The sequence below is a fragment of the Streptomyces sp. NPDC046862 genome, assembly GCF_040704615.1.
GTDB lineage: Bacteria > Actinomycetota > Actinomycetes > Streptomycetales > Streptomycetaceae > Streptomyces.
In genome coordinates this window covers 53,690-169,032 of record NZ_JBEYXP010000012.1, presented here as the reverse complement: position 1 = coordinate 169,032, position 115,343 = coordinate 53,690, and the positions used below count along the sequence as shown (strand labels likewise).

Below are 115,343 nucleotides of genomic sequence, written 5' to 3'. Positions count from 1 at the left end.
AGGGTGCGCGGATATCGCCACGGCGAGTACTTCGACGGCCCCTACGTCGCCGCGTACGGCAAGGGCGGCGGCAAAGCCACCGTGGAGGAGATCCGCGCCGCCAAGCGGATCGACTGGTCCACCGACCACCTCCGTCTGCGCGAGGCACTGCCACCCGCCTACACCGAGTGGATCGGCCGCGCCTACCTCGCCACCCTCGCCCCCGCGTTGGAGGTGGCCGCGTGACCACCGCCCCGACCATGCTGGACACCGCGCTCATGCTGGCCACACACGGCATCCCGCCCCTGCCCCTGCGAGCGGGAAAGGTGCCGTTCGGCAACTGCCCCGACTGCACCGGCAACGCGTGTGGCGGACGACCGAACATGAAGAACGCCGGCCCCTGTCAGTGCCCCCGCGTCTGCCACGCGTGGGCCGCCGCCACCACCAACCCGCACGTGCTCACCTCCCCCGTGTGGGCTTCGGTGTGGCGTGAGGCGGTGGCGGTCGCCTATCACCCCGGTGGGGCGGGGCTGACGGTGGTCGACCTGGACAACGCGGCGGCCGTGGCGTGGGCGCGTGCCACGCTGCCCGCAACTCGCACCGTGCCCACCACACGGGGCCAGCACTGGATCTACCAGGGCGCCATGCCGTCCGCCAACGCGGTCCGCCCCGGCGTGGACATCAAGTCACACAGCCAGTACGCCCGTTGGCTCGGTCTCGGCACCGGGCGCATGACGGCTCTGCCATCGGCCGTCCGCGCCCTAGTGGTGAGGGAAGACACCACCCCCGCGCGGGGCGGGGTGGCCTCTTCCGTCGCCGCGCGCGCCACCTGGGACCGTTCCGTGGCAACCGGATGCCGACACACCGAGCGATTCGTCCGTACCGGCCTGGACCGCGGACTCGCCCTCGTACGGGCCCGCACCGAATCCGGCGCGGGATCACAGGCGTTCGGCGTGGCCCGCTTCCTCGCCACCCAGCACACCCAGTGCCCCGGACCGTGCGGACTGGACGCCATCGGCGAGGAGATCGTGGCCGCCGCCGTCCTAGTCGGTGTCCCCGAGACCTACGCCCGCCGAGCCGTCACCAACGGCCTGAGCACGGCAGCGGAGCGCGCGACATGAGCACAACATCCCCGACCCCCGACAGCGGCCCCCAGGGCGCCGGACAGGGCCCGCCACAGACAGCCGTGGGCGTGCCGAAGGTCGCCGCCCGTCAGGGCGTCCTTTCTGCCCTTCGTTCTGACCCACGCTCTGACGACACCGGCAACCCCACACCGGACCGGCCCGGCATCCGCATCTACGCCCCGCCCGTCTACCGCCACCACTACGACGGCGCGCGCTGGTCCAAGCGCTACGGCGACACCCCGACCGCCGCGTATGCCTGCTCCTGCGGCAAGACCGGCACGGCCACCGGCGCCCGCGCCGTGGCCGCCCTGGTCACCGCATACGACACCCACCGCGACGCATGCCCGCTCCGCAACCCCCAGGAAGGGAGGCACGCGGCATGACCGACCCCACCCGCACCGAGGAACTCCCGCCGCCGTCCAACCCCCTGGCCGTCGCCCGCCGTCTCCTGCCCGACTGGCAGACCGGCGGGCACCTGGTGTGCCGACGGTGGCGCGCCTCATGGATGCGCTGGAACGGCACCTGCTGGCGCGAGCTGGACGACGCGCAGATGCGCGCCGCCATGTACACGCGCTTGGAGCACGCCGTCTACCAGGCGCCCGGCAAGGACGGCGAGACCGAGGAACGCGATTGGGCGCCCACGAAGCAGAAGATCAGCAACCTGCTCGACGCCATGGGCGCGATCACGCTCCTGCCCACCGAGACCGACGCCCCGGCATGGCTCGACGAACAGGGCGCCGCCGGCCCGGACCAGGGGCCCATCGTGGCGTGCGCGAACGGGTTGCTGCGCATCCAGGACCGTGCGCTTCTGCCGCACTCGCCGGAGTTCTTCAACCTCGTCTCCGTCCCGTTCGCCTACGACCCCGACGCCACCGCGTCCACGTGGGAACGGTTCCTGGCGCAGATCTGGCCCGACGACCCCGACGCCATCGCCGCACTTCAGGAATGGTTCGGCTACGTCGTCTCCGGCCGGACCGACCAGCAGAAGATTCTGCTCATCGTCGGCCCGTCCCGCTCAGGCAAGGGCACCATCGCCCGCGTGCTGAAAGAGCTGGTCGGCAAGGAGAACCTGGCCGGACCGACCCTCGCGGGACTCGGCACGAACTTCGGACTGGCCACCCTCGTCGGAAAGCCGCTCGCCGTCATCTCCGACGCCCGTCTGGCAGGCAACGACAACACCCAGGTCGTAGAGCGGCTGCTGACGATCTCCGGTGACGACACGATCGACATCGACCGCAAGTACCGCGAGCAGTGGACCGGCAAGCTGCCCACCCGGCTGATGATCCTGTCCAACGAACTGCCGCACTTCGGCGACTCCTCCGGCGTCATCGCCAACCGGTTCATCCTGCTCAGCATGCGCATGTCCTGGCTCGGCAAGGAAGACACCACCCTCACCGACCGGCTCACCGCCGAAATGCCCGGCATCCTCAACTGGGCCCTGGAAGGACTCGCCCGCCTCAAGCGCAACGGACGGATCACCGAACCGTCATCCAGCCGCGAAGCGATCACCACCATGCGGGACACAGCGAGCCCGACCAGCGCTTTCGTACGCGAGCGGTGCACCACCGGCCCCACGTGCAGCGTGCCCGTGGATGCCCTGTGGGCCGTCTGGCGGGACTGGGCCGAGGACAACGGCGTCCGCCCCGGCACGAAGCAGGTGTTCGGCCGCAACCTGCTCTCCGTCATCCCCCAGCTCAACCGGACCCGGCCCCGGGACGCGTACGGCCGACAGGTGGCCACCTACAACGGGATCACCCTCAACCAGTCCGAACCACATCTGCCTGAGTCGTGACTCATCGCGACTCAGACCCCCTCTCACCGGCTCTGAGTCGCGATGAGTCGCGACTCAGAGCAATGTCACTCCAACTCTCCGAGCCCCTGGAGGAGTCCCGACTGTGGCAGGCACTCAGAAGCTCAAGCTCCCTGAAGTCCTCGCAGAGATCAAGATGAGCCGCGCTGCCTTCTACCGCATGAGGGCCCGTGGCAAGGCGCCTCGCATCACCTACCTCCCCAACGGCCAGATACGCGTGACCCGCAGCGACCTGGACGACTGGTGGGACCGCCTCGAACGCCCCGCCTACTGACTGCCGCTCGATCACGGGCCCGCCACACGGCGGGCCCGTTCTCATGAAAGGAACCGTGTGGGCACCACGTACAACGTTCGGATCTGGGCCACTCGTCAGCGCAAGGACCGTGGCCAGTCCACCGCCGAACTGCGGTGGAAGGTGGGCGACACTCCGCACTCCCAGACGTTCGGCACCAAGACGCTCGCCGACAGTCGCCGTGCCGAGCTGTTGATGGCCGTGAACGCCGGCGAACCCTTCGACGAGGCCACCGGCGTTCCGATGAAGGAACTTCGGCAGCGCAATGACGTGAGCTGGTACAAGCACGCGCGCGACTACATCGAGATGAAGTGGCCCACGTCGCCCGCCAAGACCAGGACGACCCTCGCCGACGCCATGGCCACGGCCACACCGGCTCTGGTGACCAGCCGTCGCGGCATGCCGGACGCGCGGGACCTGCGGCACGCCCTCTATAGCTGGGCTTTCAACCTCAACCGCTGGACGGACGACCCGCCGGCGGAAGTCTCGCGCGTACTCGCGTGGGTGGAGCGCAACGCCCTTCCCGTCAGCGCCCTGGACGATCCCCTTGTGATCCGCAAGGTGCTCACCGCGTTCACTCAGCGCCTGGACGGAAAGAAGGCTGCCGCGTCCACCGTGAAGCGCAAGCGCGCGATCTTCCACAACGCGCTGGGATTCGCCGTGGAGGCCCGGCGCCTCCCCCACAACCCACTCCCCCAGGTTCAGTGGGTGATCCCTCCGTCCGTCGACGAGATCGACCCCGGCTGTGTCGTCAACCCCCGACAGGCACGAACGCTGCTCGACGCGGTCGGGGAGCAGGGCGCCCGCGGGGAGCACCTGAGGGCGTTCTTCGGGTGCCTGTATCACGCGGCCATGCGTCCGGCGGAGGCCGTCTGGCTCCGTCAGGAGAACTGCGAGCTGCCCGCGTCAGGGTGGGGCACGCTGCACCTGGACGGTTCCCGTCCGCGCGTCGGGCGAGGCTGGACCGATTCGGGCAAGCCTCACGACGAACGCGGCCTGAAGTGGCGACCGGAACGGGAGATCCGGCACGTCCCCATCCCGCCGCACTTCACTGCCATGCTCCGTGAGCACATCCAGAATCACGGTGTGGCGCCCGACGGGCGACTCTTCCGCACGGCGCGCGGCGGCCTGGTGCAGGAGAGCGGCTACGGCGAGGTGTGGGCCCGAGCGCGGAAGCAGGCTTTCACCCCTCAGCAGCAGGCCTCCCCGCTCGCCGCGCGCCCATATGATCTACGTCACGCATGCGTCTCTCTGTGGCTGAACTCCGGGGTCGACCCGGTGGAGGTCGCTCGCCGCGCGGGGCACTCGGTGGCCGTGCTGCTCAAGGTCTACGCGAAGTGTCTGGACGGCGCGACGGCTATGGCGAACGCCCGGATCGACGAGGCGCTCAAGCGCTGGAGCTGACCCGCCCACGCTGCCCCACGGATGCCCCACACGCACTGGTCAACACGTGAATCAGGGTGAGACAAGGTGGGACAAGTCACTCAAAATGGCTCCACGATCACCCTGAACGACGAAAGGGTCCGCATCCAGCGTTTTCGCTGGTCACGGACCCTTTCGGTCGTGTGGCGGCGCCAGGATTCGAACCTGGGAAGGCTGAGCCGGCAGATTTACAGTCTGCTCCCTTTGGCCGCTCGGGCACACCGCCGGGGGTTGCTGCCCGTTGAACCGCCTTTTCGGCGGTGCTCCGTGGCAACGACGTAAACGATACCTGATGCGCGGGGGTGCTTCGCCACCCCATTGATCTGCGCTCCGAGGGGAGGGGGTGGCTAGGCTTATGCGGATGCGGCCCGGGATCGACACCGGGCTCGGCGACCGCCTCTACGTACGCCGATACGCACCCGATTCGCACACCCGATACAAGGAGCCACAGGACATGGCCGACTCCAGTTTCGACATCGTCTCGAAGGTCGAGCGGCAGGAGGTCGACAACGCCCTCAACCAGGCCGCCAAGGAAATCTCGCAGCGCTACGACTTCAAGGGCGTGGGTGCCTCGATCTCGTGGTCCGGGGACAAGATCCTGATGGAGGCGAACTCCGAGGACCGGGTGAAGGCGATCCTCGACGTCTTCCAGTCCAAGCTGATCAAGCGCGGCATCTCCCTGAAGGCGCTGGACGCGGGCGAGCCCCAGTTGTCCGGCAAGGAGTACAAGATCTTCGCTTCGATCGAGGAGGGCATCTCCCAGGAGAACGCCAAGAAGGTGGCGAAGATCATCCGTGACGAGGGCCCGAAGGGCGTGAAGGCCCAGGTGCAGGGTGAGGAGCTCCGGGTCAGCTCCAAGAGCCGCGACGACCTGCAGACCATCATCGCCCTTCTGAAGGGCAAGGACTTCGACTTCGCCCTTCAGTTCGTGAACTACCGGTAAGCCGGCCAAGGCCGGTGGTGAGCAACTGAGTTCCGGTGAGCGGAAATTGGTGGTCCGTGACGCGGGAGACCCGTGCTGTGCGGCCGGCTCGCCGGGGACGGACACGATGAGGGCCGCTCCTGCGCCTACTGACGCCGGGGCGGCCCTCTCGCCTGCCGACTGCGGGCTCAGGGTGCGTGATCAGCGGCGTGAGTTGCCGAAGAGTATGCGGTAGGCGATCAGCAGCACGAGGGAGCCGCCGATGGCCGCGGCCCAGGTGGCGCCGTCGTAGAAGTCCTTGTTGATGGGGTGGTCCATCCAACGGGCCGATATCCAGCCACCGATGAACGCGCCCGCGATACCGATGAGGGTCGTGCCGAAGAAGCCGCCCGGGTCGCGCCCGGGCAGCAGGAACTTGGCGATGGCTCCGGCCAACAGCCCCAGAATGATCCAGCTGATGATGCCCATGCCGTGAACCTGCCCTTCCGTCCTGTGTGTGCGCTGTACTCCTGCTCCGGCCAGGCTGTTTTCACACGTGTCGCATCTGTCACTTGCGTTGCCTGGGACGCATGCATGGTGCTGATGATGCTCGTCCCGTGAGCTGCTTGTCCCGGTGTGTCGCTCTCTTGGTGTCTTGTTGTGATGGAGGACGTCTCGGCGGTGCCTGCCGGTTGCGCTGATCAGTAGGGTTCGGGCCATGACAGAGACCGGTTCGAACACCAGCCTGCGGCGGACGCTCGGCGTCGGTGACGCCGTGGTCATCGGTCTGGGATCGATGGTGGGGGCGGGCGTCTTCGCCGCGCTGGAACCGGCGGCGGCCGTGGCCGGATCCGGACTCCTCCTCGGTCTCGGGGTGGCCGCCGTGGTCGCCTACTGCAACGCCATGTCATCGGCACGGCTGGCGGCCCTCTACCCCGCTTCGGGCGGTACGTACGTGTACGGGCGCGAGCGGCTCGGGGATTTCTGGGGGTACCTGGCGGGCTGGTCGTTCGTCGTCGGCAAGACGGCGTCGTGCGCGGCGATGGCGCTCACCGTGGGCGCGTACGTCTGGCCTGCTCAGGCGCACACCGTGGCCATCGCGGCCGTGGTGGCGCTGACCGCGGTGAACTACGGCGGCATCCAGAAGTCCGCCTGGCTGACGCGGGTGATCGTGGCGGTGGTGCTGGCGGTCCTCGCTTCCGTGGTGGTCGTGTGTCTCGGGTCCGGGGAGTTCGACGCCGGCCGGCTGGACATCGGGCTCTCGTCGGGCGCCGGCGGGGTGCTTCAGGCGGCGGGCCTGCTGTTCTTCGCGTTCGCCGGGTACGCGCGGATCGCGACCCTCGGCGAGGAGGTGCGGGATCCGGCACGCACCATCCCCCGCGCGATCCCGCTGGCCCTGGGTATCGCGCTCGTGGTGTACACCGCCGTGGCTGTCGCTGTCCTTTCCGTGCTGGGACCCGGCGGGCTCGGGCAGGCCTCGGCGCCGCTGGCCGACGCGGTCCGGGCCGCCGGTGTCCCGGGGCTCGTTCCCGTGGTGCGGGTCGGTGCCGCCGTGGCCGCGCTGGGGTCGCTGCTGGCGCTCATCCTGGGGGTCTCCCGGACGACGCTCGCCATGGCCCGCGACCGGCATCTGCCCGGCGCCCTGGCTGTCGTGCACCCGCGCTTCCAGGTGCCGCACCGAGCCGAACTGGCCGTCGGCGCGGTGGTCGCCGTCCTGGCCGCCACCACGGATGTGCGGGGCGCGATCGGTTTCTCCTCCTTCGGTGTGCTCGCGTACTACGCCGTGGCCAACGCCTCGGCCTGGACGCTGAGTCCGGCCCCGTTGGCGCGGGTCGTACCGGTGGTCGGGCTCGTCGGTTGCGTCACTCTGGCGTTCGCGCTGCCCGGGGTGTCGGTGGCTGTGGGCGCGGCCGTCCTGGGCGTGGGGGCCGCCGCGTACGGGGTACGGCGGTGGTGGGGTTCGCGGGGCCGGGCAGCGGGAGCCTGATGGGCGGCGCCCCTGCGGCAGGCGCTCGATCTCCGCTCAGCGTGTGGTGCGGCTGGGGCGCGCCGTACGGTCAGGACGCCCGCACGGTCCCTGTGCGTATCCGGAACTCGGTCCAAGGGGCCAGGTCCGCCCCGTCGTTGGACTCCTCGTACCAGCCCGTGCCGTCGAGCCAGGTGTGCAGCCACTGGGTGAGGGCGGGCGCGTCGATGTACCAGGCGTGGTCTGCCTCGTCGGCGTTCGGCTCGTAGAGCAGCACCGTGCCCTCGGCGGTGCGGCAGTCCACGCACGCGTACATCCCACAGCCCCAGTGGGATATCGGCAGTACGTGCTCGGGCCAGGGCCACTCGGGGTCCTTGCGGCCGCTCTTCCGGCTGGCGAGGTACTGCGTGACGGCGGCGGGCTCGCCGGCGGGCGGGCTGTCGAGCAGGGGCAACAGGCCGTACTCCGGACCGAATCCACCGTCTCCTATGCGCAGGTAGAGCGCGGCGAGATGCGGCGGCAGGGCGAAGCCGAGGGCGGACTCGGCTCGGGTGACTGTCGCCTCGTCCACGGGTGCGGGCAGCGAGGGCCAGCCCCACGGCCGGGTGGTGCGGGCCTTGTCCGCCACCCTGTCCAGCAACTGCTCGAACTCGGTCATGGGTTCATCATGCAGGGCTGCACTGACAATCGGGGCAGGCTGTGGACAACCGGCAACAGGAGGTATTTCGGGCGGCCTTCCCGAGCGTCTTCAGGCGGCCTTCCCGAGCCCCTTCGGTTGGCCTGCCCGAGCCGCTCTACCAGGTCTGCGTGAACGGCTGGTCCGTAGGCACGATCTCTCGCCCGAGGGGGAACAACGAGACCGGGATGAGCTTGAAGTTGGCGATGCCCAGAGGGATGCCGATGATCGTGACGCACAGGGCGATGCCCGTCACGATGTGGCCGAGCGCCAGCCACCAGCCCGCGAGGACCAGCCACAGCACGTTGCCGACGCAGGAGCCCGCGCCCGCGTCCCGGCGCTCGATCGTCGTGTACCCGAAGGGCCACAGGGCGTAGACACCGATACGGAACGACGCGATGCCGAACGGAATGCCGATGATGGTGATGCACAGCAGCAGGCCCGCGAGGAGGTAGGCGAGGAACAGCCAGAAGCCGCTCACGACGAGCCAAATGACGTTGAGGATTGTCTTCACTGTTGACGACCTGCCATCTGCTCGAGACGGGCGATGCGCTCCGTCATCGGTGGGTGTGTCGAGAACATCTTGGACAGCCCCTGGCCTGCGCGGAAGGGGTTGGCGATCATCATGTGGCTCGCGGTCTCGATGCGCGGCTCCGGGGGCAGCGGAAGCTGCTTGGTGCCTGCTTCGAGCTTGCGCAGGGCGCTGGCGAGAGCCAGAGGGTCGCCGGTCAGCTGGGCACCGGACGCGTCCGCCTCGTACTCGCGGGAGCGGCTGATGGCCAGTTGGATCAGGGATGCGGCGAGCGGGCCCAGGATCAGGATCAGCAGCATGCCGAGGATTCCGGGTCCCTCGTCGTCGTCGGAGCGGCCGATGGGGATCAGCCAGGCGAAGTTGACCAGGAACATGATCACCGAAGCCAGGGCGCCGGCGACCGATGAGATCAGGATGTCCCGGTTGTAGACATGGCTCAACTCGTGGCCGATGACGCCGCGCAGCTCGCGCTCGTCCAGGAGGCGCAGGATTCCGTCCGTGCAGCACACCGCCGCGTTGCGCGGGTTCCGCCCCGTCGCGAACGCGTTGGGCGCGTCCGTCGGTGAGATGTACAGGCGGGGCATGGGCTGGCGGGCCTGGGTGGAGAGCTCGCGGACCATGCGGTAGAGGGCGGGGGCTTCGAACTCGCTCACCGGGCGCGCGCGCATCGCGCGTAGAGCCAGCTTGTCGCTGTTCCAGTAGGCGTACGCGTTCGTGCCGAGCGCGACGACCAGCGCCACGATGAGCCCCGTACGCCCGAAGAAGCTGCCGATCAGGATGATGAGTGCGGACAGCCCCCCGAGGAGTACGGCGGTCCTGAGCCCGTTGTGCCGGCGGTGCACGGTACGCCCTCCAAGTCGTGCGGCAGGGGAACCCTTGCTTGCGGATGCTGTTGACTCCACTTCTCAGTGGACCCTCCCGTACTGGTCAACGCCAGGCGGGGATCCTCAGTTCCCTTGTGCGCGCCGGGGCGCTCTCGACCGTACGGGTGAGGGGAACGAAGGCCGGGCCCACGCGCGCACGTCGGGGCGGGTGCCCCACGCGCGCGCGTGGATGCCGCAACGGGTCAGAAGAGGCCGGTGTCGGAGAAGCGCAGGACCAGCTGGGGCGCTCCGGACAGAGCGATTCCGAGGACTCCGGTCAGGGCGATGGCGGCCGTCAGCGGGACCGGTACGCGGTGCTTCTCGGGCTCGCCCTCGGGAGCGCGGAACAGCAGGGCCGTCCATTGGAGGTAGTAGAAGAGAGCGATCACGACGTTGACGGCCATGACCACGGCGAGCCAGCCGAGGCCCGCGTCGACGGCCGCCGAGAAGACGGTGACCTTGGCGAAGAGGCCGATGACGCCGGGCGGGAGTCCGGCGAGGCAGAGCAGGAAGAAGCCGAGGAGCAGGGCGGTGACGGGGCTGGCCGCGTACAGGCCGCGGTAGTCGCTGAGGCGGTTCAGCGGCTTCGCGCGGGCCACGAGCGCGGCCACGGCGAAGGCGCCGAGGTTCACCGCCGCGTACATCAGGGCGTACGCGACGGTGGAGCCGATCGCCTTCTCGGCGTCGTCGGAGTACGCGGCCGCCGCTATCGGCACCAGGAGGTAGCCGGCCTGGCCGACGGAGGACCAGGCGAGGAGCCGTACCGCGCTGTACGCGCGCGTGGCCCGCTGCCGGAGGGCGCCGACGTTCCCGACGGTCATGGTGAGGGCGGCCAGTACGGCGAGTGCGGGGCCCCAGACGTCGGCGTACGACGGGAGGGCGACCACGGTGACGAGGATCAGGCCGGAGAAGCCCACCGCCTTGCCGACGACCGAGAGGTAGGCGGCCACGGGCAGCGGTGCTCCGACGTAGGTGTCGGGCACCCAGAAGTGGAACGGTACGGCGGCCGTCTTGAAGGCGAAGCCGATGAGGGTGAGGACGACGCCGGCCTGGGCGAGCGTGTGGAACTGACCGTCGACCTGACGGATGCCGTCGGCGATCTCGGTGAGGTACAGGGTGCCCGTGGAGGCGTACACGAAGCTGATGCCCATCAGGCTCACGGCGGTCGCCGTGACCGACGACAGGAAGAACTTCAGGGCGGCTTCGGAGGACCGCTTGTCGCCGAGGCGGATGCCGACGAGGGCGAAGGCGGGCAGGGAGGCGACCTCCAGGGCGACGATGAGGGTCGCCAGGTCCCGCGATGCGGGCAGGAGCGCGGCGCCCGCGGCGGACGACAGCAGCAGGAACCAGTACTCCCCTTCGGGGAGTTCCCTCTTGCCGTCCTTCAGGGCCGTCATCGACAGCAGGGCGGCGAGGAGGGCGCCGCCGAGGACGAGGAACTGGATGACGAGCGCGAACCGGTCCGCCGCGTAGCTGCAGACGTCGCCGTCGCCGGTCAGGCAGAAGGTCGAGCGGTCGCCGTCCAGGAGGGGCAGCAGCGCGAGGATGGACACCGTGAGTCCCGCGACCGACACCCAGCCGAGCAGCGCCTTCCTGCGGTCGTCGACGAAGAGGTCGGCGACCAGTACGAGGAGGCCGACGACCGCCGCGATGGTGGGCGGCGCGATCGCGACCCAGTCGACGGACTGGACCACGGACTGGGCCAGGGAGCTCATCGGGTGCCTCCTGCGAGGAGCTGCTGCACGGCCGGATCGGTCAGGCCGAGGAGTACCGCGGGCCAGAGGCCGGCGAGGACGGTGAGGGCGACGAGCGGGGTCCAGGCGGCGAACTCGTAGGTCTGAACGTCGGTCAGGCGCGGGCCTTCCTGCGGGACGGCGCCCATGCAGACACGGCGTACGACGACGAGGAGGTACGCGGCGGTGAGGAGCGTGCCGAACGCGGCGATCGTCATGAAGGTGAGGAAGGCGGGGCGGCTGAGGCCGTCGGCGGGCTCGAACGCGCCGAACATCGCCAGCATCTCGCCCCAGAATCCGGCGAGCCCCGGCAGCCCGAGTGAGGCGACGGCACCGAAGGCGAGCAGGCCGCCGAGGCGCGGCGCCTTGCCGTAGAGGGCGGCCCCGGTCTCCTGGGCGAGGGTGTCGAGGTCGGTGGTGCCCGTACGGTCCTTGAGCGCGCCGACGAGGAAGAAGAGCAGGCCGGTGATGAGGCCGTGGGCGATGTTCGCGAACAACGCGCCGTTCACGCCGGTCGGGGTCATCGTCGCGATGCCGAGCAGGACGAAGCCCATGTGGCCGACGGAGGAGTAGGCGATGAGGCGCTTGAGGTCGCCCTTGGCTCCCTGCTTGGCGAGGGCGAGGCAGGCCAGCGAGCCGTAGATGATGCCGACGACGGCGAAGGCCGCGAGGTATGGCGCGAAGGTGCGGAAGCCGTCGGGGGTGATCGGCAGGAGGATCCGAACGAACCCGTACGTACCCATCTTCAGCAGTACACCGGCCAGCAGGACCGAGCCGACGGTGGGGGCCGCGGTGTGGGCGTCCGGAAGCCAGCTGTGCAGCGGCCACATCGGCGTCTTGACGGCGAGCCCGATTCCGACCGCCAGAACGGCGATGACCTGCACGGATGTGGTGAGCGACGGGTCGTTGTCAGTGGCGAGTGCCACCATGTCGAACGTGCCCGCCTTGATTCCGATCAGGAGCAGGCCCAGCAGCATCACGACGGAGCCGAGCAGTGTGAAGAGGATGAACTTCCAGGCGGCCCGGGTCCGTTGCTCACCGCCCCAGCGGGCGATGAGGAAGTACATCGGGATGAGCACCATCTCGAACGCGAGGAAGAAGAGCAGCAGGTCGAGGACGGCGAAGGTCGCGAGGGTGCCGGACTCGAGGACGAGTACCAGGGCGACGAAGGCCTTCGGGGACGGGCCCGAAGGCATCTTGAAGTAGGAGTACAGCGCGCAGAGGAAGGTCAGCAGCGCGGTCAGGACCAGAAGGGGGAGGGAGATGCCGTCGATGCCGAGGTGGATGCGCACGTCGAGTGCGGGGATCCAGCTGATGTCCGTGCTGGCCTGCATCTTCGACGGTTGGTCGTGGTCGAAGCCGAGCGCGAGGACGATCGCGGCGATGAGGACCGCGCCGGTCACGGTCACGCCGTGGCGGAGCACCGCCTGCTCGGGTGACTTCCCCTTCAGCCCCGGCGGGGCGGGCAGGAGAGCCGCGGCGGCGCCGAGGAGCGGGCCGACGACGACGAACGCCAGAAGGAACTGCATCACGGACTCGCTGATATCGATCACGCCTGCTCACGCTCCCGTGGCGACGAGGACGACGGCGACCGCCAGGACGACGGTGCCGGCGAGCAGCGCGCTCACATAGGTCTGCACATTGCCGGTCTGGGCGCGCCGTACGGCCGCGCCGAGCAGGCGGGGTACGGCGCCGGCGCCGTGGACGTAGGTGTCGACGACCTCACGGTCGAGGAACCGGACGAGACTCGCTCCGGCCTGGACCGGTCGGACGAAGAGCGTCCTGTACACGGCGTCGAGATGGAAGCCGACGGCCGCGTGGCGGTGCAGCGGGCCGAGCAGCAGTCGGCCCGGGTCTGCCGGGTCGGGTGCGGCGGCCACGTTTCCGTAGGCGGGCGCGTGGCTCGCGATGGCCTCGGCCTCGACCTGCCCGGCGTCGCCCTCGGGGTGGGCGGCGACCGCGCCCAGCGGGACGTCGGCCGCGAGCGCGGTGGTGTGCTTCCAGGCGCCGTAGGTCACCAGTCCGCCGACCAGGGCGAGGCCCGTTCCGAGGACGGCGGTCGTGAGGGTCGGGGTGAGGTCGCGTCCGTCGAACCAGTCGGGCAGCGGGCCGGTGGCCAGGCCGAAGGCGAGGGACGGGACGGCGAGGAGCCACAGCACGGCGTTCATGGTCAGCGGCTGTTTGCCGTGGTCGGGGGCCTCGGCACCGCGACCGTAGAAGGCGAGCAGCCACAGGCGCATGGCGTACGCGGCGGTGAGCAGGGCCGTGAGCAGGCCGGAGACGAGGACGATCCAGCCCGCGGAGCCGGGGATGCCCTCGGCGTGGCCGGTGGCGACGTGTTCGGCGGCGCCGAGGACGGCCTCCTTGGTGAAGAAGCCGCTGAAGGGAGGGATCGCGGCGAGGGCGAGGAGCGCCACGGTCATCGTCCAGTAGGCGTCGGGGACGCGGTCGCGCAGGCCCTTCATACGGGACATGGCGGCCAGCGAGTTGGTGCCGGCGGCGTGGATGATCACGCCGGCCGCGAGGAACAGCAGCGCCTTGAAGGCGCCGTGCGAGAGGAGGTGGAAGACGGCGGCTCCACGGTCGCCGACGGCGAGCGCGCCGGTCATGTAGCCGAGCTGGCCGATCGTCGAGTAGGCGAGGACGCGCTTGATGTCGTCCTGGGCGAGCGCGGCGAGGCCGGAGCCGACCATCGTGACCGCGGCCATGACGGCCATGACGAGCAGGGCTGCCGAGGAGGCGGCGAAGACGGGAAGGAGCCGGGCGATGAAGTAGACGCCGGCGGCCACCATCGTGGCGGCGTGGATCAGCGCGGAGACGGGTGTGGGGCCCGCCATCGCGTCGGGGAGCCAGGTGTGGAGCGGGAACTGCGCCGACTTGCCCGCCACACCCGCCAGGAGAAGCAGGGCGATGAGCGTCGGATGGTCGAGTCCGCCGCTCGCGACCGCGCCCAGGACGGTCGTGATGCGGAAGGAACCGGCGTCCACGGCGAGCGCGAACAGGCCGATGAGGAAGGGGACATCACCGAGCTTGGTGACCAGGAAGGCCTTGATGGAGGCGGCGCGGGCCTCCGGGGTCTCCCAGTAGTGGCCGACCAGGAAGTACGAGCAGATACCCATGATCTCCCAGCCGACCAGCAGCACCATCAGGTCGCCGGAGTAGACGACGAGCAGCATCGCGGAGGTGAACAGGGAGACGAGCGCGGCGTACGAGGGGTAGCGCGGGTCGTCGCGCAGGTAGCCCGTCGAGTAGATCTGCACGCAGGTCGCGACCAGGCCGACGAGGACGGCGACGAGGGCCGCGAAGCCGTCGATGTACAGGGCGAGGTCGATGGGCACCGAGCCGGTCGGCGTGAGTTCGGTGGCCGCGACGATGGCCCTGCCACCGCCTTGGCGCATGGCCACGATCACGGCGAGCGCGAAGGCCGCGAGGGTCGGCAGGACGGCGAGGGGCCGGACGAAGCCGGGGGCCGTACGTCCCAGGAGCAGGCCGGCGGCCGCGCCGAGGAACGGAAGGAGGGGGACGAGGGCGGCGAGGGTGGTCGTGGTCACGCGGTGGCCTTAGCCTTCTGGGCAGCGGGGGCTTCGCTGTCGGGGCCGTCGGTGCCATGGCCGTCGGATTCGTGGCCCTCGGCGGTGTCGCGGAGCTTGTCGATGTCCGAGGTGCCGCGGTTGCGGTACACGGCGAGCACGATCGCCAGGCCGATGCCGATCTCGGCGGCGGCGATGGCGATGGTGAACAGGGTCAGGGCCTGGCCGGAGTGCAGGGTGTCCTGTGCGGCCCGGCTGAGCCAGACGTCGAAGGCGACGAGGTTGAGGTTGACGGCGTTGAGCATCAGCTCGACCGACATGAGGACCAGGATGGCGTTGCGGCGCGCGAGGACGCCGTACAGGCCGGTGCAGAAGAGGAGGCTGGAGAGCACGGCGGGGTAGGCGAGGTGCATCAGCGGGCCTCTTCCTTGTCTGCGGCTTCCTTGTGCGCTGCTGCCTCGTCTGCGTCTGTCTTGTCTCCGTCTGTCTTGTCTCCGTCTGTCTTGTCTCCGTCTGCCTTGCCTGCTGCTGCCTTGCTGCCGGGGGGCTCGTTCTTGGCTGCCTTGCGGGAGAGGACGATCGCGCCGACGAGGGCGGCGAGGAGGAGGACGGAGAGGGCCTCGAAGGGGAGGACCCAGTTCTGGAAGAGGGCCTTGCCGGTGACCTCGGTGGAGCCGGCGGCGGCACCGTCCAGGTCGACCCACGTCGTGCGGAAGGCGTCGACGACGACCCAGACCAGGGCGGCGGCCGAGGCGACGGCCACGGTGAGGGCGGCCCAGCGGTTGCCGGAGTCGGCGTCCGGGGAGCGCCCGATGGGGGCCTTGGTGAGCATCAGACCGAACAGGAGGAGGACCACGACGGAACCGACGTAGATGAGGACCTGCACCCAGGCGATGAACTCGGCTGTGAGCAGGAGGTACTCGACGGCGAGGCCGCCGAGCGCGACCACCAGCCACAGCGCGGCGTGCACGAGTTGCCGGGTGGTGACGGTGACGATCGCGGCGCCGAGGGTGACCAGGCCGACGAGGAGGAAGGCGATCTCGACACCGGTCGGGGAGAGGAAGCCGTGGGTGTCGGCGGCGGTGGCGGCACCGGCCGCCGTGGTCGCGGGGTGCGCCACCGTGGCGGCGGCTGCGGAGAGGCTCATGACTCTCCTTCCTGCGGCTTCCGGTGGGTGGCGGAGGCTGACCGGGAGTCGGTCCCGGACCCTGTATCGGTCCCGGACCCGGTGTTGGCTTCCGGCTCTGCCTGGGCTTCGGAGGCGGCCTGGGCGGCCGCGGCCAGTTTCTCCGCGGACTTGCGGGCGGCGGCGATCTCCTTGGGCTCCTCCGCGCCGGGGTCGAGGGCGGGCGGGGCCGGGACGGTCCACATCCACTCGCGGAGCTTGTCGCGTTCGTGGGTGAGCTCGCGGATGTCGGTCTCGGCGTACTCGAACTCGGGGGACCAGAAGAGGGCGTCGAAGGGGCAGACCTCGATGCAGATACCGCAGTACATGCAGAGGGAGAAGTCGATGGCGAAGCGGTCGAGGACGTTGCGGCTGCGCTCGCGGCCGCCCGGGGCGGTGGGCGGGACCGTCTCCTTGTGGGAGTCGATGTAGATGCACCAGTCCGGGCACTCGCGGGCGCACAGCATGCAGACCGTGCAGTTCTCCTCGAACAGGCCGATCACACCGCGGGTGCGGGGCGGAAGGTCGGGCTGGGCGTCCGGGTACTGCTCGGTGACGGTCTTCTTCGTCATCGTGCGGAGGGTGACGGCCAGGCCCTTGGCCAGGCCGGAGCCGGGGATGGGGGCCATGGTTTAGGAGTTCACCACCTTGACGACGCCCGTGAGGGCGATCTGGGCGAGGGCGAGCGGGACGAGGAGGGTCCAGGAGAGCTTCTGGAGCTGGTCCTCGCGGAGACGGGGATAGGTGACGCGCAGCCAGATGACCAGGAAGGCGAGGAGCGCGGTCTTCAGCAGGGTCCAGACCCAGCCGAGGCCGTCGGCGCCCCAGGGGCCGTGCCAGCCGCCCAGGAAGAGGACGGTGGTCAGGCCGCACAGGACGACGATCCCGGCGTACTCGGCGAGGAGGAAGAGGGCGAAACGGAGGCCGGTGTACTCGGTGTAGGCGCCGAAGATGATCTCCGAGTCGGCGACGGGCATGTCGAACGGGGGCCGCTGCAGCTCGGCGAGGCCGGCGACGAAGAAGATGATCGCTCCGACGATCTGCCAGGGCAGCCACCACCACTCGAAGGCGTCGACGATGCCCGGGAGGGAGACGGTGCCGGCCGCCATCGCCACGGAGGCGGCGGCGAGCAGCATCGGGAGTTCGTAGGCGAGGAGCTGTGCGGCGGTGCGCAGGCCGCCGAGGAGGGAGAACTTGTTGGCGGAGGCCCAGCCGGCCATGAGGGAGCCGAGGACGCCGACGCCCATGACGGCGAGGACGAAGAAGATGCCCGCGTCGATGACCTCGCCGACCGCGCCCTCGCCGGGGCCGATGGGGATGGCGAGGAGGACGAGGAGGTACGGCAGGAGGGCGACGGCCGGGGCGAGCTGGAAGACACGGCGGTCCGCGCCCGCGGGGACGATGTCTTCCTTCTGGGCGAACTTGACGCCGTCGGCGACGAGTTGGGCCCAGCCGTGGAAGCCGCCGGCGTACATGGGGCCGAGGCGGCCCTGCATGTGGGCCATGACCTTGTGTTCTGTCTGGCCGATGATCAGGGGGAAGGTGAGGAAGACGACGAAGACGACGAGGAGTCGCAGGGCGACGTCGAGCGCGTCGTTCACGGCGTGCCTCCTGCGGGGTCGTCGGGGGTGGAGTCCGGGGCCTCGGTCGGGGCCGGGTCCTCCGTCGGGGCCGGAGCCGGGTCGGGCTTGGGCGTCGGCTTTGGCTGTGAGTCCCGGTCCGGTTTCGGTTGCGGCTGCGGTTGCGGTTTCGGTTGCGGTTGCGGTTGCGGTTGCGGCTGCGAATCCGGGCTCGGCTGCGGCTGCGAATCCGGGCTCGGCTTCGGGGTGGGGTCGGGTTCGTCGAAGGTGGGGCGGGCGTGGTGCCAGGGGGCGTCGGCGCTGCGCGGGGCGGTTGGTTCCTTCGGGCCGGGGCCCTCGGGGCGGGGTTCGGTCGAGGCCTCCGGCTGCGTGGCCCCCGTGGCGGGCGCCGCCTCCGTGGGCTCCGGGGTCTGGCTCGCGGAACCCTCGCTCGCGCTGCGTGAACGCCGGGTCGGGGTGGTCTCCGAGGGGGACTCGGCCTGGCCGGCCGAACCCTCGGATGCGGTACGGGTACGGCGCGGAGGCGTTGTCGTCTGGCTGGCCGAGCCCTCGCTTGCCGAGCGGGTGCGGCGGACCGGGCGGTCGCCTGCGGCGCGGGTGGGGCGTTCTCCGGCGGCGCGGGACGGGCGGTCGCGGGTGGGGCGGGACGGGGCCGGGGGGAGCTGGCCCTTCAGGGGACCCCACTCGTTGGGGTCGGGGACGCCCGGGGGCAGCATCTGGCGGCGCTTGGGGCCGCCGTGGTCGGACTCGCCCGGCTCCTTGGCGCCCGGCCAGGCCTTGGCCACGCGCGCGGCCAGGACGAAGTCCTTGCGCAGGGGGTGTCCCTCGAAGCCCTCGGGCAGCAGGAGCGGGTCGAGGCCCGGGTGGTCCTCGAAGGTGACGCCGAACATTTCGTGGGTCTCGCGCTCGTGCCAGGCCGCGCCCGCGTAGACGCCGGTGGCGGTCGGGAGGGCGGGGGTCTCGTGCGGGACCGTGGTGCGGAGCAGGAGACGGCGGACCGGGGACAGGGCGACGACGTGGGCGGCGACGCGGAAGCCCGTGCCGGGTTCGTCGACCGCGCTCAGCCAGTCGAAGTACGTGCAGCCCAGCGCGGAGTGGGCCGTGCGGAGCGCCTGGGTCCAGGATGCGGACGGGACGTCCACGGTGAGGACGCCGTACGACTCCTCGGCCGTGGCCTCGGGGCCGAAGAGTTCCTCGACGGGTGCGGGGAGCCAGCCGGTCACCGGTCCCCCTCCCCGGTGGCAGCCGGTGGCGTCACGAGCCCGCTCTGCAGCGCGGCCGCCGAGGGACGCGTTCCGTGGCCGTACCGCTCCCCCAGCGACTCGCGCGCGATCTTCTCCTGGAGCTTCAGGATGCCCTGGAGCAGGGCCTCCGGGCGGGGCGGGCAGCCGGGGACGTAGACGTCGACGGGAATGATCTGGTCGACGCCCTTCGTCACGGAGTACGAGTCCCAGTAGGGGCCGCCGCAGTTGCTGCACGCACCGAAGGAGATGACGTACTTCGGCTCCGGCATCTGCTCGTACAGGCGCTTCACGGCCGGGGCCATCTTGTCCGTGACCGTGCCGGAGACGACCATCAGGTCGGCCTGGCGCGGGCCGGGCGCGAAGGGGATCACGCCGAGACGGATGAAGTCGTGGCGGGCCATCGACGCGGCGATGAACTCGATCGCGCAACAGGCGAGGCCGAAGTTGAACACCCAGAGCGAGTAGCGGCGGCCCCAGTTGAGGATGACCTTCATCGGTTCCGGGGCGAGGCGCGCGAGCGCGCCGAGGCGCTTCGGTTCCGGCAGCAGAACGGGCTCCGAAGGAGTCGCTTCCGGCGTCATGTCCTTGCCAGGATCTGGCTTCACGTCCATGCCAGGACGCCCTTCTTGTATGCGTAGAGCAGGCCGACGGCCAGGAAGCCCAGGAAGATGAACATCTCCACGAGCGTCGCCGCGCCGTAGCCGGGGGCGGCGAAGACCGTCGCCCAGGGGAACAGGAAGATCGAGTCGACGGCGAAGATCACGTACAGGAAGGCGTACACGTAGTAGCGGACCTGGGTGTGCGCCCAGCCCTCGCCCACGGGGTCGACTCCGCACTCGTAGGTGAGGAGTTTCTCGGGGGTGGGGACGACGGGGCGCAGCAGGCGGCCCGCACCGAAGGCGACGGCGACGAACAGCACGCCGATGGCGGCGAGCAGGCCGACGACCGAGTAGGACTGGAAGTAGTCCGCCGCGACCACGGTCCCCGCTCCCGGCACGGTTCCAGTGCCGGTCACGGTTCCGTGTTCCGCGACAGCGGCAACGGCGGCGACAACCGTCGGTTCCGGCACGTCCGTCCCCTCACTCCCTGGCTTCGCCCCTGGTGAATTTCGACCAGTCGGCCCCGGCCTGTCCGATCCTGGCTGCCCGTCCCGACCTGCCCGTCCCGACCTGTCCGGTCCTGGCGTCGGCTGCGACCTGCCCGGCCCTGGCCTTCCGGCCGTCGTGAACGCTGCGGTTCGGTGATCTGTACGCACGGGAGTCTAGGCCCTGCTAAAGAAACGGTAAGCAGCCCGTCACAGCTTGAACGGTAACGCGCCCCGGCTCGACGTGCGGAGGCCGCCCGGGCTGCCGGGGATGGTGGGGTTTTCCCCAGGATGGCCGGGCGGTCCGCAGCATGGCGCGGGCGGGGGCGGGCCGGGCAGGCTGGGGACATGACCGCTCGTATCCCCGCCGGCTCCGCCCAGCCGCACTCTTCGCGGGACAGACAGAACTCACCGGACAGACAGGACCCACGGCGCGGACAGTATTCGCGGACCGAACCCCAGTCGCCGGCCGAACAGCCCTCGTCGGGCGAACAGCCCTCGCCGGCCGAACAGCACTCGTCGGCCGGACAGAATTCGCGGCACGGGCAGGGCTCGCGAAACGGGCAGGTCCCGTGGGTCCCGCCCACCGTGCGGCCGCGGTCCGCCGACCGGACGCTGTCCGATCCGTTACCGCCCGCCCGGTTCGCGTTCGGCGGCCAGACGTGGCGGGAGATCGCGCATCTCCTTGTCAATCTGCCGGTGGCGTTGCTCGGGTTCGTGTACGTCGTGGCCGTGCTGTTCACCTCCGCATTTCTGACGGTGACGGTCATCGGCTTCCCGTTGCTCGCGGCCGCGCTGCTGGGGGCCCGGCAGCTGGGGAAGCTGGAGCGGCGGCGGGCCCGGGCGCTGCTGCGGGTGCGCGTGGACGAGCCGAGTCCGCTGCCGTTGTCGTTGCGCGGGAGCGGGGGGTTCGTCTCGCAGGCGTGGATGAGCGTGAAGGACCCGGTGGGCTGGCGCACGATGCTGTACGAGTTCATGCGGCTGCCCTGGGGGATCGTGACCTTCACCGTCACGATCACCTCGTTGTTCGTGGCGTGGCCGGTCCTGCCGTACATCGCGCGTGGGCTGACGAACGTGGACCGGGCGTTGGTGCGTGGCCTCCTCAGTCCCTCCGAGGAGCTGGAGCGGCGTATCGCGGAGCTGGAGTCGGACCGCGGGGTCGTGGTCGACACGGCGGCGGCCGATCTGCGCCGCATCGAACGCGATCTGCACGACGGCGCCCAGGCCCGCCTGGTGAACCTCGCGATGGGCCTCGGCCTGGCCAAGGAGAAGCTCCTGGAGGACCCCGACGCGGCGGCGGCGATGGTCGAGGAGGCGCACGGCGAGGTGAAGCTGGCGCTCCAGGAGCTGCGGGACCTGGCGCGGGGGATCCATCCGGCGGTGCTCACCGACCGGGGGCTGGACGCGGCGTTGTCGGCCGTCGCCTCGCGGTGCACGGCGGCCGTGACGGTGACCGTCGACCTCGCCACCCGGCCGGCCGCGGCGATCGAGGGCATCGCCTACTTCACCGTCTCCGAGCTCCTGCAGAACGTCAGCAAGCACAGTGGCGCCCGGACCGCGGCGGTCGACGTGTGGCGCTCGGAGGAACGGCTGCTGATCCAGGTCTCGGACGACGGCCGCGGCGGTGCCCGTCTCGACGGCGGTACGGGGATGGCGGGGCTCGCGGAGCGGCTGGGCGCGGTGGACGGGCTGTTCGTCGTCGACTCGCCGGCCGGGGGGCCGACGACGGTGACGGCGGAGCTGCCGTGGCGGGACCGGGGGGACGAGGCGGTGCGCGGGAGGTGAGAGCGGCAGCCGCGGGCGGTAGGGAAAACCCCCGCCTGAAGAGGCCGACGGCCTTCATGGTCCGGCCCGCTCGCGGCGAGCAAGGTGGAACCACGACATTCGACGTGTGGGATCCGAAGAGAAACGGATGGCGGCCATGGCCACGGAGTACGGACAGGGGTACGGGAGCTGGGGTGGCTCCGAGGCGGTCGGGAAGCGGCGGCACCGGCTCCCGGCGGGACTGCGGGCACCGTTCGAGGCGCGCAGCTGGCGGGAGTTCGCGTATGTGCTGCTGAGCCTGCCGATCGGCATCCTGATGTTCACGTACGCCGTGACGATGGTGTCGCTCGGAGCCGGGCTGCTCGTCACGTTCCTCGGCGTGCCCGTACTGGCCGGCGCGCTGGCGGGGGCCCGGGGGCTCGGCGCGATGGAGCGCGCCCGGGCGCGTGGGCTGCTCGGGGTGGAGGTGGCTTCGCCCGAGCCGCTGCGGATGAAGCGGTCCGGGGCGATGGCGTGGATGGGAGCCATGCTCAAGAGCGGCACCTCGTGGCGGCACATGCTGTACGCGATGGTGCAGTTCCCGTGGGCGGTGTTCTCGTTCGTGGTGGCGGTGAATTTGTGGGTCTTCGGGTGGTCGATGCTGACGTATCCGCTGTGGTTCTGGGTCTTCCCCATGTGGGTGGGCCAGGGCGGGATCCAGCTGTACGGCGACGAGTCGCACCACGTGTACCTGGACAACCCGTTCGAGATCACCGTGACCGTGCTGGTCGGGCTGCTGATCACGATGGCCACGCCGTGGATCGTGCGGGCGCTGACGACGGTGGACGGTCTGATGGTGCGGGGGCTGCTGGGGCCGTCCCTGCTGGCGACGCGGGTGGTGGAGCTGGAGTCCGACCGGGGGGTCGTGGTCGACACCGCGGCGGCCGACCTGCGCCGCATCGAGCGCGATCTGCACGACGGGGCGCAGGCTCGGCTGGTGGCGCTGGCGATGGATCTCGGGCTCGCGAAGGAGAAGCTGGCGGAGGATCCGCAGGCGGCGGCGCGGATGGTGGACGAGGCGCACGGTGAGGTGAAGACGGCGCTGCAGGAGTTGCGGGACCTGGCGCGGGGGATCCATCCGGCGGTGCTCACCGACCGGGGGCTGGACGCGGCGTTGTCGGCCGTCGCCTCGCGGTGCACGGTGCCGGTGCAGGTGGAGGTGGATCTGCCGGTGGCTCGGCCGGCGCCCGCGATCGAGGGGATCGCGTACTTCACGGTGTCCGAGCTGCTGCAGAACGTCAGCAAGCACTCCAGGGCCACTCGCGCGACGGTGGATGTGTGGAAGGTGGACGACCGGCTGATGCTCCAGGTGGTGGACAACGGGGTCGGTGGGGCCGACACGTCGGCGGGGTCGGGGCTGGCGGGGCTCGCCGAGCGGTTGGACGCCGTGGACGGGATCCTGGTGGTGGATTCGCCGGTGGCGGGGCCTACGCGGATCACGGCGGAGCTGCCGTGGCGTCGGGCGTAGGTGGTCGGGCATAGATGGTCGGGCATAGATGGCTGACGGCCTTGCCGGGCCCTCTTGACCTTGGGCCGGCTGGGGTCGCCCTCCGTTCGTGCGGTCGCACGGGCGGGGGGGGCGCCGTGCTGTGTCCGGGCGGGGGCGCCGGGGGTGGGGGGCTGGACAGGGGTCGGGCTCGGAGTCGGCGCCGGGCTCGGAGTCGGCGCCGGGCTCGGGCTCGGGCCGGCTGTCACGCTTCCTGTCGTGAGCGGGCTCGTCCTTGCGCGGCTTCGTCGCCACGGTTCCTGTCGTGAGCGGGCTCGTCCCTGCGCGGCTTCGCCGTCACGGTTCCTGTCGTGAGCGGGCTCGTCCCTGCGCGGCTTCGCCGTCACGGTTCCTGTCGTGGGCGGCTTTCCCGCCGTTGTGGCGCGGGCGCCTACGCTTTTGTTCGTGGGTCGGGGGCGCGCCGCGAGGTCTCCGTCCTCGGTCCGGCGGCGCTGTGGGCGGTCAGCCACTCGGCGGCGGACGCCGGCCGCTGCGGGCGGACACCTCCCGGCACACCCCCTTCGGTACGTACGCGGCTGCGGGTGCGCGGGGGCGGGCGTTGCCTTCGGCGTGTTGCGGCGTCGGAGTGCGGCGGGGCCTTTCAGGGGCGCAGTCATAGTGCAGGGCACGCCCCAGGCCTTCAGGGGCGCGGGGAACTGCGCGACAAGCCACGACGAACCCGCACCGAGCCACCCACAAGAACCCGGCAGACGCGAAAACCGCCCGACCGCCGGAGGCACCACGCGGGATACTGATGTGTCGACAGGCGGCGGGACGCGGCCGGACACACAGGGCTCGGGGGGCCGGGGATCGTGGAGGACAGAGTGCGCGTGGTCATCGCCGAGGATTCGGTGCTGCTCAGAGAGGGGCTGACCCGGCTGTTGACCGACCGTGGGCACGAGGTCGTCGCGGGGGTCGGAGACGGAGACGCGCTGATCAAGACCATCACGGAGCTGGCGGCGCAGGGCGAGCTGCCGGACGTGGTGGTCGCGGACGTGCGGATGCCGCCGACGCACACGGACGAGGGGGTGCGGGCGGCCGTGCAGTTGCGGCGGGAGCATCCGGACCTCGGCGTGCTCGTGCTGTCGCAGTACGTGGAGGAGCAGTACGCCACGGAGCTGCTCGCCGGTTCCAGTCACGGTGTCGGCTATCTGCTGAAGGACCGCGTGGCCGAAGTGCGCGAGTTCGTGGACGCCGTGGTGCGCGTGGCCCAGGGGGGCACGGCACTGGATCCGGAAGTCGTCGCGCAGCTGCTGGGGCGCAGCCGCAAGCAGGACGTGCTCGCGGGCCTCACCCCGAGGGAGCGCGAGGTCCTGGGGCTGATGGCCGAGGGGCGGACCAATTCGGCGGTCGCGCGGCAGCTCGTGGTGAGTGACGGTGCCGTGGAGAAGCACGTCAGCAATATCTTCCTGAAGCTCGGGCTGTCCCAGAGTGACGGGGATCACCGGCGCGTGCTGGCGGTGCTGACCTATCTGAACTCATGAAGAGCTGACACCGTGTCAGATGGGAAATGTCCGCACCACCAGTGGGACGTTGGACCGAGAACCGATGGACGGGTACGGGGCGTCTTCACCGTGAGCGTCGAGTACATCGGGTCAAGTCGGGGCGTCGGGCCGTCTCAGATGCGCATCCATCATGCGAATGGCCGAGGGAAGGCGACCCTTACAGACGTAGGGTTGACCTTGGGACGGCCGCCGGGACGGCCACTCCCAGACAGCCGCCTCAAGGGAGGTCCAGTTCAGTGACCAGCCAGGTCAGCAGCCCAGCGGAGCCGGCCGACGAGGCCGTCGTGGGAGAGCAGCGCAATCCGGCGGGAGTGAAGGGCGTCCGCCGGCTGGATCGAGTGATCATCCGTTTCGCGGGGGACTCGGGTGACGGCATGCAGCTCACCGGTGACCGCTTCACCTCCGAGACGGCGTCATTCGGCAACGACCTGTCCACCCTGCCGAACTTCCCCGCCGAGATCCGCGCCCCCGCCGGCACCCTGCCCGGGGTTTCGAGCTTTCAGCTGCACTTCGCCGACCACGACATCCTCACCCCGGGCGACGCGCCGAACGTACTGGTCGCGATGAACCCGGCCGCTCTGAAGGCGAACATCGGCGATGTGCCGCGGGGCGCGGAGGTCATCGTCAACACCGACGAGTTCACCAAACGGGCGATGCAGAAGGTCGGGTACGCCGCCAACCCCCTGGAGGACGGCTCCCTCGACGGCTACCACCTCCACCCGGTGCCGCTGACCACGCTGACCGTGGAGGCGCTGAAGGAATTCGCGCTCAGCCGCAAAGAGGCCGAGCGCAGCAAGAACATGTTCGCCCTCGGCCTGCTGTCGTGGATGTACCACCGGCCCACCGAGGGCACCGAGAAGTTCCTCAAGGCCAAGTTCGCCAAGAAGCCCGACATCGCGGCCGCCAACATCGCCGCCTTCCGCGCGGGCTGGAACTTCGGCGAGACCACCGAGGACTTCGCCGTCAGCTACGAGGTCGCGCCGGCGGCCACGGCCTTCCCGGTCGGCACCTACCGCAACATCTCCGGGAACCTGGCGCTGTCGTACGGGCTGATCGCCGCGTCCCGGCAGGCGGACCTGCCACTGTTCCTGGGCTCGTACCCGATCACTCCGGCCTCGGACATCCTGCACGAGCTCAGCAGACACAAGAACTTCGGTGTACGCACCTTCCAGGCCGAGGACGAGATCGCCGGCATCGGCGCCGCACTCGGCGCGGCCTTCGGCGGTTCGCTGGGGGTGACCACGACCTCCGGCCCCGGCGTGGCGCTGAAGTCCGAGACGATCGGGCTCGCCGTCTCCCTGGAACTGCCGCTGCTGGTCATCGACATCCAGCGCGGCGGACCGTCGACGGGTCTGCCGACCAAGACGGAACAGGCGGACCTGCTGCAGGCGATGTACGGGCGCAACGGCGAGGCACCGGTCCCGGTGATCGCGCCGCGCACCCCGGCCGACTGTTTCGACGCCGCCCTGGAGGCGGCCCGGATCGCGCTGACGTACCGCACGCCGGTGATGCTGCTGTCCGACGGTTACCTGGCCAACGGCTCCGAGCCCTGGCGCATCCCCGAGCCGGACGAGCTGCCGGACCTGCGGGTCCGTTTCGCCCAGGGGCCCAACCACACCCTGGACGACGGCACCGAGGTCTTCTGGCCCTACAAGCGTGACCCGCAGACCCTCGCCCGCCCCTGGGCGATTCCGGGCACTCCGGGCCTGGAGCACCGCATCGGCGGCATCGAGAAGCAGGACGGCACGGGCAACATCTCGTACGACCCGGCCAACCACGACTTCATGGTCCGCACCCGCCAGGCCAAGATCGACGGCATCGACGTCCCCGACGTCGAGGTCGACGACCCGCACGGCGCGAAGACCCTCGTCCTCGGCTGGGGATCGACCTACGGGCCCATCACCGCCGCCGTACGACGCCTGCGCACCGCCGGGGAGCCCATCGCCCAGGCCCACCTGCGCCACCTCAACCCCTTCCCGCGGAATCTCGGCGCGGTGCTGCGGAGTTACGACAAGGTGGTGATCCCGGAGATGAACCTCGGTCAGCTGGCCACGCTGGTCCGGGCGAAGTACCTGGTGGACGCCCACTCCTACAACCAGGTGAACGGTATGCCGTTCAAGGCGGAACAGCTCGCCACGGCTCTCAAGGAGGCCATCGATGGCTGAGACGTCCACGGAAGGCGCGGGCACGATCGAGGCGCTCTCCCTCGTGCCCAAGGCCGAGGCCAGGCAGTCCATGAAGGACTTCAAGTCCGATCAGGAAGTGCGCTGGTGCCCCGGCTGCGGCGACTACGCCATCCTGGCGGCCGTCCAGGGCTTCATGCCCGAGCTCGGTCTCGCCAAGGAGAACATCGTCTTCGTCTCCGGCATCGGCTGTTCCTCCCGCTTCCCGTACTACATGAACACCTACGGGATGCACTCCATCCACGGGCGCGCGCCCGCCATCGCCACCGGGCTGGCGTCCTCGCGCCGTGACCTGAGCGTGTGGGTCGTCACCGGTGACGGTGACGCGCTCTCGATCGGCGGCAACCACCTCATCCACGCCCTGCGCCGCAACATCAACCTCAAGATCCTGCTCTTCAACAACCGGATCTACGGCCTGACCAAGGGCCAGTACAGCCCCACCTCCGAAGTCGGCAAGATCACCAAGTCGACGCCGATGGGGTCCCTGGACGCACCCTTCAACCCGGTATCGCTGGCGATCGGCGCGGAGGCGTCCTTCGTGGCGCGGACGGTGGACTCCGACCGTAAGCACCTCACGGAGGTGCTGCGGCAGGCGGCGGCCCATCCCGGCACGGCGCTGGTGGAGATCTACCAGAACTGCAACATCTTCAACGACGGCGCCTTCGAGGTACTGAAGGACAGGCAGCAGGCCGAGGAGGCCGTGATCCGCCTGGAGCACGGGCAGCCGATCCGCTTCGGCACCGACGACTCCAAGGGCGTGGTCCGCGACCAGGCCACCGGTGATCTGAAGGTCGTCACGGTGACACCGGAGAACGAGGCGCGGATCCTGGTCCACGACGCGCACGCCACGTCACCGACCACCGCCTTCGCGCTGTCGCGGCTGGCGGACCCGGACACACTGCACCACACTCCGATCGGCGTGCTCCGGTCCGTGCGGCGGCCCGTGTACGACGACCAGATGTCGGACCAGCTGGACTCCGCGATCGAGCAGAACGGCAAGGGGGACCTGGGGGCGCTGCTGGCCGGCGGGGACACCTGGACGGTCGTCGGCTGACGGTCGGAGGTAGTCGTCTTCGAGGGCCTGGGGCGCGGTACGCCTCCAGGCCCTCCGTCCGTCATACGTCGGGGATGTCCCGCTTGGCGCGGACGAGAGTCTCGCGGGTGATGACGACGATGCGCTCGTAGTCGGCTCGGGCCGCGTCGGAGGGGAGGTGGGGGTCGAGGGCGGCGGTGGCTTCGGTGCCGATGACGGCGAAGTTGCCGTCGGTGAGTTCGAAGAGGTCCGGGCAGGACTCTCCGGTCAGGCTCCCCCGCTGGCGGGGCGAATCACCGAGCCGTCGGGTGATGCGGGCGGAAGAGAGCTCAATGCGCAACGGGCGGTCCCCTCTCACTCGGGGCGGTGAAGCCCCGGGTTTGGGGGTGGCGCCCTATAACGACTGACGCACCCCCGGGGTCACGGCGACCCCGGCAAAATTCATGACCCGACGCGTTCCTCCCCAACCCTGCCGACCCGTCATGATCGCTCCTGGCGGACGGCGTACCGAAGCACGGCCTACCGAAGCAGGGCGTACCGAAGCAGGGCGTACCGAAGCACGGCGTACCGAAGCACGGCGTACCGAAGCACGGCGTACCGAAGCAGGGTCAGGAGCGGCTCTCGCCCGGGGGCTCGGGGGCGTGCCCAGGCGCGTGCCCGGGCATGGCTGCGGGACGACCGGGCGCGTGCCCGGGCGCAGGGTCCACCTCCTCGGGCGCGGGACCCACCACCCACCATTCGTCCGGGTCCTCCGCGAGCTCTTCCATGATCGTGTCGACGGCTCTGCCGACCCGGGCCTCCAGGGACTCCTCGGGCAGGCTCCTGCGGTGCTCGACCGTGCGTTCCCAGTACTCCGCGAAGACCTCGTTGCGGGAGAGCATGCGCAGGTGGCCGACCAGTTCGTTCCAGTCGACGTAACCGATGCGGTGGGCCAGCAGGATCGTGCCGTACTCGCGGTTGGCGAACATCAGCTGGCGGCGCTTGAGGTCGGAGATCCCGTTCAGGGTGGACAGGGCGGCGGCGAGCGAGGGGTCGTCGATCGCGCGGTCCAGCTGTTCGGTGACGAGGCGGTGCTGCCGGATCAGGTTCGCGCGGTGGATCTCCTCCACCATGTGCTCGATGCCCTCGGCGATGCACCCGAGCCTGGCGAGGAGTTCCACGGTGAGCTCCTCCTGACGCCGACGGCGGTCGCCGCGCGCGCTGAACGGCGCCCGCACCAGGCCGAGAGCCGACACCACCGCGGACCCGATCCGCCGCGCAACCGGAGTCAGTGTGGCCATGTCAAGCTTCTCCCCGGACGGTAGCCGCAGACGGTAGCCGTGCAGCCCGGCCGGTGGCATGGGCGGGCCGGCGCACGGTGGGCGAAACCGCCCCTCCCCTCAGCCTGCCCGGCGGTTCGATCGCGCGTGAGAGGCAAGAGGGGGGCGCACGGGTGGACATGGCTTGTACGTCGACGGGCGCCCTGACCCGTGTGTGCCCCACGGGCGCCGGGCCGGGAGGCGGGACGGGCGGCCCCTCTCCGCTCGCAGACCCTCTCCGCTCAGGGTCGCGCTTTCGCGACCCCGGCCCCGGCCCTGGCCCCGGCTCCCGCGGTCTTCGCCACGTCGTACGCCTCCCGCGCCTTCTCCACCTCACCCATCCGCTCCGCCGTCCACATGGCCAGCGCACGGACCTGCTCCGCGGCCTCGCGGCCCAGATCGGTCAGGGAGTAGTCGACCCTCGGCGGGATCACCGGCTTGGCGTCGCGGTGGACCAGGCCGTCGCGCTCCAGGGTCTGGAGCGTCTGCGTCAGCATCTTCTCGCTGACCCTGCCGATCGCCCGGCGCAGTTCGCTGAAGCGGTACGGGCGGTCCAGGAGCTCGATCAGAACGAGGACGCCCCAGCGGCTGGTGACGTGCTCCAGGACGAGACGGTACGGGCACATCTCCTCGCCGAGGTCGTACTTTCCGGTGGGGACGTTCGTCGTGACGCTGCTTACGGCCATGCCAGTACCTTACTTCAAAGTGGGTACTTTCGGAGAGTTAGCGCTCCCCTTAGGGTTAGCGGCAGAGCCACCCCACCGAGGAGTTGTCTGCATCATGAGCATCGTCGTCACCGGCGCCACCGGGAACCTGGGCCGCTTCGTCATCGAGGGCCTGCTGGAGAAGGTTCCCGCCGAGCAGATCACCGCTGTCGTGCGCAGCGAGGAGAAGGCCGCCGGGTTCGCGGCCCGCGGCGTGAAGCTCGCGATCGCCGACTACAACACCCCCGAGACCTTCGACGGCATCCTGTCCGCCGGTGACAAGGTGCTCCTCATCTCCGGCAGCGAGGTCGGCAACGACCGCGTCGGCCAGCACAAGGTCGTCATCGAGGCCGCCAAGGCCGCCGGTGTCGCGCTCCTCGCCTACACCAGCGCCCCGGGCACCCTGAAGGCCGCCCTCGCCGACGACCACCGCGGCACCGAGGAGGCGCTCCTGGCCTCCGGCCTGCCCTACGTCCTGCTGCGCAACGGCTGGTACAACGAGAACTACACCGAGAACCTCGCCCCCGTGCTGGAGCACGGTGCCGTCGTCCAGACCGCCGGCGAGGGCCGGATCGCCTCCGCCGCGCGCGCCGACTACGCGGCCGCCGCCGTCGCCGTACTGACCGGCGAGGGTCACGAGAACAAGACGTACGAGCTGAGCGGCGACACCGCGTGGGGCTACGCGGAGTACGCGGCCGAGATCGCCAGGCAGACCGGCAAGGAGATCGTCTACAACTCCGTGCCCGCCGACGTCTACGTGGGCATCCTGACCGGCGCCGGGCTGCCCGAGCCGTTCGCCCAGATCCTGGCCGGCGTGGACGCTTCCATAGAGAAGGGCGAGCTGGCCGGCACCCCCGGTGACCTGTCCCGCCTGACCGGCCGGCCCACCACGCCGATCGCCGACTCGATCGCGGTCGCGCTGAAGGCCTGACGCCCGGCCCGGGCCGCTCCTGAACAGCCCCCTGAGCAGCCCTCCTGAGGAGCCCTCCTGCCGAGCGCCTCTCGAGGCCTCCTCGGCACCTCCTCCTGGAAACCCCGTCTGTCATGACCGTATAGCGATACGGGCATGACAGGCGGGGGCGGTCGGCGTTACCGTCGATCGGGGCCGCGTCGACGCGCCCGTGCGAGTGAGGAGAGGCCGTTGTCCGGGCAGTCAAGGCGTGACCATCGAACCGGCCTCCTCAACGGCTTCGCCGCGTACGGCATGTGGGGCATCGTCCCCCTGTTCTGGCCCCTGCTGAAGCCCGCCGGGGCGGCCGAGATCCTCGCCCACCGGATGGCCTGGTCCCTCGTCCTCGTCGGCGCCGCGCTGCTGGTGCTGCGGCGCTGGTCCTGGGCCGGTGAGCTGCTGCGGCAGCCGCGCAGGCTGGGGCTCGTCACCGTGGCCGCGGCGGTCATCACCGTCAACTGGGGTGTGTACATCTGGGCCGTGAACGCGGGCCAGGTGCTCGAGGCCTCCCTCGGATACTTCATCAACCCTCTGGTGACCATCGCCCTCGGTGTGCTCCTGCTGAAGGAGCGGCTGCGGCCGGCGCAGTGGGCCGCGGTCGGCGTCGGCTTCGCCGCCGTCCTGGTACTCACGATCGGCTACGGGCGGCCGCCGTGGATCTCCCTGTGCCTGGCGTTCTCCTTCGCCACGTACGGCCTGGTGAAGAAGAAGGTCGGCCTCGGCGGCATCGAGTCGCTGGCGGCCGAGACCGCGATCCAGTTCCTGCCCGCCATGGGCTATCTGCTGTGGTTGAGCCGGCAGGGTGAGTCCACCTTCGGGTCCGAGGGCCCGGGGCACGCCGCGCTGCTCGCCGCGACCGGCGTCGTCACCGCGCTGCCGCTGATCTGCTTCGGCGCGGCCGCGATCCGCGTTCCGCTGTCCACGCTGGGGCTCCTGCAGTACTTGGCGCCCGTCTTCCAGTTCCTGCTCGGCGTCCTCTACTTCGGCGAGGCCATGCCGCCCGAGCGCTGGGCGGGCTTCGCGCTGGTCTGGCTGGCGCTGTCGCTGCTGACCTGGGACGCGCTGCGCACCGCGCGCCGGGCGGCCCGCGCGCTCAGGAGCGGGATCAGCGGGGCCGTGACCAGCGGAGCCGTGAGCGAGGCGCGTGACGCCGCGAGCGCCGCCGCCGCGTCCGCCATCGTGGGCGAGCCCGTCCCCGATCCCGTCCCCGGCACTGCCCCCGATCCCGTATCCGGTGCCGCGCCCGACCCCGTGTCCGGTGCCGCGCTCGACCCCGTGTCCGGTCCGGCGGACGTCAAGCCGCGGACCGCCCCGTAGACCACCGGTTCCACCGGGATCCCGTTCGCTTTCCAGGCGGACGTCCGCCCAGCGGACGGATGTCGCCCGGTCGCCCGTTATGCGAACACCCCTGACCGAATACCACTCTTGACGCTCAGTCAGTCACACCAGCACCATCCGAGGCACCCCATTCACTGTGGATTCACCGCGTGTCCGCCATGAACCCCGTGGCGGTCCCGGAATCCCTACGGAATTCGGAGCCCCCCACTCATGAAGCTCTCCGTTCCCGGGCGTGCCACGGCGGCTGCCGCTGTCGCGGCCGTCACGCTGCTCACCACCGGGTCCATAGCCGGGGCGGCCCCCGCCCCCGAGGCGGCGGCCGCCGCACCCGACCTGCCCGTCGCCAACGTCAAGGCCCATCTCACGCAGTTCCAGTCCATCGCCACCGCCAACGGCGGCAACAGAGCGCACGGGCGTGCCGGTTACAAGGCGTCCCTCGACTACGTCAAGGCCAAGCTGGACGCGGCCGGGTTCACCACCACCGTCCAGCAGTTCACCTCCGGCGGCGCCACCGGCTACAACCTGATCGCCGACTGGCCGGGCGGCGACACCAACCAGGTGATCATGGCGGGATCACACCTGGACAGCGTCACCTCGGGCCCCGGCATCAACGACAACGGCTCGGGCTCGGCCGCCGTCCTGGAGGCGGCACTCACGGTCGCGCGGACCAACTACCAGCCCACGAAGCACCTCCGGTTCGCCTGGTGGGGCGCGGAGGAGCGGGGCCTGGTCGGCTCGCGCTACTACGTCAACAACCTCTCCACCGCGAACCGTGACCGCATCAGCGGCTACCTGAACTTCGACATGATCGGCTCGCCGAACCCGGGCTACTTCGTGTACGACGACGACCCGGCGATCGAGAAGACGTTCAAGGACTACTTCGCGGGCATCGGCGTCGCCACGGAGATCGAGACCGAGGGCGACGGCCGCTCCGACCACGCCCCCTTCAAGAGCGCGGGCGTCCCGGTCGGCGGCCTGTTCACCGGCGCGAGCAACACCAAGTCCGCCGCGCAGGCCGCCAAGTGGGGCGGTACGGCCGGGCAGTCCTTCGACCGCTGCTACCACTCCTCGTGCGACACGACGTCCAACATCAACGACACGGCGCTGGACCGGAACGGGGACGCGCTGGCGTACGCGGTGTGGGAGCTGTCCTCGTAGCCGGGGAGGCAGCGGTCCTCGTGTGACGGTGACGAGGGCCTGAGCGACACGGATCCCGGGGCCGGTCAGTGCTCCGCGCCGGCGGCCGGCTCCGGGGACTCGCTCGCCCGCGCACGGTTCGCCAGACGGCCCATGCGGGTGCGCGCCGACTCGAGTTGCTCGATGTCCTCGGCCGCGGGACCGGCTTCAGCCGTGAGGCCGGTCCACACGTCGATCAGGTCGCCGCCCAGGCGCAGCCCCTCGTGCGGGTCACGGACGGCACGCCAGGCGGCTGCCGCGCTCTGGACGTCGCCGTAGGCGGCCCGGGCGTCGTGCCGGCGGTGGCGGACCCGGGCCAGGTCCAGGGAGAGCTGGAAGGACCTGGGCATGTCTCCGCCCAGGTAGGCGATGTAGGCGGCCAGTTCGCGCAGCCACAGGACCTCCGGGTGGTCCGGGCCGAAGGTCTCGGACGCCTGGGCGGTGGTGAGTTCGGCGAGGTCGGCGGCCTCGTCGATCCGGCCCGCCCGCACGGCCTCGTTGATCCGTCCGACGGGCTCCGCGTAGGACGAGGGCTCCGACCCGTCCGCGTCCGCGGTGCCCATCACGGCCTCGGCGATCTCGAACTCCCTTACGGGGGGCGGCTTGGGGGCGGAGTCGTCGTCCTCGGTGGCGGTGACGGGAGTGGGAGCGGGAGCGGGCTCCGGCGGGGGTACGAGCGTGGGAGCCGGGCCGAACTCTCCGACCGGAGGGGAGACCGTATCGGCGGGAGTCGCCGCGGCCTGCGGCGAGGACTCCCCGACGCCGAACTCCGCTTCCGGCCCGGACTCCTCCACCCGCACCGGCTCGTCGGCGAAGCTGCTGGAGCCGTCCACGGAGATCCGGAGGGGCACGGCGTAACCGATGCGCTCGTCGTGGACGGTGGCGAGGACGGAGTGGCCCGTGGCGACGGCGATGCGGTGGAGGTAGTCGAGGACGGTGTTCTGGAGGGGCTCGTCGGGGAGGGCCACCACCGGCATGCCGCCCACCGACGCGCCGGACCCGGACGCCGGTACCCGCACGTCGATCGGCAGCGTCCCGGACCCCGAATCCGGGTACTCCGAGTACTTCGGGTAACCCGAGTGCTCCGGGTAATCCGGGTACTCCGGCCGCTCGAATTCCCGCTTCTGTTCGCGGCTGAGTCGAGACATGGTTCCTCACTCGGGTCAGAAGAAGGGGCATCGGACGGCAGAACAAGGGGACTTCGGGCAGAACCGCACCCTCGGAGCCACGAAGGACGCCACGAAAGTCACAGCCCCTCCCTGACCAGTCTCTCCGATCTCCCCCGCTCCCCGCGTCACCGCAGCGTCACAGGCTCGTCCCAGGAGCGGATATCGCGCTTCCGGGAACGCCCGATCACTATGAAGATCGGTAACGGACGAGGAGGAGAGGGCAATGCAGGGGCAGCGAGAACAACAGGCGCCGAGCGGACCGGAGATCTGGGTACGGGGACCGGTCGCCGAGCCGGAGCAGCGGCAACCGCAGCAGCGGCAAGAGCAGCGGCAACCGCAGCAGAGCCAACCACAGCAGCGGCAACCGGAGTCGAACGGCCGACTGGTCGCGAGTCCCCGGCGGTTCGCCTGGGTCGCCACGCACGGCGGGGCGGGCACCACCACCCTCGCGACCGTGTTCGGCGGCCATGACACCGGGCGGAACTGGCCCCGGCCCGAGCACGGCGACCCCGAGTCGATCCTGCTGGTGGCGCGGACGCATGCCACGGGGCTCAACGCCATCTCGTACACGCTCGACACCTTCCGGCGCGGTGACGCACCGCCGGGGCTCGACCTCGACGCCGTCGTCCTGGTCGCCGACGCGCCCGGCCGCCTGCCCCGCCAACTGGCCGAGCACGTCAAGCTGATCAGCTCCGTCATCGACGTCTACCACGTTCCCTGGATGCCGGCCTGGCGCATCGGCGACCTCACCGCCCCGCTGCCACGGGAGAGCGCGGACCTGGCCCGCCTGACAGGAGCGGCCGCGGTCTGAGACCACCCGGGACGGCCCACTGCAGGACCCTCAGGCAGGACCTCCGGCAGGACCTCTGGCAGGACCCCTTGGCTTTTGTTGCATGCGCATATAGCCTTGTGCGCACATAGACTGTGTGCGCATGTAGAGCGTGTCCGCACGCAAAGCGCTCCCGCAATCAAGCCTCACACTCTGGAGGACTCGTGAGCCGCACCTTCCTGTTCCTGCTCGGCAGCGGCCGTCCCGGTGGCAACACCGAGATCCTGGCCCGCAGGGCCGCCGAGCAGTTGCCCGCCGACGTCGAGCAGCGGTGGATCCGCCTCGCCGAGCATCCGCTGCCCGACTTCGAGGACCTGCGCCACCGCACCGGCCACGTCCCTCCGGCCAGCGGCGACGAGGCGCTGCTGCTGGACGCCACGCTCGCGGCCACGGACGTGGTGATCGCCTCGCCGCTGTACTGGTACTCGGTGTCCGCCCCCGTCAAGCGCTACCTGGACCACTGGTCCGGCTGGCTGGAGACCCCGGGCATCGACTTCACGGCGCGGATGGCCGGCCGCACCCTGTGGGGCGTCACCGCGCTCGCGCACGAGGAGGAGGTGGTCGCCGAGCCTCTCGTCGGCACGCTCAACCATTCGGCCGCGTACCTGCGCATGCACTTCGGCGGGGTCCTGTTCGGCAACGGCAGCAAGCCCGGCGACGTCCTGAACGACTCGGCCGCGCTCGCCCGCGCCAAGACGTTCTTCACCCAGGAGCCGCCGCTCGCGCGCTACCCGTTCGAGGTCGGAGCCGAGGCCGCGTGACCGCTGAGCGGTGCTGTCCTACGCCGTGACGTCCTACGCGGTGACGTCCTACGCGGTGATGTCCTTCGTGGTGAACCGCGCCCACGCCGCCGACCCGAACACGGCCGCGTACAGGCACTGCAGTCCCAGGTTGCGTTGCAGGTCGTCCCAGTAGACCGGTTCCCGCATCAGGTCGGCGAACGACAGCCAGTAGTGGGAGAAGAAGTACGGCTGGAGGGCGTGGAGTTGCGGGATCTGGTCGAGGATCTGCACGGTGATCAGCAGGCCGACCGTCGTGGCCATCGCCGCGATGCCGCTGCTGGTCAGGGTCGACACGAACAGCCCCAGGGCGGCCACACCGATCAGGGACGCGGCCACCACCAGGGCGATGAGCAGGGACCGGCCCAGCCCTTCGGCGAAGCTGATGCGCGTACCCGAGATGGTCGTCAGGTCGCCGAGCGGGAAGAGCAGGGCGCCCACCGCGAGCGCCGACACCGCGACCACCAGCGTGGCGACCAGACAGAACGTCATCGTCGTCGCGTACTTGGTGAGCAGCAGCCGGGTGCGGCCCGCGGGCGCGACGAGCAGATAGCGCAGCGTCCCCGCGTTGGCCTCGCCCGCGATGGCGTCCCCGGCGATCACTCCGATCGCCATCGGCAGGAAGAAGGGCAGGGTCGCGGCCAGCGCCGTGAACACCAGGAACAGGCCGTTGTTGGTGATCTGGGTGATGAAGGCCGGGCCCCCGCCTCCCCCGCCACCGACCGACGAGCCGTCACTGGTCTCGATCTTCACGGCCACGCCCACCAGGACGGGCACGCCCGCGAGTACGGCGAGCAGCGCGAGGGTGCGCCAGCGACGGAAGGTGGTGACGAGTTCGTTGCGGAAGAGCCCGAACGTCCAGAGCGGGCTCGGAGCCCGTACCTCCGCGGCCTCCCCGCGTGTTGCCGTGCCGGCCTGCGCCGCCTCAGCCTGCGACACCGAAGCCCTCCCCCGTCAGCGCCACGAACGCGTCCTCCAGGGAGGCCCGTTCGACCATGAAACCGCGTACGCGGACTCCGGCTGTCACCAGTGCCGCGTTCACCTCGGCGAGATCCCGTTCCGGGGGCTCGCCCGTCACCTGTTCCTCCGTCACGACGACATCGCCGACACCCTGTTCCTTGAGCACCCGGGCCGCGTCCCCGACGTCCGGTGTGGTCACGACCAGCCGTCCGCGCACCCCGGCCGCCAGGTCGGCCACCGGGCCCTGGGTGAGCAGTCGCCCCTGGGCCATCACTGCGGCGTGCGTGCACACCTGCTCGATCTCGTCGAGGAGGTGGGAGGAGAGGAAGACGGTGGTGCCGTCGGACGCCAACTCCCGTACCAGGGACCGGATCTCCCGCATTCCCTGCGGGTCGAGCCCGTTCGTCGGCTCGTCGAGGACGAGCAGCCTGCGCGGCTGGAGCAGCGCCGACGCCAGCCCCAGCCGCTGCTTCATGCCCAGCGAGTAGGCCTTCGCCTTCTTGCCCGCGGCCGCCGTCAGCCCCACCCGGTCCAGCGCGGCGGCGACCCGCGTCCGCCGGGTGCGGGGGTCGGCGGTGGGGTCGGCGGCGTCGTACCGCAGCAGGTTGTCCCGGCCGGAGAGGAAGCCGTACAGCGCGGGCCCCTCGATGAGGGCGCCCACCTGCGGCAGTACGGTGCGGGCGGCGCCCGGCATGGGACGGCCGAGCACCCGGGCGGTGCCCGACGTGGGCTCGATCAGGCCCATCAGCATGCGGATGGTGGTGGTCTTCCCGGAGCCGTTGGGCCCGAGGAAGCCGAAGACGCTGCCGCCGGGAACCGTGAGTTCGAGGTGGTCCACGGCCACCTGGCCGCCCCGGAAGGTCTTGGTCAGACCCTGGGTGTGGATGACACTCGCGTCCGTCATGGCTCCCCTCGGGTGCGGCCGCGGGCCGGGACGGCGTCCTGCGCCGTCCCGGCCCGCCCGCCGGTGTCCTGCCTGGCCGGTGTCCTGCCCGGCCAGTGTCCTACTTGGCCGCGTTGGCCGCCTTCACCAGCGCGTCCTTGGTGACCGCGCCGGCGTACGCCTTGCCGTTGTCCGTGATCAGGACGTTGATCAGCCGGGTCTTGAAGACGGTACCGGAGCCGAACTTGCCGCTGACCTTGTCGCCGAGGGAGCTCAGGAACCCGTCGACGTCGCTGTTGCCGGTGGCGGCCCCGGAGGGTACGCCCTGGCCGCCCGTGTCGAACTCGGCGATGGAGTTCCAGCCCTCGCCGATGGTCTTCAGGCCGCCGCCCTCCATCTCCTTGCCGAGGCCGCCGCCCTCCAGCCCCTTGCCGGCGTCCTTACCGAAGTGCTCACCGGACGGCGCCGCGCTGTCGTGGTGCCCCCGGGCCTCGGCCTTGTCGCCCTCGGTGACCTTCGCGCCCTTCGGCGGGGTGAAGTCGAACGTGGAGGCGCTCGGCTTGCCGAAGTCGACCTGGGTGAAGCCCGCGTCCACGACGGCCGCGCCCCCGCTCGCCGGGGTGAGCGTGAACTTCAGCGGCAGCCCGGTCTTCGAGTCCACCGCGATGGAGATGGCACCGACCGTGGAGCCGGACGCCTTGGGCTTGATGAGCAGCTTGTAGGCGTCCCGGCCGGCGACCTGGGCGGTGCCGTCCACGGTCACGGACGTGGTGTCGTCGACCGCCTTCAGGGCCTCCTCGGCCAGCTTCTGGGGCGTGGCCGGGACGTCCTCGGGCGCGGCCTTGCCGGACTTGTGGTCCTTGGCCTCGCCCGCGCCGGTCGAGTGGAAGACCTCGTTCGACTGACTGTCGTACGCCCACACGTCGTCGCCGTTGTGGATGACGCTGTACTCGGAGGCCTTGTCCAGCAGCGACAGCTTCTGCTTGTCCGGGCCGTCGGCCGCGACGCGCACGGTGTGCGTGCCGGTGGCGAGTTCGAGCAGCTTGGAGGAGGGGTCGGCGGACGAGCCGCCGTCCGAACCGGAGGGCTTCCCGGCTCCGCCGAGGCTGCTCTCCAGCCCGCCCAGGTCCGGCAGCCCCAGATCCGTGCTGATCTTCACCGTCCCGGACACCTGCTGTACGTCCGACGCGGCGATCTTCTCGACGAGTTCCTGTGCGCTGATCTTCGGCAGGTCGGGGTCACCCGAGCCGGCGAACGCCGGGACCAGCCCGATCGTCGCGGCCGCCACCCCCACCACCGTGACCGGGACGACGTACCGCGAGGCCTTGCGGCGCCCGGCGCGCACGTCGTCGGGTTCGCCGGCCTTCGCGCTGTCGTCGGTTTCGTACGGTGCCATGTGTGCCTTACCTCCGTCGTAGGCGGCGGCTGTTCGTCGTGACTCGCACTCGTCCTCGTCCACCCCGAGCCGCCATTCTCACCCGATTCGGTGAGGAGTGGTGCTTTCCATCTGACCAAATCGGCCAACGAGAAGCGTCAGACCCCGGAATCAACTCCATGTACTGCTGTGGGATGACACGGAGAGGCGGCGCCTCCCCCGACCCGTAGGGGTCGCAGGGGAGTACGCCGCCCGGCTGACACCCGTTCAGTGGTGGCCGTTCCGGTGCATCACGGACTACGGGCACGGTCTGACCCGGTCCAGCAAAACCGGTCCAGCAAAACCGGTCCAGCAAAAAGAGCCCGCCCGGTGCTTGAGGACGAGCCCTTCACCCGCACTCAACCGGCGCGGTGCACCACCGCGTCGCAGAGCTCGACCAGCGCGGCCTTCGCGTCGCACTCGCGCAACGGCGACAGCACGGCCCGGGCCTCCTCCGCGTACCGCACGGTGTCCCGCCGCGCCTGCTCCAGCGCGGGATGCGTCCGCAGCCGGGTCAGCGCCTCCGCGTGCCGCGCGTCATCGGTCAGGTCGGAGTCCAGCAGCTCGCACAGCGCGATGTCCTCGGCGAGCCCGAGCCGCTCGGCCCGCTCGCGCAGCCGCAGCACCGGCATGGTGGGGACACCCTCACGCAGGTCGATGCCCGGCGTCTTGCCGGACTCGTGCGAGTCGGAGGCGATGTCCAGTACGTCGTCGGCCAGCTGGAAGGCGATGCCGAGCCGCTCCCCGTACTGCGTCAGCACGTCCACGACCGTCTCGTCGGCGCCGGACATCATCGCGCCGAAGCGCCCGGAGACGGCGACCAGCGATCCGGTCTTGCCGCCGAGGACGTCGAGGTAGTGGTCGATCGGGTCCCGCCCGTCGCGCGGCCCGGCGGTCTCGAGGATCTGCCCGGTGACCAGCCGCTCGAAGGCCTCGGCCTGGATGCGGACCGCCTCGGGCCCGAGGTCGGCCAGTATGTGGGAGGCCCTCGCGAACAGGAAGTCGCCGGTCAGGACGGCGATGGAGTTCCCCCAGCGGGCGTTCGCGCTGGGGACGCTCCGCCGCACCTCGGCCTCGTCCATCACGTCGTCGTGGTACAGCGTGGCCAGATGTGTGAGCTCGACCACTACGGCCGACGGGACGATCCCCGGGGCGTACGGGTCCCCGAACTGCGCGGCGAGCATCACGAGCAGTGGCCGGAAACGCTTCCCGCCGGCCCGCAGCAGGTGCTGCGCGGCCTCCTGGATGAAGGGGACCTCGCTCTTGGTGGCTTCGAGCAGCCCTTCCTCGACAGCCGCCAATCCGGCCTGGACATCGGCTTCCAGAGCCTGGTCCCGCACGCTCAGCCCGAACGGCCCGACGACGGTCACGAGGGGTCTCCTGTCTGCTGACGTCTACTGACGGTTACACGGTCGGTCTCAAAATCGGTCTCACGGTCGATGACACGGTTTGTCGATCTGTCGCTGCCATCACTCGAGTCAGCGTATCCGGTCACCTTTCGATCACCACGGGCGCCCAGGGGTCCAGCCCGGGCTGTATCGGATCACGCCCGGTATGTTCTTGATCAGGTGATACAAGCGGACATGTACCGACTCCCGAGTCGACACCCTCGCCCATGGCCACCGAAGGCGCCGAGCCCCCGAGGCTCCGGAGATCACTCCGATGGGCCCGTCGAACTCGCTCATCCGTACGCCCTTCACCCGCGCCACTCCGCACGAGGCCTCCGCCGTCACACCTCCGCACGCGCCGACGCCGCTCTCGCACCGGAACCACTCAGGGCGGCCACCACGGCCGGCTCACCGGGCGACCGCTACGACAACGACGCACCCCGCACGCAAGGTTCCGGCCACACGGCCGGGACCGGCCCCCACTTCCGCGCGACCTCCCCACTCTCCGCGAACCCCGCGTACTCCACGCCCTTCGCGTGGAGTTGGTTCGCGAGTTCCCGGAACACCGAACGTATGCCCCGCACTTCGCGCCCATCACGAGGTGAGACACCCCGAAAGGGGGCCGGGCCCACGCCTCGCCGGACCGCCCAATCGGCGGTCGACTTGTCCGAATTGCCGCCTTGCCAGCACTTCATCCGGTCCGTCCCGTGAATTGGGTCACGCCGCCCCCGTGACGTCCTCTGCTCCCACCCTCTCGACTCTTCCTTTGCAGAAGGCAAGTTGAGCTTCGCCTTCCGGTGATTTCGCGAACTTCTGCACCACAAAGAGCTGATCAAGGGCGCTTCTGTCGTGCTTTCGGCCTTGTTCCCGACATGTGCTCTCGCATACGTTCACGGTCCATCCGGACGGGACGCCGAATCCTGCCGCCGCCCGGAATCCCCACTGACCAACCACTCACGCAGGCAGGAGCGGGGGAACCAGGTAAGCCGCCGGTCCGCACGACGGGCCGGCTCGGGGTGAAGCCATGCACGGCACGCACGACGCGTCGCCGTACACGGCCGGGCACCTTTCCGCCCGAACCCGACAGCTCACCTCGCAGGCGCCGGAGAGGAACAGCGTCATGGCCGCACGAGGCAAGCACTGCCGCCCCAGATCCAACCCGTTCATCCGAGGAGCCGTCGTCGCCGGAACCGGCGCCGCCGCCCTCGCCCTTCCCCTCCTGAGCGCGACCGTCGCGAGCGCCGCGACGCCGGCCCAGGCTCCCGCCTCCATCCAGGCGGTCCAGTCCGCGCCCCACCTCAAGTCCATTGCGTACACGGTGGCCAAGGGCGACACGCTCTACCGCATCTCGAAGAAGTACGACACTCCCGGTGGCTGGCGGAAGATCTACAAGGACAACCGCAAGGCCATCGGCCACGACCCGCACATGATCCACCCGGGTCTCCACCTGAAGCTCAGGACGGCGAAGGCGGGCACGGCGGGCACGGCGGGCAAGAAGTCCACCCCGTCCCCGGCGTCCACACCGTCGCCCGCGTCCACACCGTCCGCCGCGTCCAACCTGTCCACGCAGACCGTCACCGACGCCGCCCCGGTCGCCGACACGACGTACACGAACGACCTCGACGGCTGGATCCGCCAGGCGCTGGACATCATGGCGCAGAACGGAATTCCCGGGTCGTACGACGGCATTTACCGCAACATCATGCGCGAGTCCTCCGGCAACCCCCAGGCCATCAACAACTGGGACTCCAACGCCGCGGCGGGCACCCCGTCCAAGGGGCTCCTCCAGGTCATCGACCCGACCTTCCAGCAGTACCACGTGGCGGGCACGTCGAACGACCCGTTCGACCCGGTCGCGAACATCGCGGCGGCGTGCAACTACGCCGCCGCGCGCTACGGCTCGATCGACAACGTCAACGGACCGTACTGATCCCGGAACACCTACCGGCCGCCGGGCCGGGCGGGCGACGAGCTCCGCCGGCCCGGCACCGGGGCGGATCCGGACCGGGGGCCGGGCACCTCATCCGCCCCCGCCCCCGCCCCCGCCCCCGGGAACAGCCGCTCCAGTACCACCGCGATCCCGTCCTCCTCGTTGGAGAGCGTCACCTCGTCGGCGACGGCCTTGAGTTCCGGGTGGGCGTTGGCCATGGCGACCCCGTGGGCGGCCCAGTCGAACATGGGGATGTCGTTCGGCATGTCCCCGAAGGCGATGGTGTCGGCCGGGCCCAGCCCGAGGCGCCGGGCGGCCAGGGCGAGGCCGGTCGCCTTGGTGACCCCGCATGGCTGGAGTTCGACGGTGCCGGGCCCCGACATGGTGACCGTCGCGAGCGAACCGACCGCCCCGCGGGCCGCCGCCGCCAACTCGTCGTCGGACAGGGACGGGTGGCGCAACAGCACCTTGCTGATGGGCTCGCCCCACAGGTCGTCGCGGAGCAGGACCCGTACGGCGGGCAGGGTCGGGTGCGGCATCAGATAGCCCGGCTCGATGAGGGTGAGCCCGTCCACGCCGTCCTGGTCGACGGCCGCGTACACCTGCCCGACCTCGGCCTCGATCTTGCCGAGCGCGGTCTCGGCCAGTTCCCGGTCCAGGGTCACCGACCACAGCAGCCGGTCCGCGCCGGCGTCGTACAACTGCGCGCCCTGCCCGCACACCGCGAGCCCCTCGCTCCCGAGGTCCTCCAGCAGGGGGCGCACGCGTGGCGCGGGGCGTCCCGTCACCACCAGGTGCCGCGCGCCCCCGGCCACGGCTCTGGCCAGCGCCGCGCGCGACCTGTCGGAGAGCGTGTCATCGCCGCGGAGCAGCGTTCCGTCCAGGTCAGTGGCGATCAAGGCATATGCGGTGCGCGGGTTCATGATCAGAGAATACGGATCGGGAAGGCCCACCTGTCCGGCGTGAACCGGACGACGTGAGTTGACCGTTGGGACGTCACGGGGTCCCGGTCCGCCCGCACGTTGTCGCGCGGCACGGGCCCGCCCCTGACGCCCCGCCGATCGTCGAGACGCTCGCCGTCGGTGTCACCCGAAAGTGACGAACGGGACGTCAGGGCAGACCGGATGTCCAGACGAGCGGGCGGGCGATCCGCGCCCTCACCCGTGGGCGGCCGCCAGATGCCTCGCCAGTCGCGGCGACGCGAACTCCGTCCCGCACACGAACCGCATCACCGGCCCGTACGACGCCGCCGACGGCAGGCCCGTGAAGTACAGCCCCGGCACGGACGACCGATAGCCGGCGCCCAGCTTCGGCGTCCCCCGGCTCACCACCAGCTCCGTGCGCAGCTCGTGCCCGAGGAAGTCCATCGCGGCGATGTCCACGCGATAGCCGGTCGCCGCGATCACATGGTCGGCCGACAGCTCCTCCGTACGGCCCCCGTGCGTCTGGACCGCGAGCATCGGGCGCCCGTCGATCACGCCGCCGCGGATGATCCGCGCGACCTCGCGTACGGCCACCGCGGACTCGAAGCGCTCGCGCAGCCACCAGGCGCCCAGCGGTCCGAGGACGCGACGGACCAGGTAGTGGCGGGCCTCTTCGGGAAGGAGGCGGTAGGGGTGCGGGTAGTAGCTGAGGGCCCACAGCGACCAGGCACGCCCGAAGGGAGACTCCGGGCGGAAGCGGGGCTGGGCCCAGGGCGGCGCCCCGAACGCCACCCTGCCGTGGCCGCGCGAGACCACCCTTACGCGCGCCCCGGCCTCCGCGGCCAGCGCCGCCGTCTCCAGGGCGGACTGTCCGGCGCCGACGACGAGGAGCTCCTTGCCGGAGAACCGGCTCAGGTCGTGGTGCTGCGCGCTGTGCGAGACGGGCCCGGTGGGGCTGGGCCCGTCCGTGGCCGCTCCCGCGAGCTCGGGCGGGAGGTGGGCGAGCCCGGAGAGCCCGGTCGCCACGACGACGGCCCTCGCGGTGAACGTCTCACCGGAGTCCAGCTTGAGCTCGAAGCCCTCGCGGTCCCCGCGCCGGTCCACGGACACGACCCGCACCCGCTCCAGTTCGGGCACCAGCTTCTGCTGGAACCACTCCCCGTAGGCGACGAAGGTCTCGACCGGGATGATGTCCTCGTCCGTGACCAGCCGCGGGATGCCCGCGGCGTCGCAGTAGTCGACGAGGTCGTGGCCGCGCTGCGGCGCGTCGATGTTCGAGGCGGCGGGGGTCGACTTCAGCAGCATGCCCGCGGGCATGTGGTCCCGCCAGCTCACCATGGGTTCGCCGAAGACTCGTACGGGAATGCCGCGCGCCCGTAGATGCGCGGCGGTGGACAGACCGAACGGCCCGGCGCCGATCACTGCAACCGGATGAATCACGAAGTCCCTCCCCAGGACGCGATGTGCCTACTTCGTGGTGTCGTGCTGACGGAACTGCCGCCTAACCGGCTCCCCCACCTCTGCGATGGGTCCGCCACAGTTGACGCAGATGCCTGGCTCCCGGCCGCACGAAGCGCGCGAGCATCGTGAAGAAGGGCCGCAGGTCGTCACCCGCGAGCCACGCCAGTTCCGTACCGCTCGCGCGTGCGGGCGCGTGCGGGGTCGTGTAGCCGCTGCGCCGGTAGGCGATCAGGGCCGGCAGGTCGATGTTCTCCACGACGTACCGATGGCCGGCGCGCTGCTCCCCCTCCGGAACCGGCCGACCGGTCAGGTCGAGGTGCATGGCGCGGACGACGTCGACCCCCGCCTCGTTCTCGAAGAGGCGGAACTGCGCCCCCATCCGCGGATTGAAGTCCAGGAGCTTGTACTGCCCGTCCCGCCGGTCGAAGCGCAGGTCGAGGTCGACAACGCCGCTGAAGCCGATCTCCTTGATGAAACGTGCGGCGATATCCGCGAGTTCCGGATTGTCGACGACGTACGCGTTGGCCGTCATGCCCGCGTGGGGCGGCCACGAGCGCACCTTCACGCCGGTGAACATCGCGAGCGGCGTCGACTCGGCGTCGAAGTACGCGTGGACGATCCAGTCCTCGGCGTCCTCCCGGGGCAGGTACTCCTGGAGGATCACGCCGGGATGTTCGCCCCACTCCTTGGCGAGCCGCAGCAGGCCGTCCCGGCTGCCGATCCGCGTGGTGCCGTTCACGGCCGGCCGGGCCCTGCGGACGAAGGCCTCCCGGTTCTTGGCCACCACCGGGAAGCGCGCCGTCCGGGCGAAGCGCTCGACCTCCTCGTACGACTGCGGGAAGACGGCCGTGGGGCTCGCGATCCCGTGCTTCACACACAGTTCGTGCAGCCCCTGCTTGCTGGCGAGCCGGCGCGGCAGTCCGCTGTCCACCCGCGGGAACAGGAAGCTGCCGCCGAGTACCGCCTGGTGCTCGGCGATGAGCACGGCGGCCTCCTCGTCGGTCGGGACGAGCAGTGCGGGCCGCCCGATCCGCCGCCCGATCCGCAGCAGCCCCTCCACCAACCGCTCCGGCGCCTCGGTCCCGGTGGTCGGCCACACGAACGCCCGCTCCAGGTACCGCGAGACGGCGGCGGGCGTGTAGCGGTCCTCGGTGATGGCGTACATCGGCACGCCGAGCCGCCCGAGACTGCGGATGGCGCCGACCCCACCGTGATGCAGCGGGTAGTCGCCGAACTTCACGATCAATCCGGGCACGCCTCGGTCGACACCGAACGGCACGCGCCCGCCACTCCTGGCCACGGGTCCCCCCACGTGTCCCCCCTTTACGGACCCGGACCCACCCCGTCCGCGCCCCCAGAGGACGCTAAGCCGGAATTACCGGCTCCGACCGCTCCGTATCCGGACATTACGAACTCTTTAGGCATTGGGGACCCCTGCCCGCTCAGGTCACTCCCCCGTAACGTGTGCCGCAGCGATCACGGCCCCACGAGGGCCGCACACGACGGTTGGACGTAGCACACGGAAAGCGAGGCACACCCCCATGCCCCCCTTCGACGTCCCCGAGGGCGACCCCTTCGGCCCGCACAACCTGCCGTACGGCGTCTTCTCCCGGCCGGGCTCCGGGACGCGGACCGTCGGCGTCCGCCTGGGCGACCACGTCCTCGACGCGGGAGCCGCGGCTCAGGCCCTGTCCTCCCCCTACGCCGCGATCCTCTCCCACCCCACCCTCAACCCCCTCCTCGCCGCGGGCCGCACCACATGGTCGGACGTCCGCCGCGCCCTCACCGCCTGGCTGACCGTCCCCTCCCACCAGGAGACGATCGCCCCTCACCTCCATCCGCTGGCCTCCGTCACACTCCACCTCCCCTTCGAGGTGGCGGACTACGTCGACTTCTACGCCTCCGAGAACCACGCCCGGAACGTCGGCCGGATCTTCCGCCCCGACGCCGCGGACTCCCTCACCCCCAACTGGAAGCACCTGCCGATCGGTTACCACGGCCGGTCCGGCACGGTTGTCGTCTCGGGCACCGAAGTGGTACGCCCCGCGGGCCAGCGGAAGCCCCCCGCCGACCCGGCGCCCGCCTTCGGCCCCTCGACCCGCCTGGACATCGAGGCCGAGGTCGGCTTCGTGGTGGGAACTCCCTCCCCCATGGGCACCCCGGTCCCGCTCGCCTCCTTCCGGGACCACGTCTTCGGCCTGTGCCTCCTGAACGACTGGTCGGCGCGGGACATCCAGGCCTGGGAGTACGTCCCTCTCGGCCCCTTCCTCGGCAAGTCCTTCGCCACGTCCGTGTCGGCGTGGATCACCCCGCTCGACGCCCTGGAGGAGGCCCGCGTGGCTCCTCCGGAGCGGACGCACGACCTGCTGCCCTACCTGGACGACTCCTCCGAGGAGCCCTCCGGCTACGACCTCCGCATCTCCGTGGCGATCAACGGCCACGTGGTCTCCGAGCCGCCGTTCTCGACCATGTACTGGACGGCGGCGCAGCAGCTGGCCCAGATGACGGTGAATGGCGCGTCCCTGCGTACGGGGGATCTGTACGGCTCCGGGACAGTCAGCGGGCCCTCGGAACGTGAGCGCGGCTCGCTGCTGGAGCTCACGTGGAACGGGCGCGATCCCCTTGACCTCCCCGACGGCAAGCGGGCGTTCCTGGAGGACGGCGACGAGGTCACCCTCACGGCGTGGGCCCCTGGGGGCGGCGGCACGAGGGTGGGTCTTGGCGAGGTGACGGGGCGGGTGGTGGCTGCGCACTAGCGTCTGCCGGGTTCTGTTCGCGGGCGGGTGCGGGTTCGTCGTGGCTGGTCGCGCAGTTCCCCCGCCCCTGAGAACCTGGGCGTACCCGGCGTCACAACGTCCCCGGCTCCCACCGGACCGCAGCCGCCGACGTACCGAAGGGGGTGTGCCGGGAGGTGTCCGCCCGCAGCGGCCGGCGTCCGCCGCCGAGTGGCTGACAGCCCACAGCGCCGCCGGACCGAGGACGGAGACCTCGCGGCGCGCCCCCGACCCACGAACACGCCACAGGCGCCCCGGCACGCGGCGGAAGCGGGTCCGTCCGGACGCCGGGCACGCCCAGGCTTTCAAGGGGCGCGGGGAACTGCGCGACCAGCCACGACGGCGGGAAGGTCACCCACACGCCGAACCGCCCCGCCACCCCGGAGGGCGCCCGCACTGGCAGATCTTCCTCACACTCCGGGCAAACCCCCAGGTCAACGGCTCGCCTCACGGAGCGTCAGGTGGCGCAACACTTCGGCAACACTACCTTCCCTACCGGATAGGTATGGTTCCGGCCATGTCCACCGAACGCATCCGAGAGCACGCCGGTCAGGGCGCGACCACCGTCGCCGCCCACCGGCGCCGGCTGCGCGCGGACCGGGCCAGACAGCTCGCCGATCTCCTGCGCCACCAGCTCCTGACCGGCGGCTTCCCGAACGGCGCACTCCCGCACGAGACAACCCTCGCCACCGACTACGGCGCCTCCCGCAACACCGTCCGTCAGGCCCTCGACCTCCTGCGCGCCGAGGGCCTGGTGGAGCGCCAGCCCGGCGTCGGCACGGTGGTCGTCGCCCAGAAGTACCCCCACGGTCTGGACCGCCTCATGGGCCTCGCCGAAACCCTGCACGAACACGGCCGGGTCACCAACGAGGTCCGCACCATGGGCCCCGCCCCCGCACCCGCCCCCGTGGCCGAACGCCTTCGGGTCCCGGCCGGCGCCGACGTCCTCTACATCGAGCGCCTGCGCCGCCTGAACGGCCTCCCGCTGTCCCTCGACCTCACCTACGTCCCCCTCGACATCGGCACCGCCCTGCTCGACGCCGACCTGGAGAACACCGACGTCTTCCACCTCCTGGAAGCCATCTCCGGCCAGCCCCTCGGGCACGCCGAGATCACCCTGGAGGCCGTGAACGCGGACGCGCACTCCGCCGCCGTCCTCCAGGCCCCGCGCGGCGCGGCCGTACTGATGCTGGAACGCCTCACCCACCTGGCCGACGGCCGCCCCGTCGACCTGGAGTTCATCCGCTTCCGCGGTGACCGCATCACCATGAGCGGCCTGCTGCGCCGCTCCCTCTGACCCCACCCGCCTGACCCCACCCGCAGATCCCCCAGCTCGACCTCCCTGGAGACAGCCATGGCTTTGGCGCCCCAGCGGGCCGACGTGCCCGTGACCATCGACGAGTCGAAGTGCATCGACGGCTGCACGCTCTGCGTGGACATGTGCCCGCTGGACTCCCTCGCCATCGACGAGACCAACGGCAAGGCCTACATGCACGTCGACGAGTGCTGGTACTGCGGCCCGTGCGCGGCCCGCTGTCCCACCGGTGCCGTCACGGTCAACATGCCCTATCTGCTCCGGTGAGAGGTCCGACATCCATGAAGCACAAAGCAGTCGCCGCGGCGGCCCTGCTGCTCGTCCCGCTGACCGCCTGCGGCGGAAACGCGGCGGCAGGGGACGACGGCACCGTGACCGTCACCGTCGGCTACCAGTCCAAGACCATCAACACGGTCACGGCGGGCACCCTCCTGCGCTCCCTCGGCTCCTTCGAGAAGCAGCTCAACGCCCTCCACGACGGCCATACCTACAAGGTGGACTGGCAGGACTACGCCACCGGCGCCCCCATCACCGCCCAGATGACCGCCGGAAAGATCGACATCGGCTCGATGGGCGACTTCCCGCTGCTGATCAACGCGGCCCGCGGGAAGCAGCTGGGCAAGCCCACGCACCTGGTCTCGGTCACCGGCTACAACCTGCGCGGCGGCCTCAACACCATTGTCACGGCCCCCGACTCCAAGCTCTCCTCCCTGGAGGACCTGAAGGGCAAGAAGGTCTCGACGAGCGTCGGCTCGGCGGCCGACGGCACCCTCGTACGGGCCCTGCAGCGGGCGGGCATCGACCCGAACAAGGGCATCGAGAAGCTCAACCAGCAGCCCGCGGTCGGTGCTTCGGCCCTCTCGGCGGGCAGCGTGGACGCGCTCTCGCAGTTCGTGGCGTGGCCGGGCCTGCTCACGTTCCAGGGCAAGGCGAAGGCGCTGTACGACGGCGCGCAGCTGAACCTGCCGACGTTCCACGGCGTGACGGTCCGCGAGGACTTCGCCAAGCAGCGCCCCACCGTGGTGGACGCCTTCCTCAAGGCCCAGGCCGAGGCCACCGACTACCTCGACGCCCACCCCGTGGACGCCGCCGAGAAGGTCGCCAAGGCCACCGGTCTGCCCGCCGAGGTGGTCTACCTCTACAACGGCGCCCACGGCATCTCCACGTTCGACCCGGCCGTCAAGCCCCAGCTCGTCTCCGCGCTGAAGAAGGACGTGTCGGTCCTCAAGGCGGCGAAGCTGACCGGTGACGTCGACGTGGACTCCTTCGTCGACGACGGCTACGTCAAGAAGGCCCTGGGCTCGGACTACGCCGCGCGCCTCTCCTCGACCCCGCCGGCGGCGGCGAGCGAGGTCTGGCCGAAGGGCGCCACCGAGACCCGTACCTTCAGGACGCCCGCCGAACTGCTGGCCTACGTCGCGCAGCACAAGGACTCCATCCGCGCCGCCTACGTGCCCGACGCCACCACCGGCACCCTGTGGTTCGCCGACAAGGCGGTGTGGGTGGCCGACGGCGACCAGCTCCTGCCCTTCGTCGCGCCGGCGACCGCGAAGACGTACGTCGACGGGCACGGCGGCGCCCGCGTCATCACGTACGACGACGCGCTGAAGCAGGCGTCGTGACCGGGAAGCCCGCGGCCAGGCATGGGGTGACCGGGCATCAGGTGACCAGGCATACCGCGACCCGCTATGCGCTGAGGGCGGCCTCGCTGGCGGTCGCCCTCGGCCTCTGGCAGCTGCTGACCAGCCTCGACGTGAACCTGTGGCTGCGGTTCTCGCAGTTCCCGACCGTCACCGACGTGGCCCACGCCTTCGTCGACCGCCTCTCCGGCGCCGACTACTGGACGGACCTCACCGACAGCCTCACCCGCATCGTCACCGGCTTCGTGCTGGCGGCGGTGCTGGGCGTGGCCACGGGTGTGCTCGTGGCCCGCTCCCGCCTGGCCGAGGACCTCCTCGGGCCGGTCCTCGAGGTCATCCGTCCGATCCCGGCCATCGCCCTCGTGCCCGTGGCGATCCTCCTCTTCCCGAGCAACGAGCAGGGCATCGTCTTCATCACCTGCACCGCCGCCTACTTCCCGGTCCTGGTCTCCACCCGGCACGCCGTCCGCGCGCTGACGCCGGTGTGGGAGGAGGCCGTGCGGACCATGGGCGGCGGCCGTTGGCGGATCCTCGGTTCGGTGGTGCTGCCGGGCGCGCTGCCCGGCATCTTCGGCGGCCTGTCGGTGGGCATCGGTGTCTCGTGGATCTGTGTGATCTCCGCCGAGATGATCTCCGGCCAGTACGGCGTCGGCTACCGCACCTGGCAGGACTACACGATCGTCAACTACCCGGGCGTCTTCGTCGGCATGGTCACGATCGGCGTCCTCGGCTGGCTCACCTCCACGGCCGTGGAACTGCTGGGCCGCCGTCTCACCCACTGGCTGCCGCGCACGTCGTACGACTCCGGTGTGCGGCCCCCGCGGCGGGAGCGCGGTGCCTCCGCCCCCGTACCGACCGGCTCCCGGAGCAAGGAGGACGTGTCCCATGGCCAGCTCGTCTGACGTCCGTTCCCCTGACGTCCGTTCCCCTGACGTCCGTTCCCCTGACGTCCAGTCCCCTGACGTCCAGTCCCCTGACGTCCAGTCCCCTGAGGCCCAGTCCCCTGAGGCCCGTTCCCCTGAGGTCCGGTCAGCGTCCCCGGGCGGCGCGGGCCTCGGCCTGCACGGCGTCATCCTCGGGCGTCCGGGCGCGCCGGTGCTCGACGGCGTGGACCTCGATGTGGCCCCTGGCGAGATCCTCACCGTCGTCGGCCCCTCCGGCTGTGGCAAGTCGACGCTGCTGCGCACGCTGGCAGGGCTGCTGCCCACCCTCGGCGGAAACGTCACCCAGGACGCCCGGCCCCTGACGGGACCCTCCGCCGACCGCGCCCTGATCTTCCAGGAGGACGCCCTCCTGCCCTGGCGCACCCTGCGCGCCAACGTGGAACTCCCGCTGGCCATCCAGGGTCTGTCACGTGCCGAGCGCAGGGAGCAGGCCGAGTCCTGGCTCGCCCGCGTCGGACTCACGGAGCAGTCCCGGCAGTTGCCGCACCGCGTCTCCGGAGGTCAGCGCCAGCGCGCGCAACTGGCCCGCGCCCTCGCCGCCCGCCCGCGCGCCGTCCTCATGGACGAACCCTTCGGCGCCCTCGACGCCCAGACCCGCGCCGGCATGCAGGACCTGCTGGTGGAGGTGTTGCGCGGTACGGGCGCGACCGTCGTCTTCGTCACCCACGACGTGGACGAGGCGCTGTTCCTCGGCGACCGCGTGGCCCTCCTCGGCTCGGGGCGCCTCGCCGCCGTACGCGACGTACCGCGCCCGCGCGACCGTACGGCGCACGACGATCCGGCGCGTGTGGCGCTGCGACGCGAAGTCCTCTCCTCGCTCGGTACCTGAAAGGCACCCGGACACCTGAAAGGCACCCCGGTGACCACCCCCGTGAACACCCCTCTTCAGATCCCCGCCATCGGCGACGCCGAGGAGCTGATCTGCGACGTCCTCGTCATCGGCGGCGGCACGGCCGGCACGATGGCGGCCCTGACCGCCGCCGAGCACGGCGGAGACGTCCTGCTCCTGGAGAAGGCGCACGTCCGCCACTCCGGCGCGCTCGCCATGGGCATGGACGGCGTCAACAACGCGGTCATCCCCGGCCGCGCCGAGCCCGACGACTACGTCGCCGAGATCACCCGCGCCAACGACGGCATCGTCGACCAGTCCACCGTCCGCCAGACCGCCACCCGCGGCTTCGCCATGGTGCAGCGGCTGGAGTCGTACGGGGTGAAGTTCGAGAAGGACGAGCACGGCGAGTACGCGGTCCGCCAGGTCCACCGGTCGGGGTCCTATGTGCTGCCCATGCCGGAGGGCAAGGACGTCAAGAAGGTCCTCTACCGGCAGTTGCGGCGCCGCGAGATGCGGGAGCGCATCCGCATCGAGAACCGGGTGATGCCAGTGCGCGTGCTGACGTCCGAGGACGACGGGCGCGCCGTGGGGGCGGCGGGCTTCAACACCCGTACGGGACAGTTCGTCGTCGTCCGCGCGGGTGCGGTGATCCTCGCGACCGGCGCCTGCGGCCGCCTGGGCCTGCCCGCCTCCGGCTACCTCTACGGCACGTACGAGAACCCGACGAACGCGGGCGACGGCTACGCCATGGCGTACCACGCGGGCGCCGAACTCACCGGCATCGAGTGCTTCCAGATCAACCCGCTGATCAAGGACTACAACGGCCCGGCCTGCGCCTACGTCGCCAACCCCTTCGGCGGCTACCAGGTCAACCGGCACGGCGAACGCTTCGTCGACTCCGACTACTGGTCGGGGCAGATGATGGCGGAGTTCGCGGCGGAAGTCGCTTCGGACCGCGGCCCGGTGTACCTGAAGCTGAGCCACCTCCCCGAGGAGTCGATCTCCGCCCTGGAGTCGATCCTGCACTCGACGGAACGCCCGACGCGCGGGACCTTCCACTCGGGCCGGGGCCACGACTACCGCACCCACGACATCGAGATGCACATCTCGGAGATCGGCCTGTGCGGCGGCCACTCGGCCTCGGGCGTCCGGGTGGACGACCACGCCCGCACGACCGTCCCCCGGCTGTACGCCGCCGGTGACCTGGCCTGCGTCCCGCACAACTACATGATCGGCGCGTTCGTCTACGGCGACCTGGCGGGCGCGGACGCGTCCCAGTACGCGTCGTACGAAGGGGAGTTGCCGGACGATCAGCTCCGCGAGGCGCACGAGCTGATCTACCGTCCGCTGCGCAACCCCGACGGCCCGCCGCAGACCCAGGTCGAGTACAAGCTGCGTCGCTTCGTGAACGACTACGTGGCCCCGCCGAAGTCCGGCGCCCGTCTCTCCCTGGCCCTGGAGGCCTTCGAGCGGATGCACGCCGACATCGCCGAGATGGGAGCCCACACCCCGCACGAGTTGATGCGCTGCGCCGAGGTCACCTTCATCCGCGACTGCGCGGAGATGGCCGCGCGGGCCTCCCTGGCCCGCACGGAGTCCCGCTGGGGTCTCTACCACGACCGTCTCGACCACCCCCACCGCGACGACACCTCGTGGTTCCACCACCTCGACCTGTACAAGTCCCCTTCCGGCGCCATGCAGTTCACGGCCCGTCCCGTGGCTCCGTACCTGATCCCCGTCGAGGGCTTCAGCCCGGCCGGCGGCCCGTCCCGAGTCCTCGGCGAGGTCCACGCCGAGGAGGTGGCGACGGCGGGGGCGCGCGATGCGGCGCCGGTGGCCGGCACGGTCGGCACAACTGGCACAGGCGGCATAGGAGGCACAGGAGGCACGGACGGCAGAGGGCCCGTCCCGCTTGCCGACTCCCCCTCCGAGGGCTCACCCGAGACGTCCTCCGCCCGCCTCCTCGAACTCGTCGCGCTCGCCGACGAGCAGCCCGAACTCACCACTCTGCGTCCCTACTTGATCGACCCCGCGCCCGGCGTCCGGCGCGAGGCCGTCGCCGTCCTCACCGAGACCCTGCCGGCCGGCACCGGTCCCGCCCTCGCCGCCGCGCTCCGCGACCCGCACGGCGACGTCCGCGCCGCCGCGGCGGCCTCCCTGCGCGAACTGGTCGAGACGCTGCCGCCCGACGCCGCTCTTCGCGAGGGCCTCACCGAGGCCCTGTCGGAGCCCGACCCCGTCGTCCGCGCCGCGGCCCTCGACGTCCTGCGCGCCCTGCGCCTCGGCGGCACCGAACTGTTCGCGCGCGCCCTGTCGGACCCCGACATCGCCGTCCGCATCGAGGCGGTGCGCGCTCTCGTCTCGGTCGACGCCGCTCAGTCGCTGGCCCGGGCGGCGGGCGACGAGTCCCGCGAGGTCCGTGTCACCGTGGCCAAGGCGCTGGCCGGCGTCGGCGCGGGGCACCCGGAGCGGACCGTCCTGCACGAGCTCACCGAGGACGCCGACCCCCTGGTGCGCGGTGCCGCGTTCGCGTCGCTGGCCTCCGCGGCCTGCCCGGCTCCGCTGGGCGCGCGGGCCGTCGAGGCGCTGGACGACGGTGCCTGGCAGGTCCGCGCCGGTGCGGCCACGGCCCTCGCCACCGCGGATCCCACCGTGGCGGTGCCCGCCCTCGCCGGGGCCCTCGCCGACCCGAACGCCGACGTCCGCAAAGCGGCGGTCCTCTCGCTCACCCGCCACACCACCGACGCGAACGCCCGCGTGGCTCTCACCACAGCCGCGAAGGACTCCGACGCGGATGTGAGGGCGTTCGCTTCACGCGCTCTACAGAGCGTTTCCGGAGAACTACACACCGTGGGATCCGACGGGGTCTCAATTGCCCGAGCCCGTGCGGATGTTGACGATGCGTAAGAACACGGCGGGTTACCGCGAGCCGGGCGGACGCAAAAGCTACCCTTAGTGATTAGTCGATATTCCGAAAATCGAGGACAGCTCTTCGGCGGCGGACAGGTCGGCCATTCACTCACCCGGCACATCTCGCTCGTGACCGCATACCTTGAATTCGCCCGAGGATTACCGGAAGGATCTCGCGAGACCGCACCCCCACACCTCCGAAGGATGTTAAGTGGAGCGGTTTTGCGCACTTTACCGCGCACTTTCCATTTGGTTGAACGCTTGAGTTCACGGTCGGGGCAGCGCGCCCACCCTCACATTGTCCGGTCAAACGGCGACTCAGGGATGGTCATTATTCACTTTTCTCGCGCCGGTTCGAAAGCTGAACGATGTCGAGCAGGCGACAAAGGGGGCAGGTCGTGACCAAGGTAATGAACTGCCCGGCAATACGGAACGTCTCGCCTTTGCGGGTGGCCGCCGTCAAATAGCGTCCCCGAACCCCTCCTGGTAGGGAGTGGCCCGCGGGAGGTTCCTTGTCGCAGTTACCTTTTCGCAGCTCATGGTGTTTACTGGTTGCAGGTCTGAGCCTTGGTGGGTCCAGGCCCTTTCCTGGAGACCCTGGGGGTGGTTCCCCAGGGTCTCCTTGTTTTCGATGGCACCACCCTCCACGCCCCCTCTGCCCATCTGCAGGAAATTTTCCAGCGAACTTGCGCATGAGCTTTCAAAAGTCACGTGCTTCAACTTGGCGTGAACTGCGGAATACTGACGGTGACAGCGCCCGAACGCGTGCGCGCCAGGAGCGCAAACCCGGTGCAAACCCCTCCCGTGAAGGGTTTGATTTCCGCTCTCCGACGGATACCGCGCTCCGTAGTGAATTACCGCTCTCTCGCGCATGCTTGACTGGCGATTTCCTCTCACCGAGATGTAACTTGGTCGACCTGACGTCTTCGCCTCGCACCGGACCTAAACCAGCCGGATGCTCATGCGACGGAGAGGGCGCTGGACCCACCACCCCGGGTGCGTGCGCGATCGCGGACGCACCCGGGATCCCCGTCCCCCTCCCCTCCGGAAGGACTCAGACCTCGATGCAGACCGCCATCCATGATGGCGTCGTCGCGCAGCGCACGCCCTGCCCCCAGGGAGCCGGCACCCGTCGGCTGACGGACCGTCACCGTCACGCACTGTCGCGGTCGTACGCTTCGGCACCGTCCCACGACACGGCCACGAACCGCACGGCCACGACGGGAGGGTGACCATGCCTCCCAAGGTCGACGCGTTCCGCACCCTCGACGTCCTCAAGGGCCGTCAGACGATGCCCGAAGGCAGCTTCCTCGACCACCTCCCGGGCGACACCTGGCCGCTGCTCGTCAGAGCCTGGGGCTCGGACGCCCGGGTGTACGAGCGTGACGAGGAACTGCCGCTCGGACCGGACGACCGGCATGTGTACATCGTCCTCGGCGGCTGCGTCCTGCAGGAGCGCTTTCCTCTCGGCACCAAGATCACACGGTTCCGTGGGGTCGGCCAGCTCCTGGGCGAGGCCAAGCTCATCGAACCGGCGGCCTCGGTCAGGACCGTCTGCCTGACCACGACCTGGGTCATGCCCTGCCCCGTCCAGCGCATGAACGTTCTCCTCCACCAGCAGCCCGACGCCCAACTGGCCCTGCTGCGCAGTCTGGAGGACCGCAACCGCAGCGACGAACGGATCTACGGCACGGTCACCCGTCCGCCCCTGCAGCGGGTCGGTAGCCTCCTGCTGCACCTCGCCGATGTCGCCGGTACGAGCAGCGCCTCCCAGCCCGGCCACACCACCATCCTGGGGCCGACCCAGAGGGACATCGCCGACGCCCTGTCCATGGGCATGTCCACCGTGGAGAACGCGATCCGCTCCCTCCGCGACACCCACCGCGCGATCACCAGCAAGTACCGGCAGTTCGTGGTGACGGACCCCTCCGCTCTCCACGACATCGTCATGCCCGCGTAGGCGCTTCGAGCCGCCGCGGCACGACGACCGGGCCGGACCCCGGGCCGGGCCCGGGACCCGGCCCGGCCCGGACCCACCCACCACGACTTCCTGCAGCGTCGCAGGGACCCCTGAGGGTCACGCACGCTCGCGTCTCGAACGGATCGGACCACGATGACCCTCAGCTCGACCACCTTGGCGATCGGCACCAGCGCGGGCTCCCTGCTGGTCGCCTCCCTGTCCGCCTTGTTCGGCGGCCTCATGACCGCCCTCACCTTCCTCGGGATACGCCACCACGCGCGGGTCTTCGCGTGGATGAGGAAGAACCGCGACACCGACGAGGACGCCAAGGACCTCGAGGACGCCGCCGGCTACCTCAAGGAGACCTTCGAGAAGCTCTGCGAACTCGCGCAGAAGCCCTGCCGGGCCACCGAACTGGAGCCGCTGCGACGGCTGCGTCACCTCATCAACGCCTCCGCCGCCCAACTGGAGGTGCTCCACACCGAACTCCGGACCGTCGCGGGGCGCATCGACGACTATCTCTCCACGGGGCTACCCGAGTTGGCCGGCACGGCACGGGTGCCGTGCGCGGAGCACGACGCCCAACTGGAGCGCGCGATGAAGCAGGAACACGCCCGCATCGAGCTCGAACACGCCGTGAGCAGAGCGCAGCAGCGGATCCGTGCCCTGCGCAAGCCCTGACCGGGTTCTGACCGGTTCACGTGGGGCGTCGGCCGTGAACGGCGCCCCCACGCTTCATATCTTCGGCAGGATCCGTTCGAAGAACTCCCGGTCCTCGGCGAAGGTCGGCCGCAGTCGAAGGAACTCCGCCACCGTCACCCACCGCGCGTCACTCACCTCGCCGGGCTGCATGACGACCTCTCCCTCCTCCACGTCCGCCGTCCACCAGTGCAGCCGGAACTGCCGGTCGTCCGTCTCCGACTCCCAGACCTTCGCCAGCGGGGACACCGTCAGCCCCACCTCTTCGCGGACCTCCCGCACCAGTGCCTCCGCCTGGCTCTCGCCCGGCTCGAGCTTCCCGCTGAGCGGCGCCCAGTAGCCCGACCGCCGGGCTTCCGGGCCGCGCTCGATGACGAGCACGCGGTCACCCCGCCGCAGCACGGCGACGATGGCGTCGCGCTGCGGCGACTCGTCAGGCTCCTCCGACTCGTCCCACGGCCCTGGCTGGTCCGGCTGCGGCACCTGCTGCTCCATCACGCCCCCCTACGCCCAGTCGTCCGGCTCGGGGTCCGGCTCCGCGTCCGGCCAGTCGAAGGCCTCGTCCGCGTCGCTCGCCGCCGCGCCTCCCGGTCCCGCCGACCCCGCCGATCCGGCCGAGTCTCCCGGTCCGCTGTGGGCAGGAGCGCCGTCGGCCGGCCCGCCCAGCGAGGCGAGCACCTCCAGCACCCCTTCCCCGTACGTCGCCAGCTTCTTTTCCCCGACCCCGCCGATCCCGCCCAGCTCGTCGACCGACGTCGGTCGCACCGTGGCGATCTCGCGGAGCGTGGCGTCGTGGAAGATGACGTACGCCGGAACGCCCTGCTCGCGCGCCTGCTCGGCACGCCAGGCGCGCAGCGCCTCGAAGACCGGGAGCAGTTCCTCGGGAAGCTCGGCCACCGCGGCCTTCGCCTTGCGCTCGCCCCGGCCGGAGGACGACGAGCCGCCCGAGGCCGCCCGCGAGGCCACCGGCTTCTTCGGCTCCTTGCGCAGCGGCACCTCCCGCTCCCGCCGCAGCACGGACCCGCTGGCCTCGGTCAGCACCAGCGTCCCGTACTCGCCCTCCACGGCGATCAGTCCCTGCGCGAGCAACTGCCGTACGACGCCCCGCCACTCGCCCTCGCCCAGCTCCTCGCCGATCCCGAAGACGGACAACTGGTCGTGGTCGAACTGGATGACCTTGCCGGTCCGCTTCCCGAGCAGGATGTCGATGATCTGCCCGGCCCCGAACTTCTGCCCGCGCTCGCGCTGCAACCGCACCACCGTGGACAGCAGCTTCTGCGCCGCGACGGTGCCGTCCCAGGTCTCCGGCGGGCTCAGGCACGTGTCGCAGTTGCCGCAGCCTCCAGGGGTCGGGTCCTGCCCGAAGTAGGCCAGCAGCTGCCCCCGTCGGCACTGTGCCGTCTCGCACAGCGCCAGCATGGAGTCCAGGTGGGCGGCGGCCCGGCGGCGGAACGCCTCGTCGCCGTCGCCTGTCTGGATCAGCTTCCGCTGCTGAACCACGTCCTGGAGCCCGTACGCCATCCACGCCGCGGACGGCAGCCCGTCACGCCCCGCCCGGCCGGTCTCCTGGTAGTACCCCTCCACCGACTTCGGCAGGTCGAGGTGCGCGACGAACCGCACGTCCGGCTTGTCGATGCCCATGCCGAAGGCGATGGTCGCCACGACGACCAGGCCCTCCTCCCGCAGGAACCGCGCCTGGTGGGCCGCGCGCGTGCCGGCGTCGAGACCGGCGTGGTACGGCACCGCCTCGATGCCGTTCCTGCTCAGGAACTCGGCCGTCCGCTCCACCGAGTTGCGCGAGAGGCAGTACACGATCCCCGCGTCGCCCGGGTGCTCCTGCTTGAGGAAGTTCAGCAGCTGCTTCTTGGGGTCGGCCTTCGGGACGACCCGGTACTGGATGTTGGGCCGGTCGAAGCTGGCCTCGAAGTGGCGGGCCCCCGGCATGCCGAGCCGCTCGGTGATCTCCTTGTGCGTGGCGCGCGTGGCCGTGGCGGTCAGCGCGATCCGGGGGACGTCGGGCCAGCGCTCGCCCAGCAGCGACAGCGACAGGTAGTCGGGCCGGAAGTCGTGGCCCCACTGCGACACGCAGTGCGCCTCGTCGATCGCGAACACCGAGATCTTGCCGCGCCCGAGCAGGGCCGTCGTCGCGTCGAGCCGCAGCCGCTCCGGCGCCAGATACAGCAGGTCCAGCTCACCGGCCAGGTACTCCGCCTCGACCACGCGCCGCTCGTCGAAGTCCTGCGTGGAGTTCATGAACCCGGCGCGCACTCCCAGTGCCCGCAGCGCGTCCACCTGGTCCTGCATCAGCGCGATCAGCGGGGAGACGACCACGCCCGTGCCCGGCCTGACCAGCGCCGGGATCTGGTAGCAGAGCGACTTGCCGCCACCGGTCGGCATGAGCACGACGGCGTCGCCGCCCGCCACCACGTGCTCGATGATCGCTTCCTGCTCACCGCGGAAGGCGTCGTACCCGAAGACCCGGTGCAGCACGGCCAGCGCCTCGCTGTCGGCCGAGCGCCCTGCCTCCGTGACCGCCCCGTCCACTTCCATCACAGCCGTCCCACCCATCCCAGTCATCACCCGTCCCCCGTGTGTCGTCCGCCGTCGTCCACGTCAACCCGTGTCGCCCGTGTCGCCCGCGTTTCCTCCAGCACTGGCCACGATAGGGGTCCGCACCGACAGCCTCAGAGTTATCCACAGGTCGCACCCGAGAGCCGCACCGAGAGCCGCCCTCACACGACGGGACCCGGCCCCCTCGGGAGACCGGGTCCCACGCGTGTCCGCACCGCTCAGCGGAGCGTCACCGCACAAACACTCCCGCCTGTCCCGCCAGGTCCAGGAAGTACTGCGGCGCCACACCGAGCACGAGCGTGACCGCCACACCCACCCCGATCGCCGTCATGGTCAGCGGCGACGGCACGGCGACCGTCGGCCCCTCGGGGCGCGGCTCGCTGAAGAACATGAGCACGATCACGCGGATGTAGAAGAACGCCGCGATGGCCGACGAGATCACACCGATCACGACGATCGCTCCCGCCCCGCTCTCGGCCGCCGCCTTGAACACGGCGAACTTACCGGCGAACCCGGAGGTCAGCGGAATGCCCGCGAAGGCCAGCAGGAACACCGCGAACACGGCCGCCACCAGCGGGGACCTGCGCCCGAGCCCGGCCCACTTGGACAGGTGGGTGGCCTCGCCGCCCGCGTCCCGTACGAGGGTGACCACCGCGAAGGCGCCGATCGTCACGAACGAGTAGGCGCCCAGGTAGAACAGCACCGACGAGACGCCGTCGGGCGAGGTCGCGATGACACCCGCGAGGATGAATCCCGCGTGCGCGATCGACGAGTACGCCAGGAGCCGCTTGATGTCGGTCTGGGTGATCGCGACGATGGCGCCGCCCAGCATGGTGACGATCGCGACGGCCCACATGACCGGCCGCCAGTCCCAGCGCAGGCCGGGCAGGACGACGTACAGCAGCCTGAGCAGCGCGCCGAAGGCCGCCACCTTGGTCGCCGCCGCCATGAAGCCGGTGACCGGGGTAGGCGCGCCCTGGTAGACGTCGGGCGTCCACATGTGGAACGGCACCGCGCCCACCTTGAACAGCAGGCCCATGACGACCATCGCGGCGCCGATGAGCAGCAGCGCGTCGTTGCCCATGGTGTCGGCGAGCGCCGGGTTGACGTTCTGGACGGTGCCGTCGACGACCTGGGCGATCGTCGCGTACGACACCGAGCCCGCGTAGCCGTACAGCAGCGCGATGCCGAAGAGGGTGAACGCGGAGGCGAAGGCGCCCAGCAGGAAGTACTTGACCGCTGCCTCCTGCGACATGAGCCGCTTGCGGCGGGCCACGGCGCACAGCAGGTACAGCGGGAGGGAGAAGACCTCCAGGGCGACGAACAGGGTCAGCAGGTCGTTCGCCGACGGGAAGACCAGCATGCCGCCGATCGCGAAGAGCAGCAGCGGGAACACCTCGGTGGTGGTGAACCCTGCCTTCACCGCGGCCTTCTCGCTGTCGCTGCCCGGCACGGACGCGGCCTGCGCGGCGAACGAGTCGACCCGGTTGCCGTGCACCTCCGGGTCCAGGCGCCGCTCGGCGAAGGTGAACACGCCGAGCAGTCCGGCCAGCAGGATCGTGCCCTGGAGGAACAGGGCCGGTCCGTCGACGGCGACGGCACCCATCGCGGCGATGCCGGCCTTCGTGGTGCCGTATCCGCCGGCCGCCAGGCCGATCACGGCCGCGAAGGAGGCGGCCAGTGCGACGACGGCCACGAACACCTGGGCGTAGTAACGGGACTTGCGTGGCACGAAGGCCTCGATCAGCACCCCGACGATCGCCGCACCGATGACGATCAGGGTGGGCGACAGCTGCCCGTACTCGATCTTCGGCGCGTCGATCTTCTCGATCGGATCGGCCGCCATTGTCCACAGGCTGTGGACGGCTGATGCGCTCACTTGGCCGCCTCCACCTCGGGCTGGGGGTCCTTCTTATGGACGTCGGACATGGTCTGCTTCACTGCCGGGTTGACGACGTCGGTGAGCGGCTTCGGGTAGACGCCCAGGAAGACCAGCAGGACGATCAGCGGGGCGACCACCACGAGTTCCCGCACCCTGAGGTCGGGCATCTTCGCCACATCGGGCTTCACCGGGCCCGTCATCGTCCTCTGGTAGAGCACGAGGACGTAGAGCGCGGCGAGGACGATGCCGAAGGTGGCGATGATCCCGATCGCCGGGTAGCGCGAGAACGTGCCGACCAGGACCAGGAACTCACTGACGAACGGGGCGAGCCCGGGCAGGGAGAGGGTCGCGAGACCGCCGATCAGGAACGTGCCGGCGAGCACCGGGGCGACCTTCTGGACCCCTCCGTAGTCGGCGATGAGCCGCGACCCGCGCCGCGAGATCAGGAAGCCTGCCACCAGCATCAGCGCGGCGGTCGAGATCCCGTGGTTGACCATGTAGAGCGTGGCGCCCGACTGGCCCTGGCTGGTCATCGCGAAGATGCCCATGATGATGAAGCCGAAGTGCGAGATCGACGCGTACGCCACCAGACGCTTGATGTCGCGCTGGCCGACCGCGAGCAGCGCCCCGTAGATGATGCTGATGAGGGCGAGGACGAGGATCGCGGGCGTCGCCCACTTGCTGGCCTCGGGGAACAGCTGGAGGCAGAAGCGGAGCATCGCGAAGGTGCCCACCTTGTCGACGACCGCCGTGATCAGGACGGCGACCGGGGCGGTGGACTCCCCCATCGCGTTCGGCAGCCAGGTGTGGAGCGGCCACAGGGGCGCCTTCACCGCGAACGCGAAGAAGAAGCCGAGGAACAGCCAGCGCTCCGTGCTGGTCGCCATGTGCAGCGTGCCGTTGGCGCGGGCCTCGGCGATCTCCGTGAGCGAGAAGTTCCCGGCGACCACGTACAGGCCGATGACCGCGGCCAGCATGATGAGGCCGCCGACCAGGTTGTAGAGGAGGAACTTCACGGCCGCGTACGACCGTTGCGTCGACGCCGTCTCCTCGCCGTGCTGGTGGGCACGGTCCCCGTAGCCGCCGATGAGGAAGTACATCGGGATGAGCATGGCTTCGAAGAAGATGTAGAAGAGGAAGACGTCGGTGGCCTCGAAGGAGATGATCACCATCGCCTCGACGGCCAGGATCAGGGCGAAGAAGCCCTGTGTCGGCCGCCACCGTTTGCTGCCCGTCTCCAGCGGGTCGGCGTCGTGCCAGCCCGCGAGGATGATGAACGGGATCAACAGGGCCGTGAGCGCGATCAGCGCCACCGCGATGCCGTCCACGCCCAGCTCGTACCGCACCCCGAAGTCCGCGATCCAGGCGTGGGACTCGGTGAGCTGGTAGCGGGCCCCGTCCGGGTCGAAGCGTGCGAACACGGTCACGGCGAGGGCGAGCGTGGCCAGCGAGACGATCAGCGCCAGCCATTTCGCGGCGGTGCGCCGGGCGGCCGGCACGGCTGCCGTGGCGATCGCCCCGAGGGCGGGGAGCGCCGCCGTCGCTGTCAGCAGAGGAAAGGACATCGGTATCAGACCGCCCTCATCAGCAGGGTCGCGGCGATGAGGACCGCCGCACCGCCGAACATCGAGACCGCGTACGACCGCGCGAAGCCGTTCTGCAGCTTGCGCAGCCGTCCGGACAGGCCGCCCATCGTGGCCGCCGTGCCGTTGACGACGCCGTCGACCAGCGTGTGGTCGACGTACACCAGGGAGCGCGTGAGGTGTTCGCCGCCGCGGACCAGGACGACGTGGTTGAAGTCGTCCTGGAGGAGGTCGCGGCGGGCTGCCCGGGTGAGCAGGGATCCGCGCGGGGCGACGACCGGGATGGGACGGCGCCCGTACTGGGCGTAGGCGAGTCCGACGCCGAGGACCATCACGGCCACCGTGGAGAGCGTGACCGTGAGGGCGCTGACCGGCGGGTGCCCGTGCTCGAAGCCGGTGACCGGCTCCAGCCACTTCACGAACCGCTCGCCGATTCCGAAGAACGCGCCCGCGAAGACCGACCCGACGGCCAGCACCATCATGGGGATCGTCATGACCTTGGGCGACTCGTGCGGGTGGGGCTCGTGGCCGTGCTCGTCGGGCTGCCAGCGCTTCTCACCGAAGAACGTCATCAGCATCACGCGCGTCATGTAGAACGCCGTGATCGCCGCGCCCAGCAGGGCCGCGCCGCCGAGGATCCAGCCCTCGGTGCCGCCCTTGGCGAACGCCGCCTCGATGATCTTGTCCTTGGAGAAGAAGCCGGACAGGCCCGGGAATCCGATGATGGCGAGGTAGCCGAGGCCGAACGTCACGAAGGTGATCGGCATGTACGTGCGCAGGCCGCCGTACTTCCTCATGTCGACCTCGTCGTTCATGCCGTGCATGACCGATCCGGCGCCGAGGAACAGCCCGGCCTTGAAGAAGCCGTGCGTCACCAGGTGCATGATCGCGAAGGCGTAGCCGATGGGACCGAGGCCCGCGGCCAGCACCATGTAGCCGATCTGCGACATGGTCGACCCGGCGAGCGCCTTCTTGATGTCGTCCTTCGCGCAACCGACGATCGCACCGAACAGGAGCGTGACGGCACCGACCACGGTGACCACCAGCTGCGCGTCCGGCGCCGCGTTGAAGATGTCGGCGGAGCGGACGATCAGGTAGACGCCGGCGGTGACCATGGTCGCGGCGTGGATGAGGGCCGAGACCGGGGTCGGGCCCTCCATCGCGTCCCCGAGCCAGGACTGCAGCGGCACCTGGGCGGACTTGCCGCAGGCGGCGAGCAGCAGCATCAGGCCGATGGCGGTGAGCCTGCCCTCGGAGGTGTCGCCGGTGGCCTCCAGGACCGGCCCGAAGGCGAAGGTCCCGAAGGTGGTGAACATCAGCATGATGGCGATGGACAGGCCCATGTCGCCGACGCGGTTGACCAGGAAGGCCTTCTTCGCGGCCGTGGCGGCGCTGGGCTTGTGCTGCCAGAAGCCGATCAGCAGGTACGAGGCGAGACCGACGCCCTCCCAGCCGACGTACAGCAGCAGGTAGTTGTCGGCGAGGACGAGCAGCAGCATCGCCGCGAGGAACAGGTTCAGATAGCCGAAGAAGCGGCGTTTGCGCTCGTCGTGCTCCATGTACCCGATCGAGTACACGTGGATGAGCGAGCCGACTCCGGTGATCAGCAGGACGAACGTCATCGACAGCTGGTCGAGCTGGAAGCCGACGTTCGCCTGGAAGTTCCCGACCGAGATCCAGCTGAACAGGTGCTGCATCAGCGTTCGGTGTTCGGGGTCCTTGCCCAGCATGTCGGCGAAGAGGACGACACCGATGACGAAGGAGAGGGCCGCGAAAGCCGTGCCGATCAGATGGCCGACGGCGTCGAGGCGCCGGCCGCCGCACAACAGGACGACCGCTCCCAGCAGAGGCGCCGCCACCAGCAGCGCAATCAGGTTCTCCACGATTCTTCCGACCCCTTACAGCTTCATCAGACTGGCGTCGTCGACCGAGGCCGAGTGGCGGGCACGGAACACCGACACGATGATCGCGAGTCCGACCACGACCTCCGCTGCGGCGACGACCATCGTGAAGAACGCGATGATCTGGCCGTCGAGGTTGCCGTGCATCCGGGAGAAGGTGACGAACGCGAGGTTGCAGGCGTTGAGCATCAGCTCGACGCACATGAACACCACGATCGCGTTCCGCCTGATGAGCACGCCGGTCGCGCCGATCGTGAACAACAGGGCGGAGAGGTACAGGTAGTTGACGGGATTCACTTCGACCCCTCCCCGCTGTTGGAGCCCCCGCTGTTCGAGCGCTCCAGGCGGTCCTCGGCGCGCTGCTCCAGGGCCTTGAGGTCCTGCAGCGCCTCGGTCGACACGTCACGTACCTGACCGCGGTCCCGCAGCGTCTTGCTGACGGTGAGGTCGGACGTGGTGCCGTCCGGGAGGAGGCCCGCGATGTCCACCGCGTTGTGCCGGGCGTACACGCCGGGCGCCGGCAGCGGCGGTACGTGCTTGCCCTCGCGGACGCGCTGCTCGGCCAGCTCGCGCTGGGTCTTGGCGCGCTCGGTGCGCTCGCGGTGCGTGAGCACCATGGCGCCGACCGCGGCCGTGATGAGCAGGGCGCCGGTGAGCTCGAAGGCGAACACGTACTTGGTGAAGATAAGGGCGGCGAGGCCCTCCACGTTGCCGTTCGCGTTGGCCTGGCCGAGGCCGTTGAAGTCCTTCAACGCGGCGTTGCCGATGCCCGCGAACAGCAGGATGCCGAAGCCGAGGCCGCAGAGAAGGGCCAGCCAGCGCTGGCCCTTGATGGTCTCCTTCAAGGAGTCCGCCGCCGTGACGCCGACAAGCATCACCACGAACAGGAACAGCATCATGATCGCGCCGGTGTAGACGACGATCTGCACGACGCCCAGGAAGTAGGCGCCGTTGGCGAGGTAGAAGATCGCCAGGACGATCATGGTGCCGGCGAGGCAGAGCGCGCTGTGCACGGCCCTCTTCATGAAGACGGTGCACAGGGCGCCGATCACGGCGACGGTGCCGAGCACCCAGAACTGGAACGCCTCTCCGGTGGAGGTGGAGTAGGCGGCGAGCTGCGCGGTCATCGGCCGATCACCTTCTTCGACGCCGGCTCGCCCTCACCGAAGGTGGAGGCCCCCTCCTGCGGGACCTCGCCCTTGGAGAGGGCGACCTGAGGCTCCGTACCGGGCGCGGCCTCGGTGACCAGGCCGCGGTAGTAGTCCTGCTCGTCCATGCCGGGGTAGATCGCGTGCGGCGAGTCGACCATGCCCTCTTCGAGGCCGGCGAGCAGCTGTTCCTTGGTGTAGATGAGGTTCGCGCGGCTGGAGTCGGCCAGCTCGAACTCGTTGGTCATCGTCAGCGCGCGCGTGGGGCACGCCTCGATGCACAGGCCGCACAGGATGCAGCGGGCGTAGTTGATCTGGTAGACGCGGCCGTACCGCTCGCCCGGCGAGTAGCGCTCCTCGTCCGTGTTGTCCGCGCCCTCCACGTAGATGGCGTCGGCGGGACAGGCCCAGGCGCACAGCTCGCAGCCGACGCACTTCTCCAGGCCGTCCGGATGGCGGTTGAGCTGGTGCCGGCCGTGGAACCGCGGGGCGGTGGTCTTCTGCTGCTCCGGATACTGCTCGGTCAGCCGCTTCTTGAACATGGCCTTGAAGGTCACGCTGAAGCCGGCGACGGGGTTCTGGAAACCCGGCTTGGTCTCCTTCGGCTCATCAGCCATCGGACGCCTCCCTTCCACTCGAAGATCCGTCACTGTCAGTATCGGACCCACCACTGACAATCAGCTCCCGCTCGCGGCGGGGGCGCCTGCGCGGCACGGGCGGCAGGGTCTGTCCGGGCAGGGGCGGTACGGGGAATCCGCCGGCCATGGGGTCGAACGCGGCGGGTTCGGCGGGCTTGTCCCGCTCCTCGCTCCGGCCGCGGAACATGTCCACGACGAACGAGAGCAGCAGCAGGACGAGGACTGCTCCGCCGACGTACAGCGCGATCTCCGCGAAGTCGTAGTTCTCGTTGCGCAGGGTCCGTACGGTCGCCACCAGCATCAGCCAGACCACGGAGACCGGGATGAGGACCTTCCAGCCGAGCTTCATCAACTGGTCGTAGCGGACGCGCGGGAGCGTGCCGCGCAGCCAGATGAAGAAGAACAGCAGCAGCTGCACCTTGATCACGAACCAGAGCAGCGGCCACCAGCCGTGGTTGGCGCCCTCCCAGAAGCCGCTGATGGGCCACGGTGCCCGCCAGCCGCCGAGGAAGAGCGTCACGGACACGGCCGAGACCGTCACCATGTTCACGTACTCGGCGAGCATGAACATCGCGAACTTGATGGACGAGTACTCGGTGTTGAAGCCGCCGACCAGGTCGCCCTCGGACTCCGGCATGTCGAAGGGGGCGCGGTTGGTCTCGCCGACCATGGTCACGATGTAGATCACGAACGAGACGGGCAACAGGATGATGTACCAGCGGTCCTGCTGGGCCTCGACGATCGCCGACGTCGACATCGACCCCGAGTAGAGGAACACGGAGGCGAAGGCGGCGCCCATGGCGATCTCGTACGAGATCATCTGCGCGCAGGAGCGCAGGCCACCGAGCAGCGGGTAGGTGGATCCGGAGCTCCAGCCCGCCAGCACGATGCCGTAGATGCCCACCGAGGCGACCGCGAGGATGTAGAGCATCGCGATCGGCAGGTCCGTGAGCTGCATCGTGGTGCGCTGGCCGAAGATCGAGATCTCGTTGCCGGCCGGCCCGAAGGGGATCACCGCGATCGCCATGAAGGCCGGGATGGCGGCGACGATCGGCGCGAGGACGTAGACCACCTTGTCCGCGCGTTTGACGATGACGTCTTCCTTGAGCATCAGCTTGATGCCGTCGGCGAGCGACTGGAGCATGCCCCAGGGGCCGTGCCGGTTGGGGCCGATGCGCAGCTGCATCCAGGCGACGACCTTGCGCTCCCACACGATGGAGAAGAGCACGGTCACCATCAGGAAGGCGAAGCAGAACACCGCCTTGATGACGACCAGCCACCAGGGGTCGCGGCCGAACATCGAGAGGTCCTCCGCGGCGAGGTACGCCGTCACGCCTCCACCTCCTTCGTGTCCTCGGGGGCGAGGGTCGCCGGGCCGATGCGGACGAGTGCGCCGGGCAGCGCCCCGGTGTCGGAGGCGACGCCTGTTCCGGCGGAGTTCAGCGGGAGCCAGACCACACGGTCGGGCATCTCGGTGATCTGCAGCGGGAGTTCCACGGCCCCGGCCGGGCCGCTCACCGCGAGGAGGTCACCCTCCTTGACGCCCGCCTCGGCGGCCGTGGCGGCCGACACGCGCGCGCGTGCGGCGTGCCGCGTCCCGGCGAGCGCCTCGTCGCCGTCCTGAAGGCGGCCCTGGTCGAGCAGCAGCCGGTGCCCGGCCAGGACGGCCTCTCCGGCGGCGGGCCGCGGCAGCTGGCCGGCGGTCTCCAGGGGCTCGCTCGCCCGCGTACCGTCCCAGGCCCCGAGGCGGTCGATCTCCGCGCGCGTGGTGCGCAGATCGGGCAGCCCCAGGTGGACGTCCATCGCGTCGGCCAGCATCTGGAGCACGCGCCCGTCGGTGGGCGCCAGGCGGCGGGTCATCTGGTCGGGCTTGAGGGCGGCCTCGAAGGGGCGTACCCGGCCCTCCCAGTTGACGAAGGTGCCCGCCTTCTCGGCGACCGCCGCGACGGGGAGCACCACGTCCGCGTGCTCGGTGACCTCGCTGGGCCGCAGCTCCAGCGACACCAGGAAGCCGACGTCGGCGAGTGCCTCACGCGCGCGTGCCGGGTCGGGAAGGTCGGCGACCTCCACGCCCGCCACCACCAGCGCGTCGAGCTTGCCGCCGGCCGCGGCCTCGATGATCTGGCCGGTGTCCCGTCCGTAGCGGTGCGGGAGGACGGCGACACCCCACACGCGGGTGACCTCGTCCTGCGCGCGCGGGTCGGTGGCCGGACGCCCGCCCGGCAGCAGCGACGGCATCGCGCCCGCCTCGATCGCGCCGCGCTCCCCGGCCCGGCGCGGGATCCACACCAGCTCGGCACCGGTCGCCGCCGCGGCCCGTACGGCGGCGGTGAGCCCGCCCGCCACCGCGGCCAGCCGCTCCCCGACGACGATCACGGCGCCCTCGGCGCGCAGCGCCTCGGCGGCCTGCGCGCCGCCCTCCTCCAGACCGACCCGGCTGGCGAGGGCGTCCAGCCACTCGGTCTCGGTGCCGGGCGCGGCGGGCAACAGCGTGCCTCCGGCCTTCTCCAGACCCCGGGTCGCGTGCGTGGACAGTGCGAACACCTTCTGCCCGTGCCCCCGCCAGGCCTTGCGCAGCCGCAGGAAGACGCCGGGCGCCTCCTCCTCGGCCTCGAACCCGACGAGCAGGACCGCGGGCGCCTTCTCCAGTGAGGTGTACGTGACGCCCGTACCGTCGAGGTCGCGTCCGTGTCCCGCCACCCGGGCGGCCAGGAAGTCGGTCTCCTCGACGCTGTGCACGCGCGCGCGGAAGTCGATGTCGTTGGTGTCGAGTGCCACGCGCGCGAACTTGCTGTACGCGTAACTGTCCTCCACGGTGAGGCGGCCGCCGGTCAGAACGCCGGCGCGTCCCCGGGCCGCAAGCAGCCCCTTGGCGGCGGCGTCGAGGGCCTCCGGCCAGGAGGCGGGCTCCAGCTCACCCGACTCACCGCGCACGAGCGGCGTCGTCAGCCGGTCCGGCCGCTGGGCGTACCGGAACGCGAACCGCCCCTTGTCGCAGATCCACTCCTCGTTGACCTCGGGGTCCTGGGCGGCCAGCCGCCGCATGACCTTGCCGCGCCGGTGGTCCGTACGTGTCGCGCAGCCGCCGGAGCAGTGCTCGCACACGGACGGCGACGAGACCAGGTCGAAGGGGCGGGAGCGGAAGCGGTACGCCGCCGAGGTCAGCGCGCCCACCGGGCAGATCTGGATGGTGTTCCCGGAGAAGTACGACTCGAAGGGGTCGCCCTCGCCGGTTCCGACCTGCTGGAGCGCGCCCCGCTCGATCAGCTCGATCATCGGGTCGCCCGCGATCTGGTTGGAGAACCGGGTGCAGCGGGCGCACAGCACGCACCGCTCGCGGTCGAGGAGCACCTGCGTGGAGATCGGCACGGGCTTCTCGTAGGTGCGCTTCTTGCCTTCGAAGCGGGACTCGGAGTGGCCGTGCGACATGGCCTGGTTCTGCAGCGGGCACTCGCCGCCCTTGTCGCAGACCGGGCAGTCCAGCGGGTGGTTGATGAGCAGGAGCTCCATCACACCCTTCTGGGCCTTCTCGGCGACGGGCGAGGTGAGGTGCGTCTTGACGACCATCCCGTCGGTGCAGGTGATCGTGCAGGACGCCATGGGCTTGCGCTGGCCCTCGACCTCGACGATGCACTGGCGGCAGGCGCCGGCCGGGTCGAGGAGGGGGTGGTCGCAGAACCGCGGGATCTCGATGCCGAGCTGCTCGGCGGCCCGGATGACCAGGGTGCCCTTGGGCACGCTGATCTCTACGCCGTCGATCGTCAGCGAGACGAGATCCTCCGGCGGGACCGCCGCTTCTCCGCCCCCGGACGGAGCGCTGGTGGTCACCGTCATGCGTTCACCTCCGTGCGCTTGTCGGCCCAGGCCGTGGACTTGGCCGGGTCGAAGGGGCAGCCCCGGCCCGTGATGTGCTCCTCGTACTCCTCGCGGAAGTACTTGAGGGAGGAGAAGATCGGCGAGGCGGCGCCGTCGCCGAGGGCGCAGAAGGACTTGCCGTTGATGTTGTCGGCGATGTCGTTCAGCTTGTCGAGGTCGGACATGACGCCCTTGCCGGCCTCGATGTCGCGCAGCAACTGCACGAGCCAGTAGGTCCCTTCACGGCAGGGCGTGCACTTGCCGCAGGACTCGTGGGCGTAGAACTCGGTCCAGCGGGTCACGGCCCGCACGACGCAGGTGGTCTCGTCGAAGCACTGCAGGGCCTTGGTGCCGAGCATGGACCCGGCGGCGCCGACGCCCTCGTAGTCGAGGGGGACGTCGAGGTGCTCGTCGGTGAACATCGGTGTGGAGGAGCCGCCCGGCGTCCAGAACTTCAGCCGGTGACCGGGCCGCATGCCGCCGCTCATGTCGAGGAGCTGGCGCAGCGTGACGCCGAGCGGGGCCTCGTACTGGCCGGGCTGGGCGACATGGCCGCTGAGCGAGTACAGCGTGAAGCCCGGCGACTTCTCGCTGCCCATCGACCTGAACCATTCCTTTCCCTTTTGCAGAATGGCGGGAACCGACGCGATCGACTCGACGTTGTTCACAACAGTCGGGCACGCGTAGAGGCCCGCGACGGCAGGGAAGGGGGGACGGAGCCGCGGTTGACCACGGCGGCCTTCGAGCGAGTCGAGCAGTGCGGTCTCCTCACCGCAGATGTACGCGCCCGCGCCCGCGTGCACGGTGAGTTGGAGGTCGAGTCCGCTGCCCAGGACGTTCTCGCCGAGGTAGCCCGCCGCGTAGGCCTCACGGACGGCCTCGTGCAACCGCCGCAGAACGGGGACGACTTCACCACGCAGATAGATGAAGGCATGAGACGACCTGATGGCATAACAGGCGATGACAATGCCCTCGATGAGGCTATGCGGGTTCGCGAAGAGGAGCGGAATGTCCTTGCACGTTCCGGGCTCCGATTCGTCGGCGTTGACAACTAGATAGTGCGGTTTTCCATCTCCCTGCGGAATGAACTGCCACTTCATTCCCGTCGGGAATCCCGCGCCACCGCGCCCGCGCAGTCCGGACTCCTTGACGTACGCGATCACGTCGTCCGGCGACATGGCGAGCGCCTTGCGGAGCCCCTCGTACCCTTCGTGCCTCTTGTAGACGTCCAGCGTCCAGGACTTGTCCTCGTCCCAGAAGGCCGACAGCACGGGTGCGAGCAGCTTCTCCGGGCTGGTGTCCTTGAGCTCGGTTGCCACCGTCATCACTCCCCCTCCTCGGCGACAGGACCCGCCGGGTGGGCAGGGTCGGAGGCCGACGTGTCCTGTGGCGCGTCGTGCGAGCTGAGGTGCTCGGTCGGTGACGGCTCGTGCACCCTGTCCTGCGGCTCGTCGTGGGGTCCGCCGTCCCGCGGATGCACCACGCGCGCGGTGGCCTCGCCCTTGGCCAGGCGGAGCCCGATCAGCGAGGCGGGTCCCGCGCTGCCGCTCGCCTCGACGGCCCCTTCCCGCTCGTCGGGGAAGCCCGCCAGGATCCGGGCGGTCTCCTTGAACGTGCACAGGGGGGCGCCTCGGGTGGGCTCGACCCGCGCTCCCGCGCGCAGGTCGTCGACGAGCTGCCTGGCGCTGTCCACGGTCTGGTTGTCGAAGAACTCCCAGTTGACCATCACGACCGGCGCGAAGTCGCAGGCCGCGTTGCACTCGATGTGCTCCAGGGTGACCTTGCCGTCGTCGGTGGTCTCGCCGTTGCCGACGCCGAGGTGCTCCTGGAGGGACTCGAAGATCGCGTCCCCGCCCATCACCGCGCACAGGGTGTTGGTGCAGACGCCCACCTGGTAGTCACCGCTCGGCTTGCGCCGGTACATGGTGTAGAAGGTGGCGACCGCGGTGACCTCGGCCGTGGTGAGGCCCAGCACGTCGGCGCAGAACTGCATGCCGGTGCGGGTGACGTGGCCCTCCTCCGCCTGCACGAGGTGCAGCAACGGCAGCAGGGCGGAGCGGGAGTCCGGGTAGCGGGCGACGACCTCGGCCGCGTCCCGCTCCAGCCGGGCTCGGACGTCGTCCGGGTAGTCGGGCGCGGGCAGCTGGGGCATGCCCAGGCTGACGCCCTCGGGGGTGGTGGTCACCGGTCGACGCCTCCCATCACGGGGTCGATGGACGCGACGGCCACGATGACGTCGGCGACCTGGCCGCCCTCGCACATCGCCGCCATGGCCTGCAGGTTGGTGAAGGACGGGTCGCGGAAGTGGACCCGGAAGGGGCGGGTGCCTCCGTCGGACACGACGTGCACCCCGAGCTCGCCCTTGGGCGACTCGACCGCCGCGTACGCCTGTCCCGGCGGGACGCGGAAGCCCTCGGTCACCAGCTTGAAGTGGTGGATCAGGGCCTCCATGGAGGTGCCCATGATCTTCTTGATGTGGTCCAGGGAGTTGCCCAGTCCGTCCGGTCCCAGGGCGAGCTGGGCGGGCCACGCGATCTTCTTGTCGCCGACCATGACCGGGCCGGGAGCGAGCCGGTCGAGGCACTGCTCGACGATCCCGAGCGACTGGCGCATCTCTTCGAGACGGATCAGGAAGCGGCCGTAGGAGTCGCAGGTGTCGGCGGTCGGGACGTCGAAGTCGTACGTCTCGTAGCCGCAGTACGGCTGCGCCTTGCGCAGGTCGTGCGGCAGGCCCGCCGAGCGCAGGATCGGGCCGGTGGCGCCGAGGGCCATGCAGCCGGCCAGGTCGAGGTAGCCGACGTCCTGCATGCGGGCCTTGAAGATGGGGTTCCCGGTGGCGAGCTTGTCGTACTCGGGAAGGTTCTTCTTCATCTTCTTCACGAACTCGCGGATCTGGTCCACCGCGCCCGGCGGCAGGTCCTGGGCGAGTCCGCCGGGCCGGATGTACGCGTGGTTCATCCTGAGGCCGGTGATCAGCTCGTAGATGTCGAGAATGAGTTCACGATCACGGAAGCCGTAGATCATGATCGTGGTGGCGCCCAGCTCCATGCCGCCGGTGGCGATGCACACCAGGTGGGAGGAGAGCCGGTTCAGCTCCATCAGGAGCACGCGGATGATCGAGGCGCGGTCCGGGATCTGGTCCTCGATGCCGAGGAGCTTCTCGACGGCGAGGCAGTAGGCCGTCTCGTTGTAGAACGGCGTCAGGTAGTCCATGCGCGTCACGAACGTGGTGCCCTGGGTCCACGTCCGGTACTCGAGGTTCTTCTCGATACCGGTGTGGAGGTAGCCGATGCCGCAGCGGGCCTCGGTGACGGTCTCGCCGTCGATCTCCAGGATGAGCCGGAGCACGCCGTGGGTGGACGGGTGCTGTGGGCCCATGTTGACGATCAGGCGCTCGTCGTCGGCCTTGGCCGCGGTCTCGACGACCTCGTCCCAGTCGCCGCCGGTGACCGTGTAGACGGTGCCTTCCGTCGTCTCGCGCGGGGAGGCGTGGGAAGTGCTCATGAGTACGACCTCCGCTGGTCCGGAGCCGGGATCTGGGCGCCCTTGTACTCGACGGGGATGCCGCCGAGGGGGTAGTCCTTGCGCTGCGGGAAGCCCTGCCAGTCGTCCGGCATCATGATCCGCGTCAGCGCCGGGTGACCGTCGAAGACGATGCCGAAGAAGTCGTACGTCTCGCGCTCGTGCCAGTCGTTCGTCGGGTAGACGGAGACGAGCGACGGGATGTGCGGGTCGGCGTCGGGGGCGGAGACCTCCAGGCGGATCAGCCGGTTGTGGGTGATCGAGCGCAGGTGGTAGACGGCGTGCAGCTCACGGCCCTTGTCGTCCGGGTAGTGGACGCCGGAGACGCCGGTGCACAGCTCGAAGCGGAGGGCCGGGTCGTCGCGGAGGGTTTGGGCGACGCCGAGGAGGTACTCGCGTTCGATGTGGAACGTGAGCTCGTCGCGGTCGACGACGGTCTTGTCGATGACGTTCTCGGGGACGAGTCCCTGTTCCTCCAGTGCGCCCTCGAGTTCGTCGGCGACCTCGTCGAACCAGCCGCCGTAGGGGCGGGTGGCCGCTCCGGGGAGGCGGATGGAGCGGACCAGGCCGCCGTAGCCGGAGGTGTCGCCGCCGTTGTTGGCGCCGAACATGCCGCGCTGGACGCGGATCTCCTCGCCGCCCTCGCCGCGCTGGCCGGGGAGGTTGGAGGCGCCGAGGTCCTTCTCGGGGTTGACCCCGCCTGTGCCGTTGGCGTCACTCATCGCAGCAGCCCCTTCATCTCGATGGTGGGGAGCGCCTTGAGCGCGGCCTCTTCGGCCTCACGGGCCGCCTCCTCGGCGTTCACACCGAGCTTGGAGGTCTGGATCTTCTGGTGGAGCTTGAGGATCGCGTCCATCAGCATCTCGGGCCGTGGCGGGCAGCCCGGGAGATAGATGTCGACCGGGACGATGTGGTCGACGCCCTGGACGATGGCGTAGTTGTTGAACATGCCGCCCGAGGACGCGCAGACCCCCATGGAGATCACCCACTTGGGGTTCGGCATCTGGTCGTAGACCTGCCGCAGCACCGGCGCCATCTTCTGGCTGACCCGGCCCGCGACGATCATGAGGTCCGCCTGGCGAGGTGAGCCGCGGAAGACCTCCATGCCGAATCGGGCCAGGTCGTAGCGCCCCGCGCCCGTGGTCATCATCTCGATGGCACAACAGGCGAGGCCGAAGGTGGCGGGGAAGACGGACGACTTGCGCACCCAGCCCGCGGCCTGCTCGACGGTGGTCAGCAGGAATCCGCTCGGCAGCTTTTCTTCGAGTCCCATGATTGAAAGGCCCCTCAGTCCCATTCCAGGCCGCCGCGCCGCCATACGTACGCGTAGGCGACGAAGACGGTGAGCACGAAGAGCAGCATCTCCACGAGCCCGAAAACACCCAGGGCGTCGAAGGTGACGGCCCAGGGGTAGAGGAAGACGATCTCGATATCGAAGACGATGAAGAGCATCGCCGTCAGGTAGTACTTGATGGGGAAACGCCCGCCGCCGGCCGGCGTGGGGGTCGGCTCGATACCGCACTCGTAGGCCTCGAGCTTGGCCCGGTTGTACCGCTTTGGTCCGATCAACGTGGCCATGACCACGGAGAAGATCGCAAAGCCTGCCCCGAGGGCTCCCAGTACGAGGATGGGCGCATAAGCGTTCACCGCTCCTCGCTCCTCTCAGTCGGCGCTGACTGCTGGCGGTTGCGTCGGGCCCTGCCACCTGCACCACCAGCCTCACGAGCCCCGCCGGTCCCGGCGAAGATCGCGAACATGTGAAGCAGGTCACAAGCCCAACTGCCCCGCATCCTATGCCCGCCGGTCTGTGATCTGCGACACGGGGTACAGCAAGGACTTTGTGATCTCCACCACCTGACGAACGATCATGAAGTCGGATGATCAGTGATCTTCGCACCCGAAGCGTCAGAGCGATCACCAGAAGTGACAATTTCGATCGTAACCCCTGGTCACGCGGTGCGTCTCTATATCAAGAGGCTTCCCTTGCATGCAAATTCGCCCTGGACGGCACTGCTTGATAGAGGGCGCGTTCACACCTCCGAGGGAGACGGAGGGCGGATGTGGACGTGTGCACACGTTCACGAGCGCTTCACACCTCGGATCGCGCGCGACGGCGTGATCGTCGCGGTAACCGTTCCGTGACCTGCGCCACATTCCCGAGGGTGCCGAGGAACCGGGCTTGGCCACGCGTCGCAACCAGTGGTAAGCGGAGAGCAATTCGGGCGTATCAACGAAACCCCATGATCACAGGCTTGATCGACACTGTCCGCAATGTCCGTTACGGCGTCAATAAGGAGTGACCCGCAGAGAATTCGCGAGGCAGATTGAACAACTGTGGCGGAGCACACGTTTCTTGTAGGTATGGAGGAGCCCCTGGTACCGCTTGTACCCATGTCCCACACCGCTCACATACGCAGCCACCGGAAACCCCGCCGCAGCGCTTCGAAGATGGCGATGCGCGCCGGAGTCGCCGGTGGCATTCTCGGCAGCGTGGCAGTGGCCGGTGCGTCCGCGTCGGCGAACGCCGCGGAGCCCGTGACCCAGACGATCGAACTGCCCACGCTCACGGCCGACGTGGCCTCCCAGGTCGCGCAGTCCGCGGACGCGATGCAGCAGACCGCGGCGAACTACGAGCTGCAGGCCGAGCGTGACGCTGCCACCGCCAAGGCCGCCAAGCAGGCCGCGGCGGACCTCAAGGAAGCGAAGGCGGAGGCCAAGAAGAAGGCCGAGGCCGAGCGGAGGGCGGCCGCCGAGCGCGCCACGCGCTCCGCCGAGCGGACCACCCTGACCTCGACGTCGACGTCCACGTCGGTGTCCGCCCCGGCCAGCGGCAGTGTCGCGACCGTCCTCGCCTTCCTCAAGGCGCAGGTGGGCGACGCCTACGTCCTGGGCGCCACGGGCCCCAACGCGTGGGACTGCTCCTCGCTCGTCCAGGCCGCGTTCAAGCAGGTCGGCGTGGACCTCCCCCGGGTCTCCCAGGACCAGTCGATGCAGGGCACCGAGGTCTCCCTGTCCAACGTGCAGGTCGGCGACATCCTCTACTGGGGCTCGAAGGGCTCCGCGTATCACGTGGGCGTGTACATCGGGGGCGGCCAGTACCTCGACGCGGCCAACCCCTCCAAGGGCGTCGTGATCCAGGACCTCTCCGGCTATCCGGCGTCGGGTGCGGTGCGGGTTCTCTGATCCGTTCGTTTCCGTTCGTTCCGCGAGCACCTCTCGCGAGCACTTCCAGTGGGGTGAGGGCTGCCGCCTCGGGGGCGGGGGCCCTCACCCGTCAGCCCAGGTCGAAGGTGTTCGGCAGGCCGAGTTTGTAGCGCAGTTCGTCGGCGCGCTTGAGGGGTTTCATCTCCGGCGGCCGGTACAGCTCCCAGACCTCACACCGCTCGACGTCCGAATTGTCCGCATCCAGCAGCGCGTTGACGGCCCGGCGCGCGGACTCTTTGGCGCCCTCCATGGTGGCCAGGTCGACATCGGTACGGATGTAGTCGCCGGCGAGGAAGAAGTTCGGTACGGCCGTGCGGGCCGTGGGCCGGTTGTAGAGCGTTCCCGTCGGGTGAATGAGGAGCTGCTCCCGGTTCCGCGGGTCCGGGCCGCCGAGGCCGATCACCGCCGGGTCCATGAACCAGCCGAGGCGGTCGTCGTCGGTGAGTGTGGTCCCGCCGGAGTCGTTCAGGGCGTCCTTCAGCTGTGCCCAGCACTCGGCGACCACTTCCTCCTTCGTGCACTCACGGGCCGTCTTGCCGTACAGGGTCCCCGGTTTGTCCCACTCCGAGACGATCACGGAGAGGCAGTCGCGGGCACGCCCGTCACCGTAGTCCGCCGGAAAGTCCCGTACGTCCCAGAACTGGGCCTGGCCGATGCCGGTGACGGACCAGGGCGAGTCGAGGCGGTTGATGTGCCCGTGGACGACGGGAGTGAGGGTGAGCGGGTAGAACATGACGCCGACCATCCAGTCCGCCTCCGCGCTCGGCCGGATCTCGCTCAGCGGGGGCGCCCTCGACGGAGGCGGCTGCCGCCGGGCCGGCCGGCCAAAGGGCGAGGGCGCCCGCCGTTACCCGGCTCCCGCGAGGAAGCGTCTGCGGATGTGGCCGGCCTGGTGCTGGGGCTGCTGCGCGTGTTCTGTTGTCATGAGTGACGGAGGGTAGGGAGGGGCTCCCGAGGTCGGAAGCCCGTTTCCCGCCCGGCCGCAGCATCCTCACCAGACAGGAGAAACGCTCATGCCGAGCGTGTTCGTGCAAGGCAGGCCCGTCGACTCGTATCCACCGCTCGCGCCCGAGGCAGGGCGCGGTTCGGTGCGGCGCATCACCGAGGTCGGCGAAGAGGTCCTGCACAAGCCGTGCAGGGACGTCACGGAGTTCGGGCCCGATCTCGCGGCGCTGATCGACGACATGTTCCTGACGATGTACATCGCGGACGGAGCGGGTCTCGCGGCGAACCAAGTGGGTGTCGATCTGCGGCTGTTCGTGTACGACTGCCCGGACGACGACGGGGTCCGGCACGTCGGGCACATCGTCAACCCGGTCCTTGACGCACTCGCCCCGGCCGGGCGCCGGCTGCTCGACGAGGGCGAGGGGTGCCTGTCGGTGCCCGGCGCCGTGATGGACGTACCGCGTCCGGACCTGGCCGTCGTGCGGGGGCTCGACAAGGACGGGCAACCGCTCGTCATCGAGGGCACGGGGTACTTCGCGCGCTGCCTGGAGCACGAGACCGACCACTGCGGCGGCCACGTCTACCTGGACCGGCTCTCCAAGCGGGAGCGCAGGGACGCGCTCAGGCAGGTGGCGGCCCGGCGCGACGAGGTGTTCGCGCGCCGGGCCTCCAACGTCGAGGCCCTCGGCAGGTAGGGCCCGTCTCACGAACGCCGGGCCCGTGTCACCGCCCGGCGTTCGTCAGGCCTTCGGGGCCACCTTGCTCAGGCCGTTGATGATGCGGTCCATCGCGTCGCCGCCCGTCGGGTCGGTGAGGTTGGCGAGGAGTTTGAGGGTGAACTTCATCAGCAGGGGGTGGGTGAGGCCGCGCTGGGCAGCGAGCTTCATGACCTTCGGGTTGCCGATGAGCTTCACGAAGGCGCGGCCCAGCGTGTAGTAGCCGCCGTAGGTGTCCTTCAGGATGCGGGGGTAGCTCTGCAGGGCGAGTTCGCGCTGGCCGGGGGTGGAGCGGGCGTGGGCCTGGACGATGACGTCCGCGGCGATCTGGCCGGACTCCATGGCGTAGGCGATGCCCTCGCCGTTGAACGGGTTGACCAGGCCGCCGGCGTCGCCGACCAGCAACAGGCCCTTGGTGTAGTGGGGCTGGCGGTTGAAGGCCATGGGGAGGGCGGCGCCGCGGATCGGGCCGGTCATGTTGTCCGGGGTGTAGCCCCACTCCTCGGGCATGGAGGCGCACCAGGCCTTGAGGACCTCGCGCCAGTCCAGTTCCTTGAAGGAGTTCGAGGTGTTCAACACGCCCAGGCCGACGTTCGACGTGCCGTCACCCATGCCGAAGATCCAGCCGTAGCCGGGGAGCAGACGGTCCTCTCCCGGACCCCGCCGGTCCCACAGCTCCAGCCAGGACTCCAGGTAGTCGTCGTCGTGGCGCGGTGAGGTGAAGTAGGTGCGGACCGCGACGCCCATGGGGCGGTCCTCGCGGCGGTGCAGGCCCATCGCCAGCGAGAGGCGGGTGGAGTTGCCGTCGGCCGCCACCACCAGCGGTGCGTGGAACGTGACGTCCCGCTTCTCCTTCGAACCCGACTCGGCGTCACCGAGCTTGGCGTGCACGCCCGTGATGCGGCCCGTGCGGTCGTCGATGATCGGGGCGCCGACGTTGCAGCGCTCGTACAGCCGGGCGCCCGCCTTCTGGGCCTGACGGGCGAGTTGCTCGTCGAAGTCGTCGCGCTTGCGGACCAGTCCGTAGTCCGGGTACGCGGCGAGATCCGGCCAGTCGAGCTGGAGGCGGACACCGCCGCCGATGATGCGCAGCCCCTTGTTGCGGAGCCAGCCGGCTTCCTCGGAGATGTCGATGCCCATCGAGACCAGCTGTTTCGTCGCGCGGGGCGTCAGACCGTCACCGCACACCTTCTCGCGCGGGAAGGCGGTCTTCTCCAGCAGCAGGACGTCCAGTCCGGCCTTGGCCAGGTAGTACGCGGTGGTGGAACCGGCTGGTCCGGCCCCGACGACGATCACATCGGCGGTGTGTTCGGTAAGGGGCTGGGGCTCGGTCACGGCGGGTTCTCCCCAAGTCTCGGGATCAGCGTGCCGGATTTCGAGGCCCAAAGACTCGAAAACAGCGTGCTGACGGGCACTGGACATGGGCAGTCTATTCAGCGGTACCGATCACCTGGCTGAAGGGCTGCCCCTGTGAACAGAGCTCTCCCCGACGTACGGCTGCGTGTCCCCACCGACGAGGACGCCTTCGCATGGCACCGGATCTTCGACGACCCCGACGTCATGGAGTTCCACGGGGGCAAGTCCGCCGAGCTGTCCGTCTACGAGGAGCTCACCGCCCGACAGCGTCGCCACGACGCCGAGCACGGCTTCTGCTTCTGGAGCATGCTCGACGAGAACGACCAGGTCATCGGCTTCACGGGCGCCCAGCCATGGCCGCACCAGGGCTTCGGTCCGGTGGGGGAGATCGAGATCGGCTGGCGGCTCGCACGGCCGCACTGGGGCAAGGGGTACGTCACCGCGGCGGCCCGGGAGACCCTCGACCGCGTGCGCCGGGCGGGCGTTCCGACGGTCGTCGCGATGGTCCTCGCCGAGAACAAGCGTTCCATCGCCGTGACCCAGCGCCTGGGAATGGCGCTGGAGGAGGTCTTCGCCACTCCCGCCACGAAGGCGGTCGGACACCGATACCGACTCAACCTGTAACACCGTGTAGTCATGTATTGCGGATTCGGCTACAGATAGACACCGACCGCTTCCGGCCGACACCCCCTCGCGGTTACCCTGCCAGTACCGCTGGGGGTGACATCTGTGCGCATAACACCCAAGACACCCGAAGTGCGCGTGCCGCGGCTCGTCGGTCTGATGGCCGTGGACGCGCGTGAGACCGCCCAGGCACGTGGTGTGCTGCTCGCCGCGCCCGACCGGCCCGAGTTCCATCTCGCCGTCGTCGACTACGTCGTACGGCAGTATCCGCAGCCGGGGACGGAGGTTCCGCGCGGGGCCGTGGTCACCGTGTGGTTCGACTTCGGTGAGGGTGAGGGGGGTGGAGGCGCGGGGGTGCGGGAGCCCCTCCGGGGTGGGCCGCCTCCCGGTGGGTTGCAGCGGGAGTTGGACGAGCCGGGGGATCCGTTTCCGGTGCTCCGGTAGTGCGGTTCCGCACGCCCCTCAGGAGCGCTTGAACCCCCGGTGCAGCGCCACCACCCCACCTGTCAGGTTCCGCCACGCCACCTTGTCCCAGCCGGCCTTCCTCAGGCGCTCCGCGAGCGCCGGCTGGTCGGGCCACGCGCGGATGGACTCGGCGAGGTACACGTACGCGTCGGGGCTGGACGACACGGCCCGGGCCACCGGAGGCAGGGCGCGCATCAGGTACTCGGTGTAGACGGTGCGGAACGGCGCCCACGTGGGGTGCGAGAACTCGCAGATCACGACCCGTCCGCCGGGCCGGGTCACCCGGTACATCTCGCGCAGCGCGCTGTCCGTGTCCTGGACGTTCCGCAGCCCGAAGGAGATCGTCACCGCGTCGAAGGTGTCGTCCTTGAAGGGGAGTTTCGTCGCGTCGCCCGCCGTGAAGGGCAGCCAGGAGTGCCGCTGCTTGCCGACGCGGAGCATGCCGAGGGAGAAGTCGCACGGCACGACGTACGCACCCGTCCGGGCGAACGGCAGCGACGAGGTGGCCGTGCCGGCGGCGAGGTCCAGGACCTTCTGTGCGGGCCGCGCGTCGACCGCCTTGGCGACCTCCTTGCGCCACAGCCGGGCCTGGCCGAGGGACAGCACGTCGTTGGTCAGGTCGTACCGTTCCGCCACGTCGTCGAACATCGAGGCGACTTCGTGCGGCTGCTTGTCCAGGGATGCGCGGGTCACCCTCCCATTGTGGCAGTACGGGCCGGGCGCACCCGCGCCCGGCCCGCCCGCGTGCCCGGGCCACCCCTCATCCCGCGCCCTACGGCAGCAGCCGCGGTTTCTTCTTCGCCGCCACGTCCTCCACCCACCCGCACAGCAGGATGAAGCCGGCGATCAGGATCCAGCCGACGCCGAACATGAACCACTGGCTCTCCAGCGGCAGGTACGTCTCGAAGGCGGGCACGTTCCAGAACTGGTCGATCAGCGGGACGGCCAGGACGAGCGCGATCTCGTGCCAGAGGTACAGGGTCACGGCGCGGGCGTTGAAGATCGTCACCACCCGGTCCAGCCGTTTGAAGCGGGTCAGCCACGCGAAGTCGATCCGGAAGTGCTCCTTGGCGTACATCAGCAGCGTCACGAACCCCGCCGAGAAGAAGGCCTGCGCGAGCGGGATGTCGTCGAGGTCGTAGGAGCCGGTCTCCGCCTGGTGCGTGAAGGCGTACCAGGCGCCGTACGCCAGCGCGGCCAGCGAGCCGGCGGCCACCGGGCCGGGCCTCAGCCTCCGCAGGACGCCGTCGCGGTGGGCGAAGCCGAGCATCCAGCAGAAGAGGAAGGTGGCGAGGTCGGTCAGCGCGGTGCCGAACCGGTCGTCGGGCGGTTCCCACAGGAAGTGGAAGGCCACGATCGGGGCGAGGGAGAGCAGCAGGACCGGCACGGGGGCCAGCCGGAACGCCCTCAGCAGCACCGGTGAGAGCAGCACGAACCACAGGTAGGTGCGCAGGTACCAGAGGACCTCCCAGGCCTGCTCGCCCCACGCGTTGCCCGGTGGGTCGCCCAGCGGGACCACCCAGTAGACGATCTCCCAGCCCGGTATCCAGTCGTGGATCATCATCGCGACGACCACGAAGAAGCCCCAGAACCAGAACGGGGGCAGCAGCCTGCGCACCCGGCTCCGGATCACCGTGGCCGCCGGGCGTTCCAGGGACTTCGCCATCAGGGTGCCGGCCAGGGCGAACATGATCCCCATGGAGGGGAACACCATGCCCGCCCAGGGCCAGCCGAAGGTGTGGTACGTGACGACGCGGACCAGGGCCACGGCCCGGAGGGTGTCGAAGTAGCGGTCGCGCCCGGCCGGTCGGGGCGTCTCCTGGGGCGCGTGTTCCGCCTCCCGCACCGGCTCGACCACCGGCTCGACCACCGGTTCGCCCACAGGCTCGACCACAGGCTCGACCACCGGCAGGGGCGCCGTGTCCGCCGCGTGCTGCTGTCGTTGGCCGGTGTACTGCCCGGGGTCGCCGTACTGCTGGGGGTACGGATGCGCGTACTCCTGCTGCCCGTACCCGGCAGGGTCCGGCTGCTCTCCGTACCCGTAGGGGTCCTGCGGCCGGCCGTACCCGTGCTCGTACCCGTAGTCGTAGCCGGAGCCGTAGCCCTGCTGGTGGCCCCGCTGTTCCGTCCCCCAGCTCATCAGTTCGCCCCCGCCGGAGTGCCGACCTCACCCGTGCGCTTGAGCTTCTGCCAGCGCAGACGGCCACCCGTCATGGCGGTGATGCAGGAGTGGATGAGGACGAGGTACATCATCTGGCGGTACGCGAGCTGCTGGAGCGGAAGCATCAGCAGGTACCGGTACTTCTCCTTGTCCAGCCTGAACGCGTAGGCCGCGCACACGAGTTGGACGCCGAGGACGGCCAGCCAGGCGAGCAGGGACGCCTGGAAGTCGACGAAGATCATGGCGTAGGCCGTGAAGACGTCGATCAGCGGGGCGAAGACCGGCGTGAGGATCTGGAAGACGACGACGAGCGGCATGCCGACCCGGCCGAAGCGGCCCGAAGGGCCCTTGTCCGTCAGGGACTTGCGATGCTTCCAGAGCGCCTGCATGGTGCCGTACGACCAGCGGTAGCGCTGCGACCAGAGCTGTTTCAAGGACCCGGGCGCCTCGGTCCAGGCGCGGGCGTGCTCCTGGTAGACGACCCGCCAGCCCGCGCGGTGCATGGCGATGGTGATGTCGGTGTCCTCGGCGAGCGTGTCCTCGCTCATGCCGCCGACCTCCAGCACGGCGTCGCGGCGGAACGCGCCGATCGCACCGGGGATGGTGGGCATGCAGCGCAGCAGGTCGTACATGCGACGGTCGAGGTTGAAGCCCATGACGTACTCGATGTGCTGCCAGGCGCCGATCATGGTGTTGCGGTTGCCGACCTTGGCGTTGCCCGCGACCGCGCCGACGCCGGGGTCGGCGAAGGGCTGCACCAGTTGGCCGACGGTGTCCGGCTCGAAGACGGTGTCGCCGTCCATCATGACGACGATGTCGTAACTGGCGTTGCGGACACCGTTGTTGAGGGCGGCGGGCTTGCCGGCGTTCTCCTGGCGGATGACGCGGACGTTGTACATACCGAGTTCCACGGCCGCAGCGCGCGCGATCTCGGAGGTGTCGTCCGTCGAGCCGTCGTCGACGACGATGATCTCGATCGGATGGGTGCTCCGCGCCAGGGAGCCGAGGGTGTTGGCGATGCACTCCTTCTCGTTGTACGCGGGCACGATCACCGTCACCGGGCCGGTGACCGGCGGCCCCCAGCTGAACCGGCGCTTGTTGCGCTGCCGGTAGTGGCGGCGGGCGAGGAGCAGCATCATCCCGAAACGGCCGAGGACGGCGACGCCGACGACGCCGAGCCCGACGGAGAGCGTGGGGACGGTCCACTCGGCGACGTACACGGCGGCGATGAGTGCCTTGCCCTCGTAGAGCGTGGCGCCGGTGGCGGTGCGGTGGGCGGCCTGGAGGGTGTTCGCTCCGTTCTGGTTCCCGGCACCGTTCTGCGTGCCGTTGTTCTGGGTGCCGTTGTTCTGGGTGCCGTTGTTCTGCGTGCCGTTGTTCTGGGTGCCGTTGTTCTGGGTGCCGTTGTTCTGGGTGCCGCCCGGTGCGCCGTACTGCCCCTCGGGGCCGCCGGGCTGCTGCCCGGTCGCCTGACCGGCCTGCCCCGACTGCCCCGACTGCCCCGCCTGACCCGACTGACCGGCCTGACCTGCCTGCGCGCTCCCGTTCCGCTCGCCGCGCTGCTGCTCGATGGCACCGCTCACGGTGGTGAAGGTGTAGCCCTTCGCCTTCATCTTCTTGATGTACACGCCGAGCGCCCGCACCGTCTGCGAGCGGTCGCCGCCGGCGTCGTGCATGAGGACCGAGGCGCCGGCGCCGTCCTCCGGTGTGGCCCACTTGACGATCTTCTTGACGCCGGGCTTCTTCCAGTCGTCGCTGTCGGTGTCGACGAAGACGCTGGTGTAACCGTCCTCGCCGAGTTCCTTGTAGACGGGCCAGCTGTAGTTGTCGATGGCGTCCGTCTCCGAGGAGTACGGGGCGCGGAACAGCGTTGTCGTAATACCGGCCGCGCCCGCCAGCGCGAGCTGGGTCTGGGTCATCTCACGGGTGACGCGAGCGTCGCTCTGGTACGACAGGTCCACGTGCGTGAAGGTGTGGATGCCGATCTCGTGGCCCTGGTCGACCATGTCGTTCACGATGCCCGGGTAGCGGGAGACCATCGAGCCGACCACGAAGAAGGTCGCCGGGACGTCGTACTCCTTGAGCACCTCGAGGATCTTGGGCGTCCAGGTGGGGTTCGGGCCGTCGTCGAAGGTCAGCGCGATCGTCTTGTCCGGCACGGACCGGGTCTGCGCCTGGCCGCCGCGGAAGGTGAGGATGGGCCCGCCGTCGAGGACGTCCTCGGGTACGTCACTGGAGCCGGCTCCGGTGCGGACGCGCTGGTCGCCGCCGACCTCGGCGCGCAGATAGCCGTCGAGCAGCATCACACTGGTCAGTCCGAGCAGGAGCAGCAGGGCGAGGATCGCGCGGGGTTTCTGGAGGGCCGCGGCCTTGCCCCGGGCCCGGTCGATCTTGGAGGGGGCGCGTCGGCGGCCGCGTGGGGAGGTCGTCGTAGTCATGAGGGTGGGTGCGCTCCGGTCAGTTGGCGCCGGCGGACGCGGTGGCGGTGGCGGTGGCGGTGGCGGTGGGGGACGGAAGGGCGGAGGGCGCGCCCGAGGGCGGGGTGCCGCCCGGTGCGCCGGAGGGGGCGAGGCCTCCCCGGCCGCCCTGGAGCTGTGGGCCACCGCCCGGGGCGCCGGTCTGTCCGCCGCCACCGCCGAAGGGGAACAGCTCGGACGGGGACGCCGAGATGCCCCAGCCCATGAACGCCATGCCGAGGACGACGGCGTAACCGAGACACACGACGCCGAGGAGCGTGCCGATCCGGCGCAGCAGTCTGGCCCTGCGGCCGGAGTTGTCGACGAACACGGGACCCTCTTCGGACCCGGCTCCCCTGCCGCTCCTGCCGCTCCTGCGGCGTCGGCCGCGTGCGGGAGCGGCGGCCGCGGGAGGGGTTCCCGGGGTGCTCGCGGAGCCTGAGTTTTCGATGGCGGACTCGGATTGCATATCCCGGGATATTAGGCAGGCTTTATGTGCCGTGTTCTCGTTTTCTCATGTGAGACACCCATGAGAAATGCCTTAACCTATGGCTTTCCTTAGAGAATCCAAGAACGCCTGTGTGAGGGCGGAGAGATGCTTATGACCCGCATTTTCCGCTTCAAAAGCCGGACTTGTCCCCTTGGTGCCACCTTTCCCGTGAACCTCCTATGCTTCGATGATCTTCATGAAGCACAGTCTCGTGTGCTTCATTTCCAGCACGGAAACGCGCTTTGTTTCCGGGCTGAGACAGAAATCACGAACGACCATGAGAGCGGGTCATATGCCAATGCGGAGTTTCCTGAAGCCGGCTGCCGGACTGTTCTGCCTGGTGGCGCTGGCCTGCGCGGGCTGCTCCTCGGGCTCGGACTCGGACAGGGGCTCGGGCTCGGGCAAGGGCGGCGGCGATGCCTCGTCCACGGCACAGGCCCAGCCTCCGGAACCGAGCAGTACCGGCGCCGCCGAGGAGTCGTCGACGGGGTACGCGCCCTACGTGAGCGCCACGACCGCGTCCGACCTCGACTCGGCGGGTTCGGCGTCGGCGTACAACCTGGCGTTCGTGATCGCGGACGGCAGTGACTGCACGCCGATGTGGGACGGGTCGAAGGCGATCGGCGACTCGGCGGTCAAGTCCCGCACGGCGGCGCTGGCGGACTCGGGCGCGACCGTGCGGGTGTCCTTCGGCGGGGCGTCGGGGACGGAGCTGGCCCGGGCCTGCGACAGTGCGTCGGAGCTGGCGGCGGCGTACGGGAAGGCGCTCGACGCGGCCGGGGCTACCGAGGCCGACTTCGACATCGAGGGGGACGCGCTGAAGGACTCCGGCTCGGTGCAGCTGCGCTCCAAGGCGATCGCCCTGCTCCAGAAGGACCGCCCGGATCTGTCCGTCTCCTTCACGCTGCCCGTCATGCCGTCCGGCCTCGACGACGACAGCGTGGCGCTGCTGGAGTCCGCGAACGACAGCTCCGTGCAGGTCTCCACGGTCAACATCATGACCATGAACTACGGCAGTTCGTACGACGACGACATGGGCGACTACGCCGAGCAGGCCGCCGAGGCGACTCACGACCAGCTCGCCGACGTGTTCGGTCTCTCGGACTCCGGTGCGTGGCAGGGGATGGCCCTCACCTCGATGATCGGGCAGAACGACGTCGACGAGGAGACGTTCACGCTTCAGGACGCGGTCCAGGTGCGGGAGTTCGCCGAGGAGAAGGGGATCGCGTGGACGTCTCTGTGGGCCAGCTTCCGTGACCAGCAGTGTGCGGGCGGCTCTTCGTCGAACGGTGCGCGGAACGACTGCAGTGGGGTGAAGCAGGGGGACGGGGCGTTCGCCGAGGCGTTCTCGGGCTGAGCCAGGGGGTGGTTGGGGTGAGTGGGTTGGTGCGGGTCGGGTGTGGCTGGTCGCGCAGTTCGCCGCGCCCCTGAAAACCAGCCGCGGCGGGGGCGAGGAAAGCACGCCTCAGCGTCTGCGGTGGACCAATCTCCCCGCGCACACCGTCACGATGCACTCCCCCGCCTCGTCCAGCACCGTGAGGTCCGCGCGGCCGCCCCGCGCGATGGTCATCGGGCGGGCGCCCGGCAGCACCGCCACGTCGTTGCGCTCGGCCGCCGCCCGGAGGCCGGGCGCGTCCACGTGCTCCGCCAGGACCGCCACCGCGCCCGACTTGAGCACCGCGTGAACGCGTTCACGTGGTGTCGGGGCGTCGGGAAGCGCACCTTCGTGGACGCGGGCCGGGCCCAGGACGCCGGGCCAGCGGCGTACGCGGGCGCCCGGGAAGCGCCTTTGGACGTCCGCCAGCGGGCCCACGGCGGCGATCCGGTCGCCCTCCACGGCGACGGCTCCGTCCTTGACCGGCTCCGGGTCGTCCCACGTGCACCGCACCTCGTCGGCGGCGTGAATCGTCAGCACGCCTGCCTCAGTTGGACGCCAGCAGCTTCAACTCGGGGTGGGCGGTGCCGCCCTCGATCGCCGTCGACGAGATGTGCGAGGCCACCCGCTCGTCGACGGGGTCGTTCGCCGGGTCGTCGTGGACGACGATGTGCTCGTACGTCGTGGTGCGCTGGGCGGGGACGCGGTCGGCCCGGCGGATCAGGTCGATGATCTCCTGCCGGTTGGAGCGGTGCTTGGCGCCGGCCGACGACACCACGTTCTCCTCCAGCATGATCGAGCCGAGGTCGTCCGCGCCGTAGTGCAGGGAGAGTTGGCCGACCTCCTTGCCGGTGGTCAGCCAGGAGCCCTGGATGTGGGCGATGTTGTCCATGAAGAGGCGCGCGATGGCGATCATGCGCAGGTACTCGAAGATCGTCGCCTGCGTACGGCCCTTGAGGTGGTTGTTCTCCGGCTGGTACGTGTACGGGATGAAGGCCCGGAAACCGCCCGTCCGGTCCTGTACGTCACGGATCATCCGCAGGTGCTCGATGCGCTCGGCGTTCGTCTCGCCGGTCCCCATGAGCATCGTGGAGGTGGACTCCACGCCCAGGTTGTGCGCGGCCTCCATGATCTCCAGCCACCGCTCGCCGGACTCCTTGAGCGGGGCGATGGCCTTGCGCGGCCGGGCCGGCAGAAGCTCGGCGCCTGCACCCGCGAAGGAGTCCAGGCCGGCCGCGTGGATGCGCTGGATGGCCTCCTCCACGCTCACCTTGGAGATGCGGGCCATGTGCTCGACCTCGGAGGCACCCAGCGAGTGGATGACGAGCTGCGGGAAGTCCTTCTTGATGGCGGCGAAGTGCTTCTCGTAGTACTCGACGCCGTAGTCCGGGTGGTGCCCGCCCTGGAACATGATCTGGGTGCCGCCGAGTTCGACGGTCTCGGCGCAGCGGCGCAGGATGTCGTCCAGGTCCCGCGTCCAGCCCTTGGCGGTGTCCTTCGGCGGGGCGTAGAACGCGCAGAACTTGCACGCCGTCACACAGACGTTCGTGTAGTTGATGTTCCGCTCGATGATGTACGTGGCGATGTGCTCGGTGCCCGCGTACCTCCGGCGCCGTACGGCGTCCGCGGCGGCGCCCAGCGCGTGCAGCGGTGCGTGGCGGTAGAGGTCGAGCGCCTCCTCGGGCGTGATCCGCCCACCCGCGGCGGCACGGTCGAGGACGGCTGTGACATCAAACGACGTGAGGTCGGCCTTCTCGCTCACCGGGCGTCCCTTTCGTAAACCTTCGTAAGGGTGTGGACAGACCGAACCAGCCTACGTCAGAGGCCGGGATCACCCGACGTCAGGCCGCGTAAGCCTCCATCAGTACGCCCACGAAGGCCCCCGCGATCAGGTACGGCCCTATCGCGATCGGCGTCCTGCGCCCGGCGCGCCCGCGCGCGAAGAGCACCGTCACGTGCACGCTGCCGATCACGGATCCGGCGAGCGTGCCCAGGAAGAGCGCCCCCCACCCGTACCAGCCGAGGACCGCTCCGAGCCCGAGCGCCAGCTTCACGTCGCCGAAGCCGAGGGCGATCGGGCGGATGAGGAAGAAGAGGAAGTAGAACCCGCCGAGCGCGAGGGAGCCGAACAGCGCGGTGCGCCACTGACCCGCGTGTTCCGGCAGCAGCGCCGCCGCCCCCAGGAGCACGAGCGCCGTGCCCGCGAACGGCAGTGTCAGCGGGTCCGGCAGCCGCTGCACCCGCAGGTCCACCAGGGTGAGCAGCACGCCCACCGGAGCGAGCAGCAGCCAGACGGCCAGCTCGGGCCGTGTTCCGGTCGTGAGCGCGAGGGCCGCGCACACCAGGGCGGTCACCAGGGCGACGACGGGCGTGCTCGGACCGTACGACGCCTCGGGGTCAGTATTCGCCACCTCCCCCGCGCTCCCCGTGTTCCCCAGACGGCCAGCGTCGGCGGGAACGGTCGCTCCGCACGACCCGCACCGGGCGCGTCCGAGCCAGCCGCGCGCCAGGCCCCTGATCGGGTGCCCCGCCGGGCAGGCGTCCTGCCACGCCTCCTCCGGCTCGACCGACAGCCGGTACGCGGCCCGCGGCACCAGCACCCCGACGGCCGCGCCCCAGGCGGCGGCGGCCACGGTCAGCCAGAGGTCGAGATCCACGCGCCCAGCGTAGGCGGACCGGTGCCGGACGCGTCACCGCCTCGGAGCGGTCGGCTACTTGAGCTTCTGCATCCGGGCCACGGGGTCGCCGGCGTCCGCGTTGTCCGTCTCGTAGCGCAGTTCCTTGCCGACCGGGGTGAGGCGGACCTCGTGCTCGCCCGTCGTGCACACGCTGGGGTTGTCCTTCTCCGCGATGCTGGTGGCGGTGATCTGCTTCTTGGTCGCCTTCTTCAGGACGAGCACGTCGTCGCAGGCGCCGCCGAGGAGGTCGGTGGAGCGGAAGGTGCCCAGCCTCTTGCCCACGGCGGCCTGTTGGAGGGTCACGCGGAACGTTCCCGCGGGCAGCTTCCCGCTCAGGGCGTAGGCGTCGCCCTCCCACGTCCCGAGGTACGTCTCCGGGATGGCTCCTCCTCCCGGCGCCTGGTCCTCGGCACTGCTCTGGCTCGCCGCCGGCGGACTCGCCTGGTCCTTGCTGCCGCTCGCGGTGTCGCTACCGCTGTCGTCGTCCAGGAGCCCGGGCCCGAATACCGACCCCAGGGTCGCCGCGGCGAACGCGCCCGCCACCGCCAGGGCGACCGTGCAACTCACCTTCCGGCCTCGGCCGTTCGTACCGGGCAGGGAGGTCGCGGCCACGCTGACCGACACCTTTCCGGGGGCCGGTGGCGGAGCCGGGGCGGGGGCCGGGGCCGGGACGGGAGCCGCGTCCTCGGGTCTCGGCTCGGGCGCGACAGCCACCCGGTCCGACGGCATGGCGGGCGGCGGGCCGAACACCCCCGCGGCGGCCGTCGCCTCGCCCCCAACCGAAGGACTGCTGAATCCCACCGGCCCGGACGCCGGCACCTCCGTCGCCTCCAGGTTCAGCAGTTGTACGGCGCTCCGGCCGACCTGTTCCACCAGCGGACCCGGCAGCCAGCCCGCCGCCACCAGCCGGGCCGCCCCCTCGGGCGCCAGGGCGCGGGCCACCTCCTCGGGGCTCGGCCGCCCGGCCGGCTCCTTCGCCAGGCAGCGCCGCACCAGCTCCCGCAACTCGCCCTCCATCGAGCCGAGTTCCGGTTCCTCATGGACGACCTTGTAGAGGAGCGCCGCCGACGAGTCCCCGGGGAAGGGCGACTCCCCCGTCGCCGCGTACGCCAGGACCGCGCCCAGCGAGAAGACGTCCGCCGCTCCCGTGACCCCCTTGCCCAGGATCTGCTCGGGCGACATGTAGCCGGGCGAACCGATCGAGACGCCGGTGGAGGTGAGGGACGCCGTGCCGTCCGTGGCCCGGGCGATGCCGAAGTCGATGAGGAGCGGGCCGTCCACGGTGAGCAGGACGTTCGACGGCTTCACGTCCCGGTGGACCAGCCCCAGCGCGTGCACGGCGGCGAGCGCCTCGGCGAGGCCCGCGCCCAGGACGCGTACGGAGTGGGTCGGCAGCGCCCCGCTGCCGACGACGGCTCCCGCCAGTGAGGGGCCGGCCGCGTACGCCGTCGCCACCCACGGCACGGAGGCCTCCGGGTCCGCGTCCAGTACGGGGGCCGTCCACGCGCCGCCGACCCGCCGCGCCGCGTCCACCTCGCGGCGGAAGCGGGCCCGGAACTCCTCGTCCAGGGCGAAGTGCGGGTGGACGATCTTGACGGCGACTGTGCGGCCGCCCGCGCTGCGGCCCAGGTAGACGCGGCCCATTCCGCCTGAGCCCAGGCGGCCCAGCAATCTGTACGGGCCCACTGCCGTGGGTTCGCCGGCCTCCAATGGCTGCGGTTGCATGGTGACCGCACCTCCCCCGTCCCCGACCCCGTACGTCACGGTGCCTGTGCAGCGTAGTGGGGGGCGGTCTCGTCTGCCGGGTTCTGTTTGTGGGCGGCTGCGGGTTGAGGGGTGGCTGGTCGCGCCCACGCGGCGGAGCCGCATATCGACACAGCCCCGCGCCCCTGACAGCACGGGGCTCACCCGGCACCACGACGCACCGGCAATTCCCGAACCCACCCCCACCCTGAATTCGCCAGGAATTCAGTTGCGCCTACTACGAGACACCGTTATGGCGTCAGCAGTTCCACCCGTACATCCGCGGGGAAGCCGGTCGTCGGGCCCACGCGCCTCGCGAACTCGCTCACGGCTTCCAGCTGGGGGCCGCCGAAACGGAAGTCGAGGGTGGTGAAGTACCGCTCCAGGACCTGCTCGTCGAAGGCCTCCCAGCGGGCCGCCTGTTCCGCGACCTTGTCGACCTCGTCGAGGGAGAGGTCGCGGGACGCCAGGAACGCCTCGTGCACCTTCCGGGTGACGGCGGGCTCGCGCTCCAGGTACTCACGCCGGGCCGCCCAGACGGCGAAGACGAACGGCAGGCCCGTCCACGCCTTCCACATGGAGCCCAGGTCGTGCACGTCGAGCCCGAACTTCGGCCCCTCGTGCAGGTTGGCCCGGAGCGCCGCGTCACCGATGAGTACGGCGGCGTCGGCCTCCTGCATCATCAGCGGCAGGTCGGGCGGGCAGGCGTAGTACGACGGGCGGACGCCGACCTGCTCGGCGAGCAGCAGCTGCGCGAGGCGTACGGACGTGCGCGAGGTCGAGCCGAGCGCGACACGGGCGCCGTCCAGCCGGTCCAGGGGCACCTGGGAGACGATCACGCAGGACATCACCGGGCCGTCGCAGCCGACCGCGATGTCGGGGAAGGCGACCAGCTCGTCCGCGTGCTTGAGGAACTCGACGAGCGTGATGGGCCCGATGTCCAGATCGCCCTGCACCAGCTTCTCACTGAGCTTCTCCGGGGTGTCCTTCGTCAGCTCGAAGTCGAGGAGTGTTCCGGTCCGCGCGAGCCCCCAGTACAGGGGCAGGCAGTTCAGGAACTGGATGTGGCCGACGCGCGGCCGGGTGCGAGAATTGTCCACATCGCGAGGCTAGCCCTCATGGGGTACGGTGCGTCCTTCAGGGTGGCCCCGCCGCGCGGTTCCTGGCTCCCGGAACGGGCCGATCGGGTCCCTCTCGCCACACGCGCCCCTTCAGCCCTACTTTCGGCGCGTTCAAACGTTCGGGTGACGTGATCTTGCCCTCTATTGCTTTCGGCTGCCTGCGTGCTAGGCTCGCCGCAAGTTGCAGTTTGGTTTCCTTGCAGTACAGAGCCTGCGGAGCATGTGACCGCGGGCTCTCGTCGGTTTTCAGAAGAATGCAGTTGTGCAGCACTTGTTTTCACACTTGCAGGTTCTGGAGCAGGGCAACCCTTTGGGCCCAAGGAGGGCTTATGGCTACCGGAACCGTGAAGTGGTTCAACGCCGAAAAGGGCTTTGGCTTCATCGCCCAAGAAGGCGGAGGCCCCGACGTCTTCGTCCACTACTCCGCGATCAACGCGAGCGGTTTCCGTTCGCTGGAGGAGAACCAGTCGGTCTCCTTCGACGTGACCCAGGGCCCGAAGGGCCCGCAGGCGGAGAACGTCACCCCCATCTGAGCCTCCAGTTTCACCAGCCCTGTGCCGTGGCCTCGTGCCATGAGTTCAGTGCTGTGAGCCCAGAGCTCTGATCCGGACCTGATAGCAGTACCCAAGGAGCCCCGCGCCATTCGGCAGCGGGGCTCCTGCCTTTTTCTTGCGCCTTTTTCTTGCACCTTTTTCTTGCGCCCTGCTGCGGGCCGTCGGCCTCCCCTGATGGAGTACGCCGGTCGGGTGATGCCGGGTGGTGGGAGTGCCCGAGGTGCCTCAGCAGTGGTCCGAGGCCGGGGAAGGGCCGTACTCGGAGCTGATCCGGTACTCGCCCGACCGGGCCGCCGTCAGCCGGGTGAAGTCCCCGTCCCGCGTCAGGCACCCGCCGTCGGCGTGCAGCCACGGCGAGTACGCCACCCGGACGGTCACCCGCCCGGGCCGCGGCAGCCGGAGATCGACCGCGGCGCTGGTGGTGCGGACGACGGTGGCGGGCGCCGAGACGAGCGGTACGGCACCCCGGACCCGGTAGATCCGCCAGTGGGCGTCCTGCCACACCGGCTCCAGCCAGTCGGGCCGGTCCTCGCGCACCAGGCGGGCCTCGGCCTCGGCGTACGCGTCGGGCTCGGCGAGCGGGAGGACGACGAAGCCGACCGCCCAGTGGTCCAGCCAGGCACGGTAGGCGGCGGCGGAGAACGTGCCGTCGTAGAAGAGGCGGGCGCGTTCCATGTCGAGCTGACGGTTCCAGCCGCGGGCCAGATGGACGTGGGGGGCGAGTTCGGCGGCCTCGCGGTGGCTGCGGGCGGGGACCACCTCGACCCGGGCCCGGTCGGCCCCGAGCCCGCGCAGGGCCCGGGTCACTCCGCGGGTGTGGGCGGCCCAGGCCGGCACGGGGGTCGTCACCCTCAGGTCGGTGACGGTCTTGAAGCCCACCCAGGTGAGGGAGAACAGCAGGGCCACGAGCAGGGTGGCCCGCCGGAGCCGCCGCAGCCGGGCGGGCACCGTCGGCCCTCGCCCTCGCCCTCGGCCGGCCGTCAGCACCGCGCACAGCGTGGCCGGTGCGAACAGGGCCGCGAACCGTTCGACGTTCGTGCCGATCGGTGAGGGGACCAGGTACACGAGCACGGTGCCGGTCGCGTACACGGCCCCGCTCCACCGGGCCACCCGCCAGGGGCGCGGGGCCAGCGCGGCGACGACGAGCCCGAGCAGCGCCGGCACCCAGATCCGCTCGGCCGGCATCAACTGCTCGCCGGAGAAGGGGAAGAGCACGGTGGTCACCGTGACGACCACGGCGGGCGGCACGAGCAGCACCGCGGCCCGCACCCCGTCCCGTACGACGAGGAACGCGGCCCCCACCACGGCCAGGAACAGCCCGGCCACCGGGCTGGCCAGGGTGGCGAGCACCGCGCACACCGATGCGGGTGCCGCCCACCGCTGCCCCGTCAGCAGCACGCACGCGACGAGCCCGAAGGCGACGCCGAGTGCGAAGGTCGTGCGGCCGGACGCGACGTTGCACCACAGGGTGAAGGACACGAGCAGCGCCGGGGCGACCGCCCCGCGCACCCCGGTCCGTACGACCAGCGCGGCCGCCGCCCAGGACGCCGTGAGCCCGGAGACCACGCTCACCGTCCGCACGCCGAACGCGGCCATCGCGTAGGGGGAGATCACGCTGTAGCTCGCGGTGTGCATCCCGCCGTACCAGAACAGGTTGTACGCCGAGGTCCCGTACCGCGCCACGAACTCCGCCCACGCCACCTGCGCCGCGAGGTCGCCGCCGCCCGTGGCGAGGAGCGTCGCCCACACCGCGTACAGCGGGAGGACGGTGAGCGTGGCGATGAGGGGGACACGATGGCGCCGCAGGAAGGCGGGGGCCGGGGCGGTCGTCGCGTGGGGGGTGGTGTCTGTGGGGGCGGCGGGATCGGCTGCGTGCGTCACGGGCATCCTGCTGGGGTCACGGGGGTCGGCAACGGCACTCGTTGCCCCGCCGCCCTAACCCCCGCGCCGCCCGAACGGTCATGGCCCGCCCGGCCCGCGACACGCCGGAACCAGCCATTCGGTCGTACGGGCCCTGCTCAACGCGACTGGACTATCCCTCGCCGTACCGCCGCACCGTCCCCCGCCCCGCCAGTGCCTCCAGAACCCGACGGGTGCGCGTGCCCTGGGACAGGTCGGGTTCGAGGCCGTGGCCGTGGAGGAGAGCAGTGAGGGAGGCCTGCACTACCTCGGCGCCCTCCGGAGCGACGCGCTCGGAGACCTCCAACCACTCCAGGGGCGCGTCGGCCTCGTCGCCCGGCAGGGTCCAGTACTCCAGGGTCACTTCGTGGTGGTCGAGGCGTACGCCGGTCCAGTCGACGGTGTGGACGGGCCCGAGGACGTCCAGGTCCCCGAAGCCGACGGGCGCGTCGGCGCACTCGGCGAGGAAGGCGCGCTGCCGGTCGGAGAAGGCCGTGGCCGGCGGCTTGCCGCCCGAGGTGACCGCCTCCACCGCCGTACGGCCGCAGTCGGAGGCGAAGGAGGCCGCGAGCACGCGGCGTTCGCCGGACCAGTCACCGGCCAGACGGAAGGAGTCCGTTCCCTGGGCGCGGAAGTCCAGCCAGCGTTCGGTGAGCCGGGACGTGCGGCAGGGCCTCAGCTCCGCCACGGCGTCCCCGCCCTCGTCCCCGCCTCGCCCGCTCCCCGCCCGTAGCCGCAGTGTCACCCCCGCGTCCAGCAGCGGCAGTTGTCCGGGCGTCGCCCAGGAGCGGGCGAGGCTCTCGCCGGTGTGCGGCGAGCTTGCGCGGGCTCCCCCGTCGTACGGAACACGGCCGTACGGAGAGCGGGTGAGCGCCTCGCAGAAGTAGACGTGGCGCCGGGCTCCCCCGTGGTCCGGCGCCAGCGCCCGGGTCGCGGCGGCCGCGTCCGCTCCCGAGAACGTCACCCTGATCTCGACGGAGTCGAGCCGTGGTTCGGGTCCCGTGGATGCCGGCATCGGCCGTCCCCCTTGTGCCGCGACCTGCTTTTCCCCTGTTGCGCCACTTCGTTCGAGCACTTGGTGTCCTCGGTGTCCTCACTTGCCGGACTCCATTCAAGGCCGCCGGGACCCGGGGCGCTTCCGGGAAGTCCCTACACCTGGCCACCCGCACAACCCGTCCACGGACAACTACGGCTGTCTTTCAACCTTCTTGGCCCCCACACCGACGGGCATCATGGAAGAGCGGACGGGCGCCGAGGGGGTCGCGTATGCAGGGGTCGCGTAAGCAGGGGTCGCGTATGCACGGGGGAACCGGAATCGTCGGCCGGGAGCGGGAACGGCGGCTGATGGACGACCTGCTCGTGGCGGGCGGGGCCGGTGGGGCCTCCCTGCTGCTGTGGGGCGAGCCGGGCATCGGCAAGACCGCCCTGCTGGACTACGCGGCAGAGCAGGCGGAACGGGCGGAACGGCACCGGGACCCGGTGGGCACCGCCGGCCCCCATGGGACCACCCTGAGCCGCCGAACCGTACTCCGCGCCCGTGGCATCGAGACGGAGACCGTCCTGCCGTTCGCCACACTCGGCGACCTCCTTATGCCCTCTTCGCACCTTTTCAGGGAACTCCCCGGTCCGCAGCGCACCGCCCTGGAGTCCTGCCTCGCGCTCGGCGGCGACGCGGCGGATACCCCGAGCAACCCGTACGCGGCCTGCATGGGCGCCCTGAACGTGCTCGCGGCCCTCGGCGACGAGCAACCCGTCGTCGTCCTGGTCGACGACCTGCACTGGGTGGACCCGTCCTCCCAGCGTGTCCTGCTCTTCATCGCCCGCCGCCTGTCCAGCGAACGGGTCGCCCTCGCCCTGGGCTCCCGCGAGGACCACGGCGAGTCGGGCACGCGCCGCAGCATCCCGGCGGTCCAGGTCGGCGGCCTGCCTCCCGACGACTGCGCGGCCCTGCTCCGGGAGGCGGACCGCCAGGTCACCCCGGCGGTGCTCGGCGAACTGGTCCGGATCAGCGGCGGAAACCCGTTGGCGTTGCGCGAGATCGCCGCCGGACTGACCCCTGGGCAGGCGCGCGGCGAGGACCCGCTCCTCGACCCCCCGTCCCTCGGCCACCACCTGGAACGCGCCTGGGCGACCCGTATCGACGACCTCCCCGAGACGGCCCGCCGCGCCCTGGTGGTCCTGGCCGCGAGCCGTTCCAAGGCGGCGGGCCCCCTGCGCAAGGCACTCGAAGCGGCGGGCCTCTCGCTCGACGCCCTCTCCCCCGCCGAGGTGGACGGTCTGATCACGGCCACCTCGGACGGCCTGGACTTCCACCACCCGGTGCTGCGCCCGCTGGTTCTCGGCCGGGCCCCGCTGGCCCACCGTTTCGCGGCCTACACGGCGCTCGCCGAGGTGAACACGGGCCCGCTGCACGCCTGGTACCGGGCGTCGGCGAGCGCGGGCCCGGACGAGGAGGCGGCAGCGGCGCTGGCGGAGGCGGCGCAGGAAGCCCGCCGCCGCAGCGCGTTCGCGGAGTCGGCCCTGGCCTGGCGTCGCGCCGCCGACCTGACGCCCGCTCCCGACCCGGCGGCCCGTGCCGCCCGCCTCCACCGCGCCGCCTCCGACGCCCTGCTCAGCGGCTCCCCCTCCGGCCCCCAGTGGTGCGAGGAGGCCCTGCGCATCAGCCCCGACCCGGCGATGCGCGCGGACATCCAGGGTCTGCTGGGCCGTATGTGCACGTGGAGGGGCGAGACGGCGAGGGCGTACGGCCTGCTGCTGGACGCGGCGGACGCCGTACGCGGCCACGACCCTGCCCGCGCCTCCATGCTGCTGGCCGAGGCGACGGCCGCGGCGCGTCTGGACGGTCACGTCCCGGCGGCCGTCCGCGTCGCCGAACAGTCCCTGTCCCTGGCCTCCCCGACCGGCCCCGAACGCTGGTACAGCCTGACGGTCCTGGGCGCCGCCCTCGTCATGGCGGGCCGTACGGCGGACGGCCGCCGGATGCTGGAGTCGGCCGACGCCCACGGCACCGGCGACCCGGTCCGCGACCAGCAGGTGTACGCGATCGCGGGCCAGGCGTGGAGCCGGGTGGAGGAGTTCGTACGGGGCCGGACACTGCTCAACACGGCGGTGGAGTCGGCCCGTCGCCACAGCGCGGTGGGGGTGCTGGGCTTCACGCTGGCGGTACGGGGCGAACTCGAGACCCGCATCGGCCAGTGGGCGTCCGCCCGGGGCGACCTGACGGAATCCCTGCGCTGGGCGGAGGAGTTGGGCCAGCTGACGTGCGTGAGCTACACGCTCTACTGCCTGGCCCGCCTGGAGGCGTTGCGTGGCAACCGCGTCGAGTGCGAGGACCATGTGGCGCGGGCGAGGCGGGAGTGCGGGGCGTACGGGATCGGCTGCCAGGAGTACCACCTGACGGCGGTGCTGGGCCTGTCGGCGCTCGCGCACGGGGACTACGACACGGCGGCCGACCAACTGGAGCAGACGCTGGCGCTGGCGGAGGAACAGGGCATCGGCAACCCGGAGGTGGTCCCCTTCGCGGCGGACCTGGCGGAGGCGCACCTGCGGGCGGGCGATCCGGTACGGGCCGCCGAGGTCGTGACGTGGCTGGAGGAACGGGCGCGGGAGACGGGCCTGGCGTCGGCGGAGGCGGCGGCGGCCCGCTGCCGTGGCCTGCTGGCGTCGACACCGGAGGAGGCGGAAGCGCACTTCGAGCGGGGGTTGGCGGCCCACCAGCGCACGACGGGCCCCTTCGACTGGGCGCGCACGCTGCTGTGCGAGGCGGAGGTGTTACGGAGGCACCGCCGCCCGGCAGCGGCCCGTGCCCCTTTGGCCTCGGCGCTGGCGTGCTTCGAACGCCTGGGCGCGGCTCCTTGGGCGCGGCGGGCGGCGAGTGAACTGGCGGCGGCGGGAGGCACGTTGGCGAGTAGAGCTTCTTCCTCGTCCTCCGATCTGGCGGGCGCCCTCGACCAGCTCACCCCGCAGGAGTTCCAGGTGTCGCGCGCGGTGGCGAGGGGGCTGAACAACACGGAGGCGGCGGCGTCGCTGTTCGTGTCCCGCAAGACGGTGGAGGCGCATCTGACACGGGTCTACCGGAAGTTGCACGTGCGGTCGCGGACGGATCTGACGCGGTTGCTGACGGCGGCGGATCTGGTGGACTGAGGGTCGTTCAGGGCGCTTTGAGCCGGCCGCACAAGGCAGGAGCCCTCAAGGTCCCCGTGGGGACCCGAGGGCTCCTGCGTGCGTGTGCCGTGTCTACCGCGCCACGTAGCCGAAGCGGACTCCCGCGGCCGGGAGGCCGCCCGAGCCGGGCTGGTAGGTGGTGACGGCGGCGACCGTGCCGCCAGCGGTCACGTTGGACAGCGGCAGTGCGTACAGGGCGCCGTGGGTGGTCGGGCCGTACGGCATGCCGACGTACAGCTTGGTGCCGGTGAGGTGGATGCTCGTGCCGACGTACTGGTTGGTGCCCGGGGTACCCGGGAGTCCGTCGCCGTCGCCCGGCTCCAGCCACCTGTCGTTGGCGCCCGGCGTGCCGAGCAGCGAGAAGGTGCTGATCGCGCCCGCGTTCGTCGCCGTACCGGTGGTCTCGTTCGGGACGCCGACGGACATCTTCAGCGTCGCCGTCGTGCTCACCGCGCGCGGCGCCGTGTTCACGGCGGTCACGGTCGCGCCGAAGCGGTCGCCGGCCTCGGCGGAGCCGGACACGTCGTCGTCGGCGGTGCCCGTCGAGTAGGTGTTCATCTGGGTGTACGTGCCCGCGGCGGTGACGCGGAAGGTGTAGACGGTGCCCGTGTCGGCCTTGTTGGCGCCGTCGATGGGCAGGTCCTCACCCGGTGAGCCGACCGCGAGGATGGACTCCGTGGCGGCAGCCGCGCCCGACGGGCGGTAGGGGACCAGGGCCAGGGTGATGCCGAACTGGTCACCGGCCTCGGCACCGCCGGAGACGGTGTCCAGGTCCTGGTCCATGCCGAAGCGCGGGGTGGGCCTGTTCTCGGCGTTCAGCTTGTTGGGGTCGAAGACGGCGAGGTTGCCCGCCTCCGCGTCCGCGCCGATGGCCTCGCCGGGGGCGCCGATGGCGATGTGGTTGGAGTCGGCCGCGACGGCGCCGCCGAAGCCGTCGTTCGCCTCCGCGGCACCGGGCACGTCCAGGCTGTCCTGGTGGATGGAGACGTTGGTGGTGCCGTGGACGTAGAACGCCTGGCCCGCCTTGGCGAGGGAGCCGAGGGCCTCGCCGGGCTGGCCGATCACCACGAACGGTTCGCCCGCGGCGGTCGTGCTGGCGGCGAGGGCCTGGCCGAGGCGGTCGCCGCTCTCGTTGGAGGACGCGCCGAGGGAGCCGTTGCCCGAGCCCTGCTGGTAGGTGGTGTCCTTCTTCGTCCCCGTGCCGATGCCGCCCCGGGCGCCGTGCAGGATGTCGACGATGCCGGTGTCGGTGGCGGTGCCGATGTCCTCGGCAGGGGTGCCGACCACCAGGTCGGTGCAGCCGTCCTCGTCGTAGTCGACGGTGGCGAGCGCCTCGCCGAACCAGTCGCCTGCCTCGGAGGTGTCCGCGACCCAGCCGAGGTCCTGGGTGATCTCGGCGGTGCCCTTGCCGCCGCCGTACACGACCCGGACGAGACCCGCGTCGGCGTCGCCGCCGACGGTCGCCTTGGGGTCGGCGACGGCGATGTCCTCGACGCCGTCGCAGTTGAAGTCGGTGACGCGGGTCGCGCCGACCTTGGAGTTCACCCAGGAGGCCAGGTCGTCGACGCGGGCGGCGATGCCGCCGGTGCTGGTCACGGTCGTGTCGATGCCGAAGCAACCGCCCTGGTACGACCGGCTGTTGAGGGCGACCAGCTGGGGGGCGCCGTTCACCACGCGGACCACGGGGCCGCCGCTGTCACCCATGCACGCGGCCGCGCCGTCCTTGCCGGTGACCGTGGCCGTGGTGGCGGCGGACGCGTCCACCGAGAACGCACCGGTGTGCAGCTTCAGCGGCGCCCACTCGGTCTTGCTGCGGCCGTACCCGGCGAACTTCAGCTCCTCGCCGGCGGTGGGCGCGGTGGTGGCCAGGGCGACGGGGGCGACGTTGGTGACGGGCCGGTTCAGGCGGGCCAGGACCACGTCGCGGTCGGTACGCGGGACGAGCTCCACGACCTCGCGCACGGCACCGTTGGTGCCGGACAGGTCGGAGCGGCCGATGGTCGCGGTCGTCTTCAGCGCCGGCTTGCCGGCGGGCACGGCGAGGCTCGCCGCCGGGTCGTCGACGAAGCAACTGGCCGCGGTGAGCAGCCACTCGGCGTCGACCAGGACGCCGGAGCAGCCGCGGGTGTTGCCGCCGACGTCGAGCTGCGCGGTGTAGGCGTAGGTGGTGTCGCCGGAGGCGACCGGTGTGCCGGTCACGGCGTACGCGTACGGGCCGACCGCGGAGCAGAGCGCGACGGGAGCCGCGATCAGGGCCGCGGCGAGCGCGGACAGGCGGAGGGGTCTGGTGTGTGGCATGACCTTTTCCTTGGTGCGGGGTCCGCCGCATCCGGTGGTCGCCGGACGCGGCAGGCGGGCGAGGGGCGCTGAGCCTGCGTTACTTGGCGGTCCTGATCTCCACGAGCATGTGGTCGCGTCCCTGCTCGTCGGCGCTCTCGCCGACCGCGGTGTAGCTGTCCTTGGCGACGTCGAAGGACTTCTCCTCGGTGCCGACGGTCATGTCGACCTGGGCCGACTGGTCGGCGCTGCCCTTGACGCCGTAGACGGCGGGGATCTCCATGGTCAGCCAGCCGGTGTTGCCGGTGACCTTGAAGCAGATCTTGTCCTTGCTGCGCGCCCAGACCTCCAGGAGGCCGGTGCCGCTCGCGCAGTCGGCCAGGACGATGTGGCCGTCGCCTCGCTTGAGGACGATGTTCTGCTCCGTCAGGATCTTGTCGGCCTGCGGGTAGTCGAAGTCCTCGACGGCGTAGGCAGGGGTCTCGCCGGCGACGGCGCCGACGGCGGTGCCGCCGGTGGGAGCCGGGCCGCCCGCCATCGCGAACCATGCCAGGGCGCCCGCGGCCGTGGCGGCGCCCAGAACGCGCACAATCGCGCTACGTGCCTTCATTACAGTCCTAGTCGTAGATTCCGTTTCGGGCGTGACGGCCACGGTCCACCGACGGTCTCCGAACCGGCAGAAGGAATGCGGAATACGCACGTCCACAAGCCCCCGTCACAAATTCCCCAAGCCCCGAAAATCCCCGAAATCTGGCACGGGGAGTAAGCCTTTTCCGGCTGACTCATGAAAGCTGCCCTCCTTCAGGTTGTCCAACGGGTGAACGCTGGCAAAACGGACGTTTAAAGCAAATGCAAAGTGATGAACGTCACGCTTGATCAGGGTTGTACGGACTTAGATCGAGAGTTGGAAACACAAAAAGAAAGGAATGATAAATTCCGCTCCCCGGAGTTATTTACGGCGGCACAACCCGATTAGGGTCACGGGGCGCATTTCCATTTCTCTTCCTGTTCTCTTCCTGAAGGACCGCTTTGGACACCATCTTCTGGAGCAGGCGGCGGGTTCTCACCACGCTCGCGGCCGGCACGGCCGTCGCCGCCACTTCGAGTCTCGTCCTCACCCCGACCGCCGCCCGGGCAGACGACACGCCGACCGACGGCACCGGTCTGCCCGACACCGACCGCGGCAAGGCCGTCTGGGCGTACAAGACCGGTGGCCGTGCTGTCCGCGAGGCCGCGCTCGCCGCGCTGACCGGCACCCCGGCCGCCGTGACCGCGTTCCTCACCACCGAACTGCCCGCCGCCCGCGCCGAGGACAACCGTTTCGCGCTGATCGCGGGCCTCGCGTACGCGGGCAAGGCCGTGCGTGCCTCGGCCGACACCGCGCTCGGCGCGGGAGACACCGCGATCAGCACCTACCTGAACAACGGCTACGCGGGGGACCTCCACGAGGACCTGCGCCAGGCGGTGTTCACCGTCCTCAACAACAGCGGCAAGGCCGTGCAGCGCGCGGCCGACAAGGCGCTGACCACGGACACCCAGGCCGCGCTCAAGACGTTCCTGACGGACGGCCAGTACACCGCGCAGAACGAGGACGACCGCGTCGCCGTCTTCAACATCCTCGGCACCGCGTCCCCCGAGGTGAAGAAGTACGCGGAGCGCGCCCTGAAGGACGGCTCGCCCGCCGCGATCCGCACGTTCCTCACCTCCGGCCAGTACATCGCCCGTGCCCGGGACGAGGAGGCCGCGACGATCGAGCAGTTGGTCGCGATCGTGGAGCGCGAGGGCAAACTCGCGGGCCTGCAGACGGAGCAGGCCGTCGCCGCCTCCGAGAAGGCGAAGGAGGCCGCCGAGAAGGCCAAGGCCGCCGCGCTGAAGGCGGCGGAGGAGGCTCGCGCGGCCCAGAACGACGTGGCCAGGTCGGCGAAGGCCGCGAACGCCGCCGCGTCCGCCGCACAGGGCGCGGCTTCCGCCGCCAACCGGGCGATCGCCGCCTCCCGTACGGCCCAGAACGCCTCGCACCGTGCGGCTCAGGCCGCCCAGGCCGCCGCCGCCGCGGCCGCCACGGCCGGCAACGCCGCGGCCCGGGCCTACAACGCGGCGATCGCCGCGTCCAAGGACGCCTCCAAGGCCGAGGCCGCGAACCTCGCCGCCAAGGGCGCGAAGGCCGCCGCCGCCAAGGCGCGCACCGCGGCCAAGGCCGCCGACCAGGCCTCGATCGCCTCCAGGTCGGCCGCGGGCGCGGGCGCTTCCGCCGCATCCGCCGCACGGAACGCCGCCGCTGCCGCCAGCGCCTCGGCGGACGCCGCCGCATCGGCGGGCGTCGCCCAGTCCCAGGCCGCCAAGGCCAGGGCCGCCGCGGCCGAGGCGGACGCCGCGGCCGGCCGCGCCACCAAGGCCGCGAACACCGCCCAGACGCTGGCCAACCGCGCGGCCACGGCCGCCGCCGTCGCCCGGGACGCCGCCAACAGCGCGGCCGAGCACGCCGAGAAGGCCGCGATCGCGGCCGAGGACGCCTACGCGAACGCGGGCAAGGCGATCGAGTACGCCAAGCGCTCCACGGAGTACGCCAATGCCGCGGTGGCCGCCGCCACCAAGGCCCAGGACGCGGTCAAGGAAGCCACGGAGGTGGAGAAGGCGGCCCGCGAGGCGGAGACCGCCCGCCTCGCCGAGGAGGTCGAGCTCGGTGTCATCGAGGCGCGGCTGAGGGCGAAGGCCGAGGTCGACGACGCCGCGCGCGCCGACCGCGAGCGCACGGAGGCGGACAGGACCTCGTCGGCGATCAAGGATCTGATCACCTCCGCCGAGTCGGCACTCAAGTCCGGCGACACCACGAAGGCCCTCACCGACGGCCGTGGCGCGGCCTCCAAGCTCCTCACCGCCACCGGCACGTGGACCCGCGAGGCCGCCGAGTTCGCCCTCGCGGGCAACGACGAGGACGTACTCAACTGGCTCGACGCCGACCGCGGCCTCGCCCAGCGCCTCGACGACCGCGAGACCGTCCTGGCAGTCGCCCGGATGTCCACGGCGGACGTCGCCGAGGCCGCCCACACCACCCTCGCCAGCTCCGACGCGGACGCCCCGACCAAGTTCCTGTCGGGCGGCGCCGTCCAGGCGGCGGCCGAGGAGTACCGGGTCAAGATCTTCAAGCTCCTCGACGAGAACCCGGGCACCGCCGTCAAGAACAAGGCGAACGCCGCCCTCGCCGACGGCAGCGCCACGGCCATGCACCGCTTCCTCGCCCTCGAACTCGCCGAGGCGGTCAAGGAGGACGACAACGTCGAGGTGCTGCGCCTGCTCAACAACGGCGGCATGTACATGCAGGCGGCGGCGAAGATCGCCCTCGAGGGTTCCGCCAAGATGCGGCGCAGCTTCCTCCGCTCCGGCCAGTTCGACGTCGCCCGCATCGACCACGACCAGGCCACCCACGTGGCGGCGATCCGCGCCGCCATCGCGCACGCGGCGAAGGTCGCGCTGAAGGCGCTGGAGGACGCCGCGTACGCGTCCAAGGCCGCGGCCGAGGCCCGCGACGCGGCGGCCGAGGCCACCGACTGGGCGAACAAGGCCGACGGCTACGCCAAGGACGCCGAGGCCTCGGCGGCCGAGGCGAAGAAGAACGCGGACGACGCCGACGCCTCCGCCCAGAAGGCCGCCGCGTCGGCGGCCGCCGCGAAGAACGCGGCGTCCGTCGCGCGCGCCGCCTCCCGCACCGCCAACTACTCGATGCAGCAGGCGCTGGTGTCCGCGAAGGAGGCCGTGTCGTTCGCGAACGACGCGCAGGCCTCGGCCGCCAGGGCGCAGGCCTCCGCCATCGCGGCCGGCAAGAGCAAGGCGGAGGCCGCGGCCGCCGCCAGCGCGGCCAAGAAGATCGTCGCCGACAAGCGCAAGGCCGAGGCCGAGGCGAAGGCGAAGACGATCGCGATGGAGGCCGCGGCCTACAAGACCAACGGCACCACCCCGGTCGACGACGACGGCGACACCAAGTTCTGGGGCATGTGGCCCGAGGACATGACGGACGCCAAGGACTGGGCCGACACGTTCGGCCACTGGTCCACGGTCACCGGCGTGGCCGCCGTCGGCCTCACCGTCGCCTCGATCTGGTTCCCGCCGCTGCTCGCCGTCGCCGGCACCGTGGGCCTGGTGTCGTGGGGTCTGTCGGGCGCGGCGACCCTCGCCTCCGGTATGGGCTACGGCTGGACCAGCGGTAAGTTCAAGGAGGATCTCGCCGGGTTCGCGCTCGGCAGCATCTTCATGGGCAAGGGCAAGATCCTGGAGGATTTCGGCGGCCTGAACGAGGTCGGCGGGAAGATCTCCGAGGCCGTGGGCGGCTCGATCAGCGGCATCATCGACGCCTTCGACTGGTAGGAACGCAGGACGGCAGAACAGCAGGAACGGCAGGAACGGGTAAGGGCTCCCATGCTCACCGCACACTTCACGCTCACGCACTGGTGGATCGCCGCGATCCTCTCGGGCCTCGCCCTCGCGGCGGCGGTGCAGTCCATGGCCACGAAGCCCAGGGACAAGCTGATCGCGACGGTGTCCGTCCTGCTCGCCACAGCGCTCTACACGGCGCTGCGCGGCTCAGGCGACGGGGCGCGCCAGGCACTGCAGCTGTTCATCCTGGGCACCCTGCCCCTGGCGGTCCTGCGGCTCGTCTTCGCCGGGTACCTGAGGCGCCAGCTGGCGCTGAAGCACTCGGGGCAGCCGATGCAAGAGATGACGGGCAAGCAGATCGCGATCTTCTTCGCGAGCTTCGTGGCCGTCGTGGTCGGCATCGTCATTCTCTGACCTGGGCGGCGGTCTCTGACGTGGGCAGCAGCCTCTGACGTACGCAGCGCCGCCGCACCAGCGGCGGCGCTGCGGCACATCCGTTCAGGGCATCAGTTCCGACATCACCTCGACCGGCAGCGAGGGGTTGGCCGCCGCTGCTCGCGCCACCTGCCGGTCGTCGTCGGTGAGCAGGTCGGTGATGACGGGCGGCGGTAGGGCCGGGTGGCCCGCGGCCAGGTGTCTGGTCCGCTGGTCGGTCAGGCAGGAGAGCAGGGCCGGGGCCGTCGCGTTGGGGTGGCGCGCGATTTCGCGGAGCGCCTTCCGTGCCGGTGGGTCGGCCGAGTCGTGACGGGCCAGATCCTCCAGCAACGCGGATGACGCGTCCGGGTTGACCGCCACCCTGGCGGCGACCTGGACCCCGTGCCGGTCGACCATGGCGCGCAGAACGGCTTCGGAGAGTCCCGGGTGCGGGGCGACGGACTTGGCCACCTTCGCGTCCGGGTCGGCGGCCAGCGCGTCGCGGATCCCGGCCGGCAGGTCACGGCGCTCGGCCACGAGCATCCGTACGACCGGATCCGGCGACGCGGCCAGCGTCGCGATCTCCGCCGGCGAGGCGGCGGCCATGCGGGGCAGCAGGGTCGGGCCGAGCCTGGTGGCACCGGCCAGGTGGGTGAGAACGTCGAGCGGCACGCGTGGGTTGCGCGCCAGGCCGCGCTGTACTTCGTGGTCGCGGTCCTCGGCCAGCGCGCGGATCACCGTCTCGTCGATCGTGGGGTTCTCGGCCAGGGTGGCGCGGACACCGGGGTCGAGGTCGTCCGCGAGGTGCCGGGCCGCGTCCGGCGGCAGGTCGGTCCGGGCGGCGAGTTCCCGGCGCATCAGGTCCGAGGGGTGGTCGGCGAAGCGGGCGGCCGCGTCGGCCGGTGTCGCGGGATTGCTCAGGGCCAGCTGTTGTGCCACGTACGTGGTGGACTGGTGGGAGCCGTCGCAGGAGGCGCCCCGGGGCAGGTCACGGTCCGGGCGCGGACACCGCGGGTCGTGCGCGCACGGGGTTTCCTCGTGGTCGCAGACCAGGCAGTACCGGGCCGGTGCGAGCCCCTCGCCGGTGAGCAGCATGGCCAGTACGGCCGGTGGCGTCGCCTCGTTGGCGGCCGCCGCACGGCGCACCTCGGCGTGCGGATGCTCCGCGAGCCGCGCGGCCGTGGCCATGTCCGGCGTCCACAGGGCGAGTTCCGCGACCACGTGTGGGTTCGGGTCCGCGGTGAGCGTCTCCACGACGTCGGGCGGGAGACCGGGGCAGGCGGCCAGCTTCTCCCGGTGCCAGGTGATCGGGTCGGACGCGAACAGGCGCGTCCAGGCAGGGTTGCCGACTCCCTCGTCGAGGAGGGCGAGCGCGGCGAGCGGCTGGGTCAGGGGGTCCACGTCGGCGGCGGTCAGCCGGCCTTCGTACGCGAACCGCACAGCGGTCTCCCTGCTGCGCCCGGCCAGTGCCGCCGCCTGCGCATGGCTCAGGTCCGGGCGGGAGGCCAGCTCGTGGGCGAGGTCGGCGGCGAGCTCGGCGGCCAGGTCAGCGGCCGGGTCAGCGGCGGGGGCCGCGTCCTCCGCCTCGATCAGCCGGTCGATCAGCCGATCGACGAGCTCGGACGGCAGGGCGGGGTTCGCGGCCAGCCCGCACAGGACATGGTTCACGGGTCCATCCTGCCCGGGCGTCGGCCTCAGGGTTCTGGATTTTCACGGCGGCGCCCGGCCGGCGACGCCCTGCCAGCGCCACCCGGCCGGCGACGTTTGCCCAACGGGCCTTGGCCAAACCACCCCTGACTGGGGTGAGGGTTCGGACCAGGGACGGGTGGGGGAGATCCCGGATGGGCCACGTGGCCTGGAGTCGGCAGCATGATCCTCATGGCATCTCAGTGGATCTCTCGACGTTCCGTGGTGGGTGGCACCGTGGCCGGTGCGGCGGCGGTCGCGGTGGGAAGTACGGCGGCTCGGGCAGCGGTTGGGGCGGCGCCTCGGGCAGGCGGGCGCCCCGCCCCCGCGGCTGACGCGGCTCGACCCGTCGCGGCTGACGCGGCTCGCCGTCCGTCGTCCCTCGACACCCGCGCGCTGCAGGCCGCGATCTCCGATCTCTCGCACCCGCCCGCCACGGCCGCGCAGTTACGTGTCGTGCGCGACGGGCAGCGCTGGTACGGCACGGCCGGGGTGGCCGACCTGGCGAATGGGCGCGCCGTGCGACCCGGTGACCGGCTGCGTGCGGGCAGCATCACCAAGGCGTTCGTGGCGACCGTGATCCTGCAGTTGTGGGTGGAGGGGCGGGTCGATCTGGAAGCACCGATCGGGCGGTATCTCCCGGGGCTGCTACCGGCCGGCTTCGCGCGCATCACCGTGACGCAACTGCTGAACCACACCAGTGGGCTGCCCGATCACCAGGGGATACCGGACGACAGCACTCCGGAGGCCGTCCTGAGGCACCGGTTCGACCAGTGGACGCCCGAGCAGTGGGTGCGGACGGTGACGCACGCGCCGCTCAAGTTCGCACCGGGCACCAAGCAGGAGTACCGGGGCATCACCTACGTCCTGCTCGCGCTGATCATCGAGGAGGTGACCGGGCAGCGGTACGGGGACGCCATACGCTCGCGTGTCCTGCGGCCTCTGGGGCTGACGCGCACCCTGCTCCCCGGAAACGACCCGCGGCTGCACGGTCCTCACATCCACGGCTATCTGCGGATGACCGACGGGTCGCTCGAGGACGTGACCGTCTACAACCCGTCCAGCAGTTGGGGCGAGGGCGAGATCGTCTCGACCGTCGACGATCTCTTCCGGTTCCAGCAGGCCCTGTTCTCGGACGGGCTGCTGCCGCCGGAGGCCATGGAGAAGCTGTTCACCGTGCCGCCGGACAGCGTGCGCATGCTGGACGGCAGCCCCGCCCGGTACAGCCTCGGCTTGCAGAAGGCCACGGTGAACGGCGTGACCTTCTGGGGGAAGACCGGCGAGACGTACGGGTACCGCACCCGCGTGTTCTCGACCCGTGACCGGCGTACGCAGTTCGTGCTGTCGTACACCCCGACTCCCCTGTCCTCGAACGAGCACATGACCGATCGGGTCGTCTCCGTACTCACCTCGTGAACGAGCCCACGCCCGCCGCCCGGACGCGGGCGATCAGAGCCGGGAGGAACAGCGAGCTCAGCGTCGCCGCCGTCGCCGCGGTGAGGGCGATGGACCAGGCCACCGGGCCCAGCGGCGTGCAGCCGAAGAACTGGCTGAGCACCGGGGTCTGGACGACGGCCGCCAGCGCCGCCAGGGAGCCGAGGGAGGAGACGACGATCGGCGTGCTCGTGCCGCCGGCCAGCAGGGTCTGGCCGAGCTGGGCGCCGACGAGGGCGACCAGGGCGACAGTACGGGCGCGGACGGCGCGGCCGGTGGGCCGGGCGGCGAGCCAGCCGGCCGCGGCGCCCAGGGTCGTGGCCACCGCACGGGTGACGGTCTCCTCGGTGAGGGCCGCGCCGAGGGAGGCCTCGGGGCCTTCGTGGAGCATGCGTTCGGCTGCCTCGGGGTGGGGCGGGCGCAGGGCGACGGCGATGGCGGGGGCGAGGTCCGTGAAGAGGTTGACCAGCAGGAGTTGACGGGCTGTCAGAGGGGAGGTGCCGGTGGCTGCCGCGCCGAGGAGGGTGAAGGCGATCTCGCCGAGGTTGCCGCCGACGAGGATCGCCAGGGCCTGCCGTACCGAGGCCCACATGGCGCGTCCCTCGACCAGGGCGGCGAGGACCGTTTCGAGGCGGTCGTCCGTCACGACGAGGTCGGCGGCGGCGCGTGCGGCGGGCGTGGCGCGTCTGCCGAACGCGATGCCGACGTCCGCCAGCCGAATGGCGGGCGCGTCGTTGGCGCCGTCGCCCGTCATCGCGACCGTACGGCCCAGACGCTGGAAGGCCCGCACGACGTGGACCTTGTGGACGGGGGTGCCGCGGGCGACGACCCCGATCTCGGGCAGGAGGGCGTCGAGGGCGTGGTCGTCGAGCTCGTCGAGTTCGGCGCCGGTCACGACACGTCTGCCGTCCAGGACGCCGAGCTCTCGGGCCATGGATTCGGCGGTACCCGGATGGTCCCCGGTGATCATCACGATGTGCACCCCGGCGTCGGCGAGCCGGCGCACCGCGTCGGCGGCGGTGGGGCGTACCCGGTCGGCGAACGCGAGGAAGCCGAGGAAGTCGAGGCCGGTCACCGATTCATCGGTGAGCCTGCCGTCGGTGGTGTCGCGGAGTTCGGCGACGGCGAGAACGCGGTGGCCCTCCCCCGCCAGCTTCTCCCCCTCCACGAGGAGGGCTTTCCTGCCTTCCTCCTCCAGGGGCTCGCCATGGCGGGTGGCGCAGCGGTCGACGACCTCCTCGGGTGCGCCCTTCACCGAGAGGATCAGACTGCCGCCGCCTCCGGTGCCCCCGCTGCCCTCTCCAGTGCTCGCGCTGCCGCCGTCTCCAGCGCGCCCGCCGGCCCCACTGGCGTCGCTGCCACCGCTGCCACCTCTGGCGCCGCTGGCGCCGCTGCCTCCACTGCCTCCACTGCCTCCACTGCCTCCACTGCCTCCACTGCGGCCACGCGTCGCGTGGAAGCCGCGGCTCGGCTCGAACGGCAGGCTGGACGTGCGCCGCCAGCCCGGCGCTCCGCCCGCCGTCCGTCGCACTCCGGCCTCCTCGGCGCCCTCGGTGACCGCGCCGTCCGTGGCGTGCTCGAACCCGCTGTCGCCGCGCGGGCGCGGGGTGGCCCGCAGGGCCGCGCCGAGGACGGCGCGCTGCTCGTCCCCGAGCGAGCCGACGGGCCTGCTGTCGCCGTCGGCCGCGACGGCGACGAGGGACATCCGCCCGTGGGTGAGGGTGCCGGTCTTGTCGAAGCACAGCACGTCGGTACGGCCGGCCGCCTCGATGGTCCGTGGGTCCCGGACCAGGGCGCCGCGGGCCGAGAGCCGTCTGGCGGAGGCGAGTTGGGCCGCCGAGACCAGGAACGGCAGCCCTTCGGGGACGCTGGCCACGGCCAGCCCCACGCCGGAGCCGACGGTGTCCCGGGTGGGCAGCCCGCGCAGCATGCCCGCCCCCATCACCGCCGCCGCGGATCCGAGAGCCACCGGCAGGGTCGTACGGGTGATCCGGGCCAGCCGGCGCTCCACGCCGACGCTGGGCGCGGCGCCCCGCCCGGCCGTGGCGGCCCGGCCCGCCTCGCTGGACGGGCCCGTCGCGACGACGACCGCCCGGCCGATGCCGGCCGCCACGGTCGTGCCCTCGTACACCATGGACGTGCGGTCCGCGAGGTCCGACGCCAGCACGGGCGGGACGCCCTTGGCCACCGGCAGCGACTCCCCCGTCAGCGCCGACTCGTCGGCCTCCAGGTGCTGGGCCTCCAGCAGACGGCTGTCGGCCGGCACCACGTCGCCGGCGCTCAGGTTCACCACGTCGCCCACGGCCAGGTCCTCGGCGGAGACGGTGGTCTCCCGTCCATCCCGCACGACCTTGGCCGTCACGGCGGCCTCGCGGCGCAGCCGGGCCACCGCGCGGTCGGTGCGGTGCCGCTGGAAGCCGCCGATGAGGCCGGACACGGCGGTGACCGCGACGATGATCACGGAGTCGAGGACGGCTCCGACCGTCGCCGACATGGCCGCCCCGACGCCGAGGACGGGCGTGAGGGGGTTGGCCATCTCGGTCACGTAGGCCCGGCCGAGCGACGACACCGGGGCCTCCTCGCCACCGGGGCCGGTGGCCCGCTCCTGGGCCTCCTCGTCCGTGAGCCCGTCGTCGCGGCCACCGGCCCGGGCGAGCACCGTGCCCGGGTCCATCGCGTGCCAGGGATGGTGGGAGACGGGCAGGGGCAGGGGGCGGTGCAGGAGCCGTAGGGCCGACCAGGCGCCGACGGCGGTGCCCAGGCCTGCGGCCGCGTTGTACGAGTTCAGGCTGTTGGCCGCCGGGCGCCGCCCGCGTCCGGACAGCGCGGCCGTCGCACCGACGGCCGCGGAGGCCTGGGCGAGCCGTACGCCGCGCTGTGCGGTCTCCCGCGCGGCACTGCATGCCTCCACGATCACGACGGCGGGCGCCGGGTCGGAGCCCAGACAGAGGTCCGCGCCCCAGGGTGGAGTTCCTCGCGGGCTCGCGAGGCCGACGCTGACGTCGGCGGCCCGGAGCGCGGACCGGTTCCTGGAGATCACCAGCACGCCCTCGCCGCCGCGCTGGAGGTCGCGTACCGAGTGGGGCAGCCGGTCGCCTCCGTCCGCCACGGCGTCGGCCTGGCGTACGGCCGCGTCGTCGGTGTGTTCGCCGGCCGTCACGACGGTGAGGCCGGCCGCGTGGGCGGCGGGGACGAAGGCGCTGGTCACGTCGTGCATCTCCGGCACGACGCTGATCACGGCCATCAGGCGCCGCTCGTGCGCCAGACCCAGCACGAGCCGCGCGCCGTCGCGCCGCAGCCGCTCCCGGGCCCGCGCTCCCGTGCGTCCGTGCAGGTCCAGCCGCTCCACGGGCGCCAGCTGCCACCCGCTGTCCCGCCGCGATGTCTGCGGTTCGGAGCCTTCGAAGAGGCGGTGGGCCGTCGCGGCGAGGTCGCCCACCGGGGCGTCGTCGTCCAGGGCGACCAGGTCGGCCAGCAGGTGGGATCCGGTGGCGAGCGCGTCGGTGTCGAGCAGCACGGTGCCGATCCGGTCCAGTCGGCGCAGCGCTTCGGGATCGGCCACGAGGACGCCACGGCGGGCCAGGCCCCGGCCGAGGACGCAGGCGAAACCCTCGCGGGCCAGGAGCGATGCCTTGGGGACGGCCGCCAGCGCCGCGGCGGCAGCTCGTCCCGGGCGGCGGGTGACCAGGAGCGACCCGGCGAAGGACGCCGCCGCCACGGCGGGCGCCCGGTCGGCGTAGCGCTCGACGGGCCCGGGCTTCAGCGGCTCGTCGCGGGGCGCCAGGCCGACCGCGTACGGAGATCGGTCGCCGTGCGAAGATCCGTCGCCGTGCGAAGATCCGTCGCCGTGCGAAGATCCGTCGCCGTGCGAAGATCCGTCGCCGTGCGAAGATCCGTCGCCGTGCGAAGATCCGTCGCCGTGCG

The 115,343-nt window shown here is 70.8% G+C and carries 96 protein-coding genes, 1 tRNA gene and 1 riboswitch (1 of these 98 cut by a window edge); of the genes, 38 read left to right on the top strand and 59 right to left on the bottom strand.

Annotation, left to right across the window (positions count from 1 at the left end):
* The 6 genes from AB0959_RS15960 to AB0959_RS15935 form a co-directional block, all read left to right on the top strand.
* Nucleotides 1-225 carry the final stretch of a DNA methylase gene (locus AB0959_RS15960; protein WP_366827002.1) on the top strand. Its footprint begins 516 nt before the window's first position, so only the last 225 of its 741 coding nucleotides appear in the window; the start codon falls outside the window, past its left edge; the stop codon is at nucleotides 223-225.
* A gap of 14 nt (nucleotides 226-239) precedes the next feature.
* Nucleotides 240-1,100: a DNA primase gene (locus AB0959_RS15955; protein ID WP_366827071.1), complete on the top strand. Its 861-nt coding sequence runs from the start codon at nucleotides 240-242 to the stop codon at nucleotides 1,098-1,100.
* Nucleotides 1,097-1,486, top strand: a complete 390-nt coding sequence (locus AB0959_RS15950; RefSeq protein WP_366827001.1) for a hypothetical protein — start codon at nucleotides 1,097-1,099, stop codon at nucleotides 1,484-1,486. The genes AB0959_RS15955 and AB0959_RS15950 overlap by 4 nt, the downstream gene beginning before the upstream one ends.
* Entirely contained in the window at nucleotides 1,483-2,895 is a 1,413-nt protein-coding gene (locus AB0959_RS15945) for a phage/plasmid primase, P4 family (protein WP_366827000.1), read from the top strand. Before AB0959_RS15950 ends, AB0959_RS15945 begins: the two co-directional genes overlap by 4 nt.
* A gap of 103 nt (nucleotides 2,896-2,998) precedes the next feature.
* Entirely contained in the window at nucleotides 2,999-3,187 is a 189-nt protein-coding gene (locus AB0959_RS15940; RefSeq protein ID WP_366826999.1) for a helix-turn-helix domain-containing protein, read from the top strand.
* Between the two features lie 57 nt (nucleotides 3,188-3,244).
* Entirely contained in the window at nucleotides 3,245-4,609 is a 1,365-nt protein-coding gene (locus AB0959_RS15935; RefSeq protein ID WP_366826998.1) for a tyrosine-type recombinase/integrase, read from the top strand.
* 162 nt (nucleotides 4,610-4,771) lie between these two features.
* Here the strand turns inward: AB0959_RS15935 and AB0959_RS15930 are convergent.
* Nucleotides 4,772-4,853: transfer RNA gene (locus AB0959_RS15930), tRNA-Tyr, on the bottom strand.
* A gap of 228 nt (nucleotides 4,854-5,081) precedes the next feature.
* Between AB0959_RS15930 and AB0959_RS15925 the strand changes: the two genes are divergently transcribed.
* Nucleotides 5,082-5,570, top strand: coding sequence for a YajQ family cyclic di-GMP-binding protein (locus tag AB0959_RS15925; protein WP_366826997.1), 489 nt, complete (start codon nucleotides 5,082-5,084; stop codon nucleotides 5,568-5,570).
* Between the two features lie 180 nt (nucleotides 5,571-5,750).
* On the opposite strand, the gene AB0959_RS15920 is transcribed toward AB0959_RS15925, so the two are convergent.
* The gene (locus AB0959_RS15920) at nucleotides 5,751-6,017 is read right to left on the bottom strand and encodes a GlsB/YeaQ/YmgE family stress response membrane protein (RefSeq protein WP_366826996.1); all 267 of its coding nucleotides are present in this window, start codon (nucleotides 6,015-6,017) and stop codon (nucleotides 5,751-5,753) included.
* Between the two features lie 229 nt (nucleotides 6,018-6,246).
* Between AB0959_RS15920 and AB0959_RS15915 the strand changes: the two genes are divergently transcribed.
* The gene (locus AB0959_RS15915; RefSeq protein ID WP_366826995.1) at nucleotides 6,247-7,515 is read left to right on the top strand and encodes an APC family permease; all 1,269 of its coding nucleotides are present in this window, start codon (nucleotides 6,247-6,249) and stop codon (nucleotides 7,513-7,515) included.
* Between the two features lie 70 nt (nucleotides 7,516-7,585).
* Here AB0959_RS15915 and AB0959_RS15910 read toward each other — a convergent pair whose 3' ends face one another.
* The 13 genes from AB0959_RS15910 to AB0959_RS15850 form a co-directional block, all read right to left on the bottom strand.
* Nucleotides 7,586-8,152, bottom strand: coding sequence for an SMI1/KNR4 family protein (locus AB0959_RS15910; RefSeq protein WP_366826994.1), 567 nt, complete (start codon nucleotides 8,150-8,152; stop codon nucleotides 7,586-7,588).
* A 136-nt stretch (nucleotides 8,153-8,288) separates the two neighbouring features.
* Nucleotides 8,289-8,684: a YccF domain-containing protein gene (locus AB0959_RS15905; protein WP_366826993.1), complete on the bottom strand. Its 396-nt coding sequence runs from the start codon at nucleotides 8,682-8,684 to the stop codon at nucleotides 8,289-8,291.
* The gene (gene htpX, locus AB0959_RS15900; RefSeq protein WP_366826992.1) at nucleotides 8,681-9,544 is read right to left on the bottom strand and encodes a zinc metalloprotease HtpX; all 864 of its coding nucleotides are present in this window, start codon (nucleotides 9,542-9,544) and stop codon (nucleotides 8,681-8,683) included. The genes AB0959_RS15905 and htpX overlap by 4 nt, the downstream gene beginning before the upstream one ends.
* 224 nt (nucleotides 9,545-9,768) lie before the next feature.
* Complete coding sequence (locus AB0959_RS15895) at nucleotides 9,769-11,280, bottom strand: NADH-quinone oxidoreductase subunit N (RefSeq protein WP_366826991.1); 1,512 nt, start codon at nucleotides 11,278-11,280, stop codon at nucleotides 9,769-9,771.
* Nucleotides 11,277-12,851 carry an NADH-quinone oxidoreductase subunit M gene (locus AB0959_RS15890; RefSeq protein ID WP_366826990.1) on the bottom strand — a complete coding sequence of 525 codons (1,575 nt, stop codon included), beginning with the start codon at nucleotides 12,849-12,851 and terminating at the stop codon, nucleotides 11,277-11,279. The genes AB0959_RS15895 and AB0959_RS15890 overlap by 4 nt, the downstream gene beginning before the upstream one ends.
* A gap of 6 nt (nucleotides 12,852-12,857) precedes the next feature.
* Nucleotides 12,858-14,849 carry an NADH-quinone oxidoreductase subunit L gene (locus AB0959_RS15885; RefSeq protein WP_366826989.1) on the bottom strand — a complete coding sequence of 664 codons (1,992 nt, stop codon included), beginning with the start codon at nucleotides 14,847-14,849 and terminating at the stop codon, nucleotides 12,858-12,860.
* Entirely contained in the window at nucleotides 14,846-15,241 is a 396-nt protein-coding gene (gene nuoK / locus AB0959_RS15880) for an NADH-quinone oxidoreductase subunit NuoK (RefSeq protein WP_366826988.1), read from the bottom strand. Before nuoK (AB0959_RS15880) ends, AB0959_RS15885 begins: the two co-directional genes overlap by 4 nt.
* Complete coding sequence (locus tag AB0959_RS15875; protein ID WP_366826987.1) at nucleotides 15,241-15,975, bottom strand: NADH-quinone oxidoreductase subunit J; 735 nt, start codon at nucleotides 15,973-15,975, stop codon at nucleotides 15,241-15,243. Before AB0959_RS15875 ends, nuoK (AB0959_RS15880) begins: the two co-directional genes overlap by 1 nt.
* Nucleotides 15,972-16,622: an NADH-quinone oxidoreductase subunit I gene (locus AB0959_RS15870; protein ID WP_366826986.1), complete on the bottom strand. Its 651-nt coding sequence runs from the start codon at nucleotides 16,620-16,622 to the stop codon at nucleotides 15,972-15,974. The genes AB0959_RS15875 and AB0959_RS15870 overlap by 4 nt, the downstream gene beginning before the upstream one ends.
* Nucleotides 16,623-16,625: 3 nt before the next feature.
* On the bottom strand, nucleotides 16,626-17,594 hold the full coding sequence (locus AB0959_RS15865) for a complex I subunit 1 family protein (RefSeq protein WP_366826985.1): 969 nt from the start codon (nucleotides 17,592-17,594) through the stop codon (nucleotides 16,626-16,628).
* A complete protein-coding gene (locus tag AB0959_RS15860) occupies nucleotides 17,591-18,796 on the bottom strand; it encodes an NADH-quinone oxidoreductase subunit C (RefSeq protein WP_366826984.1) in 1,206 nt (401 codons plus the stop codon). The genes AB0959_RS15865 and AB0959_RS15860 overlap by 4 nt, the downstream gene beginning before the upstream one ends.
* Nucleotides 18,793-19,428, bottom strand: a complete 636-nt coding sequence (locus AB0959_RS15855; RefSeq protein WP_366826983.1) for an NADH-quinone oxidoreductase subunit B family protein — start codon at nucleotides 19,426-19,428, stop codon at nucleotides 18,793-18,795. The genes AB0959_RS15860 and AB0959_RS15855 overlap by 4 nt, the downstream gene beginning before the upstream one ends.
* Entirely contained in the window at nucleotides 19,419-19,832 is a 414-nt protein-coding gene (locus AB0959_RS15850; protein WP_366826982.1) for an NADH-quinone oxidoreductase subunit A, read from the bottom strand. The genes AB0959_RS15855 and AB0959_RS15850 overlap by 10 nt, the downstream gene beginning before the upstream one ends.
* Before the next feature lie 657 nt (nucleotides 19,833-20,489).
* Between AB0959_RS15850 and AB0959_RS15845 the strand changes: the two genes are divergently transcribed.
* From AB0959_RS15845 to AB0959_RS15825, 5 genes are all read left to right on the top strand, one after another.
* Nucleotides 20,490-21,686, top strand: a complete 1,197-nt coding sequence (locus AB0959_RS15845) for a sensor domain-containing protein (protein WP_366826981.1) — start codon at nucleotides 20,490-20,492, stop codon at nucleotides 21,684-21,686.
* A gap of 136 nt (nucleotides 21,687-21,822) precedes the next feature.
* Nucleotides 21,823-23,172, top strand: coding sequence for a sensor domain-containing protein (locus tag AB0959_RS15840; protein WP_366827070.1), 1,350 nt, complete (start codon nucleotides 21,823-21,825; stop codon nucleotides 23,170-23,172).
* 842 nt (nucleotides 23,173-24,014) lie between these two features.
* Nucleotides 24,015-24,674 carry a response regulator transcription factor gene (locus AB0959_RS15835; protein WP_366827068.1) on the top strand — a complete coding sequence of 220 codons (660 nt, stop codon included), beginning with the start codon at nucleotides 24,015-24,017 and terminating at the stop codon, nucleotides 24,672-24,674.
* A gap of 257 nt (nucleotides 24,675-24,931) precedes the next feature.
* Nucleotides 24,932-26,860: a 2-oxoacid:acceptor oxidoreductase subunit alpha gene (locus tag AB0959_RS15830; RefSeq protein ID WP_366826980.1), complete on the top strand. Its 1,929-nt coding sequence runs from the start codon at nucleotides 24,932-24,934 to the stop codon at nucleotides 26,858-26,860.
* Nucleotides 26,853-27,932 carry a 2-oxoacid:ferredoxin oxidoreductase subunit beta gene (locus AB0959_RS15825; protein ID WP_366826979.1) on the top strand — a complete coding sequence of 360 codons (1,080 nt, stop codon included), beginning with the start codon at nucleotides 26,853-26,855 and terminating at the stop codon, nucleotides 27,930-27,932. Before AB0959_RS15830 ends, AB0959_RS15825 begins: the two co-directional genes overlap by 8 nt.
* 61 nt (nucleotides 27,933-27,993) lie before the next feature.
* Here AB0959_RS15825 and AB0959_RS15820 read toward each other — a convergent pair whose 3' ends face one another.
* From AB0959_RS15820 to AB0959_RS15810, 3 genes are all read right to left on the bottom strand, one after another.
* Nucleotides 27,994-28,251 carry a hypothetical protein gene (locus tag AB0959_RS15820; RefSeq protein WP_366826978.1) on the bottom strand — a complete coding sequence of 86 codons (258 nt, stop codon included), beginning with the start codon at nucleotides 28,249-28,251 and terminating at the stop codon, nucleotides 27,994-27,996.
* 268 nt (nucleotides 28,252-28,519) lie between these two features.
* The gene (locus AB0959_RS15815) at nucleotides 28,520-29,191 is read right to left on the bottom strand and encodes a DUF6082 family protein (RefSeq protein ID WP_366826977.1); all 672 of its coding nucleotides are present in this window, start codon (nucleotides 29,189-29,191) and stop codon (nucleotides 28,520-28,522) included.
* A gap of 260 nt (nucleotides 29,192-29,451) precedes the next feature.
* On the bottom strand, nucleotides 29,452-29,895 hold the full coding sequence (locus AB0959_RS15810) for a helix-turn-helix domain-containing protein (RefSeq protein WP_366826976.1): 444 nt from the start codon (nucleotides 29,893-29,895) through the stop codon (nucleotides 29,452-29,454).
* Between the two features lie 94 nt (nucleotides 29,896-29,989).
* On the opposite strand from AB0959_RS15810, the gene AB0959_RS15805 reads away from it, so the two are divergent.
* The 3 genes from AB0959_RS15805 (at nucleotide 29,990) to AB0959_RS15795 (ending at nucleotide 33,358) form a co-directional block, all read left to right on the top strand.
* A complete protein-coding gene (locus AB0959_RS15805) occupies nucleotides 29,990-30,844 on the top strand; it encodes an SDR family oxidoreductase (RefSeq protein WP_366826975.1) in 855 nt (284 codons plus the stop codon).
* A gap of 210 nt (nucleotides 30,845-31,054) precedes the next feature.
* Nucleotides 31,055-32,179 (top strand): EamA family transporter RarD, encoded by a 1,125-nt coding sequence (rarD, locus tag AB0959_RS15800; protein ID WP_366826974.1) that lies wholly within the window; start codon nucleotides 31,055-31,057, stop codon nucleotides 32,177-32,179.
* Nucleotides 32,180-32,410: 231 nt separating this feature from the next.
* A complete protein-coding gene (locus tag AB0959_RS15795; RefSeq protein WP_366826973.1) occupies nucleotides 32,411-33,358 on the top strand; it encodes a M28 family metallopeptidase in 948 nt (315 codons plus the stop codon).
* Between the two features lie 65 nt (nucleotides 33,359-33,423).
* On the opposite strand, the gene AB0959_RS15790 is transcribed toward AB0959_RS15795, so the two are convergent.
* Entirely contained in the window at nucleotides 33,424-34,524 is a 1,101-nt protein-coding gene (locus AB0959_RS15790) for a tetratricopeptide repeat protein (protein WP_366826972.1), read from the bottom strand.
* Nucleotides 34,525-34,768: 244 nt separating this feature from the next.
* Between AB0959_RS15790 and AB0959_RS15785 the strand changes: the two genes are divergently transcribed.
* Nucleotides 34,769-35,356 carry a DUF6668 family protein gene (locus AB0959_RS15785; protein WP_366826971.1) on the top strand — a complete coding sequence of 196 codons (588 nt, stop codon included), beginning with the start codon at nucleotides 34,769-34,771 and terminating at the stop codon, nucleotides 35,354-35,356.
* A gap of 182 nt (nucleotides 35,357-35,538) precedes the next feature.
* Complete coding sequence (locus AB0959_RS15780) at nucleotides 35,539-36,135, top strand: NAD(P)H-dependent oxidoreductase (RefSeq protein WP_366826970.1); 597 nt, start codon at nucleotides 35,539-35,541, stop codon at nucleotides 36,133-36,135.
* 48 nt (nucleotides 36,136-36,183) lie between these two features.
* Here AB0959_RS15780 and AB0959_RS15775 read toward each other — a convergent pair whose 3' ends face one another.
* The 4 genes from AB0959_RS15775 to AB0959_RS15760 all read right to left on the bottom strand — a co-directional run bounded on the left by AB0959_RS15775 (nucleotide 36,184) and on the right by AB0959_RS15760 (nucleotide 40,780).
* Entirely contained in the window at nucleotides 36,184-37,092 is a 909-nt protein-coding gene (locus AB0959_RS15775) for an ABC transporter permease (RefSeq protein WP_366826969.1), read from the bottom strand.
* Nucleotides 37,079-38,017, bottom strand: coding sequence for an ABC transporter ATP-binding protein (locus tag AB0959_RS15770; protein WP_366826968.1), 939 nt, complete (start codon nucleotides 38,015-38,017; stop codon nucleotides 37,079-37,081). Before AB0959_RS15770 ends, AB0959_RS15775 begins: the two co-directional genes overlap by 14 nt.
* A gap of 100 nt (nucleotides 38,018-38,117) precedes the next feature.
* The gene (locus AB0959_RS15765) at nucleotides 38,118-39,392 is read right to left on the bottom strand and encodes a sigma-E factor regulatory protein RseB domain-containing protein (RefSeq protein ID WP_366826967.1); all 1,275 of its coding nucleotides are present in this window, start codon (nucleotides 39,390-39,392) and stop codon (nucleotides 38,118-38,120) included.
* A 377-nt stretch (nucleotides 39,393-39,769) separates the two neighbouring features.
* Entirely contained in the window at nucleotides 39,770-40,780 is a 1,011-nt protein-coding gene (locus tag AB0959_RS15760; RefSeq protein WP_366826966.1) for a polyprenyl synthetase family protein, read from the bottom strand.
* 959 nt (nucleotides 40,781-41,739) lie between these two features.
* Nucleotides 41,740-41,913: riboswitch (cyclic di-AMP (ydaO/yuaA leader) on the top strand.
* Between the two features lie 5 nt (nucleotides 41,914-41,918).
* Between AB0959_RS15760 and AB0959_RS15755 the strand changes: the two genes are divergently transcribed.
* Nucleotides 41,919-42,728, top strand: coding sequence for a LysM peptidoglycan-binding domain-containing protein (locus AB0959_RS15755; RefSeq protein WP_366826965.1), 810 nt, complete (start codon nucleotides 41,919-41,921; stop codon nucleotides 42,726-42,728).
* Nucleotides 42,729-42,739: 11 nt separating this feature from the next.
* On the opposite strand, the gene AB0959_RS15750 is transcribed toward AB0959_RS15755, so the two are convergent.
* The 3 genes from AB0959_RS15750 to AB0959_RS15740 all read right to left on the bottom strand — a co-directional run bounded on the left by AB0959_RS15750 (nucleotide 42,740) and on the right by AB0959_RS15740 (nucleotide 46,391).
* On the bottom strand, nucleotides 42,740-43,651 hold the full coding sequence (locus AB0959_RS15750) for an HAD family hydrolase (protein ID WP_366826964.1): 912 nt from the start codon (nucleotides 43,649-43,651) through the stop codon (nucleotides 42,740-42,742).
* Between the two features lie 234 nt (nucleotides 43,652-43,885).
* Nucleotides 43,886-45,091 (bottom strand): FAD-dependent oxidoreductase, encoded by a 1,206-nt coding sequence (locus AB0959_RS15745; RefSeq protein ID WP_366826963.1) that lies wholly within the window; start codon nucleotides 45,089-45,091, stop codon nucleotides 43,886-43,888.
* A 61-nt stretch (nucleotides 45,092-45,152) separates the two neighbouring features.
* Nucleotides 45,153-46,391 carry an ATP-grasp domain-containing protein gene (locus tag AB0959_RS15740; protein ID WP_366826962.1) on the bottom strand — a complete coding sequence of 413 codons (1,239 nt, stop codon included), beginning with the start codon at nucleotides 46,389-46,391 and terminating at the stop codon, nucleotides 45,153-45,155.
* Nucleotides 46,392-46,653: 262 nt separating this feature from the next.
* On the opposite strand from AB0959_RS15740, the gene fahA reads away from it, so the two are divergent.
* The 9 genes from fahA (at nucleotide 46,654) to AB0959_RS15695 (ending at nucleotide 58,168) form a co-directional block, all read left to right on the top strand.
* Nucleotides 46,654-47,868 (top strand): fumarylacetoacetase, encoded by a 1,215-nt coding sequence (gene fahA, locus AB0959_RS15735; protein ID WP_366826961.1) that lies wholly within the window; start codon nucleotides 46,654-46,656, stop codon nucleotides 47,866-47,868.
* A gap of 535 nt (nucleotides 47,869-48,403) precedes the next feature.
* Nucleotides 48,404-49,183, top strand: coding sequence for a GntR family transcriptional regulator (locus AB0959_RS15730; RefSeq protein ID WP_366826960.1), 780 nt, complete (start codon nucleotides 48,404-48,406; stop codon nucleotides 49,181-49,183).
* A 57-nt stretch (nucleotides 49,184-49,240) separates the two neighbouring features.
* Complete coding sequence (locus AB0959_RS15725) at nucleotides 49,241-49,468, top strand: ferredoxin family protein (RefSeq protein ID WP_366826959.1); 228 nt, start codon at nucleotides 49,241-49,243, stop codon at nucleotides 49,466-49,468.
* A gap of 14 nt (nucleotides 49,469-49,482) precedes the next feature.
* Nucleotides 49,483-50,823 carry an ABC transporter substrate-binding protein gene (locus AB0959_RS15720; RefSeq protein ID WP_366826958.1) on the top strand — a complete coding sequence of 447 codons (1,341 nt, stop codon included), beginning with the start codon at nucleotides 49,483-49,485 and terminating at the stop codon, nucleotides 50,821-50,823.
* A 41-nt stretch (nucleotides 50,824-50,864) separates the two neighbouring features.
* The gene (locus AB0959_RS15715) at nucleotides 50,865-51,743 is read left to right on the top strand and encodes an ABC transporter permease (RefSeq protein ID WP_366826957.1); all 879 of its coding nucleotides are present in this window, start codon (nucleotides 50,865-50,867) and stop codon (nucleotides 51,741-51,743) included.
* A complete protein-coding gene (locus tag AB0959_RS15710; RefSeq protein ID WP_366826956.1) occupies nucleotides 51,727-52,614 on the top strand; it encodes an ATP-binding cassette domain-containing protein in 888 nt (295 codons plus the stop codon). Before AB0959_RS15715 ends, AB0959_RS15710 begins: the two co-directional genes overlap by 17 nt.
* A 30-nt stretch (nucleotides 52,615-52,644) precedes the next feature.
* Nucleotides 52,645-55,524, top strand: a complete 2,880-nt coding sequence (locus AB0959_RS15705) for a fumarate reductase/succinate dehydrogenase flavoprotein subunit (RefSeq protein ID WP_366826955.1) — start codon at nucleotides 52,645-52,647, stop codon at nucleotides 55,522-55,524.
* 1,237 nt (nucleotides 55,525-56,761) lie between these two features.
* Nucleotides 56,762-57,487, top strand: coding sequence for a helix-turn-helix domain-containing protein (locus tag AB0959_RS15700; RefSeq protein ID WP_366826954.1), 726 nt, complete (start codon nucleotides 56,762-56,764; stop codon nucleotides 57,485-57,487).
* A gap of 153 nt (nucleotides 57,488-57,640) precedes the next feature.
* On the top strand, nucleotides 57,641-58,168 hold the full coding sequence (locus AB0959_RS15695; protein ID WP_366826953.1) for a hypothetical protein: 528 nt from the start codon (nucleotides 57,641-57,643) through the stop codon (nucleotides 58,166-58,168).
* 54 nt (nucleotides 58,169-58,222) lie between these two features.
* Here the strand turns inward: AB0959_RS15695 and AB0959_RS15690 are convergent, their stop codons facing one another.
* From AB0959_RS15690 to AB0959_RS15615, 16 genes are all read right to left on the bottom strand, one after another.
* Nucleotides 58,223-58,681 carry an NUDIX domain-containing protein gene (locus AB0959_RS15690; RefSeq protein WP_366826952.1) on the bottom strand — a complete coding sequence of 153 codons (459 nt, stop codon included), beginning with the start codon at nucleotides 58,679-58,681 and terminating at the stop codon, nucleotides 58,223-58,225.
* A gap of 9 nt (nucleotides 58,682-58,690) precedes the next feature.
* Nucleotides 58,691-60,754, bottom strand: coding sequence for a DNA helicase RecQ (gene recQ, locus AB0959_RS15685; protein ID WP_366827067.1), 2,064 nt, complete (start codon nucleotides 60,752-60,754; stop codon nucleotides 58,691-58,693).
* Nucleotides 60,755-60,986: 232 nt separating this feature from the next.
* Nucleotides 60,987-62,636 carry an NADH-quinone oxidoreductase subunit NuoN gene (gene nuoN, locus AB0959_RS15680; RefSeq protein ID WP_366826951.1) on the bottom strand — a complete coding sequence of 550 codons (1,650 nt, stop codon included), beginning with the start codon at nucleotides 62,634-62,636 and terminating at the stop codon, nucleotides 60,987-60,989.
* Nucleotides 62,633-64,204, bottom strand: coding sequence for an NADH-quinone oxidoreductase subunit M (locus AB0959_RS15675; RefSeq protein WP_366826950.1), 1,572 nt, complete (start codon nucleotides 64,202-64,204; stop codon nucleotides 62,633-62,635). The genes nuoN and AB0959_RS15675 overlap by 4 nt, the downstream gene beginning before the upstream one ends.
* 5 nt (nucleotides 64,205-64,209) lie before the next feature.
* Nucleotides 64,210-66,105 carry an NADH-quinone oxidoreductase subunit L gene (gene nuoL, locus AB0959_RS15670; protein WP_366826949.1) on the bottom strand — a complete coding sequence of 632 codons (1,896 nt, stop codon included), beginning with the start codon at nucleotides 66,103-66,105 and terminating at the stop codon, nucleotides 64,210-64,212.
* Nucleotides 66,106-66,120: 15 nt separating this feature from the next.
* Nucleotides 66,121-66,420 (bottom strand): NADH-quinone oxidoreductase subunit NuoK, encoded by a 300-nt coding sequence (gene nuoK / locus AB0959_RS15665; protein ID WP_366826948.1) that lies wholly within the window; start codon nucleotides 66,418-66,420, stop codon nucleotides 66,121-66,123.
* Nucleotides 66,417-67,250: an NADH-quinone oxidoreductase subunit J gene (locus AB0959_RS15660; protein WP_366826947.1), complete on the bottom strand. Its 834-nt coding sequence runs from the start codon at nucleotides 67,248-67,250 to the stop codon at nucleotides 66,417-66,419. The genes nuoK (AB0959_RS15665) and AB0959_RS15660 overlap by 4 nt, the downstream gene beginning before the upstream one ends.
* On the bottom strand, nucleotides 67,247-67,888 hold the full coding sequence (nuoI, locus tag AB0959_RS15655) for an NADH-quinone oxidoreductase subunit NuoI (protein ID WP_366826946.1): 642 nt from the start codon (nucleotides 67,886-67,888) through the stop codon (nucleotides 67,247-67,249). Before nuoI ends, AB0959_RS15660 begins: the two co-directional genes overlap by 4 nt.
* On the bottom strand, nucleotides 67,881-69,242 hold the full coding sequence (gene nuoH / locus AB0959_RS15650; protein ID WP_366826945.1) for an NADH-quinone oxidoreductase subunit NuoH: 1,362 nt from the start codon (nucleotides 69,240-69,242) through the stop codon (nucleotides 67,881-67,883). Before nuoH ends, nuoI begins: the two co-directional genes overlap by 8 nt.
* Nucleotides 69,239-71,743, bottom strand: a complete 2,505-nt coding sequence (locus tag AB0959_RS15645) for an NADH-quinone oxidoreductase subunit G (RefSeq protein WP_366826944.1) — start codon at nucleotides 71,741-71,743, stop codon at nucleotides 69,239-69,241. Before AB0959_RS15645 ends, nuoH begins: the two co-directional genes overlap by 4 nt.
* Complete coding sequence (gene nuoF / locus AB0959_RS15640) at nucleotides 71,740-73,092, bottom strand: NADH-quinone oxidoreductase subunit NuoF (RefSeq protein ID WP_366826943.1); 1,353 nt, start codon at nucleotides 73,090-73,092, stop codon at nucleotides 71,740-71,742. Before nuoF ends, AB0959_RS15645 begins: the two co-directional genes overlap by 4 nt.
* On the bottom strand, nucleotides 73,089-73,916 hold the full coding sequence (nuoE, locus tag AB0959_RS15635) for an NADH-quinone oxidoreductase subunit NuoE (protein WP_366827066.1): 828 nt from the start codon (nucleotides 73,914-73,916) through the stop codon (nucleotides 73,089-73,091). Before nuoE ends, nuoF begins: the two co-directional genes overlap by 4 nt.
* A gap of 29 nt (nucleotides 73,917-73,945) precedes the next feature.
* Complete coding sequence (locus AB0959_RS15630) at nucleotides 73,946-75,268, bottom strand: NADH-quinone oxidoreductase subunit D (RefSeq protein WP_366826942.1); 1,323 nt, start codon at nucleotides 75,266-75,268, stop codon at nucleotides 73,946-73,948.
* Entirely contained in the window at nucleotides 75,265-76,008 is a 744-nt protein-coding gene (locus tag AB0959_RS15625) for an NADH-quinone oxidoreductase subunit C (RefSeq protein WP_366826941.1), read from the bottom strand. Before AB0959_RS15625 ends, AB0959_RS15630 begins: the two co-directional genes overlap by 4 nt.
* Complete coding sequence (locus AB0959_RS15620) at nucleotides 76,005-76,559, bottom strand: NADH-quinone oxidoreductase subunit B family protein (RefSeq protein WP_010041554.1); 555 nt, start codon at nucleotides 76,557-76,559, stop codon at nucleotides 76,005-76,007. Before AB0959_RS15620 ends, AB0959_RS15625 begins: the two co-directional genes overlap by 4 nt.
* Nucleotides 76,560-76,573: 14 nt before the next feature.
* Nucleotides 76,574-76,933, bottom strand: a complete 360-nt coding sequence (locus AB0959_RS15615; protein ID WP_007383963.1) for an NADH-quinone oxidoreductase subunit A — start codon at nucleotides 76,931-76,933, stop codon at nucleotides 76,574-76,576.
* 714 nt (nucleotides 76,934-77,647) lie between these two features.
* Between AB0959_RS15615 and AB0959_RS15610 the strand changes: the two genes are divergently transcribed.
* Nucleotides 77,648-78,469 (top strand): C40 family peptidase, encoded by an 822-nt coding sequence (locus AB0959_RS15610; protein ID WP_366826940.1) that lies wholly within the window; start codon nucleotides 77,648-77,650, stop codon nucleotides 78,467-78,469.
* Nucleotides 78,470-78,560: 91 nt separating this feature from the next.
* On the opposite strand, the gene AB0959_RS15605 is transcribed toward AB0959_RS15610, so the two are convergent.
* Nucleotides 78,561-79,235, bottom strand: coding sequence for an FAD-dependent oxidoreductase (locus tag AB0959_RS15605; RefSeq protein WP_366826939.1), 675 nt, complete (start codon nucleotides 79,233-79,235; stop codon nucleotides 78,561-78,563).
* A 268-nt stretch (nucleotides 79,236-79,503) separates the two neighbouring features.
* Between AB0959_RS15605 and def the strand changes: the two genes are divergently transcribed.
* Nucleotides 79,504-80,130, top strand: coding sequence for a peptide deformylase (def, locus tag AB0959_RS15600; RefSeq protein ID WP_366826938.1), 627 nt, complete (start codon nucleotides 79,504-79,506; stop codon nucleotides 80,128-80,130).
* 45 nt (nucleotides 80,131-80,175) lie between these two features.
* On the opposite strand, the gene AB0959_RS15595 is transcribed toward def, so the two are convergent.
* Complete coding sequence (locus AB0959_RS15595) at nucleotides 80,176-81,486, bottom strand: geranylgeranyl reductase family protein (protein ID WP_366826937.1); 1,311 nt, start codon at nucleotides 81,484-81,486, stop codon at nucleotides 80,176-80,178.
* Between the two features lie 135 nt (nucleotides 81,487-81,621).
* On the opposite strand from AB0959_RS15595, the gene AB0959_RS15590 reads away from it, so the two are divergent.
* Both AB0959_RS15590 and AB0959_RS15585 read left to right on the top strand, forming a co-directional pair.
* Nucleotides 81,622-82,131: a GNAT family N-acetyltransferase gene (locus tag AB0959_RS15590; RefSeq protein ID WP_366826936.1), complete on the top strand. Its 510-nt coding sequence runs from the start codon at nucleotides 81,622-81,624 to the stop codon at nucleotides 82,129-82,131.
* A 105-nt stretch (nucleotides 82,132-82,236) separates the two neighbouring features.
* The gene (locus AB0959_RS15585; RefSeq protein ID WP_366826935.1) at nucleotides 82,237-82,575 is read left to right on the top strand and encodes a PASTA domain-containing protein; all 339 of its coding nucleotides are present in this window, start codon (nucleotides 82,237-82,239) and stop codon (nucleotides 82,573-82,575) included.
* A gap of 18 nt (nucleotides 82,576-82,593) precedes the next feature.
* Here AB0959_RS15585 and AB0959_RS15580 read toward each other — a convergent pair whose 3' ends face one another.
* The 4 genes from AB0959_RS15580 to AB0959_RS15565 form a co-directional block, all read right to left on the bottom strand.
* Nucleotides 82,594-83,289: a demethylmenaquinone methyltransferase gene (locus tag AB0959_RS15580; RefSeq protein ID WP_366826934.1), complete on the bottom strand. Its 696-nt coding sequence runs from the start codon at nucleotides 83,287-83,289 to the stop codon at nucleotides 82,594-82,596.
* A 79-nt stretch (nucleotides 83,290-83,368) separates the two neighbouring features.
* Nucleotides 83,369-84,736, bottom strand: coding sequence for an acyltransferase (locus AB0959_RS15575; protein ID WP_366826933.1), 1,368 nt, complete (start codon nucleotides 84,734-84,736; stop codon nucleotides 83,369-83,371).
* Nucleotides 84,736-87,195 carry a glycosyltransferase gene (locus AB0959_RS15570; protein ID WP_366826932.1) on the bottom strand — a complete coding sequence of 820 codons (2,460 nt, stop codon included), beginning with the start codon at nucleotides 87,193-87,195 and terminating at the stop codon, nucleotides 84,736-84,738. The genes AB0959_RS15575 and AB0959_RS15570 overlap by 1 nt, the downstream gene beginning before the upstream one ends.
* 19 nt (nucleotides 87,196-87,214) lie before the next feature.
* A complete protein-coding gene (locus AB0959_RS15565) occupies nucleotides 87,215-87,544 on the bottom strand; it encodes a hypothetical protein (protein ID WP_366826931.1) in 330 nt (109 codons plus the stop codon).
* Nucleotides 87,545-88,001: 457 nt separating this feature from the next.
* Between AB0959_RS15565 and AB0959_RS15560 the strand changes: the two genes are divergently transcribed.
* Entirely contained in the window at nucleotides 88,002-89,060 is a 1,059-nt protein-coding gene (locus tag AB0959_RS15560) for a chitinase (RefSeq protein ID WP_366827065.1), read from the top strand.
* A gap of 108 nt (nucleotides 89,061-89,168) precedes the next feature.
* Here the strand turns inward: AB0959_RS15560 and AB0959_RS15555 are convergent, their stop codons facing one another.
* The 5 genes from AB0959_RS15555 to AB0959_RS15535 all read right to left on the bottom strand — a co-directional run bounded on the left by AB0959_RS15555 (nucleotide 89,169) and on the right by AB0959_RS15535 (nucleotide 94,599).
* On the bottom strand, nucleotides 89,169-89,618 hold the full coding sequence (locus AB0959_RS15555; RefSeq protein ID WP_366826930.1) for a hypothetical protein: 450 nt from the start codon (nucleotides 89,616-89,618) through the stop codon (nucleotides 89,169-89,171).
* 7 nt (nucleotides 89,619-89,625) lie between these two features.
* On the bottom strand, nucleotides 89,626-90,840 hold the full coding sequence (gene mqnC, locus AB0959_RS15550) for a cyclic dehypoxanthinyl futalosine synthase (protein ID WP_366826929.1): 1,215 nt from the start codon (nucleotides 90,838-90,840) through the stop codon (nucleotides 89,626-89,628).
* Nucleotides 90,841-90,919: 79 nt separating this feature from the next.
* Nucleotides 90,920-91,735, bottom strand: a complete 816-nt coding sequence (locus tag AB0959_RS15545; protein ID WP_366826928.1) for an A24 family peptidase — start codon at nucleotides 91,733-91,735, stop codon at nucleotides 90,920-90,922.
* Nucleotides 91,736-91,789: 54 nt separating this feature from the next.
* Nucleotides 91,790-93,481: a serine/threonine-protein kinase gene (locus tag AB0959_RS15540; protein ID WP_366826927.1), complete on the bottom strand. Its 1,692-nt coding sequence runs from the start codon at nucleotides 93,479-93,481 to the stop codon at nucleotides 91,790-91,792.
* A gap of 269 nt (nucleotides 93,482-93,750) precedes the next feature.
* Complete coding sequence (locus AB0959_RS15535) at nucleotides 93,751-94,599, bottom strand: menaquinone biosynthesis protein (protein ID WP_366826926.1); 849 nt, start codon at nucleotides 94,597-94,599, stop codon at nucleotides 93,751-93,753.
* A gap of 350 nt (nucleotides 94,600-94,949) precedes the next feature.
* Here AB0959_RS15535 and AB0959_RS15530 point away from each other — a divergent pair, with 350 nt between their 5' ends.
* Nucleotides 94,950-95,153, top strand: coding sequence for a cold-shock protein (locus AB0959_RS15530; RefSeq protein ID WP_028805073.1), 204 nt, complete (start codon nucleotides 94,950-94,952; stop codon nucleotides 95,151-95,153).
* A 246-nt stretch (nucleotides 95,154-95,399) separates the two neighbouring features.
* Here the strand turns inward: AB0959_RS15530 and AB0959_RS15525 are convergent, their stop codons facing one another.
* Together AB0959_RS15525 and AB0959_RS15520 are read right to left on the bottom strand one after the other, a co-directional pair.
* Nucleotides 95,400-97,061, bottom strand: coding sequence for a hypothetical protein (locus AB0959_RS15525; protein WP_366826925.1), 1,662 nt, complete (start codon nucleotides 97,059-97,061; stop codon nucleotides 95,400-95,402).
* Nucleotides 97,062-97,206: 145 nt separating this feature from the next.
* Nucleotides 97,207-98,088: a hypothetical protein gene (locus AB0959_RS15520; RefSeq protein WP_366826924.1), complete on the bottom strand. Its 882-nt coding sequence runs from the start codon at nucleotides 98,086-98,088 to the stop codon at nucleotides 97,207-97,209.
* A 281-nt stretch (nucleotides 98,089-98,369) separates the two neighbouring features.
* On the opposite strand from AB0959_RS15520, the gene AB0959_RS15515 reads away from it, so the two are divergent.
* Nucleotides 98,370-101,216, top strand: coding sequence for an AAA family ATPase (locus tag AB0959_RS15515; protein WP_366826923.1), 2,847 nt, complete (start codon nucleotides 98,370-98,372; stop codon nucleotides 101,214-101,216).
* A 93-nt stretch (nucleotides 101,217-101,309) separates the two neighbouring features.
* On the opposite strand, the gene AB0959_RS15510 is transcribed toward AB0959_RS15515, so the two are convergent.
* Both AB0959_RS15510 and AB0959_RS15505 read right to left on the bottom strand, forming a co-directional pair.
* Nucleotides 101,310-103,535 carry a trypsin-like serine protease gene (locus AB0959_RS15510; RefSeq protein ID WP_366826922.1) on the bottom strand — a complete coding sequence of 742 codons (2,226 nt, stop codon included), beginning with the start codon at nucleotides 103,533-103,535 and terminating at the stop codon, nucleotides 101,310-101,312.
* A 79-nt stretch (nucleotides 103,536-103,614) separates the two neighbouring features.
* Nucleotides 103,615-104,124: a hypothetical protein gene (locus AB0959_RS15505; RefSeq protein ID WP_366826921.1), complete on the bottom strand. Its 510-nt coding sequence runs from the start codon at nucleotides 104,122-104,124 to the stop codon at nucleotides 103,615-103,617.
* Nucleotides 104,125-104,543: 419 nt separating this feature from the next.
* On the opposite strand from AB0959_RS15505, the gene AB0959_RS15500 reads away from it, so the two are divergent.
* On the top strand, nucleotides 104,544-107,876 hold the full coding sequence (locus tag AB0959_RS15500; RefSeq protein ID WP_366826920.1) for an ALF repeat-containing protein: 3,333 nt from the start codon (nucleotides 104,544-104,546) through the stop codon (nucleotides 107,874-107,876).
* A gap of 51 nt (nucleotides 107,877-107,927) precedes the next feature.
* Nucleotides 107,928-108,299, top strand: coding sequence for a hypothetical protein (locus AB0959_RS15495; RefSeq protein ID WP_366826919.1), 372 nt, complete (start codon nucleotides 107,928-107,930; stop codon nucleotides 108,297-108,299).
* Nucleotides 108,300-108,383: 84 nt separating this feature from the next.
* On the opposite strand, the gene AB0959_RS15490 is transcribed toward AB0959_RS15495, so the two are convergent.
* Complete coding sequence (locus tag AB0959_RS15490; RefSeq protein ID WP_366826918.1) at nucleotides 108,384-109,967, bottom strand: hypothetical protein; 1,584 nt, start codon at nucleotides 109,965-109,967, stop codon at nucleotides 108,384-108,386.
* 210 nt (nucleotides 109,968-110,177) lie between these two features.
* Here AB0959_RS15490 and AB0959_RS15485 point away from each other — a divergent pair, with 210 nt between their 5' ends.
* Nucleotides 110,178-111,401: a serine hydrolase domain-containing protein gene (locus tag AB0959_RS15485; RefSeq protein ID WP_366826917.1), complete on the top strand. Its 1,224-nt coding sequence runs from the start codon at nucleotides 110,178-110,180 to the stop codon at nucleotides 111,399-111,401.
* Here AB0959_RS15485 and AB0959_RS15480 read toward each other — a convergent pair.
* On the bottom strand, nucleotides 111,391-115,343 hold a 3,953-nt coding region (locus AB0959_RS15480), incomplete at its 5' end, for an HAD-IC family P-type ATPase (protein ID WP_366826916.1). The genes AB0959_RS15485 and AB0959_RS15480 overlap by 11 nt on opposite strands.

Bases quoted from the DNA above. Each gene is read 5' to 3' on its own strand.
- AB0959_RS15955 (WP_366827071.1), top strand. From the start codon at position 240: ATGCTGGACACCGCGCTCATGCTGGCCACACACGGCATCCCGCCCCTG.
- AB0959_RS15950 (WP_366827001.1), top strand. From the start codon at position 1,097: ATGAGCACAACATCCCCGACCCCCGACAGCGGCCCCCAGGGCGCCGGA.
- AB0959_RS15945 (WP_366827000.1), top strand. From the start codon at position 1,483: ATGACCGACCCCACCCGCACCGAGGAACTCCCGCCGCCGTCCAACCCC.
- AB0959_RS15925 (WP_366826997.1), top strand. From the start codon at position 5,082: ATGGCCGACTCCAGTTTCGACATCGTCTCGAAGGTCGAGCGGCAGGAG.
- AB0959_RS15920 (WP_366826996.1), bottom strand. From the start codon at position 6,017: ATGGGCATCATCAGCTGGATCATTCTGGGGCTGTTGGCCGGAGCCATC.
- AB0959_RS15915 (WP_366826995.1), top strand. From the start codon at position 6,247: ATGACAGAGACCGGTTCGAACACCAGCCTGCGGCGGACGCTCGGCGTC.
- AB0959_RS15910 (WP_366826994.1), bottom strand. From the start codon at position 8,152: ATGACCGAGTTCGAGCAGTTGCTGGACAGGGTGGCGGACAAGGCCCGC.
- AB0959_RS15895 (WP_366826991.1), bottom strand. From the start codon at position 11,280: ATGAGCTCCCTGGCCCAGTCCGTGGTCCAGTCCGTCGACTGGGTCGCG.
- nuoK (WP_366826988.1), bottom strand. From the start codon at position 15,241: ATGCACCTCGCCTACCCCGCCGTGCTCTCCAGCCTCCTCTTCTGCACC.
- AB0959_RS15875 (WP_366826987.1), bottom strand. From the start codon at position 15,975: ATGAGCCTCTCCGCAGCCGCCGCCACGGTGGCGCACCCCGCGACCACG.
- AB0959_RS15870 (WP_366826986.1), bottom strand. From the start codon at position 16,622: ATGGCCCCCATCCCCGGCTCCGGCCTGGCCAAGGGCCTGGCCGTCACC.
- AB0959_RS15855 (WP_366826983.1), bottom strand. From the start codon at position 19,428: ATGGACGTGAAGCCAGATCCTGGCAAGGACATGACGCCGGAAGCGACT.
- AB0959_RS15840 (WP_366827070.1), top strand. From the start codon at position 21,823: ATGGCCACGGAGTACGGACAGGGGTACGGGAGCTGGGGTGGCTCCGAG.
- AB0959_RS15825 (WP_366826979.1), top strand. From the start codon at position 26,853: ATGGCTGAGACGTCCACGGAAGGCGCGGGCACGATCGAGGCGCTCTCC.
- AB0959_RS15815 (WP_366826977.1), bottom strand. From the start codon at position 29,191: ATGGCCACACTGACTCCGGTTGCGCGGCGGATCGGGTCCGCGGTGGTG.
- AB0959_RS15810 (WP_366826976.1), bottom strand. From the start codon at position 29,895: ATGGCCGTAAGCAGCGTCACGACGAACGTCCCCACCGGAAAGTACGAC.
- AB0959_RS15805 (WP_366826975.1), top strand. From the start codon at position 29,990: ATGAGCATCGTCGTCACCGGCGCCACCGGGAACCTGGGCCGCTTCGTC.
- AB0959_RS15795 (WP_366826973.1), top strand. From the start codon at position 32,411: ATGAAGCTCTCCGTTCCCGGGCGTGCCACGGCGGCTGCCGCTGTCGCG.
- AB0959_RS15790 (WP_366826972.1), bottom strand. From the start codon at position 34,524: ATGTCTCGACTCAGCCGCGAACAGAAGCGGGAATTCGAGCGGCCGGAG.
- AB0959_RS15785 (WP_366826971.1), top strand. From the start codon at position 34,769: ATGCAGGGGCAGCGAGAACAACAGGCGCCGAGCGGACCGGAGATCTGG.
- AB0959_RS15770 (WP_366826968.1), bottom strand. From the start codon at position 38,017: ATGACGGACGCGAGTGTCATCCACACCCAGGGTCTGACCAAGACCTTC.
- AB0959_RS15765 (WP_366826967.1), bottom strand. From the start codon at position 39,392: ATGGCACCGTACGAAACCGACGACAGCGCGAAGGCCGGCGAACCCGAC.
- AB0959_RS15755 (WP_366826965.1), top strand. From the start codon at position 41,919: ATGGCCGCACGAGGCAAGCACTGCCGCCCCAGATCCAACCCGTTCATC.
- AB0959_RS15750 (WP_366826964.1), bottom strand. From the start codon at position 43,651: ATGAACCCGCGCACCGCATATGCCTTGATCGCCACTGACCTGGACGGA.
- fahA (WP_366826961.1), top strand. From the start codon at position 46,654: ATGCCCCCCTTCGACGTCCCCGAGGGCGACCCCTTCGGCCCGCACAAC.
- AB0959_RS15730 (WP_366826960.1), top strand. From the start codon at position 48,404: ATGTCCACCGAACGCATCCGAGAGCACGCCGGTCAGGGCGCGACCACC.
- AB0959_RS15725 (WP_366826959.1), top strand. From the start codon at position 49,241: ATGGCTTTGGCGCCCCAGCGGGCCGACGTGCCCGTGACCATCGACGAG.
- AB0959_RS15720 (WP_366826958.1), top strand. From the start codon at position 49,483: ATGAAGCACAAAGCAGTCGCCGCGGCGGCCCTGCTGCTCGTCCCGCTG.
- AB0959_RS15710 (WP_366826956.1), top strand. From the start codon at position 51,727: ATGGCCAGCTCGTCTGACGTCCGTTCCCCTGACGTCCGTTCCCCTGAC.
- AB0959_RS15700 (WP_366826954.1), top strand. From the start codon at position 56,762: ATGCCTCCCAAGGTCGACGCGTTCCGCACCCTCGACGTCCTCAAGGGC.
- AB0959_RS15695 (WP_366826953.1), top strand. From the start codon at position 57,641: ATGACCCTCAGCTCGACCACCTTGGCGATCGGCACCAGCGCGGGCTCC.
- AB0959_RS15690 (WP_366826952.1), bottom strand. From the start codon at position 58,681: ATGGAGCAGCAGGTGCCGCAGCCGGACCAGCCAGGGCCGTGGGACGAG.
- recQ (WP_366827067.1), bottom strand. From the start codon at position 60,754: ATGGGTGGGACGGCTGTGATGGAAGTGGACGGGGCGGTCACGGAGGCA.
- AB0959_RS15675 (WP_366826950.1), bottom strand. From the start codon at position 64,204: ATGTCCTTTCCTCTGCTGACAGCGACGGCGGCGCTCCCCGCCCTCGGG.
- AB0959_RS15660 (WP_366826947.1), bottom strand. From the start codon at position 67,250: ATGACCGCGCAGCTCGCCGCCTACTCCACCTCCACCGGAGAGGCGTTC.
- nuoI (WP_366826946.1), bottom strand. From the start codon at position 67,888: ATGGCTGATGAGCCGAAGGAGACCAAGCCGGGTTTCCAGAACCCCGTC.
- AB0959_RS15645 (WP_366826944.1), bottom strand. From the start codon at position 71,743: ATGACGGTGACCACCAGCGCTCCGTCCGGGGGCGGAGAAGCGGCGGTC.
- nuoE (WP_366827066.1), bottom strand. From the start codon at position 73,916: ATGCCCCAGCTGCCCGCGCCCGACTACCCGGACGACGTCCGAGCCCGG.
- AB0959_RS15630 (WP_366826942.1), bottom strand. From the start codon at position 75,268: ATGAGCACTTCCCACGCCTCCCCGCGCGAGACGACGGAAGGCACCGTC.
- AB0959_RS15625 (WP_366826941.1), bottom strand. From the start codon at position 76,008: ATGAGTGACGCCAACGGCACAGGCGGGGTCAACCCCGAGAAGGACCTC.
- AB0959_RS15620 (WP_010041554.1), bottom strand. From the start codon at position 76,559: ATGGGACTCGAAGAAAAGCTGCCGAGCGGATTCCTGCTGACCACCGTC.
- AB0959_RS15610 (WP_366826940.1), top strand. From the start codon at position 77,648: ATGGAGGAGCCCCTGGTACCGCTTGTACCCATGTCCCACACCGCTCAC.
- AB0959_RS15605 (WP_366826939.1), bottom strand. From the start codon at position 79,235: ATGGTCGGCGTCATGTTCTACCCGCTCACCCTCACTCCCGTCGTCCAC.
- def (WP_366826938.1), top strand. From the start codon at position 79,504: ATGCCGAGCGTGTTCGTGCAAGGCAGGCCCGTCGACTCGTATCCACCG.
- AB0959_RS15575 (WP_366826933.1), bottom strand. From the start codon at position 84,736: ATGAGCTGGGGGACGGAACAGCGGGGCCACCAGCAGGGCTACGGCTCC.
- AB0959_RS15570 (WP_366826932.1), bottom strand. From the start codon at position 87,195: ATGACTACGACGACCTCCCCACGCGGCCGCCGACGCGCCCCCTCCAAG.
- AB0959_RS15560 (WP_366827065.1), top strand. From the start codon at position 88,002: ATGCGGAGTTTCCTGAAGCCGGCTGCCGGACTGTTCTGCCTGGTGGCG.
- AB0959_RS15540 (WP_366826927.1), bottom strand. From the start codon at position 93,481: ATGCAACCGCAGCCATTGGAGGCCGGCGAACCCACGGCAGTGGGCCCG.
- AB0959_RS15530 (WP_028805073.1), top strand. From the start codon at position 94,950: ATGGCTACCGGAACCGTGAAGTGGTTCAACGCCGAAAAGGGCTTTGGC.
- AB0959_RS15525 (WP_366826925.1), bottom strand. From the start codon at position 97,061: ATGCCCGTGACGCACGCAGCCGATCCCGCCGCCCCCACAGACACCACC.
- AB0959_RS15520 (WP_366826924.1), bottom strand. From the start codon at position 98,088: ATGCCGGCATCCACGGGACCCGAACCACGGCTCGACTCCGTCGAGATC.
- AB0959_RS15515 (WP_366826923.1), top strand. From the start codon at position 98,370: ATGCACGGGGGAACCGGAATCGTCGGCCGGGAGCGGGAACGGCGGCTG.
- AB0959_RS15510 (WP_366826922.1), bottom strand. From the start codon at position 103,535: ATGCCACACACCAGACCCCTCCGCCTGTCCGCGCTCGCCGCGGCCCTG.
- AB0959_RS15505 (WP_366826921.1), bottom strand. From the start codon at position 104,124: ATGAAGGCACGTAGCGCGATTGTGCGCGTTCTGGGCGCCGCCACGGCC.
- AB0959_RS15495 (WP_366826919.1), top strand. From the start codon at position 107,928: ATGCTCACCGCACACTTCACGCTCACGCACTGGTGGATCGCCGCGATC.
- AB0959_RS15485 (WP_366826917.1), top strand. From the start codon at position 110,178: ATGGCATCTCAGTGGATCTCTCGACGTTCCGTGGTGGGTGGCACCGTG.